Annotated in this window: 96 protein-coding genes, 1 tRNA gene, 10 pseudogenes and 1 riboswitch (1 of these 108 cut by a window edge); of the genes and pseudogenes, 66 read left to right on the plus strand and 41 right to left on the minus strand. The window is 67.2% G+C overall.

The window, feature by feature from the left end; genetic code table 11:
* The coding region (locus CLG85_RS08045; RefSeq protein ID WP_260348687.1) for a hypothetical protein at window positions 1–249 on the minus strand (249 nt) is incomplete at its 3' end.
* A gap of 261 nt (window positions 250–510) precedes the next feature.
* Between CLG85_RS08045 and CLG85_RS08050 the strand changes: the two genes are divergently transcribed.
* Both CLG85_RS08050 and CLG85_RS08055 read left to right on the plus strand, forming a co-directional pair.
* Window positions 511–1,407, plus strand: coding sequence for an SPFH domain-containing protein (locus tag CLG85_RS08050; protein WP_095881199.1), 897 nt, complete (start codon window positions 511–513; stop codon window positions 1,405–1,407).
* On the plus strand, window positions 1,404–1,670 hold the full coding sequence (locus tag CLG85_RS08055; RefSeq protein ID WP_095881200.1) for a hypothetical protein: 267 nt from the start codon (window positions 1,404–1,406) through the stop codon (window positions 1,668–1,670). The genes CLG85_RS08050 and CLG85_RS08055 overlap by 4 nt, the downstream gene beginning before the upstream one ends.
* A 45-nt stretch (window positions 1,671–1,715) precedes the next feature.
* Here the strand turns inward: CLG85_RS08055 and trpS are convergent, their stop codons facing one another.
* The 3 genes from trpS to CLG85_RS08070 form a co-directional block, all read right to left on the minus strand.
* The gene (trpS, locus tag CLG85_RS08060) at window positions 1,716–2,762 is read right to left on the minus strand and encodes a tryptophan--tRNA ligase (protein WP_095881201.1); all 1,047 of its coding nucleotides are present in this window, start codon (window positions 2,760–2,762) and stop codon (window positions 1,716–1,718) included.
* A 198-nt stretch (window positions 2,763–2,960) separates the two neighbouring features.
* The gene (gene pyrF / locus CLG85_RS08065) at window positions 2,961–3,692 is read right to left on the minus strand and encodes an orotidine-5'-phosphate decarboxylase (protein ID WP_224847758.1); all 732 of its coding nucleotides are present in this window, start codon (window positions 3,690–3,692) and stop codon (window positions 2,961–2,963) included.
* A 122-nt stretch (window positions 3,693–3,814) separates the two neighbouring features.
* Complete coding sequence (locus CLG85_RS08070; protein WP_095883339.1) at window positions 3,815–6,037, minus strand: transglycosylase domain-containing protein; 2,223 nt, start codon at window positions 6,035–6,037, stop codon at window positions 3,815–3,817.
* 274 nt (window positions 6,038–6,311) lie between these two features.
* On the opposite strand from CLG85_RS08070, the gene CLG85_RS08075 reads away from it, so the two are divergent.
* Window positions 6,312–6,650: a P-II family nitrogen regulator gene (locus tag CLG85_RS08075; RefSeq protein WP_066103691.1), complete on the plus strand. Its 339-nt coding sequence runs from the start codon at window positions 6,312–6,314 to the stop codon at window positions 6,648–6,650.
* Between the two features lie 34 nt (window positions 6,651–6,684).
* Window positions 6,685–8,007 (plus strand): ammonium transporter AmtB, encoded by a 1,323-nt coding sequence (amtB, locus tag CLG85_RS08080; RefSeq protein ID WP_224847754.1) that lies wholly within the window; start codon window positions 6,685–6,687, stop codon window positions 8,005–8,007.
* Window positions 8,008–8,281: 274 nt separating this feature from the next.
* Here amtB and CLG85_RS08085 read toward each other — a convergent pair whose 3' ends face one another.
* Complete coding sequence (locus CLG85_RS08085) at window positions 8,282–9,682, minus strand: aspartate aminotransferase family protein (RefSeq protein ID WP_095881719.1); 1,401 nt, start codon at window positions 9,680–9,682, stop codon at window positions 8,282–8,284.
* A gap of 105 nt (window positions 9,683–9,787) precedes the next feature.
* The gene (locus CLG85_RS08090) at window positions 9,788–10,423 is read right to left on the minus strand and encodes a GntR family transcriptional regulator (RefSeq protein ID WP_311734969.1); all 636 of its coding nucleotides are present in this window, start codon (window positions 10,421–10,423) and stop codon (window positions 9,788–9,790) included.
* A gap of 172 nt (window positions 10,424–10,595) precedes the next feature.
* On the opposite strand from CLG85_RS08090, the gene CLG85_RS08095 reads away from it, so the two are divergent.
* The 14 genes and pseudogenes from CLG85_RS08095 (at window position 10,596) to cobA (ending at window position 28,719) form a co-directional block, all read left to right on the plus strand.
* Entirely contained in the window at window positions 10,596–11,681 is a 1,086-nt protein-coding gene (locus CLG85_RS08095; RefSeq protein WP_095883846.1) for a polyamine ABC transporter substrate-binding protein, read from the plus strand.
* Window positions 11,682–11,745: 64 nt separating this feature from the next.
* Window positions 11,746–12,867: an ABC transporter ATP-binding protein gene (locus CLG85_RS08100; RefSeq protein ID WP_095883845.1), complete on the plus strand. Its 1,122-nt coding sequence runs from the start codon at window positions 11,746–11,748 to the stop codon at window positions 12,865–12,867.
* A gap of 3 nt (window positions 12,868–12,870) precedes the next feature.
* A complete protein-coding gene (locus CLG85_RS08105; RefSeq protein WP_095883844.1) occupies window positions 12,871–13,761 on the plus strand; it encodes an ABC transporter permease subunit in 891 nt (296 codons plus the stop codon).
* Between the two features lie 70 nt (window positions 13,762–13,831).
* On the plus strand, window positions 13,832–14,650 hold the full coding sequence (locus tag CLG85_RS08110; protein ID WP_095883843.1) for an ABC transporter permease: 819 nt from the start codon (window positions 13,832–13,834) through the stop codon (window positions 14,648–14,650).
* 13 nt (window positions 14,651–14,663) lie between these two features.
* On the plus strand, window positions 14,664–15,986 hold the full coding sequence (locus CLG85_RS08115; RefSeq protein ID WP_260348689.1) for an NAD(P)/FAD-dependent oxidoreductase: 1,323 nt from the start codon (window positions 14,664–14,666) through the stop codon (window positions 15,984–15,986).
* A gap of 193 nt (window positions 15,987–16,179) precedes the next feature.
* Complete coding sequence (locus CLG85_RS08120) at window positions 16,180–16,767, plus strand: ANTAR domain-containing response regulator (protein WP_095883841.1); 588 nt, start codon at window positions 16,180–16,182, stop codon at window positions 16,765–16,767.
* The gene (locus tag CLG85_RS08125) at window positions 16,764–17,939 is read left to right on the plus strand and encodes a CmpA/NrtA family ABC transporter substrate-binding protein (RefSeq protein WP_095883840.1); all 1,176 of its coding nucleotides are present in this window, start codon (window positions 16,764–16,766) and stop codon (window positions 17,937–17,939) included. The genes CLG85_RS08120 and CLG85_RS08125 overlap by 4 nt, the downstream gene beginning before the upstream one ends.
* A gap of 275 nt (window positions 17,940–18,214) precedes the next feature.
* Complete coding sequence (locus CLG85_RS08130; protein WP_095881495.1) at window positions 18,215–19,576, plus strand: CmpA/NrtA family ABC transporter substrate-binding protein; 1,362 nt, start codon at window positions 18,215–18,217, stop codon at window positions 19,574–19,576.
* Window positions 19,577–19,687: 111 nt separating this feature from the next.
* A pseudogene (locus CLG85_RS08135) lies at window positions 19,688–20,769 on the plus strand (ABC transporter permease).
* A 43-nt stretch (window positions 20,770–20,812) separates the two neighbouring features.
* Complete coding sequence (locus CLG85_RS08140) at window positions 20,813–22,495, plus strand: ABC transporter ATP-binding protein (RefSeq protein ID WP_095881497.1); 1,683 nt, start codon at window positions 20,813–20,815, stop codon at window positions 22,493–22,495.
* Between the two features lie 5 nt (window positions 22,496–22,500).
* A pseudogene (gene nirB / locus CLG85_RS08145) lies at window positions 22,501–24,937 on the plus strand (nitrite reductase large subunit NirB).
* Window positions 24,934–25,266: a nitrite reductase small subunit NirD gene (nirD, locus tag CLG85_RS08150; protein WP_095881499.1), complete on the plus strand. Its 333-nt coding sequence runs from the start codon at window positions 24,934–24,936 to the stop codon at window positions 25,264–25,266. The pseudogene nirB and the gene nirD overlap by 4 nt, the downstream one beginning before the upstream one ends.
* Window positions 25,266–27,905, plus strand: coding sequence for a nitrate reductase (locus CLG85_RS08155; protein ID WP_260348710.1), 2,640 nt, complete (start codon window positions 25,266–25,268; stop codon window positions 27,903–27,905). The genes nirD and CLG85_RS08155 overlap by 1 nt, the downstream gene beginning before the upstream one ends.
* Window positions 27,906–27,915: 10 nt before the next feature.
* Complete coding sequence (gene cobA / locus CLG85_RS08160) at window positions 27,916–28,719, plus strand: uroporphyrinogen-III C-methyltransferase (RefSeq protein WP_260348692.1); 804 nt, start codon at window positions 27,916–27,918, stop codon at window positions 28,717–28,719.
* 28 nt (window positions 28,720–28,747) lie between these two features.
* Here cobA and CLG85_RS08165 read toward each other — a convergent pair whose 3' ends face one another.
* The 5 genes from CLG85_RS08165 to CLG85_RS08185 form a co-directional block, all read right to left on the minus strand.
* On the minus strand, window positions 28,748–29,386 hold the full coding sequence (locus tag CLG85_RS08165) for an aspartate/glutamate racemase family protein (protein ID WP_095883769.1): 639 nt from the start codon (window positions 29,384–29,386) through the stop codon (window positions 28,748–28,750).
* Window positions 29,386–30,225, minus strand: a complete 840-nt coding sequence (locus CLG85_RS08170) for an ABC transporter permease (protein ID WP_095883770.1) — start codon at window positions 30,223–30,225, stop codon at window positions 29,386–29,388. Before CLG85_RS08170 ends, CLG85_RS08165 begins: the two co-directional genes overlap by 1 nt.
* Window positions 30,226–30,228: 3 nt before the next feature.
* Window positions 30,229–31,092: an ABC transporter permease gene (locus tag CLG85_RS08175; protein WP_095883771.1), complete on the minus strand. Its 864-nt coding sequence runs from the start codon at window positions 31,090–31,092 to the stop codon at window positions 30,229–30,231.
* A 106-nt stretch (window positions 31,093–31,198) separates the two neighbouring features.
* Window positions 31,199–32,464: an ABC transporter substrate-binding protein gene (locus tag CLG85_RS08180; RefSeq protein ID WP_095883772.1), complete on the minus strand. Its 1,266-nt coding sequence runs from the start codon at window positions 32,462–32,464 to the stop codon at window positions 31,199–31,201.
* Window positions 32,465–32,531: 67 nt separating this feature from the next.
* Window positions 32,532–33,515: an ABC transporter ATP-binding protein gene (locus tag CLG85_RS08185; protein WP_260348693.1), complete on the minus strand. Its 984-nt coding sequence runs from the start codon at window positions 33,513–33,515 to the stop codon at window positions 32,532–32,534.
* A 261-nt stretch (window positions 33,516–33,776) separates the two neighbouring features.
* Here CLG85_RS08185 and CLG85_RS08190 point away from each other — a divergent pair, with 261 nt between their 5' ends.
* Both CLG85_RS08190 and CLG85_RS08195 read left to right on the plus strand, forming a co-directional pair.
* Window positions 33,777–34,490, plus strand: a complete 714-nt coding sequence (locus tag CLG85_RS08190) for a GntR family transcriptional regulator (protein WP_095883563.1) — start codon at window positions 33,777–33,779, stop codon at window positions 34,488–34,490.
* 11 nt (window positions 34,491–34,501) lie between these two features.
* Window positions 34,502–35,314: a GNAT family N-acetyltransferase gene (locus CLG85_RS08195; protein WP_260348694.1), complete on the plus strand. Its 813-nt coding sequence runs from the start codon at window positions 34,502–34,504 to the stop codon at window positions 35,312–35,314.
* Between the two features lie 32 nt (window positions 35,315–35,346).
* Here CLG85_RS08195 and CLG85_RS08200 read toward each other — a convergent pair whose 3' ends face one another.
* Together CLG85_RS08200 and CLG85_RS08205 are read right to left on the minus strand one after the other, a co-directional pair.
* A complete protein-coding gene (locus CLG85_RS08200; RefSeq protein WP_311734970.1) occupies window positions 35,347–35,547 on the minus strand; it encodes an HVA1 family protein in 201 nt (66 codons plus the stop codon).
* A 73-nt stretch (window positions 35,548–35,620) separates the two neighbouring features.
* Window positions 35,621–37,141, minus strand: a complete 1,521-nt coding sequence (locus CLG85_RS08205) for an MORN repeat-containing protein (RefSeq protein WP_095883561.1) — start codon at window positions 37,139–37,141, stop codon at window positions 35,621–35,623.
* Between the two features lie 192 nt (window positions 37,142–37,333).
* On the opposite strand from CLG85_RS08205, the gene CLG85_RS08210 reads away from it, so the two are divergent.
* Together CLG85_RS08210 and CLG85_RS08215 are read left to right on the plus strand one after the other, a co-directional pair.
* Window positions 37,334–38,992: an NAD+ synthase gene (locus CLG85_RS08210; RefSeq protein ID WP_095883560.1), complete on the plus strand. Its 1,659-nt coding sequence runs from the start codon at window positions 37,334–37,336 to the stop codon at window positions 38,990–38,992.
* Between the two features lie 5 nt (window positions 38,993–38,997).
* Entirely contained in the window at window positions 38,998–40,053 is a 1,056-nt protein-coding gene (locus tag CLG85_RS08215) for a glycosyltransferase family 4 protein (protein ID WP_141244652.1), read from the plus strand.
* 6 nt (window positions 40,054–40,059) lie between these two features.
* Here CLG85_RS08215 and CLG85_RS08220 read toward each other — a convergent pair whose 3' ends face one another.
* A complete protein-coding gene (locus tag CLG85_RS08220; RefSeq protein ID WP_095883558.1) occupies window positions 40,060–40,449 on the minus strand; it encodes a metallopeptidase family protein in 390 nt (129 codons plus the stop codon).
* 183 nt (window positions 40,450–40,632) lie between these two features.
* On the opposite strand from CLG85_RS08220, the gene CLG85_RS08225 reads away from it, so the two are divergent.
* The gene (locus CLG85_RS08225; protein WP_095883557.1) at window positions 40,633–41,184 is read left to right on the plus strand and encodes a 2OG-Fe(II) oxygenase; all 552 of its coding nucleotides are present in this window, start codon (window positions 40,633–40,635) and stop codon (window positions 41,182–41,184) included.
* A gap of 44 nt (window positions 41,185–41,228) precedes the next feature.
* Here the strand turns inward: CLG85_RS08225 and CLG85_RS08230 are convergent, their stop codons facing one another.
* The gene (locus CLG85_RS08230) at window positions 41,229–42,158 is read right to left on the minus strand and encodes an MBL fold metallo-hydrolase (RefSeq protein WP_095883556.1); all 930 of its coding nucleotides are present in this window, start codon (window positions 42,156–42,158) and stop codon (window positions 41,229–41,231) included.
* Between the two features lie 473 nt (window positions 42,159–42,631).
* On the opposite strand from CLG85_RS08230, the gene CLG85_RS08235 reads away from it, so the two are divergent.
* Window positions 42,632–43,204 (plus strand): DUF6976 family protein, encoded by a 573-nt coding sequence (locus CLG85_RS08235; RefSeq protein ID WP_235865476.1) that lies wholly within the window; start codon window positions 42,632–42,634, stop codon window positions 43,202–43,204.
* A 95-nt stretch (window positions 43,205–43,299) separates the two neighbouring features.
* On the opposite strand, the gene CLG85_RS08240 is transcribed toward CLG85_RS08235, so the two are convergent.
* A complete protein-coding gene (locus tag CLG85_RS08240) occupies window positions 43,300–44,253 on the minus strand; it encodes a 1-phosphofructokinase family hexose kinase (RefSeq protein WP_260348695.1) in 954 nt (317 codons plus the stop codon).
* A 99-nt stretch (window positions 44,254–44,352) separates the two neighbouring features.
* On the opposite strand from CLG85_RS08240, the gene gltX reads away from it, so the two are divergent.
* Window positions 44,353–45,687 carry a glutamate--tRNA ligase gene (gltX, locus tag CLG85_RS08245; protein ID WP_095884013.1) on the plus strand — a complete coding sequence of 445 codons (1,335 nt, stop codon included), beginning with the start codon at window positions 44,353–44,355 and terminating at the stop codon, window positions 45,685–45,687.
* 70 nt (window positions 45,688–45,757) lie between these two features.
* Here the strand turns inward: gltX and CLG85_RS08250 are convergent, their stop codons facing one another.
* Together CLG85_RS08250 and CLG85_RS08255 are read right to left on the minus strand one after the other, a co-directional pair.
* Complete coding sequence (locus tag CLG85_RS08250; RefSeq protein WP_095884014.1) at window positions 45,758–46,987, minus strand: DUF2254 domain-containing protein; 1,230 nt, start codon at window positions 46,985–46,987, stop codon at window positions 45,758–45,760.
* A complete protein-coding gene (locus CLG85_RS08255; RefSeq protein ID WP_311734971.1) occupies window positions 46,984–47,484 on the minus strand; it encodes a gamma-glutamylcyclotransferase family protein in 501 nt (166 codons plus the stop codon). The genes CLG85_RS08250 and CLG85_RS08255 overlap by 4 nt, the downstream gene beginning before the upstream one ends.
* A 164-nt stretch (window positions 47,485–47,648) precedes the next feature.
* On the opposite strand from CLG85_RS08255, the gene CLG85_RS08260 reads away from it, so the two are divergent.
* From CLG85_RS08260 to gcvP, 4 genes and pseudogenes are all read left to right on the plus strand, one after another.
* Window positions 47,649–48,137, plus strand: coding sequence for an RrF2 family transcriptional regulator (locus CLG85_RS08260; RefSeq protein ID WP_095884016.1), 489 nt, complete (start codon window positions 47,649–47,651; stop codon window positions 48,135–48,137).
* A gap of 10 nt (window positions 48,138–48,147) precedes the next feature.
* Window positions 48,148–48,232: riboswitch (glycine riboswitch) on the plus strand.
* Between the two features lie 153 nt (window positions 48,233–48,385).
* Window positions 48,386–49,513 (plus strand): glycine cleavage system aminomethyltransferase GcvT, encoded by a 1,128-nt coding sequence (gcvT, locus tag CLG85_RS08265; protein ID WP_095884017.1) that lies wholly within the window; start codon window positions 48,386–48,388, stop codon window positions 49,511–49,513.
* Window positions 49,514–49,532: 19 nt separating this feature from the next.
* Complete coding sequence (gene gcvH / locus CLG85_RS08270; protein ID WP_095884018.1) at window positions 49,533–49,892, plus strand: glycine cleavage system protein GcvH; 360 nt, start codon at window positions 49,533–49,535, stop codon at window positions 49,890–49,892.
* Window positions 49,893–50,027: 135 nt separating this feature from the next.
* Window positions 50,028–52,878 (plus strand): annotated as a pseudogene (gene gcvP, locus CLG85_RS08275) (aminomethyl-transferring glycine dehydrogenase).
* Between the two features lie 176 nt (window positions 52,879–53,054).
* On the opposite strand, the gene CLG85_RS08280 reads toward gcvP, so the two are convergent.
* From CLG85_RS08280 to CLG85_RS28075, 4 genes and pseudogenes are all read right to left on the minus strand, one after another.
* A complete protein-coding gene (locus CLG85_RS08280) occupies window positions 53,055–53,936 on the minus strand; it encodes an inositol monophosphatase family protein (RefSeq protein ID WP_095884103.1) in 882 nt (293 codons plus the stop codon).
* 70 nt (window positions 53,937–54,006) lie between these two features.
* Window positions 54,007–56,533: pseudogene (locus tag CLG85_RS08285) on the minus strand (ABC transporter permease).
* A gap of 10 nt (window positions 56,534–56,543) precedes the next feature.
* Window positions 56,544–57,047: an ABC transporter ATP-binding protein gene (locus tag CLG85_RS08290; RefSeq protein ID WP_512699367.1), complete on the minus strand. Its 504-nt coding sequence runs from the start codon at window positions 57,045–57,047 to the stop codon at window positions 56,544–56,546.
* Window positions 56,983–57,123, minus strand: coding sequence for a hypothetical protein (locus CLG85_RS28075; RefSeq protein ID WP_512699366.1), 141 nt, complete (start codon window positions 57,121–57,123; stop codon window positions 56,983–56,985). The genes CLG85_RS08290 and CLG85_RS28075 overlap by 65 nt, the downstream gene beginning before the upstream one ends.
* Window positions 57,124–57,263: 140 nt before the next feature.
* On the opposite strand from CLG85_RS28075, the pseudogene CLG85_RS08295 reads away from it, so the two are divergent.
* Window positions 57,264–57,936, plus strand: a pseudogene (locus tag CLG85_RS08295) (arylesterase).
* 532 nt (window positions 57,937–58,468) lie between these two features.
* On the opposite strand, the gene CLG85_RS08300 reads toward CLG85_RS08295, so the two are convergent.
* On the minus strand, window positions 58,469–59,029 hold the full coding sequence (locus CLG85_RS08300) for a L,D-transpeptidase (RefSeq protein WP_095880784.1): 561 nt from the start codon (window positions 59,027–59,029) through the stop codon (window positions 58,469–58,471).
* Window positions 59,030–59,168: 139 nt separating this feature from the next.
* On the opposite strand from CLG85_RS08300, the gene trxC reads away from it, so the two are divergent.
* Window positions 59,169–59,603 carry a thioredoxin TrxC gene (trxC, locus tag CLG85_RS08305; RefSeq protein ID WP_095880783.1) on the plus strand — a complete coding sequence of 145 codons (435 nt, stop codon included), beginning with the start codon at window positions 59,169–59,171 and terminating at the stop codon, window positions 59,601–59,603.
* A gap of 24 nt (window positions 59,604–59,627) precedes the next feature.
* Here the strand turns inward: trxC and CLG85_RS08310 are convergent, their stop codons facing one another.
* From CLG85_RS08310 to CLG85_RS08320, 3 genes are read right to left on the minus strand one after another with little or no spacing between them, the layout of a single operon-like run.
* A complete protein-coding gene (locus CLG85_RS08310) occupies window positions 59,628–60,239 on the minus strand; it encodes a MotE family protein (RefSeq protein ID WP_095880782.1) in 612 nt (203 codons plus the stop codon).
* A 2-nt stretch (window positions 60,240–60,241) separates the two neighbouring features.
* Window positions 60,242–60,655, minus strand: coding sequence for a hypothetical protein (locus tag CLG85_RS08315; protein WP_095880781.1), 414 nt, complete (start codon window positions 60,653–60,655; stop codon window positions 60,242–60,244).
* Between the two features lie 9 nt (window positions 60,656–60,664).
* Window positions 60,665–61,240: a flagellar basal body-associated FliL family protein gene (locus CLG85_RS08320; RefSeq protein ID WP_095880780.1), complete on the minus strand. Its 576-nt coding sequence runs from the start codon at window positions 61,238–61,240 to the stop codon at window positions 60,665–60,667.
* A gap of 164 nt (window positions 61,241–61,404) precedes the next feature.
* Between CLG85_RS08320 and fliF the strand changes: the two genes are divergently transcribed.
* The 4 genes and pseudogenes from fliF to fliP all read left to right on the plus strand — a co-directional run bounded on the left by fliF (window position 61,405) and on the right by fliP (window position 64,663).
* Window positions 61,405–63,003, plus strand: a complete 1,599-nt coding sequence (fliF, locus tag CLG85_RS08325) for a flagellar basal-body MS-ring/collar protein FliF (RefSeq protein WP_095880779.1) — start codon at window positions 61,405–61,407, stop codon at window positions 63,001–63,003.
* Window positions 63,000–63,605, plus strand: a complete 606-nt coding sequence (locus CLG85_RS08330) for a FliH/SctL family protein (protein ID WP_095880778.1) — start codon at window positions 63,000–63,002, stop codon at window positions 63,603–63,605. Before fliF ends, CLG85_RS08330 begins: the two co-directional genes overlap by 4 nt.
* Window positions 63,598–63,896 (plus strand): annotated as a pseudogene (locus CLG85_RS08335) (FliM/FliN family flagellar motor switch protein). The gene CLG85_RS08330 and the pseudogene CLG85_RS08335 overlap by 8 nt, the downstream one beginning before the upstream one ends.
* Window positions 63,897–63,898: 2 nt before the next feature.
* Window positions 63,899–64,663 carry a flagellar type III secretion system pore protein FliP gene (gene fliP, locus CLG85_RS08340; protein WP_095880787.1) on the plus strand — a complete coding sequence of 255 codons (765 nt, stop codon included), beginning with the start codon at window positions 63,899–63,901 and terminating at the stop codon, window positions 64,661–64,663.
* Between the two features lie 151 nt (window positions 64,664–64,814).
* Here the strand turns inward: fliP and trhO are convergent, their stop codons facing one another.
* Window positions 64,815–65,738: an oxygen-dependent tRNA uridine(34) hydroxylase TrhO gene (gene trhO, locus CLG85_RS08345; protein ID WP_095880776.1), complete on the minus strand. Its 924-nt coding sequence runs from the start codon at window positions 65,736–65,738 to the stop codon at window positions 64,815–64,817.
* 122 nt (window positions 65,739–65,860) lie between these two features.
* On the opposite strand from trhO, the gene pncA reads away from it, so the two are divergent.
* From pncA to CLG85_RS08375, 6 genes are all read left to right on the plus strand, one after another.
* Window positions 65,861–66,463 carry a bifunctional nicotinamidase/pyrazinamidase gene (gene pncA / locus CLG85_RS08350; protein WP_095880775.1) on the plus strand — a complete coding sequence of 201 codons (603 nt, stop codon included), beginning with the start codon at window positions 65,861–65,863 and terminating at the stop codon, window positions 66,461–66,463.
* A gap of 117 nt (window positions 66,464–66,580) precedes the next feature.
* Window positions 66,581–67,870: a nicotinate phosphoribosyltransferase gene (gene pncB / locus CLG85_RS08355; protein ID WP_095880774.1), complete on the plus strand. Its 1,290-nt coding sequence runs from the start codon at window positions 66,581–66,583 to the stop codon at window positions 67,868–67,870.
* 86 nt (window positions 67,871–67,956) lie between these two features.
* Window positions 67,957–69,042, plus strand: coding sequence for a histidinol-phosphate transaminase (hisC, locus tag CLG85_RS08360; RefSeq protein WP_095880773.1), 1,086 nt, complete (start codon window positions 67,957–67,959; stop codon window positions 69,040–69,042).
* Window positions 69,039–69,971, plus strand: coding sequence for a prephenate/arogenate dehydrogenase family protein (locus tag CLG85_RS08365; protein WP_095880772.1), 933 nt, complete (start codon window positions 69,039–69,041; stop codon window positions 69,969–69,971). The genes hisC and CLG85_RS08365 overlap by 4 nt, the downstream gene beginning before the upstream one ends.
* Entirely contained in the window at window positions 69,968–70,885 is a 918-nt protein-coding gene (locus CLG85_RS08370) for an extensin family protein (protein WP_260348697.1), read from the plus strand. Before CLG85_RS08365 ends, CLG85_RS08370 begins: the two co-directional genes overlap by 4 nt.
* A gap of 228 nt (window positions 70,886–71,113) precedes the next feature.
* A complete protein-coding gene (locus tag CLG85_RS08375; RefSeq protein WP_095884329.1) occupies window positions 71,114–71,656 on the plus strand; it encodes a hypothetical protein in 543 nt (180 codons plus the stop codon).
* A 174-nt stretch (window positions 71,657–71,830) separates the two neighbouring features.
* On the opposite strand, the gene CLG85_RS08380 is transcribed toward CLG85_RS08375, so the two are convergent.
* Window positions 71,831–72,394 carry a TlpA disulfide reductase family protein gene (locus CLG85_RS08380; protein WP_095884330.1) on the minus strand — a complete coding sequence of 188 codons (564 nt, stop codon included), beginning with the start codon at window positions 72,392–72,394 and terminating at the stop codon, window positions 71,831–71,833.
* Between the two features lie 22 nt (window positions 72,395–72,416).
* On the opposite strand from CLG85_RS08380, the gene argH reads away from it, so the two are divergent.
* From argH to CLG85_RS08410, 6 genes and pseudogenes are all read left to right on the plus strand, one after another.
* Window positions 72,417–73,808, plus strand: coding sequence for an argininosuccinate lyase (argH, locus tag CLG85_RS08385; protein ID WP_095884331.1), 1,392 nt, complete (start codon window positions 72,417–72,419; stop codon window positions 73,806–73,808).
* Window positions 73,805–73,981, plus strand: a complete 177-nt coding sequence (locus CLG85_RS08390) for a hypothetical protein (protein WP_176476740.1) — start codon at window positions 73,805–73,807, stop codon at window positions 73,979–73,981. The genes argH and CLG85_RS08390 overlap by 4 nt, the downstream gene beginning before the upstream one ends.
* Before the next feature lie 103 nt (window positions 73,982–74,084).
* Window positions 74,085–74,240: an argininosuccinate lyase gene (locus CLG85_RS08395; RefSeq protein WP_095884332.1), complete on the plus strand. Its 156-nt coding sequence runs from the start codon at window positions 74,085–74,087 to the stop codon at window positions 74,238–74,240.
* Window positions 74,237–74,548, plus strand: a complete 312-nt coding sequence (locus CLG85_RS08400; protein WP_095884333.1) for a DUF2834 domain-containing protein — start codon at window positions 74,237–74,239, stop codon at window positions 74,546–74,548. Before CLG85_RS08395 ends, CLG85_RS08400 begins: the two co-directional genes overlap by 4 nt.
* Before the next feature lie 88 nt (window positions 74,549–74,636).
* Window positions 74,637–75,903, plus strand: a pseudogene (gene lysA / locus CLG85_RS08405) (diaminopimelate decarboxylase).
* Window positions 75,904–75,965: 62 nt separating this feature from the next.
* Entirely contained in the window at window positions 75,966–78,563 is a 2,598-nt protein-coding gene (locus CLG85_RS08410; RefSeq protein WP_260348698.1) for a TIGR02302 family protein, read from the plus strand.
* A gap of 31 nt (window positions 78,564–78,594) precedes the next feature.
* On the opposite strand, the gene CLG85_RS08415 is transcribed toward CLG85_RS08410, so the two are convergent.
* Window positions 78,595–79,698 (minus strand): CaiB/BaiF CoA transferase family protein, encoded by a 1,104-nt coding sequence (locus CLG85_RS08415; RefSeq protein WP_260348711.1) that lies wholly within the window; start codon window positions 79,696–79,698, stop codon window positions 78,595–78,597.
* A 17-nt stretch (window positions 79,699–79,715) separates the two neighbouring features.
* Window positions 79,716–80,936, minus strand: coding sequence for an acyl-CoA dehydrogenase (locus CLG85_RS08420; protein WP_260348700.1), 1,221 nt, complete (start codon window positions 80,934–80,936; stop codon window positions 79,716–79,718).
* Window positions 80,937–81,064: 128 nt separating this feature from the next.
* Here CLG85_RS08420 and CLG85_RS08425 point away from each other — a divergent pair, with 128 nt between their 5' ends.
* The 3 genes and pseudogenes from CLG85_RS08425 (at window position 81,065) to CLG85_RS08435 (ending at window position 84,260) form a co-directional block, all read left to right on the plus strand.
* Window positions 81,065–81,955, plus strand: a complete 891-nt coding sequence (locus tag CLG85_RS08425) for a LysR substrate-binding domain-containing protein (protein WP_224847637.1) — start codon at window positions 81,065–81,067, stop codon at window positions 81,953–81,955.
* Between the two features lie 130 nt (window positions 81,956–82,085).
* A complete protein-coding gene (locus tag CLG85_RS08430) occupies window positions 82,086–83,333 on the plus strand; it encodes a diaminopropionate ammonia-lyase (RefSeq protein ID WP_260348701.1) in 1,248 nt (415 codons plus the stop codon).
* A pseudogene (locus CLG85_RS08435) lies at window positions 83,330–84,260 on the plus strand (N-carbamoyl-D-amino-acid hydrolase). The gene CLG85_RS08430 and the pseudogene CLG85_RS08435 overlap by 4 nt, the downstream one beginning before the upstream one ends.
* A gap of 139 nt (window positions 84,261–84,399) precedes the next feature.
* On the opposite strand, the gene CLG85_RS08440 reads toward CLG85_RS08435, so the two are convergent.
* Window positions 84,400–84,693: a YggT family protein gene (locus CLG85_RS08440; RefSeq protein WP_095883109.1), complete on the minus strand. Its 294-nt coding sequence runs from the start codon at window positions 84,691–84,693 to the stop codon at window positions 84,400–84,402.
* A gap of 130 nt (window positions 84,694–84,823) precedes the next feature.
* Here CLG85_RS08440 and CLG85_RS08445 point away from each other — a divergent pair, with 130 nt between their 5' ends.
* The 8 genes and pseudogenes from CLG85_RS08445 (at window position 84,824) to yaaA (ending at window position 93,305) form a co-directional block, all read left to right on the plus strand.
* A complete protein-coding gene (locus tag CLG85_RS08445) occupies window positions 84,824–85,438 on the plus strand; it encodes an acyl-CoA thioesterase (RefSeq protein ID WP_095883110.1) in 615 nt (204 codons plus the stop codon).
* Window positions 85,439–85,524: 86 nt separating this feature from the next.
* Window positions 85,525–86,865, plus strand: a complete 1,341-nt coding sequence (locus tag CLG85_RS08450) for an MFS transporter (protein WP_095883111.1) — start codon at window positions 85,525–85,527, stop codon at window positions 86,863–86,865.
* Window positions 86,862–87,796: pseudogene (gene mepA, locus CLG85_RS08455) on the plus strand (penicillin-insensitive murein endopeptidase). Before CLG85_RS08450 ends, mepA begins: the two are co-directional and overlap by 4 nt.
* Complete coding sequence (locus tag CLG85_RS08460; protein WP_095883113.1) at window positions 87,769–88,719, plus strand: esterase-like activity of phytase family protein; 951 nt, start codon at window positions 87,769–87,771, stop codon at window positions 88,717–88,719. Before mepA ends, CLG85_RS08460 begins: the two are co-directional and overlap by 28 nt.
* 65 nt (window positions 88,720–88,784) lie before the next feature.
* Entirely contained in the window at window positions 88,785–89,426 is a 642-nt protein-coding gene (locus CLG85_RS08465) for a queuosine precursor transporter (RefSeq protein ID WP_095883114.1), read from the plus strand.
* Window positions 89,427–89,783: 357 nt separating this feature from the next.
* Complete coding sequence (gene arfB, locus CLG85_RS08470; RefSeq protein WP_095883115.1) at window positions 89,784–90,203, plus strand: alternative ribosome rescue aminoacyl-tRNA hydrolase ArfB; 420 nt, start codon at window positions 89,784–89,786, stop codon at window positions 90,201–90,203.
* A gap of 228 nt (window positions 90,204–90,431) precedes the next feature.
* On the plus strand, window positions 90,432–92,486 hold the full coding sequence (recQ, locus tag CLG85_RS08475) for a DNA helicase RecQ (RefSeq protein WP_260348702.1): 2,055 nt from the start codon (window positions 90,432–90,434) through the stop codon (window positions 92,484–92,486).
* A 42-nt stretch (window positions 92,487–92,528) separates the two neighbouring features.
* Window positions 92,529–93,305 carry a peroxide stress protein YaaA gene (gene yaaA / locus CLG85_RS08480; RefSeq protein WP_095883117.1) on the plus strand — a complete coding sequence of 259 codons (777 nt, stop codon included), beginning with the start codon at window positions 92,529–92,531 and terminating at the stop codon, window positions 93,303–93,305.
* Here yaaA and CLG85_RS08485 read toward each other — a convergent pair.
* Window positions 93,287–95,461, minus strand: coding sequence for a PAS-domain containing protein (locus tag CLG85_RS08485; RefSeq protein ID WP_095883118.1), 2,175 nt, complete (start codon window positions 95,459–95,461; stop codon window positions 93,287–93,289). The genes yaaA and CLG85_RS08485 overlap by 19 nt on opposite strands.
* Before the next feature lie 224 nt (window positions 95,462–95,685).
* On the opposite strand from CLG85_RS08485, the gene CLG85_RS08490 reads away from it, so the two are divergent.
* The gene (locus CLG85_RS08490) at window positions 95,686–96,240 is read left to right on the plus strand and encodes a putative glycolipid-binding domain-containing protein (RefSeq protein ID WP_224847612.1); all 555 of its coding nucleotides are present in this window, start codon (window positions 95,686–95,688) and stop codon (window positions 96,238–96,240) included.
* 108 nt (window positions 96,241–96,348) lie between these two features.
* On the opposite strand, the gene CLG85_RS08495 is transcribed toward CLG85_RS08490, so the two are convergent.
* Both CLG85_RS08495 and CLG85_RS08500 read right to left on the minus strand, forming a co-directional pair.
* Window positions 96,349–97,539 (minus strand): acetyl-CoA C-acyltransferase family protein, encoded by a 1,191-nt coding sequence (locus tag CLG85_RS08495; RefSeq protein ID WP_260348704.1) that lies wholly within the window; start codon window positions 97,537–97,539, stop codon window positions 96,349–96,351.
* 64 nt (window positions 97,540–97,603) lie between these two features.
* Window positions 97,604–98,986: a mechanosensitive ion channel family protein gene (locus CLG85_RS08500; protein WP_095883893.1), complete on the minus strand. Its 1,383-nt coding sequence runs from the start codon at window positions 98,984–98,986 to the stop codon at window positions 97,604–97,606.
* Window positions 98,987–99,502: 516 nt separating this feature from the next.
* On the opposite strand from CLG85_RS08500, the gene leuC reads away from it, so the two are divergent.
* A complete protein-coding gene (gene leuC, locus CLG85_RS08505) occupies window positions 99,503–100,924 on the plus strand; it encodes a 3-isopropylmalate dehydratase large subunit (protein WP_260348707.1) in 1,422 nt (473 codons plus the stop codon).
* Between the two features lie 137 nt (window positions 100,925–101,061).
* Complete coding sequence (leuD, locus tag CLG85_RS08510) at window positions 101,062–101,667, plus strand: 3-isopropylmalate dehydratase small subunit (RefSeq protein ID WP_095883892.1); 606 nt, start codon at window positions 101,062–101,064, stop codon at window positions 101,665–101,667.
* Between the two features lie 209 nt (window positions 101,668–101,876).
* On the opposite strand, the pseudogene CLG85_RS08515 reads toward leuD, so the two are convergent.
* The 3 genes and pseudogenes from CLG85_RS08515 to CLG85_RS08525 all read right to left on the minus strand — a co-directional run bounded on the left by CLG85_RS08515 (window position 101,877) and on the right by CLG85_RS08525 (window position 103,790).
* Window positions 101,877–102,543, minus strand: a pseudogene (locus CLG85_RS08515) (3-oxoacid CoA-transferase subunit B).
* An 11-nt stretch (window positions 102,544–102,554) separates the two neighbouring features.
* Window positions 102,555–103,208, minus strand: a complete 654-nt coding sequence (locus CLG85_RS08520) for a CoA transferase subunit A (protein WP_095881859.1) — start codon at window positions 103,206–103,208, stop codon at window positions 102,555–102,557.
* Window positions 103,209–103,643: 435 nt separating this feature from the next.
* Window positions 103,644–103,790 carry a hypothetical protein gene (locus CLG85_RS08525; RefSeq protein WP_176476558.1) on the minus strand — a complete coding sequence of 49 codons (147 nt, stop codon included), beginning with the start codon at window positions 103,788–103,790 and terminating at the stop codon, window positions 103,644–103,646.
* A 4-nt stretch (window positions 103,791–103,794) separates the two neighbouring features.
* Here CLG85_RS08525 and CLG85_RS08530 point away from each other — a divergent pair, with 4 nt between their 5' ends.
* From CLG85_RS08530 to CLG85_RS08550, 5 genes are all read left to right on the plus strand, one after another.
* On the plus strand, window positions 103,795–104,568 hold the full coding sequence (locus CLG85_RS08530; RefSeq protein WP_224847602.1) for a hypothetical protein: 774 nt from the start codon (window positions 103,795–103,797) through the stop codon (window positions 104,566–104,568).
* 17 nt (window positions 104,569–104,585) lie between these two features.
* Entirely contained in the window at window positions 104,586–105,554 is a 969-nt protein-coding gene (locus CLG85_RS08535; protein WP_176476557.1) for an endonuclease/exonuclease/phosphatase family protein, read from the plus strand.
* An 82-nt stretch (window positions 105,555–105,636) separates the two neighbouring features.
* Complete coding sequence (gene leuB / locus CLG85_RS08540) at window positions 105,637–106,743, plus strand: 3-isopropylmalate dehydrogenase (protein ID WP_095881858.1); 1,107 nt, start codon at window positions 105,637–105,639, stop codon at window positions 106,741–106,743.
* A gap of 133 nt (window positions 106,744–106,876) precedes the next feature.
* The gene (locus tag CLG85_RS08545; protein WP_095881857.1) at window positions 106,877–107,866 is read left to right on the plus strand and encodes a DMT family transporter; all 990 of its coding nucleotides are present in this window, start codon (window positions 106,877–106,879) and stop codon (window positions 107,864–107,866) included.
* A gap of 20 nt (window positions 107,867–107,886) precedes the next feature.
* A tRNA-Pro gene (locus CLG85_RS08550) sits at window positions 107,887–107,963 on the plus strand.
* Window positions 107,964–108,122: 159 nt separating this feature from the next.
* Here CLG85_RS08550 and CLG85_RS08555 read toward each other — a convergent pair.
* The 4 genes from CLG85_RS08555 to CLG85_RS08570 form a co-directional block, all read right to left on the minus strand.
* Complete coding sequence (locus CLG85_RS08555; RefSeq protein WP_095881856.1) at window positions 108,123–109,928, minus strand: ABC transporter ATP-binding protein; 1,806 nt, start codon at window positions 109,926–109,928, stop codon at window positions 108,123–108,125.
* A gap of 1 nt (window position 109,929) precedes the next feature.
* Window positions 109,930–110,859 carry an ABC transporter permease subunit gene (locus tag CLG85_RS08560; RefSeq protein ID WP_095881855.1) on the minus strand — a complete coding sequence of 310 codons (930 nt, stop codon included), beginning with the start codon at window positions 110,857–110,859 and terminating at the stop codon, window positions 109,930–109,932.
* Window positions 110,860–110,872: 13 nt separating this feature from the next.
* Window positions 110,873–111,796, minus strand: a complete 924-nt coding sequence (locus CLG85_RS08565) for an ABC transporter permease subunit (protein WP_095881854.1) — start codon at window positions 111,794–111,796, stop codon at window positions 110,873–110,875.
* Window positions 111,797–111,863: 67 nt separating this feature from the next.
* Window positions 111,864–113,278: the 3' portion of a peptide ABC transporter substrate-binding protein gene (locus tag CLG85_RS08570; RefSeq protein WP_095881853.1), read on the minus strand. The gene runs 220 nt beyond the window's last position; only the last 1,415 of its 1,635 coding nucleotides appear in the window; its start codon lies beyond the right edge, outside the window — the gene reads right to left on this strand; the stop codon is at window positions 111,864–111,866.

A 113,278-nucleotide genomic window follows, 5' to 3' on the forward strand; every position in this document is an offset into this window, starting at 1 on the left:
GCGGCGCCGAACCCGCTCCGACGGCAGCGGCGGCGTGCGCGCCAGCAGCGCATCCTCGCGCCCGAGCAGCGCCCGGGCGCGCGCGAGCAGCACCTGCTCGGCAACCTCGGGCTGGGTGGTCACCGGCGCCTTGAAGCTGCTGGCGACACGGGTGCGCCCGGCGCTCGAATGAAAGGTCACAAGGGCTTCGAATTGTTCCTCGGCGGCGTTGTAGCGCATCTCGCCGATCTGTGTCCGCATCTCGGTCATGGCGTGTCTCCTGTTGCCCAAGAAACGCGGACATCCGCCCCGCAGTTCCCAACGCGGCCCCGCACGCCCCCGTGCAGGTCCCGTGAACCCTGTCCGCGCACCCCTCCCTAGCCCCTTCCCCAGCGGCAGAGGCCGGGGCATAGTCGGCACGAAGCGCTTTCTTCTAGGCTGAAATATCCCGGGGGTGAGGCGCGCAGCGCCGAGGGGGCAGCGCCCCCTCAAGCAAGCGCCGGGCAGGCAACACGGGCAAGGGGACGCGCGATGGGTTTGGATGAGTTGATACTGGATCTCATAGGCGGCAACCTCGTCGTCCTGCTGCTCGCGGGCTTCGTGATCCTCTGCGTGCTGCTCGGCGTGCGCATCGTGCCACAATCCGAGAAACACGTGGTCGAGCGCTTCGGCCGGCTACGCGCGGTGCTCGGGCCGGGGATCAACTTCATCGTGCCCTTCCTCGACAAGGTGGCCCACAAGGTGTCGATCCTCGAGCGGCAGCTGCCCAACGCGAGCCAGGACGCGATCACCGCCGACAACGTGCTGGTGCAGGTCGAGACCTCGGTCTTCTACCGCATCCTCGAGCCGGAAAAGACCGTATATCGCATCCGCGACGTCGACGCGGCCATCGCCACCACCGTGGCGGGCATCGTCCGCGCCGAGATCGGCAAGATGGAGCTCGACGAGGTGCAGTCGAACCGCGCCGCGCTGATTTCCACCATCAAGGGCAACGTCGAGGACGCGGTGGACAACTGGGGGATCGAGGTGACGCGGGCGGAGATCCTCGACGTGAACCTTGACCAGCAGACCCGCGACGCCATGCTCCAGCAACTCAACGCCGAAAGGGCCCGGCGCGCACAGGTGACCGAGGCCGAGGGGCGCAAGCGCGCCGTGGAGCTGGCCGCCGACGCGGATCTCTATGCCACCGAGCAGGCCGCCAAGGCGCGCCGCATCTCGGCCGAGGCCGAGGCCTATGCGACGCAGGTGGTGGCCGAGGCCATCGCCAAGAACGGGCTCGAGGCGGCGCAGTACCAGGTCGCGCTGAAACAGGTCGAGGCGCTGGTGGCGCTCGGCAAGGGCGAGGGCAAGCAGACCATCGTGCTGCCCTCGAACGCGCTCGACGCCTTCGCCGATGCCTTCACCCTGCTCACGGGACGCAAGCCATGATCCAGCTCTGGTGGGTCTGGATGGCAGGCGCGGTGCTGCTGCTGGTGCTCGAGGTGCTGAGCCCGGCCTATGTCTTCCTCGGCTTCGCTATCGGCGCCGGTGTGGTCGGGGTGCTGCTGCTCCTCGGTCTTTCCACCGGCTGGCCGATGCTGCTGCTCATCTGCGCGGTGGTCGCCGCCCTCGCCTGGGCGCTGCTGCGGCGTTTCATGGGGGTGCGCAAGGGCCAGACGAAGATCTGGACCCGCGACATTAACGAGGACTAGGGAGCCCACAGGCTCCCCCGCCCCGCACTCCCCCTCCCTGCCCGCTCAGAGCCGGAACAGCCCCAGCGCATCCATCACCTCGCGCTTGGTCGCCTCGGTGATCTCGCGCGCCACATGCGTGCCCTCGGCGATGATCCGGTGAACCTGCGCCGGATCAGAGGCTACCTCCGCTCGCCGCGCGCGGATCGGCGCCAAGAGTGCCTGCAGGATATCCTCAAGCCGCCGCTTCAGCACCGCATCGCCGAGCCCGCCGCGGCGGTAGTGGTCCTTCAGGGCTGCCACCTCGTCCTTCGCCGCATCGAAGGCGTCGAGATAGGTGAAGACCACGTTGCCCTCGACCTTACCCGGATCTTCGACCCGCAGGTGGTCAGGATCGGTGAACATCGCGCGCACCGCCTGGCTGATCTCGTCCTCCGAGGCCGAGAGCGTGATCGCATTACCGCCGGACTTGCTCATCTTGGCGCGGCCGTCGATGCCCGGCAGGCGGCCCGCCTCGGGGATCAGTGCCTGCGCCTCGGGCAGCACCTCGCGACCGGCTGTCGCGTTCACCCGCCGGGCGATCTCGTTGCACTGCTCGATGAGCGGCGCCTGGTCCTCGCCCACTGGCACGACGGTGGCCTTGAAGGCAGTGATGTCGGCCGCCTGCGCGGCGGGATAGCAGAGAAAGCCGGCGGGAATGTCGCGGCCGAAACCGCGGGCACGGATCTCGTCCTTGATCGTCGGGTTGCGCTCGAGCCGGGCGACGGTGACGAAGTTGAGATAGAGCATCGACAGCTCGGCCAGCGCCGGCAGATGCGATTGCAGGCAAATGGTTGTCTTGGCGGGGTCGATGCCGACGGCGAGGTAGTCGCAGGCGACCTCGAGCACGTTGCGGCGCACCTTGCCGATGTCATGCGCATTGTCGGTCAGCGCCTGCGTGTCGGCGAGCAGCAGGAACTGCCTGTGGCTGTCCTGCAGCGCCAGCCGGTTTGTCAGCGAACCGGCGTAATGGCCGATGTGCAGCGGGCCGGTGGTGCGGTCGCCGGTGAGGATGACCGGCTTGGCCGTTGTGGTCGTTTCGGCCTCGGGGCGGGGCAGGGTGGTCTGGTCCATCGGGGTCTCCTTGTCTGGACAGGAGGTCACCGCATGGGGAGCTTGATGGAGGTTTCGTACATCAAAAAGGCCGCCCGATGCGGCGGCCTCATTGGAAAACATGATTCGTCTGGCCGCCTATGTCAGGCGGGCCACCAGAGAGTCGCAAGGGGCATCAGACGTGTCATGACGTCTGCCTAGCCCCCCGCGCGCCCCGGATCAAGCCTTGTTCGGGCGCTGCGCCTGCGGCGAGGCGAGCTCGGCGTTGATCGCCAGCGCCGCCGCGCGCGGCGAGGGCGCGCGCCAGACCGGGCGGCCGACGACGATGTGATCGGCGCCCGCGGCGATGGCGCTGGCCGGGGTGGCGATGCGCTTCTGGTCGTCATCGGCGCTGCCCGCGGGGCGGACGCCGGGGGTGACGATGAGCTTTCCCTCGGCCTCGGGCAGGGCGCGGATACGGGCGGCCTCGTTGGGCGAGGCGATGATGCCGTCTGCCCCGGCCTCGAAGGCGCGGGCCGCGCGCTCGACCACAAGATCCTCGATATCGCCCGGCAGGATCAGGCTTGCATCGAGATCGGCGCGGTCGAGCGAGGTGAGGATGGTCACCGCGAGGATTTTCAGGTCCTTGCCCGAAGCGCCCTCCTTGGCGGCGCGCACCACGTGCGGATCGCCGTGCACGGTGAGGAAGTCGAGGTCGAACTGCGCGATGCCGCGCACCGCGTTCTCGACCGTCTGGCCGATGTCGAAGAACTTCATGTCGAGGAAGATGCGCTTGCCGTGCTCCTGCTTGAGCTCGTTGGCCAGCGCCAGCCCGCCGCCCGTGAGCATGCCGAGGCCGATTTTGTAGAAGGAGACAGCATCGCCGATTTCCTCGGCAATTCTCAGCCCCTCGAGGGCATTGGGCACGTCAAGGGCAACGATCAGGCGGTCGTCGGACACGGCTGCGGACATGGGGGCGTCTCCTTTTGCGGGATTTCGCCCCTCATGTCCGCGCCGAGCGCTCAGGTCAAGCCTAGGTCAGAAGCCTTCGAAGCTTTTGCAAGTTCCTTCGAAGGAACTTGCCGCCCATTGCCTCAGCCGCCCCCGAGAAGGTCACGGATGACCTGCTGGATGATGTTGTCGCGGCGCTGCCGTTCCGGCTGCTGGCGCTGCGGTTGCGGCTGGGCCACCTGCCGCGGCGGCTCCGGTGCGATGGCGGGCAGCGGCTTGGCTTCGGTGCCCTCGGTGACGCGCAGCATGGTCTCGCGCCAGATCTCCGCCGGCAGCCCGCCGCCGGTCACCCCGGTGAGCGGCGAGTTGTCATCGTTGCCCATCCAGACCCCGACCACGTAGTCGGCGGTGAACCCGATGAACCAGGCGTCGCGCGCATCGTTCGAGGTGCCGGTCTTGCCCGCGACCTCGCGGTCTGGCAGCTTCGCCCGCCCGCCGGTGCCGCCGTTGACCACATGCTCCATCATCCAGATCAGCTGGCCCGCAGCCTCGGACTGGATCACCCGCTCGCGGATGCCGCCGCCGGTGCCCATGAGCACCTCGTCGTCGCCCTTCAGACGCAGGTCGACAAGGCCGTAGGGTGTCACCGCCGAGCCGCCGTTGAGGATGCCCGCATAGGCGCCGGTCATCTCCAGCAGCGAGGCCTCGGAGGTGCCGAGCGCCATGGACGGAGAGCTGTTCACCTCGGACTTGATGCCGAAGCCCGTGGCCACCTTGGCAACGAGATCGCGTCCGACGGATTCCGAGATCTTCACGGCCGGGATGTTAAGTGAATGCGCCAGGGCGTCGGTCAGCGTGACCTTGCCCTTGTAGTTCCTCGAGTAGTTCTGCGGACACCACTGGCCGGAGCCCGGCACGTTCATGCAGAAGGGTTCGTCGACCACCGTGTCATAGGGCGAATGCCCCAGCTCGAGCGCGGTGGCATAGATGAAGGGCTTGAAGGCCGAGCCGGTCTGGCGCTTGGCCTGGGTCGCGCGGTTGAACACGCCCGACACGCCGGTCTTGCGCCCGCCGACCATGGCCCTCACCGCGCCATCGGCGGACATGACGACGATCGCCGCCTGCGCCTTGGAGCCGTCCTTGACCTTGTTGTCGTAGACCTCGTTCATCGCGTCCTCGGCCGCCTTCTGCAGCTTCGGATCGAGCGTGGTGCGGATCACCACGTCTTCCATTGTGTCGCGGGTGAAATACTCCGGTCCGGTCGACATCACCCAGTCGGCGAAATAGCCGCCGGTCTTGCTCTGCGCCTCTTCCGACAGCGTCGCGGGATGGGCCTGCGCCTGCTGCTCTTCGGCCGCGCTGAGGAAGCCCTGATCGCGCATCAGCCGCAGCACTGTCGCAGCGCGGTTCTGAGAGCGCTCGAGATCGCTGGTCGGTGCGAGCGTCGAAGGCGCGGTCAGCAGCCCGGCCAGCATCGCCGATTCCTGCGCGTTGAGGGTGGCCGAATGCTTGCCGAAATAGCGCTCCGCCGCGGCCTCTGCGCCATAGGCACCGCCGCCCATGTAGGCGCGGTTGAGGTAGATCGAGAGGATCTCGTCCTTGGTGTACTTCAGCTCCATCGCCATGGCGTAGAGCGCTTCCTTGCCCTTGCGCGCCAGCGAGGACTCGCGGCAGTCGGCCACGTAGTCGGCCTCGGACTTCCAGACGTTCGCGTCATATTCGACGCCGATGCAGAGCAGTTTGGCGGTCTGCTGGGTGATCGTCGAGCCGCCATGGCCCGAGAGCGGACCCCGCCCCTCGGCAAGGTTGATCCGCACGGCGCTGGCCACGCCCCGCGGCGAGACACCGAAATGGTGGTAGAAGCGCTTGTCCTCGGTGGCGATCACCGCATTCTTGAGGTGCTTGGACACGCTGGTCGCTGTCACCGCCCCGCCGAACTGGTCGCCGCGCCAGGCAAAGATGGCGCCATTGCGGTCGATCAGCGTGACCGAACCGCGCGCACGCCCGTCGAGCAGTTCGGTGACCGGCGGAAGCTTGGTATAGAAATAGCCCACCCCGAGGGCGAGAAGCAGCGCCACCACGGCGGTGACCCGCCACGTGATGCGCCAGACGAGGCTCAGCACGAAAGACACGATGCCCAACACGAAGGCGACGAGAAAGTTCCGCTTCTTCGCCGGCCTGCGCGCAGGTTTGCGCGGCGCGGCGCGGCGGCGTCCTGGTCCGGTGCCATTCCCAGTGCCGTTTCCTCCGCTGGAAGGGGGTTTGCCCTGGCTCCTGCCTGTCGGTTTCCGGCGGCCCGTCGGGCCACCATTGGGATAGCGGCGATCGGCCACCAGTCGGCCCTTGCCACGCCCTGAATCACTCATTTTGCCCTGCCCGGCCTGTCTACGTTTTGGGGGAGGATAACGGCTTTGCAGCCCGATGTTGACCGAGAAACGGTCACATATTTGTCTTTTTGGACGGCCTATTTTTTAATCAAACTGATATTTTCCGCCTGATTTGTAATCTCCATAGGAGCACATCCGGAGGGGCACAAGGGGCTTTCCCTTCCCATGACCCACCGGCAGCGGCTTTCTGCCCATGCACAAACGAGGAGATGCGGTGCGCAGCTGCGAGCCGCAAGAACCGAAAGGGACCAAGGTGAAACTGATCATTGCAACGATCAAGCCGTTCAAGCTCGAGGAGGTGCGCGAGGCGCTCACCGCAATCGGCGTGCGCGGCATGATGGTCACGGAAATCAAGGGCTTCGGCTCGCAGTCCGGTCACACGGAAATCTATCGCGGCGCCGAATACGCGGTGAACTTCGTTCCGAAGATCAAGCTCGAGATCGTGGTCGCCGGCTCGATGGCCGACCAGGTGGTCGAGACGATTACCAGCACCGCTCAGACCGGCAAGATCGGTGACGGCAAAATTTTCGTGCTCGACGTGCAGCAAGCCGTTCGCGTGCGGACGGGCGAGACCAACGCGGACGCGCTCTGAGAGCTGCGGAACGACAGATAGGGACAAGAAAGACATGAAACTTCTCAAGACGCTGGCTCCGGTCGCTGCGCTGATCGCGCTGCCCAGCCTCGGCCTCGCGCAGGATGCCGATGTCACCCCGCCGGTCGAGGAAATCGGCTACATCTTCACCACGTTCATGTTCCTCGTGACCGGCTTCCTGGTCATGTTCATGGGCTGCGGCTTCGCGATGCTCGAGGCTGGCCTCGTGCGTCAGAAGAACGTGACAATGCAGCTGATGAAGAACGTCGCGCTCTTCGCGATCGCGGCGATCATGTACTACCTCATCGGCTACAACCTGATGTACCCGGGTGACGGCTGGTCGATCGACGGCGTCCTCGGTGCCTTCGCGACGACCGCGCTCGAGCCGGTCGGGCTCGCCGACACACAGACCGACCTCACCTACGCGTCGGTCGGCTCGGACTTCTTCTTCCAGCTGATGTTCTGCGCCACCACCTGCTCGATCGTCTCCGGCACCCTCGCCGAGCGCATCAAGCTGTGGCCCTTCCTGATCTTCTGCATCCTGCTCGCAGGCTTCATCTACCCGATCGAAGCCTCGTGGAAATGGGGCGGCGGCTTCCTCGATGCGGCTGGCTTCCTCGACTTCGCAGGTTCGACCATCGTGCACTCGACCGGTGGCTGGGCTGCTCTGGCCGGCGCCATCGTGCTTGGCCCGCGCCTCGGCAAGTACAAGGACGGTCGCGTGACCCCCTTCCCCGGCTCCAACCTGCCGCTCGCAACCCTCGGCACGTTCATCCTGTGGCTCGGCTGGTTCGGCTTCAACGGCGGCTCGCAGCTCTACATGGACACGGCGGCCAACGTTGCTGACATCTCCCGCATCTTTGCCAACACCAACACGGCTGCTGCCGGCGGTGCGATCGCGGCGATGATCATGACCCAACTGCTCTACAAGAAGGCCGACATCACCATGGTGCTCAACGGCGCCCTGGCCGGCCTCGTGTCGATCACCGCAGAGCCGCTGATGCCGGGCCTCGGCACCGCCACCATCATCGGTGCGATCGGTGGCGTGCTCGTGGTCTTCGCGGTGCCCTTCCTCGACAAGCTGAAGATCGACGACGTTGTCGGCGCCATCCCGGTGCACCTGATCTGCGGCATCTGGGGCACCATCGCGGTGGCCTTCACCAACGGTGACGCCTCCTTCGGCACCCAGATCTACGGCATCGTCGTGGTCGGCATCTTCACCTTCGTGGTGTCGCTGGTCCTGTGGTTCATCCTCAAGATGGTCTTCGGCATCCGCGTCTCGGAAGAGGAAGAAATCAACGGGCTCGACATGGCCGAACTGGGCATGGAGGCATACCCGGAGTTCTCCAAGGGCTGATCTCCTCCTTCCTATCAGCTTTTGACCAACTGGCCCGGGCGCTTGCGCCCGGGTTTTTTTCTTGGCCCGAGGCCGGGCGGCGGCGCCGTGCGCCGGCCGGGCAAGACGGGGGGCGCTGCCCCCGCCCGCGCAGACGCGCGGCCTCCCCCGGGATATTTCCGCCTAGAAGAAACGCGAAAGGCCGGGAGCATGCGCGCGCCCGGCCTTTCTTCTAGGGTCAAATATCCCGGGGGTGAGCCCGGAGGGCGAGGGGGCAGCGCCCCCTTACCCGGGTTCAGCGGGCACCGGCCTTCATCAGCCCCTGCGCCTTGAGCTCGACATGGGCCTCGTCCAGCGCCTTCCAGGCGCGGGAGATCAGCACGTCAATCTCTTCCTTAGTGATCACCAGCGGCGGCGAGATGATCATCCGATCATAGACGTGGCGCATGATCAGGTTGTTGGCAAAGCAGCGCTCGCGGGTGATGTAGCCGGCGGTGCCCGCTTCGGCGGCGAAGGGCGCGCGGGCCGACTTGTCCGGGGTCAGCGCAATCGACCCCATCATGCCGGCGATCTTCGCCTCGCCGACCAGCGGGTGATCGGCCAGGCTCTCGAACTTCGCCTTGAGGTAGGGGCCGGTCTCCTCGCGCACACGCTCGACGATCTTCTCCTCCTCGAGGATGCGCAGGTTCTCCAGCGCCACGGCGCAGGCCACCGGGTGGCCCGAGTAGGTGTAGCCATGGTTGAACTCGGTCTTGGCGATGACGCTCGCCACCTCGTCCGAGAGGATCGAGCCGCCGATCGGCTGGTAGCCGGAGCTGAGGCCCTTGGCGATGGTCATGATGTCGGGCTCGATGCCCATGGTCTGCGAGCCGAACCAGTTGCCGGTGCGCCCGAAGCCGCAGATCACCTCGTCGGCGATCAGCAGGATGCCGTATTTCTTCACGATGCGCTGGATCTCGGGCCAGTAGGTCGCGGGCGGGATGATCACCCCGCCGGCGCCCTGGATCGGCTCGGCGATGAAGGCGCCGACGCGGTGCGGGCCGATCTCCTCGATCGCCGCTTCCAGCTGGCGGGCGCGCTCGAGGCCGAATTCCTCGGGGGACATGTCACCGCCCTCGGCGTACCAATGCGGCTGGTCGATGTGGTGGATGCCGGGGATCGGCAGGCCGCCCTGCGCGTGCATGCCCTTCATCCCGCCGAGCGAGCCCGAGCCCACCGAGGAGCCATGGTAGCCGTTCCAGCGGCCGATGATCACGTCACGCTCGGGCTGGCCCTTCTCGGCCCAGTAGGTGCGTACGAGGCGGATGTTAGTGTCATTCGCCTCGGAGCCCGACGACGCATAGAACACGGTGTTCAGATCGCCCGGCGCCAGCTCGGCGATCTTTGCCGAGAGCTGGATGACCGGCACGTGGGTCGTCATGAAGAACGTGTTGTAATAGGGCAGCTCTTCCATCTGGCGGGCGGCGGCCTGCGCCAGCTCCTTGCGCCCGTAGCCAGCGTTTACGCACCACAGGCCGGCCATGCCGTCGAGGATGCGCTCGCCTTCGCTGTCGGTCAGCCAGCAGCCCTCGGCGCGGGTGATGACCCGGGCGCCGCGGCGCGCCAGATCCGAGCCCGTGGTGAAGGGGTGCATGTGATGCGCCGCGTCCAGAGCCTGCAGCTCGGAGGTCGGCGAGTTCACGGAGATGAGCGTCATGGCGGACACCTTTCGATTGTTCGGGTGGTCTGTTCGGAAAGCTGTCGCCAATAATATGATCAAATTATTCCGCGTCAATTGCAGTCGCGCGATCCGCGCTTCGAATCAGGCCAGCCCCTCGCGGATCTGGGTCATGCCCTGCACGACGTCGCCTTCCATTGCGTCAGCCGCCGCCTCGGCATCGCCTTGTTGCAGAGCCTTAAGGAGGTCCTTGTGACGGTCCGGCAGGTTGCGGGTGCCGAACATGCCGCAAACCACCCGCAGCGAGGGCCCGAAGCGCAGCCAGAGCCCCTCGACCAGCTCGGTGAGGATCGGCGCCTCGGCGATGGCGTTGAGCTCGGCATGGAAGCGGTGATTCTCCTCGAGGTATCCGCGCACGTCGCCGCGGGCGATGGCACGGTCGAGCCGCGCATCGGTGTTGCGCAGCCGCGCGATGTCCTCGGGGGTGCAGCGATCGGCGGCGCGGCGCGCGAGCTGCGGCTCCAGCGCGACGCGGGCCAGCAGGAGCTGCTCGACCGCCTCGGCGTCGAGCACCGGCACCATGATCCGGCGGTTGCCGCGAAAGGCCAGCGCGCCTTCGGAGATCATCCGGCGCAGCGCCTCGCGCACCGGGGTCATCCCCGCGCCGAGCTGTTCGACGAGCCCTTGGATGGTCACCGCCTGCCCCGGTTCCAGCTCGCCGAAGAGCACCATCTCGCGCAGACGCCGGTAAACCTGCTCATGGACGGGGGGGGCCGGCACCTTCTGCCCTCATATTCATCGGTTGCCTTTCATTTGATCACATTCGCCGCCACGTTATCTTGCACGCTGTCGCGCCTCGTGGAAACATCCGAGATGTTGCCAAGAGATGCAACATTTGATCAAATTCGGGGAGCCGGGGCGTGGAAGACCCCGCAACCAACGGGAGCACATGATGAAGACATCTCTTCTCACTTTCACCGCGACGCTCGCGCTCGCAGCCGCCTCGGCCCATGCCGAGGAGGTCCGTGTCTACAATTGGTCCGACTACATCGACGAATCGCTGCTCGAGAAATTCGAGCAGGAGACCGGCATCGATCTGATCTACGACGTCTTCGACAGCAACGAGGTCCTCGAGACCAAGATGCTTGCAGGCGGCTCGGGCTACGACGTGGTCGTCCCCACCGGCACCTTCCTGCAGCGCCAGATCGCCGCGGGCTCGTTCCAGAAGCTCGACAAGTCGAAACTGCCGAACCTCGAGAACATGTGGGACGTGATCTCGGAGCGGACCTCCAAGTACGACCCCGGAAACGACTATGCGATCAACTACATGTGGGGCACCACCGGTCTTGGCGTGAACGTGCCCAAGGTGCAGGAGATCCTCGGCGAGGACGCCCCGATCGACAGCTGGGACCTCGTATTCAAGCCCGAGAACATGGAAAAGCTGGCGGCCTGCGGCGTCTACTTCCTCGACGCGCCCTCCGAGATGATCCCGGCGGCGCTGAAGTACATCGGCGAGGACCCCGACAGCCACGATCCCGACGTGATCGCCAAGGCCGAGCCAGTCTACATGGCGATCCGCCCCTACATCCGCAAGTTCCACTCCTCCGAGTACATCAACGCGCTGGCCAATGGCGAGATCTGCGTGGCCGTGGGCTGGTCGGGCGACATCCTGCAGGCACGCGACCGTGCCGCCGAGGCCGAGAACGGCGTCGAGGTGGCTTACAACGCGCCCAAGGAAGGCGCGCAGATGTGGTTCGACGAGATGGCCATCCCGGTCGATGCCCCGAACCCGGACGCCGCGCATAAGTTCCTGAACTTCATCATGGACCCCGAGAACATGGCGGCGGCGTCGAACTACGTCTACTATGCCAACGGCAACAAGGCCTCGCAGGAGTTCCTGGCCGAGGACGTGATCGGCGATCCGGCGATCTACCCGTCGGAAGAGGCGCTGAACAACCTCTTCACCACGACCCCCTACGAGCCGAAGGTGCAGCGCGTGGTGACCCGCCTCTGGACCAAGATCAAGTCCGGCTCCTGAGCCTGACCCATCGGGCCCGCCTCTCCCCGAGGGGCGGGCCATTTTCATGACAGGATCCCTCCGCATGGCTCAGACCGTCTTTGCCCCCTGGACCGACCCGGCCCAGAAACCGATCATCGAGTTTCGCAATGTCACCAAGACCTTCGGCGACTTCACCGCAATCCATGATCTGTCGCTGAACATCTACGAACGCGAGTTCTTTGCCCTTCTCGGCCCGTCGGGCTGCGGCAAGACCACGATGATGCGGATGCTCGCAGGCTTCGAGACGGCAACCTCCGGAGACATTTTCCTGTCGGGCAAGGACATCGGCCACGTGCCGCCGAACCAGCGCCCGGTGAACATGATGTTCCAGAGCTACGCGCTCTTCCCGCACCTGTCGGTCTGGGACAACATCGCCTTCGGCCTGCGGCGCGAAAGCAAGGACAAGAATTTCATCGGCGACCGCGTCGAGGAGATGCTGCGCCTCACCCGGCTGACCAAGTTCGCCCGGCGCAAGCCGCACCAGATTTCCGGCGGCCAGCGCCAGCGCGTCGCGCTCGCCCGCTCGCTCGCCAAGGCGCCGAAGCTACTGCTGCTCGACGAGCCGCTCGGCGCGCTCGACAGGAAGCTGCGCGAGCAGACCCAGTTCGAGCTGATGGACATCCAGGAAAAGACCGGCACCACCTTCGTCATCGTCACCCACGACCAGGAAGAGGCGATGACCGTCGCCTCGCGCATCGCGGTGATGGACGAGGGCAACCTCGTGCAGGTCGCCACCCCCGCAGAGATCTACGAGGCGCCGAACTCGGTCTACGTCGCCGACTTCATCGGCGACGTGAACATCATCGAGGGGCGCGCCACTCAGCCCGGTACCAAGATCGGCATCGCATGGGCCGAGGGCCAGCCGCCGATCCTCGCCACGCCCGCCAAGAGCGTCGAAGCCGGTCAGAGCCTGCATTTCGCCATCCGCCCCGAGAAGGTGACCATCGACACAGAGCGGCCTGACCGGCCCAACACCTTCCGCGGCAAGGTCATCGACATTGCCTATCTCGGCAATATCTCGACCTATCACGTCGAGCTCGCCGGCGGTCAGATGATCAAGGCGCAGATGGTCAACGCCCGCCGCCTCGCAAATCGTCACATCACCTGGGAAGACGAGGTCTGGGTCGGCTTCACCGACACCGCCGGTGTCGTTCTGGAGGAGTAAGCCATGCGCCGCTTCGTGCTCATCGCGATCCCCTACGTCTGGCTGCTGGCGCTGTTCCTGGTTCCCTTCCTGATCGTCCTGAAGATCTCGCTCTCGGACATCGCGCTGGCCCGCCCGCCCTACACGCCGCAGCTCGATTTCGCCGCCGGCTGGGAGGGTCTGAAGAGCTTCTTCTCCGAGCTGGACTTCGAGAACTTCACCTTCCTGACCACAGACGATCTATACTGGAAGGCCTATCTCAGCTCGCTGAAGATCGCCGCGATCTCGACCTTCCTGACCCTGCTCGTCGGATATCCCGTGGCCTATGCCATGGCCCGCGCCCCCGAGGAATGGCGCCCGACACTGCTGATGCTGGTGATCTTGCCGTTCTGGACCTCCTTCCTGATCCGGGTCTATTCGTGGATGGGGATCCTGTCGAACGAGGGCGTGCTGAACCAGGTGCTGCTCTGGCTCGGCATCATCGACACGCCGCTGCACATCATGAACACCACCACCGCCGTCTACATCGGCGTGGTCTACACCTACCTGCCCTTCATGATCCTGCCGATCTACTCGGCGCTGGAAAAGCTCGACGGCTCGCTGCTCGAGGCGGCCGAGGACCTCGGCTGCTCGCGGCTCGAGGCCTTCTGGCTGGTCACCTGGCCGCTATCGCGCAACGGCATCATCGCCGGCTGCTTCCTCGTCTTCATCCCCACCATCGGCGAGTTCGTCATCCCCTCGCTGCTTGGCGGGTCCGACACGCTGATGATCGGCAAGGTGCTCTGGGAAGAGTTCTTCTCGAACCGCGACTGGCCGGTGGCGAGCGCCGTGGCCGTGGTGCTGCTTCTGATCCTGATCATCCCGATCATCCTCTTCCAGCGCAACGAGCAGAAGCAGCGGGAGGCCGAAGGATGAGCCTCCCCCGCTTCTTCTCTTTCCAAGTACGCATCCGGCTCGCCGCCGGCCAGAAAGCCGGAGTAAGGGCATGAGACGCTTCAGCTGGTTCAACACGGTCTCGCTGACCCTCGGCTTCACCTTCCTCTACCTGCCGATGGTGCTGCTGGTCTTCTACAGCTTCAACGAAAGCCGCCTGGTCACCGTCTGGGCCGGCTTCTCGACCAAGTGGTACGGCGAGCTCCTGCGCGATCAGGCCTTCCTCGACGCCGCCTGGGTGACGGTGAAGGTCGCTGTCTTCTCCTCGACGCTGGCCACCATCCTCGGCACCATGGCCGCCTACGTGCTGGTCCGCGCCGGGCGCTTCCACGGCCGCACGCTGTTTTCGGGGATGATCTACGCACCGCTGGTGATGCCTGAGGTGATCACCGGCCTCGCGCTGCTGCTGCTCTTCATCGGCATCAACCTTGACCGCGGCGTCTTCACCATCGTTCTGGCGCATACCACCTTCGCCATGTGCTACGTCTCGGTGGTGGTCTCTTCGCGGCTGACCACCTTCGACCGTTCGCTGGAAGAGGCGGCGCTGGATCTCGGCTGCTCGCCCTTCGAGGCCTTCCGGCTGGTCACCCTGCCGATCATCGCGCCCGCGGTGATCTCGGGCTGGCTGCTCGCCTTCACCCTCTCGCTCGACGATCTGGTCATCGCCAGCTTCACCACCGGCCCCTCGGCCACCACCCTGCCGATCAAGATCTTCTCGGCGGTGCGCCTCGGCGTCAGCCCGCAGATCAACGCGCTCTCGACGATCATGATTGCCATCGTGACCATCGGGGTGATCACCGCCTCGATCCTGACCAAGCGGGCGGCGGTGGCGCAGAAACGCGACGAACAGGCGGCCATCCGCGCCGAGTAGCCGAAAGACAGCCATGCAACGCATCTATGAATCTGCGGCCTACGGGCCGCAGGGCGCCTGCTTCTGGACGGGCACCGTGCCGCCGATGGACTGGTCCCCGCTGAACGCCCCGCGCCACGTCGAGGTCGCGGTGATCGGCGGCGGCTTCACCGGGCTTTCCGCGGCGCTCCACCTCGCGCAGGACGGCGTCGAGGTGGCTCTGCTCGAGGCCGATCACCCCGGTTACGGAGCCTCAGGGCGCAACGGTGGCTTCTGCTGCCTCGGCGGCGCCAAGGCGCCCCATGCGCTGCTGCGCAAGCGCTTCGGCGAGGAGGGCCTGCGCGCCTGGTGCCGAACCGAACGCGCCGCCATCGACACCGCCGCGGGCCTCATCGCCGATCATGACATCGCGGCCGACACCCATTCCGAGGGCGAGACCTTGCTTGCCCACACGCCCCGCGCGTGGGCGTCGCTTCAGGCGTCCGCCGAGACGATGCCAACGCTCTACGGCGTCACCGCCCGGCTCACCCCGCAGGAGGCACTTGCCGCCGAGGGACTGGCCGGGCCCTTCCACGGCGCGATGACGACGCCGCTCGGCTTCGCGCTCAACCCGCGCAAGTACCATGCCGGTCTTGCCCGCGCCGCCGAGGCCAAGGGCGCCCTGCTGCACGGCCACAGCCCGGTCACCGCGCTGCGCCGAGACGGCGGCAAGTGGCATCTCACCACGCCGCAGGCCACGCTCACTGCGGATCGCGTGATCCTCGCCACCAACGGCTATTCGTCCGAGGACCTGCCGGACTGGCTGCGCGGGCGCTACATGCCGGTGCAGTCGAGCGTCATCGTCACCGAGCCGCTCACCGAGATGCAGCGCGCCGCCGCCGGATGGACCTCGCGCCAGATGTCCTATGACACCCGCCAGCTGCTGCACTACTTCCGCCTGCTGCCCGACAACCGCTTCCTCTTCGGCATGCGCGGCGGGCTCACCGCCACGCCCCGCGCGCAGAAGGCGATCAGCGCCAAGATCCGTCGCGAGTTCCACGCCATGTTCCCCGCCTGGAAGGACGTTTCCATCAGCCACGAATGGGCCGGCCTCGTTTGCCTGATGGCGCGGCTCACCCCCTTCGTCGGCGCGGTCCCCGATCACCCCGGACTTTTCGCCGGCATGGGCTTTCACGGCAACGGCGTCGCCATGGGCAGCCACGCCGGCCTGCTGCTGGCCGACATCGTGCAGGGCAAATCCCCTCGCGCCTCCTACCCCGCCGTGCTGCAGACACCGCCGAGTCGTTTCCCCCTCGGCCGCCTCCGCCGCGCCCTGCTCGCCCCCGCCTATTGGGGCGCCGCTCTCTTCGACCTCTGACCCGAAGCTTCTTCTAGGCGGACATATCCCGGGTGAGTCGCGCCTCGCGCGACGGGGGCAGAGCCCCCTTCTGCCCCCTCCCGGTAGGACCGGAGCCCCTCACCGCCCAATATTTCACCGCCTGCCCGTTTCGTGACCCCTTCCGAGCGGGACCCAGCTTTACAACCCCGCGCCGGCATGGCCGATAGGAGCCATGCCTTCCGCCCAGCTCTCCATCGCCATCGTGGAAACCGACCGGGAACGCGCGCTGCTGATCCAGCAGAGCCTGCGTGAAGCCGGGGAGTTCGACATCCACCTCGTCTCGGAAATCCCCGGCCTCGCCCGGCGCATCCAGCAGCTCAGCCCTGACGTGGTGCTGATCGATCTTGAAAGCCCCTCGCGCGACATGCTCGAGGAGCTGGCGCTGGCCTCCGGCCCGCTCGAGCGCCCGGTGGCCATGTTCGTCGACCGCTCCGGCGACGGGCTGACCGATGCGGCGATCGAGGCGGGGGTCTCGGCCTATGTGGTCGACGGGCTGAAGCCGCAGCGGGTGAAGCCGGTGCTCGACGCCGCCATCGCCCGCTTCCGCATGTTCCAGCGGATGCGCACCGAGCTTGCCGAGACCAAGCGCGCGCTGGAAGAGCGCAAGGTGATTGACCGCGCCAAGGGCATGCTGATGAAGGCCCGCGGCGTCGGCGAAGACGAGGCCTATGCGCTCTTGCGCAAGGCCGCCATGGACCAGGGCAAGCGCGTCGCCGACGTGGCGCAGGCGCTGGTCACAGCGGCGGGGCTGCTGGGATGAAGACCACCACGCTCGCCGTCGGGTTCATCCCACTCACCGATGCCGCGCCGCTGATCATCGCGCAGGAGATGGGCTATGCCGCCGAGGAGGGAATCGCCCTCGACCTCAAGCGCGCCCCATCGTGGTCGAGCCTGCGCGACATGCTCAGCTTCGGGCGGGTGGATGCCGCGCATATGCTCTCGCCCGTGCCGGTGGCCGCAGCGCTCGGGCTTGGCGGGGCGGGCGCGCCGCTCTCGGCGGTCTCCGTGCTCTCGGTCAACGGCAATGTCATCGGGGTCAGCAACGCGCTGGCCGAAAAGCTGCGGGCGCAAGGCCATGACTTCGCCTTCAACGACGCCGGCGCTGCGGGCAGGGCGCTGATCGCCGCCACCGACGAGACCTTGCGCATCGGTGTGCCCTTCCCCTTCTCGATGCATGCCGAGTTGCTCTACTACTGGCTTTCCGCCCTTGGCCTGTCGGTGCCCGAGGCGCTGCAGGTGCGCACGGTGCCGCCGCCGCTCATGGCCGACGCCATGGAGGCGGGCGAGATCGATGCTTTCTGCGTCGGCGAGCCCTGGGGCAGCATCGCGGTGGAGAATGGCGTCGGCGCGCTCCTGCTGCCTGGCACCGCGATCTGGTCCTTCGCACCGGAGAAGGTGCTGGCGGTGCGCAGCGACTGGGCCGAGACCGAACAGTCCCTGCTGGGCCGGCTGATCCGCGCCACCTGGCGGGCCGGGCGCTGGCTGTCCGAGCCCGACTCGCGTTCCCTCGCCTCTGAGATCCTCAGCCGCCCCGACTATCTCGGGGTGCCCGCCGAGGTGCTTGACCGGGCGCTCACCGGGCGCATGGTGATCTCGGCGCAGGGCGAGGAGCGGCAGGTGCCGCGCATGCTCGAATTCCACGACGGCGCCGCCGCCTTCCCCTGGCGCAGCCAGGCCGAATGGATCGGTCGCCAGCTTGCCGCCCGCGCGGGGCTCGATCCCGAGGCCGCGGGCAAGGCCGCCCGCGCCACCTTCCGCTCGGACCTGCACCGCGCCGCGCTGGCCGGAACCAGCGCCGATTTGCCCGGCGCCTCGTCGAAACTCGAGGGCAGCCTGACCACGCGACTCCCCGTCGCCTCGGAATCAGGCCGGCTGTTTCTCGGCCCGGACAGATTCTTCGATGGCCGCATTTTTGAGCCGCGCGAAAGCTGATGCCGCCATTTTGCGCATGCAGCATGACCGCCGCGTAAAATCCCCCGCCTCCAGCGCAGGATTAGGGATTTTCCTTTGATCCGCGCTGCCCGCTGAGGCACACACTTCCTCACGGTCAGGCAATGGCGCCCGACCCGAAGATTTCTCCCAATGCCTGGGATCCATGAGCAAAGCCGCTCGACCTCTGTGACATCCGTCACGGTGCGTCAGCGGCTTTTTTTGTCTTGGTCCGGGCACATCGCACGCCGGACCTTCCAACAAGGGACGGAACGAACATGAAGAAACTTCTCATCGCTCTCGCCACCTCCACCGCGCTGATCTCCCCGGCCATGGCCCAGGAGCTGGAAAAGGACGAGCTGACCTTCGGCTTCATCAAACTGACCGACATGGCGCCGCTCGCGGTCGCCTACGAGCAGGGCTACTTCCTCGACGAGGGGCTCTTCGTCACCCTCGAGGCGCAGGCGAACTGGAAGGTGCTGCTGGACGGCGTGATCGGCGGCACCCTCGACGGCGCGCACATGCTGGCCGGCCAGCCGATTGCCGCGACCATCGGCTACGGCACCAAGGCGCATATCATCACCCCCTTCTCGATGGACCTGAACGGCAACGGCATCACCGTGTCGAACGAGGTCTGGGAGATGATGAAGCCGAATATCGCCGAGACCGACGCCGGTCAGCCGCAGCACCCGATCAGCGCCGAGGCGCTGGTGCCGGTGGTCGAGAAATTCCGTTCCGAGGGCAAGCCCTTCAACATGGGCATGGTCTTCCCGGTCTCGACCCACAACTACGAGCTGCGCTACTGGCTCGCCGCCGGCGGGCTGAACCCGGGCTTCTACTCGCCCGAGAACATCTCGGGTCAGATCGGCGCCGACGTGATGCTCTCGGTCACCCCGCCGCCGCAGATGCCCGCGACCCTCGAGGCCGGCACCATCTCGGGCTACTGCGTCGGTGAGCCGTGGAACCAGCAGGCGGTGTTCAAGGGCATCGGCGTGCCGGTGATCACCGATTACGAGGTCTGGAAGAACAACCCCGAGAAGGTCTTCGGCATCACCTCCGAGTTCGCCGAGGAAAACCCGAACACCACCAAGGCCATCGTCAAGGCGCTGATCCGCGCCGCGATGTGGCTCGACGAGAACGACAACGCCAACCGCATGGAGGCGGTCGAGATGCTGTCGAAGCCGGAATACGTCGGCGCCGATGCCGAGGTGATCGCCAACTCGATGACCGGCACCTTCGAATATGAAAAGGGCGACGTGCGCGAGGTGCCAGACTTCAACGTCTTCTTCCGCCACAACGCCACATACCCCTATTACTCGGACGCCGTCTGGTATCTGACCCAGATGCGCCGCTGGGGCCAGATCGCCGAGGCCAAGCCCGACAGCTGGTACGACGAGGTGGCGAAATCGGTCTACAAGCCGGAAATCTACCTCGAGGCCGCCCGTGCGCTGGTCGACGAGGGTCTCGCCAACGAGGCTGACTTCCCCTGGGACAGCGACGGCTACAAGGCGCCGACCCCCTCCGAGGACATCATCGACGGCATCGCCTACGACGGCAAGGCACCCAACGCCTACCTCGACAGCCTGCCGATCGGCCTCAAGGGCGACCAGAAGGTCATCGGCAACGAAGTCCAGGGCTGACGCAAGCCTGACCATCTCGGGCCGGGCGCCCATCGCCCGGCCACCCCCCTCTTCCTCATCCCGATGCGCGCTGCTCCCCCCCTTGCGCCATCCAGACCTAGGACCGGACCCATGACCACCGTCGACCCCGATTTCGCCCGAGACGCCGAGCGCGAGCTCGCCGGGCGCGTCTCTTCACCCGCATCAACAAGGCGGACGCCTGGTTCAAGGTCCTCGGCCTTGCCTGGATCACCCCGCTGCTCAAGGCCGCCGCCGGAGACAACCCCCGCGCCCAGATGAAGGACGTCTGGCGCCTGCTGGGCGTGCCTCTCGTGGCCATCGCCGCCTTCCTCCTGCTTTGGGGCACGCTCGCGCCGCAGGTGCAGACCTCGCTCGGCGCGGTCCCCGGCCCGGCACAAGTCTGGACCGAGGCAGTGAACCTGCACCACGACGCCGAGGCCAAGGCCGCCAAGCAGGCCAAATTCGAAGCCATGGTCGACAAGCGCAACGAAAAGCTGATCGCCGCGGGCAAGCCCGATCAGGTCAAGGACGTGGCCTATACCGGCGCGCCCAGCTACTACCAGCAGATCTGGACCTCGATCAAAACCGTCTTCTTCGGCTTCCTGATCGCCTCCGCCGTGGCAATTCCGCTCGGCATCTGCGCCGGCCTCTCGCCCACCGCCAACGCCGCGATCAATCCGCTGGTGCAGATCTTCAAGCCGGTCTCGCCGCTGGCATGGCTGCCAATCGTGACCATGGTGGTCTCGGCCGCCTACGCCAGCAACGACGGCCTGTTCTCGAAGTCCTTCCTGATCTCGGCGATCACCGTGACGCTCTGCTCGCTCTGGCCGACGCTGATCAACACCGCGCTCGGCGTCGCCTCGATCGACAAGGACCTGGTGAACGTCTCGAAGGTGCTCAAGATGAACACCTACACCAAGATCACCAAGCTGGTGCTGCCCTCAGCCCTGCCGCTGATCTTCACCGGCCTGCGCCTGTCGCTCGGTGTGGGCTGGATGGTGCTGATCGCCGCCGAGATGCTCGCCCAGAACCCCGGCCTCGGCAAGTTCGTCTGGGACGAGTTCCAGAACGGCTCGTCGTCCTCGCTGGCCAAGATCATGGTCGCGGTCTTCACCATCGGCATCATCGGCTTCCTGCTGGACCGCGTGATGTTCGCCCTGCAGTCCCTCTTCACCTTCTCGAACAACCGCTGAGCGGCGCTCAAGCAAGCGAAGCGATAGCGCGAAAGGAAAAGCAATGAGCATCCTGGAGTTCCAGAACGTCTCGAAAAGCTTCGGCGAGGGCACCCATGCGACCCACGTGCTGAAGGACATCAACCTCAGCGTCGAAGAAGGCGAGTTCCTCGTGATCCTCGGCTTCTCCGGCACCGGCAAGACCACGCTGATCAACCTGATGGCCGGGCTCGAGAAGCCATCGAAAGGCCGGGTCACCTTCAAGGGGTTCGACATCGAGGGCCCCGGCCCCGAGCGCGGCGTGATCTTCCAGAACTACTCGCTGATGCCGTGGCTGACGGTCGAGGGCAACGTGCGCCTCGCGCTCGACGCGGTCTTCCCCGAGATGACCAAGACCGAGAAGGCGAAGAAGACCGCCCATTACATCAAGATGGTCGGCCTGAGCCACGCCACCCACCGCCGCCCCGCCGAGCTCTCCGGCGGCATGCGCCAGCGGGTCAACGTCGCCCGGGCCCTCGCCATGTCGCCGCAGATGCTGCTACTCGACGAGCCGCTCTCGGCGCTCGACGCGCTGACCCGCGCCAACCTCGCCGACGAGATCGAGGCGATCTGGGAGCAGGACAAGAAGACCTGCGTGCTGATCACCAATGACGTCGACGAGGCGATCACCCTCGCCGACCGGATCATCGCACTGAACCCCGATGGCACGCTGGGCGCCGAGTTCCCCGTCAGCATCCCCCGCCCGCGCGAACGCAGCGAGATGAACCTCCACGAGGGCTTCAAGAAACTGCGCGCCGAGGTCACCGGCTACCTCATGGACGTCGGCATCAAGGGCAAGGTCGAAGGCTCGCGCATCCTGCCCAACGTCACCCCGATCCACGCCGTGCCCGCCGCCGTGCAGCAGGCGCAGGAAGGGCTGATCGACGAGCGCTTCCTCGACTTCTCGCAGCTCCACAAGATCTACCCCACGCCGAAGGGGCCGCTCACGGTGGTCGAGGACTTCAACCTCAAGATCAACCGCGGCGAGTTCATCTCGCTGATCGGCCACTCGGGCTGCGGCAAGTCCACGGTGCTGACCATGGCGGCGGGGCTCAACGGCATCTCCAAGGGCGCGATCAAGCTCGATGGCCGTCACGTGGAGGGGGCCGATCCCGAGCGCGCCGTGGTGTTCCAGTCGCCGAACCTCTTCCCCTGGCTCACCGCCCGCGAGAACTGCGCCATCGGCGTCGACAAGGTCTATCCCAAGGCGTCGCAGGCGGAACGTCAGGACGTGGTGGAATATTACCTCGAGCGGGTCGGTCTGGCCGATGCCATGGACCGCGGCGCCGCCGATATGTCCAACGGCATGAAGCAGCGCGTCGGCATCGCCCGCGCCTTCGCCCTCTCGCCCAAGCTGCTGCTGCTCGACGAGCCGTTCGGCATGCTCGACAGCCTGACCCGCTGGGAGCTTCAGGAGGTGCTGATGGAAGTCTGGTCCCGCACCAAGGTCACCGCGATCTGCGTCACCCATGACGTCGACGAGGCGATCCTGCTGGCCGACCGCGTGGTGATGATGACCAACGGCCCGCAGGCCACCATCGGCAAGATCACCGATGTGAACCTGCCCCGCCCGCGCACCCGCAAGGCGCTGCTCGAGCACCCCGACTACTACGCCTACCGCCAGGAGGTGCTCGATTTCCTCGAAGAATATGAGCACGGCGCCAAGCCCAAACCCAAAACCGCCCCCGCGGCGATTGCAGCGGAGTGACCCCAATGGCGAAGAAACTCATCGTGATCGGTGCCGGCATGGCCTCTGGCCGCATGCTGGAACACCTGATCGACGCAAACCCCGATGCCTATGACATCACCCTCTTCAACGCCGAGCCGCGCGGCAACTACAACCGCCTGATGCTCTCGCCGGTGCTGTCGGGCGAGAAGACCTACGAGGACATCGTCACCCATGACGCCGCTTGGTACGAAGAGCGCGGCGTGACCTGCCGCTTTGGCGAGAAGGTCGTGGCGATCGACACCGCGGCGAAGCTGGTCACCGGCGAGAAGGGCACTCTGCCCTACGACAAGCTGGTCATCGCCACCGGGTCTAACCCCTTCATCATCCCGCTTCCGGGACACGATCTGGAGGGCGTCATCCCCTACCGCGATCTCGAGGACACCGAGGCGATGATGGCCCTCGGCGCTGACAAGCGCGCGGTGGTCATCGGCGGCGGCCTGCTGGGGCTCGAAGCCGCCGCCGGCATGGCCGCGCGCGGCACCGAGGTCGACGTGGTGCACATCATGGGACACCTGATGGAGCGCCAGCTCGACGAGGCGGCGGGCTACCTGCTGCGCCGCTCGCTGACCGAAAAGGGCATCCGCGTCCACTGCAAGGCCAACTCCAAGCAGATCCTTTCCGACGGCAACGGCCACGTCCGCGCGCTGCAACTCGACGACGGCACCGAACTGCCCTGCGACCTGCTGGTCATGGCGGTGGGCATCCGCCCGAGCACCGCGCTTGGCAAGGAGGCGGGTCTCGAGGTGAACCGCGGTATCGTCGTCGACGATCACATGGTCACATCGAACCCCGATGTCCTGGCGCTTGGCGAATGCGTCGAGCACGCCGGGGCGATCTTCGGCCTCGTCGCGCCGCTCTACGATCAGGCCAAGGTGCTGGCCAAGACCCTGCTCGGCGAGGAGGCCCGCTTCGTGCAGAAGGAGGTCGCCACCAAGCTCAAGGTCACCGGCTGCGATCTCTTCTCGGCGGGCGACTTCGCCGAGGGCGAGGGCCGCGAGGACATCGTGTTCCGCGACCCGGCGCGCGGCGTCTACAAGCGCCTGATCCTCGAGGGTAATCGCCTGATCGGCGCGGTCATGTATGGCGATACCGCCGACGGCGCGTGGTTCCACGGCCTCATAAAGGATGCCACCGACGTCGAGGAGATGCGCGAGACCCTGATCTTCGGACCGGCCTACCAGGGGGGGGGCCGCTGCGGACCCTATGGCGGCCGTTGCAGCCTTACCGCGTGATGCGGAGATCTGCGGCTGTAACGGCGTCTGCAAGGGACAGATCGAAGACGCAATCAATGCCGGTGCCGGGGACCTCGGCGCCGTGCGGGCGAAGACCAAAGCCAGCGCCTCCTGCGGCACCTGCACCGGGCTGGTCGAGCAGATCCTCGGCGCGACGCTGGGTGACGCTTTCGTGCTGCCAACCGCGCAGCCGGTCTGTGGCTGCACCGACCTCAGCCACGAAGACGTGCGCCGCCTGATCAAGTCGCAGGCGCTGAAATCGCAGGAGGCGGTCTGGCAAGAACTGGGCTGGACCACCCGCAACGGCTGCCACACCTGCCGCCCGGCGGTGAATTTCTACCTGCTCGCCGACTGGCCGCTCGACTATGTCGACGACCCGCAGAGCCGCTTCGTCAACGAGCGCAACCACGCCAACATCCAGAAGGACGGCACCTATTCGGTGATGCCCCGCATGTGGGGCGGCATGACCACGCCGCAGGAACTGATGGCCATCGCCCAGGCGGCCGAGAAATACGGCGCCACGGTCAAGGTCACCGGTGGTCAGCGCATCGACCTGCTGGGCGTGAAGAAGGAAGACCTGCCCGCCATCTGGCACGACCTCAACCAGGCCGGCATGGTCTCGGGCCACGCCTACACCAAGGGTCTGCGCACGGTGAAAACCTGCGTCGGTTCCGAATGGTGCCGCTTCGGCACGCAGGACAGCACCGGGCTCGGCATCGCGCTCGAGCGGCGGCTCTGGGGTTCGTGGACACCGCATAAGGTCAAGCTCGGCGTCTCGGGTTGCCCGCGCAACTGCGCCGAGGCCACCTGCAAGGACGTCGGCATCGTCTGCGTCGACTCCGGCTTCCAGATCGGCGTCGCCGGCGCCGCGGGCATGGACGTGAAGGAGACCGAGCGTCTGGTCGACGTGCGCACCGAGGACGAGGCGATGGAATGGACCGTCGCCTTCGTGCAGCTCTACCGCGAGAACGCCAAGTACCTCGACCGGCCCTACAAATGGGTCGCCAAGGTCGGGCTCGACTGGGTGAAGGAGACCCTCGCCGACGCCGCCGAACGGCAGGCGCTGGTCGAGCGCTTCGATATCTCCCAGTCCGTTTACCAAAAGGACCCTTGGGCCGAGCGGGCCAAGCCGGAGGTGGCACGCCGCTTCCACCCGCTCGCCGATCTTACGCTGGAGGCTGCGGAATGAGCTGGATCGACATCGGACATATCGACGACATCCCCCTGCGCGGGGCGCGGCTGGTGAAAACTCCCGTGGGCTGCGTGGCGATCTTCCGCACCGCCGAGGCCGAGGTCTTCGCCGCCTCCAACGCCTGCCCGCACAAGGCCGGGCCGCTGTCGGAGGGCATCATCCACGGCCAGAAGGTCACCTGCCCGCTGCACAACTGGGTGTTCGATCTGAACACCGGCGAGGCGCAGGGCGCCGACGAGGGCCGCATCGCCACCTACCCGGTACGGCTCGACGGCGAGCGCATCCTGCTCGACGGCCATGCCGTCGGGAAGCGGAGCGCCGCGTGATGGACGGCTCGGGCCTGCCCGAAATCCGCTCGACCTGCGCCTATTGCGGGGTTGGCTGCGGCGTGCTGCTGCGCCCCGACGGGGCGGGCGGGCTCGACGTGCGCGGCGACCCCGCGCATCCGGCCAACAAGGGGCGGCTCTGCTCCAAGGGCTCGCAGCTCGGCGAGACGCTGGGGCTCGAGGGCCGGTTGCTGAAGCCCCGTGTCAACGGGCTCGACAGCGAGTGGGACGCCGCGCTCGACCTCGTCGCCCTGCGCTTCCGCGAGACCATCGCCGAACACGGGCCGGACAGCGTCGCCTTCTACGTCTCGGGCCAGATGCTGACCGAGGATTACTACGTCGCCAACAAGCTGATGAAAGGCTTCATCGGCTCGGCCAATATCGACACCAACTCGCGACTCTGCATGGCCTCGACCGTGGCGGGTCACAAGCGCGCCTTCGGCACCGACACCGTGCCCGGCACCTACGATGACCTCGAAGAAGCCGATCTGGTGGTGCTGGTCGGCAGCAATCTCGCCTGGTGCCACCCGGTGCTCTACCAGCGTGTCGTCGCCGCCAAGAAAGCCCGCCCGCAGATGAAGGTCGTCGTGGTCGACCCGCGCCGCACCGCCACCTGCGACAACGCCGATCTGCACCTGCCGCTGAAGCCGGGCACCGACGTGGCGCTGTTCAACGGGCTGCTTACCGAGATCGCCGCGCAGGGGGCCGTCGACGAGGGCTTCATGGCCCATGTCGAGGGCTTCGTCGCCACGCTGGAGTCGGCCTCCGACGACGATCCCGCCCGCACCGGGCTCGACGCCGCCACGCTGCAGCAGTTCTACGACCTCTTCGTGCGCACCGAGAAGGTGGTCACGGTGTTCTCGCAGGGCGTGAACCAATCCTCCTCTGGCACCGACAAGGTCAATTCGATCCTCAACTGCCACCTTGCCACGGGCCGTATCGGCAAGCCGGGCATGGGGCCGCTGTCGGTCACCGGCCAGCCCAACGCGATGGGCGGGCGCGAGGTCGGCGGGCTTGCCAACATGCTCGCCTGCCATCTCGATATCGAGAATATTTCCCACCGCTCGGCCGTGCGCGAGTTTTGGAGCGCGCCAGTGATCGCCGACAAGCCGGGGCTCAAGGCCGTGGACCTCTTCCAGGCGGTGGGTGAGGCGCGGATCAAGGCGCTCTGGGTGATCCATACCAATCCAGCCGTGACCATGCCCGATGCCGACCGGGTGCGCGACGCGATCAAGGACTGCCCCTTCGTCGTGGTCAGCGACATCACTGCCGCCACCGACACCGCCCGGCTCGCGCATGTTCTGCTGCCCGCCACCTCATGGGGTGAGAAAGAAGGTACCGTCACCAATTCCGACCGTACCATCTCGCGCCAGCGCGGCGCCCTGCCTGCGCCTGGAGAGGCACGGCCCGACTGGGAAATCCTCTCGGAAGTGGGAAAGCGCATGGGTTGGCCCTCGGAATTCGATTATGCCTCCCCCGCCGAGATCTTCCGCGAGCACGCCGCGCTCTCGGGCGTCGCGGGTGGCTTCGGCAAGGATTTCGACATCTCCGGCCACGCGGATCTCACCGATGGCGACTACGCAGCACTAGCGCCCTTCCGCTGGCCCTACGCCGGGACACGCAGGGGCGGGCGCTTCTTCGGCGACGGCGCCTTCTACACCGAGAGCGGCCGCGCCCGCATGGTGCCGGTAAAGTGGAAGGACTTCGCCCAGAAGACCGCGCCGCGCTTCCCCTTCCGCTTCAACACCGGGCGCATCCGCGACCAGTGGCACACGATGACCCGCACGGCGCGCTCACCGCGTCTCTCGGCCCACCTCGCCGAACCCTTCCTCGAGATCCATCCCGAGGACGCCGCAGAGCTGGCCATTTCGCCCGCGAGCCTCGTGCGTGTCACCTCCACTCACGGAACGGCGCTTCTTCGGGCGTTGGTCACCGACAAGGTCCAGAAGGGCGAGGTCTTTGCCCCCATGCACTGGACCGGCGAGACCGCGCCCGCGGCGCGGGTGGATGCCCTCGTACCCCCGGTCACCGACCCGATCTCGGGACAGCCCGAGAGCAAGGGCGCGGTGGTCGCGCTCGCGCCCTTCGCGGCCAGGTGGTACGGCTTTGCCGTCTCCTGCACTGAGATGGCCCCCGAGAGCGACTACTGGGCGGTTGCCCGCGCCGAAAGCGGCTGGCGGCTGGAGATGGCCGGCAGCGAGGCCCCCGCCGACTGGGAGACCGAGGCGCGCCGCCTCTTCCGCCTGCCGCGCGCCGAGGTGCAGGTGGTCAGCGATCCGCGCCGCGGCTCGGTCCGCATCGCCTTTCACGCCGAGGGCCGGCTGCTCGCCGCGCTCTTCGTCTCGCCCGAGCCGGTGGGGGTCATGCGCAGCCATGTCGCCACCCTGCCCGGCGCAGAGGCTCCCCATGTGCTCACCGGCCGCGCCCCAGCCGATCAGCCCGATCCGGGCCCGGTGGTCTGCGCCTGCTTCAACGTCGGGGTGAACACCATCCTGGACGGCATCGAGACGCAAGGCCTCATGAGTGTCGACGCCATCGGTGCCGCGCTGCAGGCGGGCAGCAACTGCGGCTCCTGCCGCCCCGAGCTCGCGGCCCTGCTGGCCCGCGCCAAGACACCGACCCCCGAAGCCGCAGAATGAGGTTTCCAAGATGAGCGTTCTTCCCAGCTTTCCCATCGCAGCCCCCCACCAAATGCCGGCCAAGGGAACGATCGCCCTCGTCGGGGCCGGGCCGGGGGCGGCGGATCTGCTGACCCTGCGCGCGGTCTCGCGGCTGCGGGCGGCCGACGTGATCTTCTACGACCGGCTGGTCGATCCCGAGGTGCTTGCGCTGGCCGGGCCGCGGGCCGAGCTGGTCTTCGTCGGCAAGGAGGTCGGCGCCCACGCCTGGCCGCAGGAGCAGATCAATGCGGTCATCGTCGCTGCCGCGCTGCAGGGGCGCAATGTCGTGCGCCTCAAGTCCGGCGATCCCGGCGTCTTCGGACGCGCCGCCGAGGAACTCGAGGCCGCGCGGATTCATGGCATCAAGACCGAGATCGTCCCCGGGGTGACCGCCGCCATGGCCGCCGCCGCCCGCGCCGGCATCCCGTTGACCACACGCGGCGAAACCGATGCGCTGGTGCTGGCGACCGGCCACGCCCGCGCCGGTGACCCCATGCCCGACTGCGCCCGTCACGCCCGTCCCGGCGTCGCGCTGGCGCTTTACATGGCGGTGAGCCAGTCGGAGCGGATCACCCGCTCGCTGCTGGAGACCGGGATGCCCGAGGATGCGCCGCTGACCATCGCGGTGGAGGTCTCGAAACCCGGCGAGCGGATCATCACCGGGCGCCTTGTCGAGCTGCCGGAGCTGCTGGCGCGGCACGGGGTGACCGGCTGCGCGGCGATCATCGCCAGTTGGCCGAAGATGGCGAGGGCCGGGGTGTCCGAGGTAGCGACAGGCAAGGCGCTTGCCTGAGCCATACACGAGACGATAGCTCGGCGGATTAGAGCACCGAGATCAGCCGCGCCGCGCTTTCCACGCCGTCGATGACCGGTTTCTCGAACCGCGCCCGCAGGTGCGCCGTCAGCTTCGCCATCCCGGCGCAGCCGAGGATCACGCAATCCACCCCGTCTCCGGCCATGGCGCGGGCGGTTTCGGCGGCCACCGCCTCGGTCGCCGCCTCGGGGTCCTCTTCGAGGGCAAGCACGGGCACGTCGGAGGCCCGCACCTTGCCCAGCAGGTGCTCGAAGCCATAGCCGAGGATGTTCTCCTCGAGGATGGGCACCGAGACCGGCAGCGTGGTGACCACCGAGAAGCTCCAGCCGCGCAGCGCAGCGGCGTGATAGGCGGCCTGACCGATGCCGATCACCGGCACCTTCGAGCGGGCCCGTGCCTCCGCCAGCGCGGTGTCGTCGAAACAGGCGATGATGATGCCCTCGAAGCCCTCGACATTCGCCTTGTCGATCAGCCCCAGCAGCGGCGGCGCGGCTTTCAGCCCGTCGGCATGGCCCTGGATCGCGGGCGGACCTCCGGCATTGGTCCAGCCCTCGATCGTCAGCCCCGGCACCGAGGCACGGGCGACCTCCAGCATGGCCTCGGTCATCGCAACGGTGCTGTTTGGGTTGATGATCACATAGGCCATCAGACCATGCCCTTGCCGGCATCCGACCCCTGCTTCGCCCGCCGCTTGTTCATCGACCAGACGGTCAGCAGGAAGACCCCGATGATGACCAGCGAGAAGGCGGTGGTCAGCGTGCCGAGCGCGAAGATCACCGGCGTGGTGACATTGGTGGTCATGCCGTAGATCTCCAGCGGCAGCGTGTTGTAGCTGCCGGCGGTCAGCAGCGTGCGGGCGAACTCGTCATAGCTCAGCGTGAAGCCGAAGAGCGCGACCCCGATCAGCGAGGGCGCGATGATCGGCAGCACCACGTGACGCAACGCCTGCCAGTTGGTCGCGCCCTGGTCGCGGGCGGCCTCCTCGAAGGATTTGTCGAAACGGTTGAACACGGCGAACATGATCAGCAGGCCGAAGGGCAGCGTCCAGGTGAGCTGCGAGCCGAAGCCCGAGCTTGCCCAGTGGATCGGCAGCCCGGCCTGGCTGAAGATCAGCCCGACCCCGAGCGAGACGAGGATCGAGGGGATCACCAGCGCGGTGATCACAAGGTAGAACAGCACCACGTTGCCGGCAAAGCGCTTACGGAACGCCAGACCGCCCATCACCGAGACGACCACCGTGGTGATCATCACCATCAGCCCGAGCGCGAAGCTGCGGCGGAAGCTGCCCCAGATGTCGCCCACCGCCTGCTCTTGGAAGAGGTCGAAGAACCAGTGCAGCGAGACGCCGCGCATCGGGAAGGTGAGGCCCCCCTGCGGGCCCTGGAAGCTGAGGATCGCGATGGTGAAGGTCGGCCCGTAGAGGAACAGCAGGAACAGAACGAAGAAGGCGCCGAGCACGTAGAAGGAGCGGGGGCGGGTTTCCATGGGTCAGAGCTCCTTGCGGATGTCGACGAAGCGCAGCAGGATGCCGATGACCATCAAAACGGTGATCAGCAGCACCACGGCCGTGGCCGAGGCCGAGGGATATTGCAGCAGCGCGATGTCGTTCTGGATGAGGCGGCCGACGTTGGCCGATTGCGAGCCTGACATGAAGCGCACCGTAACGAAGTCGCCCATCACCAATGTGACAACGAAGATCGTGCCGATCATGATGCCCGGCTTGCACAGCGGGATGATGACGTTGGTCAGGGTCTGGAACCCGCTGGCGCCGCCGTCATAGGCCGCCTCGATCAGCGATTTGTCTATGCGCATCATGGTGTTGAAGATCGGCACCACCATGAACAGCGTGTAGAGGTGGACGAAGGCGAGGATCACCGAAAAATCGGAATAGAGCAGCCAGTCCAGCGGCTCGTCGGTGATGCCTGCCGAGATCAGCGCCGAGTTGGCCAGCCCGTTGCGCCCGAGAAAGGGGATCCACGAGATCATCCGGATGATGTTCGAGGTCCAGAACGGAATGGTGCACAGGAGGAACAGCGCGATCTGCCAGGTCTGGGTGCGCACGTGGAAGGCTAGGAAATAGGCCACGGTGAAGCCGATCCCCAGGGTGAAGGCCCAGACGATCAGCGCGTATTTGATGGTGTTGCCGAACACCCGGTAGGTCACCGGCGACCCGAAGAGGAAATCGTAGTTCTCCCAGCTGAAAGCCGGGACGATCGAGAACTCCGTCGCCTGCCAGAAGCTGACGACGACGATCATCACGATGGGCAGCACGAGAAAGAGGATCAGGACGAGCGTCAGGGGCGATGCCAGGAGCCAGCCGGTCAGGTGTCGGTTCGTTTCGCCAGCGCGCATGGGGCCTCCGGGAGATGGTCGTTCGGTGCAGGCGCGGCCTGCAGGAGGGCCGCGCCCCGGGACTCCCCGGAACGCGGCGATCTTGATCAGGCGCGAGCCCTGCGGATCAGGCCGAGATGAACTCGTTCCACTTGCGGACCATGTACTGGTTCTCGTCCATGACGGCGTTCCAGCAGGCGACGGAGCCCATGCGCTCCTCGAAGGAGCCGCCGTCGCGGGTCTCGCCGGCCTTGGCCATGGCGTCGCCGAACGGGTTGGTGATGGTGTCGGTGGCTTCCTTGCCCTCGAACCAGTAGCCCCATTCGTTCTCGGACATGTAGTTCTTCGAGGTTTCCGGGACCGCCGAGTAGTAGCCCTGGCGCATCAGGAAGCCGCCGACCCAGCCGTCGAGGTACCAGTTGATGTATTCGTAGGCCGCATCCAGCTCGAGCCCCGAGAGGTTCTTCGACAGGCCGATGCCACCGCCCCAGGAGCGGTAGCCCTCTTTCAGCGGCTGGTAGACGCAGTCGATGCCGCGCGACTTGACCGCGGTGATGGCGGGCGACCACATGGACTGGATCACCACCTCGCCAGACGCCATCAGGTTGACGCTCTCGTCGAAGGTCTTCCAGAAGGCGCGGAACTGGCCGGCCTTCTTGGCCTCGGTGAAGATCGCCATGGTCTTGTCGATCTCTTCGCGGGTCATGTTGCCCTTGTCGCCATAGGCAATCTCGCCCATCGACTCGCAGACCATGGCGGCGTCCATGATGCCGATCGAGGAGATGTCGAGGATCGAGGCCTTGCCTTTGAACTCGGGGTTCAGAAGCTCGGCCCAGGTCTCGATCGGACGGCCGATGAGGTCGGGGCGGATGCCCAGCGTGTCGGCGTTGTAGATCGTCGGGATGAGGGTCATCCAGTTGGTCTGTTCGGACGCAAAGGTGGTGCCATCGGGACCGTCGGTAAAGCCCACGGTGTGCGGCGCGGTGCCTTGGGCGATGGTCGACTCGGGCGTCAGCTTGCCGTCCTTGAAAATGCCGACGATCTTGTCGTAGTTCTTGATCTTGCTGACATCCATGGCCTGCAGGTTGCCAGTCGGCCAGACCTTCTTGCAGATCCAGTACTCGATGTCGGCGATGTCGAAGCTGCCCGGCTGGGTGGCGGCGCGCTGGGTGACGGCGTCGGAATCGAGCGCGGTCATCTCGAGCGTGAAGCCGAGGTCTTCCTTCACCTTCTGCCCCACCTCGTTGAGGTTCGACACGCCGGTGCCGAACTGGCGCAGGGTGACGTCCTTGATGTTCTGGGCCCAGATCATCGGTGCCGGGAAGGCGCTTGCGGCCCCTGCGGCGGCGGCGCCCTTGAGCAGGCCCCGGCGGCTGAGTTTCTTCGTCGTCATGTCCTAACTCCCTGTGTTGGACTTGTCTTGACCGGACCTTTTCGGCCCTTGACCCTTCCGGCCCGGTTCAGGCCGAAAGCGGATGCAGCGCCTGGTCATCCCAGACCAGGCCGACCCCGTCGCCGGGGGATTTCGGATCGGAGAAGAACTGCTCCTCGGGCACCCAGGCGGTCACGTCCTGATCGCCCGCGGCGAGCACGGTCACGGCCACATGCGTGCCTTGGAACTCCACCGAGGTGACTCGCCCGCCCAGCGCAGCGCCGGCCTCTGGGGCGATGCGCGTCAGATCGTTGCGGATGGCAAAACGGCCCTGCGGCAGCGCCAGCACGTTGTGCCCACCCATGAAGCGGGCGACGAACTCGGTCTTTGGCGCGTTGAACACGTCGCGCGCGCTGCCGGCCTGCTCGATCACCGCGTTGTTCATCACGACGATCTCGTCGGCCAGCGCCAACGCCTCGTCCTGGCCGTGGGTGACGTGCACGAAGGTGATCCCGAGCTCGCGCTGCAGGCGCTTCAGCTCGGCGCGCATGCGGATGCGCAGGAACGGGTCGAGCGCCGAGAGCGGCTCGTCGAGCAGCAGGATCTGCGGCTCGGTGATCAGCGCCCGGGCGAGCGCCACGCGCTGCTGCTGCCCGCCTGAAAGCTGCGACGGCAGGCGCTCGGCGTATCGGGTCATGTCGACGAGCTCGAGCATCTCCATCGCCGAGCTGCGGCGGGTGGCAGCGTCGACGCCCTTCATCTTCAGGGAAAAGGCAACGTTGTCCGCCACCGAAAGGTGCGGGAAAAGTGCGTAGCTCTGGAACATCATCGCGGTGCCGCGCTTGGCGGGCGGCAGGTAGGAGATGTCCGAGCCGCCCAGCACTATGGAGCCCGCGCTCACCGTCTCGTGCCCGGCGATCATCCGCAGCGTCGAGGACTTGCCGCAGCCCGAGGGACCAAGCAGGCAGGCATAGACGCCCGAACCGAAATGGTGGTCGATCGCGTCGACGGCCACCGTGTCGCCGTAACGCTTGGTCAGACCGACGAGTTCGAGATCGAGTCCTTGGCGCATGTGTCCCCCGTTGGTCAGGCCTCAGTTCCGCCGCAGCGGCTGCTTCACGATCCTGTCCCCGGCCCGCGCGAAAAAACGAAGCACGGGCAACGTCGGGGAAGGGCAGATTCTGAAGTCCGCCCAAATTTTCACCAATGTTTATGCTCTCTGTGCGCTTTTTGATTACAGATCGTATACGATCTTCGAAATTATCCCGTGCGATCCTCCGGTCCCTTGTGCGTGCCGAGAGTCTCGGAAACATTGACGCCAAAGGAGACGCGCGTGACCTCAGGAGCGGAAAAATCGGCAAGAGCCCCCGAACGGGCCAAGGGCTCCAAGGCCCGGGCCGTAGCAGATGCGCTGACCTTGGCTGTGCACGAGCACCGGCTGACGCCGGGGCTGAAGCTGAACGAGGACGAAGTCGGCGAGATCTTCGGCGTGGGGCGCACCATCGTGCGCTCGGCTCTGCAGATGCTTGCGCACGAGCAGCTGGTGACCATCGAGCCCAACCGCGGTGCCTTTGTCGCCGAACCCTCGATCCGCGAGGCGCGCGAGGTCTTCGAGGCCCGCGCCCTGCTCGAGCCGCGCACTGCACGCTCGGCCGCGGAGCGGATCACCCCCGAGGGCATCGCCCGGCTGCGCGCCCACAGCGTGGCCGAGCACGAGGCGCTCGACCGCGGCGACTTTGGCACCGCGCTGCGGCTTTCGGGCGCGTTCCACATAGAGATTGCACGGATCGCCGACCAGTCCACCATCGCCGAATTCATCACCCAACTCATCGCAAGATCTTCACTGGTCATCGCTCTTTACTGGCGCAGACCCGAGGCAATGTGCGAAACTCATGCGCATGAGGCGCTGCTGTCCGCCCTTGAACGGGGCGACGGCGCCACGGCGGAGGAGATGATGAAGGGCCACCTGCTCGATCTGCTGTCGTCGCTCGATCTGCGCGAGGCGCCGCCTCCGCCGCAGAGCCTGCGCGACGCCCTGCGGCCATGATGCTGCGAACCATGACCCGGGCCGATCTGGGCCGGGCGCTCGACTGGGCAGCCGAGGAAGGCTGGAACCCGGGACTCGAGGATCTCGAGGTCTTCCACGCCACTGACCCGGGTGGTTTCTTCTGCGCCGAGCTGGGCGGCAAGATGGCGGCAGCGATCTCGGTGGTGAACCATTCGCCCAGCCTCGCTTTCCTCGGTCTCTACCTCTGCGCCCCGGCCTACCGCGGACAGGGCATCGCCCATGCGCTCTGGCTGCACGCGCTGAAACACGCCGGCGATCGGACCGTCGGGCTCGACGGCGTACCGGCGCAGCAGGAGAACTACCGCAAGTCGGGATTCGTGCTGGCCGGGCAGACCAAGCGCTACGCCGGTGCCCTGCGCCCCGGCCATGGTAAGGGGGTTACCTCGGCCTCGGCGGCGGACCACCCGCTTCTGATCGAGATGGAGCGCCGCGCCTGCGGCTATGCCAAACCCACCTTCTGCGCCGCCTGGCTCGAGCCCGCGCAGACCCGCTACACGCTGGTACACCGCAGCAATGGCACACCGGACGGGTTCCTCACCCTGCGGCGCTGCCGCGACGGCTGGAAGATCGGCCCACTCTGCGCACCCGGCATCGAAGTCGCGAAGACCCTGCTCGAGGCGGCGGCGCAGCACAGCGAAGACGATCAGGTGATGATCGACCTGCCGCAAGAATCGGCACCGCTGGCCGCGCATTGTCTAGAGATGGGGCTCGAGCCGATGTTCCACACCGCCCGCATGTACCGCGGCCCCGCGCCGCTGCCCGGCCCGGGTCTGCACGCGGTGGCGACGCTGGAGCTGGGCTGAGGCGGGGCTGGCTGGCTGGCTGGCTGGCTGGCTCAGACCTTGGTCAGCTCGCTTTCAAGCTTCAAGACCCGGCCGCCATCGTCCTGCTCGATCAGGAAGGCAGGCGTATCGGAAGAGCCGTTGCGGGTGATCTCCTGGTCCTTGATCTGACGTGTGACCCGGCGCTCGAAGCGATCTGCGATCTTGCCCCTGGCTTTGCCATCCCCCCCAGTTCCACTGGACAGTCTCTCCAACCTGAAACGTGCTCATCGATTGCCTCCCGAAATTACGTAGGGGAAACACGTTTGAGGCGCAGAGGTTCCGACGCTACTCCGAGGCCGGGCTCTCTTCCGGCGCTTCAGGCTCCGCCGGAAGCGACTCGCCGTCGGTCGGTTCCGCGCCTTCCGCCGGCGTCTCCGCGGGAGTCTCGCTCTCCTGTACCGGGGTGTCGGTCGTCAGAACGCCGTTCACCCAGGTGCCGGTGCTCTGCTCCCCGGTGGCGTAGCGCATCGTGCCCTCGCCCTGGCGCTTGCCGTCCTTGAAGTGCCCCTCGTAGACGTCGCCATTGGCATAGGTCGCCACGCCCTCGCCCTCGATTTCGCCGTTGACCCAGCCGCCGTCGTAGCGGAAGCCGTCGGGCATGGTGATCGCACCCTGCCCGTGGCGCTGGCCGTCGCGGAAGGCGCCGGTGTAGACCGTGCCGTCGGGATAGGTGGCGGTGCCCTCGCCGTGGCGCTGGCCGTCCTTCCAGTCGCCCTCGTAACGGTAGCCGTCGGGGTAGGTCATCACCCCTTGCCCATCGTTGCGGGCGTTCTTGAACGTTCCCTCGTAGACCAGGCCGTTGGCGTAACGGGCCACGCCCCGCCCCTCGATCACCCCGTCGACCCAGGTGCCCTCGTAGGTGGAGCCGTCGGGATAGGTGATCGTGCCGGTGCCATTGGCGAGATCGCCGAGGAAGGCGCCCTCGTAAATCGAGCCGTCAGGATAGGTGACCTTGCCCTGGCCCTCGATCTGGCCCGAGACCCAGTCGCCCTCGTAGCGGTAGCCGTCCTCGCCGATGAAGGCGCCCTTGCCCTGCCGCTGGTCGTTGTCGAAGGCGCCCTCGTAGATGTCGCCATTGGCGTAGGTGACCTTGCCCTGGCCCTCGCGGCGACCGTCGACCAGCTCGCCCTCGTAGACGTCGCCGTTGGGCTGGGTCAGCTTGCCGATGCCGTCGATCTGCCCCTCGCGCCAGGTGCCCTCGTAGACCAGCCCGTCGGGCATGGTGAGCTTGCCTTGTCCGTCGCGCAGCCCGTTGGCGACGCGGCCCTCGAAGACCGAGCCGTCGGGATAGGCGATCTCGGCATTGCCCTGCTTGACGCCGTTCACCCAGTCGCCCTCGTAGCGATAGCCGTTGGGGCCGGTCATAACGCCGCGCCCGTGGTGCAGCGCGTTGCGGAAGGCGCCCTCGTAGCGCATGCCGTTGGCGTATTGCATGATCCCCTTGCCGGTGATCTTGCCGTCGAGCCAGGAGCCCTCGTAGGTGCCGCCGTCGGCAAAGACGATGCGGCCGATGCCCTCGGGCTTGCCCTTGGCGAACTGGCCTTCATAGACCGAGCCATTGGGGAAGCGCGCGACGCCCTCGCCGCGGATCTCGCCCTCGGCCCATTGGCCGGTGTATTCGTAGCCGTTCGGCAGCCGGTAGGTGCCAGTGCCGTGCTGAAGACCGTTCTGGAAGGTGCCCTCGTAGACCCCGCCATCGTCATATTGCTTGGTCTGGACCTCGCCGCCCTCGACCTGCGCGAGTGCCGGATAGGTCAGCGCCGCAATTGCCGCCGCCGTGAGGATGGATCTGCCTGAGAGCTTCATGCGCCTTCCCTGCCGGCCGCTCGCCGGATGCCTGTTGTTTTGCCCCGAAAATCGGCCTGAAAATCGGCCCCTCTGCCGCCGCGAAACTAAACAACACCCCCTTGGCTGACAATCTCTTTTGCCCCCAGCTTCTTCCCCTCCGGCGTGGTTCTGCTATGTGGGCACGCGGATGTGACCAAAAGGACGTGGCTCATGGGTGACCGTTTCCGCCTGACCATCGCGCAGCTCAACCCGACCGTGGGCGATCTTGCCGGCAATGCCGCCAAGGCCAGGGACGCCTGGGAGCAGGGCCGCGCGGCGGGGGCCCAGCTCGTCGCCCTGCCCGAGCTGTTCATCGCAGGCTACAACCCGCAGGACCTGCCGATGAAGCATGCCTTCACGCTGGACTGCATGGACGTCGCGCGAAAGCTGGCCGAGGATTGCGCCGATGGTCCCGCGCTGGCCATCGGCTGCCCCTGGATCGAGGGCACCGAACTCTACAACGCCTATCTGATCTGTCGCGATGGGCGGATCGTCACCCAGGTCTTCAAGCACCACCTGCCGAACTACGGCGTCTTCGACGAGGTCCGGGTCTTTGACAGCGGCGCCATCGGCGGGCCCTACGCGGTGGGCAACGTGCGCATTGGCTCGCCGATCTGCGAGGACGCCTGGTACGAGGACGTGGCCGAGACCCTCGCCGAGACCGGCGCAGAGTTCCTTCTTGTACCCAATGGCTCGCCCTACCGCAGAAACAAGCATGACACCCGGCTCAACAAGATGGTCGCCCGCGTGATCGAGACCGGCCTGCCGCTGATCTACCTCAACATGGTGGGTGGGCAGGACGACCAGATCTTCGACGGCGGTTCCTTCGTGCTGAACCCCGGCGGACAGGCGGCATTGCAACTGCCGGTGTTCGAGGAGGAGATCGCGCAGGTTGACCTCGTCCGAACGTCCGAGGGCTGGCGCGCCGAGGACGGGCGCTTCGTGCAGCATCCGAGCGAGATGGAGCAGGACTACCATGCCATGGTGCTCAGCCTGCGCGACTATTGCCGCAAGACCGGCTTCGGCAAGGTGCTGCTGGGCATGTCGGGCGGCATCGACTCGGCGCTGGTGGCGACCATCGCCACCGACGCGCTCGGGGCCGAGAATGTGCGCTGCGTGATGCTGCCCTCGGAATACACCTCCGAGCATTCGCTCGAGGATGCCAAGGCCTGCGCCAACAACCTCGGCTGCCACTATGATTTCGTGCCCATCGCCGAGGGCCGCGCTGCGATCACCAACACGCTGGCGCCGCTCTTCGAGGGGCGACCCGCCGACCTCACCGAAGAGAACATCCAGTCGCGCCTGCGCGGGCTGCTGCTGATGGCGTTGTCGAACAAGTTCGGCGAGATGCTCCTGACCACCGGCAACAAGTCCGAGGTCGCGGTGGGCTATGCCACGATCTATGGCGACATGGCGGGTGGCTACAATCCGATCAAGGATCTCTACAAGACCCGGGTCTTCGCCATCTGCCGCTGGCGCAACGAGAACCAGCGTCCCTGGATGAAAGGCCCCGAGGGCGAGGTGATCCCCGAGCGGATCATCACCAAGCCCCCTTCGGCCGAGCTGCGCGAGGACCAGAAGGACAGCGACAGCCTGCCCGACTACCCGGTGCTGGACGGCATCCTCGAGATCCTCGTCGACCGCGACGGCTCGATCGCCGATTGCGTTGCGGCGGGCTATGACCGGGCCGACGCCAAGAAGGTCGAGCACCTCCTCTACATCTCCGAGTACAAGCGCTTCCAGTCCGCCCCCGGCGCGCGGCTGTCGCAAAAGGCCTTCTGGCTCGACCGGCGCTATCCCATCGCCAACCGCTGGCGCGACAACGGATGAGCGCGGTGCGGCCCCGGATCCTCTTCGTCGTCGAGCGGTTCCACACGAACCTCTGGGAGGCGACGCGCGCGCTGAACGCGGCGCAGATTGACGTGGCGGTCTGGGGCAGCGGCAGCGGCAAGACCGAGGACCATAGCGTCGTCGCTCCGCGGGTCTTTCCTTATGACGCCGACCCTGCCGCATTCCGCAGTGCTTGGGACGACCTGAAGCCGGATCTGGTGATTTTGCGCAACGTCGCCGCACACCGCCGGGCGGTGGCCCGGCTGGCGCGGGCGAGCGGCACGCCGATGTGGTTCTACGACCTCAACCCCTACCACTGGCGCGAGCCGCTGAAGCGCCGGCTGACCCGCCGGTTCCAGGGCCTGCCGCAGCGCCGGGTGACTCCCGTTCTCGGGCTCGACACCACCATCCGCCCGAGCCGCGACGCCCGCTACATCCCATGGCCAGTGATGGCGGCACCGGAACCTACGCCCGGCGAGGCCGCGCCCCGGAGCGGCCAGGAGGTCACGGTGCTCTGCGTCGCCAAGCTCCACAACCCGCGCAAGAACCACGGCATGGTGATCGACGCGCTGCGGACGCAGGGCCGCGCGGGCAAGGTGCGGCTGCTGCTCGCCGGCACCACCGGCGATCCGGTGCAAAACGCCGCGCAGATCGCCGCGCTCGAAGAGGTGGCCGCCGCCGAGCCCTGGCTCGAGCTGCACGCCAATGTGCCCTTCAAGCAGATGCCCGAGCTCTACCGGCAGGCGGATATCTGCATCCTGCCCTCGGTGCGCGAGCCGCTCGGCTTCGCCCCGGTGGAATCCATGGCCTATGGCTGCGTCCCGGTGATTTCGACCGACGCCGGCTCGGCGGGCTACGTGCGACACGGCGAAAACGGGCTGCGGGTGGACGTCAGCCGTCCCGGCGCGGTGGAAGAGGTGCTTTCCTCGCTCATCGACGACGCCGCGCTCCGGCAGCGCCTCGGGGCCGCCGCGCTGGAAACCGCGCAGGGAGAGCTGGGCGCCGAGCGATTCGTGACCCGGATGCGCGCGCTGCTGCAGGAGAGCGGCGTCAGCGCCTGAGCCGCCTCACTCCCACCAGCGGTCAACGCTGGCAATATCCTCGTCGGACCAGCCGAAGTGATGCGCGAACTCGTGCACAGTGACATGGGTCACCAGGTCCTCGAGCGTCACGTTGCCCCTGTCGCGCCATTCCTGCAGGATCGGCTCGCGGAACAGCCAGACGGTATCGGGATAGGGCGACGGCCAGCTCGAGGCCTTCTCGGTCACCGGGATCCCCTCGTAAAGGCCGGTCAGCTCGAGCGGATCGTCGATTTCCATATCTTCAAGGATCTCGTCGGACGGCCAATCCTCGACGCGCAGCACCACCTCGGCGGCAGCGGCGCGGAAGGGCGCGGGCAGGGTATCGACCGCGGCGCGGGCCATGGTCTCGAAACTGGCGAGATCGGGATCACTCATGCAAGGGATATGGCGTGCCGGACGTCGCTGGAAAAGAGGGAAACCGCGCGGCGCAGTGGCCGGACAAGGCCCTCCCCCGGCAATGACGCCAAGACAGGTCGCTTTCCGCCCTTCCTGTCGCAAACGGCGCAGATTTTCCCCGCCCCCGCCCTTAGCTGCGCGCTCCGCTTCCAGGAGAGTCGCATGATCACCGTCCACAACATCCCCCAGGCCTTTTCCGAGACCGACTGCGCCCGTCTCATCGAGATCGCGCGCAACGCCGAAGCCTCGGACGCGCGGCTGGTGGGACAGCAGCGCGCGCACAACCTGCGCCGCGCCGATCTGGTGTGGCTCGACGACGTCGAGGACACCGGCTGGGTCATGGATCGGATCATCGAGCTGGTGCGCGACGCCAACCGCAGCGCCTATGACTTCGCGCTCGACGCCTTCGACGAGAGCGCGCAGGTCGCGCGCTACGGTGCCGAGCGTGAGGGCCATTTCGACTGGCATTCGGACATCGGCGAGGGCCGCCTCGCCTCGCGCCGCAAGCTGACCATGGTGGTGCAGCTCTCGGACGAGGGCGACTACGAAGGCGGCGCGCTGGAGGTCATGCCCTCGAACCACATCGTCACCGCAAAGAAAGAGCGCGGCACCGCCACGCTCTTTCCGTCCTACATGTTGCACCGGGTGACCCCGGTGACAGATGGTGAGCGCCACTCGCTGACCATTTGGGCACACGGGCCGGCCTTCCGCTGAGATCCGCGCGCCAAGGGCGGGCACGTCAGACCGGGCCCGCCCGCTCAGCTCATCAGCAGCTGGTAGCTGTGCGGCACATAGCGGAAGCCGTCGTCCTCGGCCTCGACGTAGCCAATCGCCGGGAAGGGCATGTGGTAGCCGATGAAGGGAGTCTTCTCCTCGGCCAGCGTGCCGAAGACCTTGCGCCGTGACGAGGCGGCGAGCTGCTTGTCCATGTCGAAGCGCACTTCCCAGTCGGGCTTGCCCACCGACCAGACGTAGTGGTTGGCAAGATCGGCGGTCAGCATCAGCTTCTTGCCGCCGCTTTCGAGCATGAAGCACATGTGGCCCGGCGTGTGCCCCGGCGCCAGGACCGAGGTGATCCCAGGCGCCACCTCGGCGCCGTTGCCGAGGAAGCTAAAGCTTCCCTCCAGCGGGCGTACCTTGTCCTCGAAGGTCTCGTTGCCGGCGGCGGACCAGTGATCCCATTCCTCCTGCCCGGTGAGCAGCGCGGCATTGGCGAAGGTCGGCGTGCCACCGTCCGAAAGCCCGCCGATATGGTCGCCGTGCATGTGGGTGATCACCACGTGGCTCACGTCCTCCGCCGCATAGCCCGCCGCCTCGACCGCGGCGACGATGCCTGCCGGGTCGAGCCCGGTGTCGAAGAGGATCAGCGCGCCACCGGTGTTGACCAGCGTGGGCGTGAAGAAGAACTGTGTCTTGTCGGTCGGGATGTTCGCCGCTTCGGAAACCTCGGCGAATTCCTCGGGGCTGGCGTTCATGCCGAAAGTGCCCTGCGGTTCGGGCACGGTCCGCGTGCCGGCCATCATTGCGGTGACCTCGAAATCCCCCAGCGGCACGCGGTAGGTCCGCGGCACCTGCGGGCCCTGCGCCTCCTGCGCACGGGCGCGGGTCGTACCGCCGAGACCGGCGGCAAGCGGCAGCGCCGCGGCGCAGGTCAGCGCCGTGCGGCGCGTGATCTTGTCCTTGTCCATAGTCGTCTTCCTCTCCTGTTGCCCTGTCGTTGCCCTGTGCTGGGTCGTCCTGTGCCAAAGGATAGTTCCCTTGCGTCATCCGGCCAGAATGCACCAGCTGGCGCATCATCACATCCGTGTATTTGCACGGCATTAATCGGACTCACCGCAGCTCGGTCCGTGCAGTCGTGAACAGAGAGGAGCCGCGGATGATCCCGCACGCTTCCAACCCCTTCTGGCTACCAAGATCCTCGTCACCCGGCTCCGCCGCGAGGTGAAGGCGAGTCCCGCCGAGATGGCCGGCAAGATTGCCGAGCTGCGTGGCTACTTCGAGAAGAACGCCTTCGATCACAAGGACTTCGCCCTCTTCTGACGCGTCCGATCCCCGACAGGTCCGGCCCCTGGACGCCCTGAGCCCCCGAAGCGAAAGCCCATGAAGCACACCCTGATGACCCTGGCGCAGGCGGCAGAGCACGTCACCGCCGGCGCGACCCTTGTCCTCGCCGGCGCCGAGCAGGCGCTGGATCGGCGGCACCTCGGTCTATTTCATGACCGAGGACGGCGGCCAGGTGGACCAAAAAAACCTCTTGGTCACCGAGATCGAGGCCGCGGAGGACGCCCGCCCCGTGCTCTACGAGGGCGAGGAGCTGCCGAGCCTTACAAAGGACCGCTTCGAGCGCGGCCAGTCGGTCATCCTGATCCCCGCCTTCAGCCGCGCCCACGAGACCTATGCCATCGGCGCCGCGGAATTCCCCGGTCTATTCGACCAGCCGTTTATGGGCTGGATCACCGGCGTGGCTCTCGACGACCTCGAGCGGGTCAGGCCCATGGTCTTCGACAGCAGCCGCGGCACGGCCCACGAGGACGGCGCGCTGGTGCTGCACGTGAAGCTCCCTGCCGACCGGACCGCCAACGTCGAGATCCTCAACCTGTTCGAGCAGGACGGGTTCGGTCCCGAGATCAGCTTCACCGGCCCCGTCACCTTCGGCGAGATCGCCTATATCCTGCTGAACCAGACCATGGTGCGGCTGCAGCTGCACGGGCAGGAACAAGCCCCGGTCGCCTGACCATCTCTCTCCGCCCCCGGCCAACTCTCTCTGGTCGTGGGATCGGGGGGATAGGTGCCAGGCAAGCCCGCCCCCCCTGCCCCGCCGCAGCGCCGTCAGGCTCTTATTTCGCTCGCCCCGCATTGCGCCAGCAGCCCCTGCACCATCGCCCGGGTGCAGAGTGTCGTGCCGGGCGTGGTCACCGTCGCGCTGGCCGCCGCCGCGCCGAGCGCCAGCGAGTCCGGCGCGCTCAGGCCCGAGGAAATCCCGAAGGCATAGGCCCCGACGAAGCTGTCTCCCGCCCCCACCGCCGAGAGCACCGAAACCTTGGCCGCGCTCACCTGCCAGAGCCCGTCCGGCCCGGCCATGACCGAGCCGTCCGCCCCACGCGCGAGGATCACCCGTTCGGCCGCGCCCCGCGCCACCAGCTCGGCGGCGAAGCGGGCCGAGTCGGCGCGGCTCATCAACGGCCGGCCCGCGAGGTCCTCGGCCTCGAGGCTGTCCATCCGCAGCACCGCCGGTGCCGGATCAGTGCCTTTGGCCAGAAGCTCGAGCACCGGCCCCGAGGTGTCGACGATCAGGCACGCACCGCGATCCCGCAGCGCCCGGGCAAGCTCGACCGGAAAATCATTCGGCACCCCCGGCGGCTGGCTGCCGCTGAGCACCACGATGCCGCCCTCGTGCACGGTGCTCGCAATCGAGGAGAGCGCGTCGAGCACGTCGCCCTCGCTCCAGACCGGGCCAGGCATGACGAAACGGTACTGCTCGCCGCTGTAGCGGTCGTGCACGGCGAGGCTCTCGCGGGTCTCGCCCGGCGCGCGCATCCGCACCATCGGCAACCCGCGCTCGGCCAGCGCCGCCTCGAGCCGCATCCCCGTCGGACCACCAAGCGCCAGGAAGGCCCGCGCCGGACCGCCAAGCTCGGCGGCTACCCGCGCCACGTTGATGCCGCCGCCGCCGGGATCGGCGCTTGGCGTGTCACAGCGCAGCTTCGGGCCGGCCACCACGCGATCCGTGGTGGTCGACAGATCGAGCGCAGGATTGAGCGTGACCGTCAGAATGTCTCTCATAGGGCGGAGAATACACGGCTTGAGGACTCCGCCAAGGGCCGCGAACTGGACAAACCGCCGCGCTTGTGAAATTGCCACCCGCGTATGCAGGAGGCTAGCATGACCACCACCCGTTTCGCACCGTCGCCCACCGGTCACATCCATGTGGGCAACCTCCGCACCGCGCTGTTCAACTACCTGATCGCGCGCAAGGCCGGCGGCACCTTCATCCTGCGCATCGATGACACCGATGCCGAGCGCAGCAAGGAAGAATACGTCGACGGCATCAAGCGCGACCTTGAATGGCTCGGTCTGCACTGGGACAAGACGGAGCGACAGAGCGCGCGGCTGGACCGCTACCATGCCGCCGCCGACGAGCTGCGCGCCATGGGCCGCTTCTACGAGGCCTTCGAAACGCCGACCGAGCTCGACCTCAAGCGCAAGAAGCTGCTCAACATGGGCAAGCCGCCGGTCTACGACCGCGCCGCGCTGTCCCTCTCGGACGCCGAGAAGGACGCCCTGCGCGCCGAGCGCGGCAACGGGGTGTGGCGGTTCAAGCTGGACCAGCAGCGCATCGACTGGACCGACGGCATCCTCGGGCCGATCTCGATCGACGCCGCCTCGGTCTCTGACCCGGTGCTGATCCGCGGCGACGGGCAGATCCTCTACACGCTGGCCTCGGTGGTCGACGACATGGACATGGGCGTCACCAACATCGTGCGCGGCTCGGACCACGTCACCAACACCGCGACGCAGATCCAGATCATCGAGGCGCTCGGCGGCACCGCCCCCGGCTTCGCGCACCACTCGCTGCTCACCGGCCCACAGGGCGAGTCGCTGTCGAAGCGCCTCGGCGTGCTGTCGATCCGCGACCTGCGCGAAGCGGGCGTCGAGCCCGAGGCGCTGCTGTCGCTGATGGCCCGCCTTGGCTCGAGCCAGCCGGTGGAACTGCGGCTGTCGCTGGAAGAGATCGCCGAGGGCTTCGAGCTGAGCCAGTTCGGTGCGGCTCCGACCAAGTTCGACGAGCAGGATCTCTACCCGCTGACCGCCCGCAAGCTGCACCAGCTGCCGCTGGCCGAGGTGACCGAGGAGCTGACCGCGATCGGCGTGCCCGCCGAAAAGCAGGAAGCCTTCTGGAACGTGGCGCGTGAGAACATCGTGACCCGCAAAGAGATCGCTGGCTGGTGGGAGCTGTTCCGCGACGGCGCCGAGCCGCTGATCGCCGACGAGGACCGCGCGTTCATCGCCGAGGCGATGGCATTGCTGCCCGAGGGCCCCTACACCACCGAGACTTGGGGCGAATGGACCAAGGCGGTGAAGGAGGCCACTGGCCGCAAGGGCAAGGGCCTTTTCATGCCGCTGCGCAAGGCGCTGACCGGGCTCGAGCGCGGGCCCGAGATGTCGGACGTGCTGCCGCTGCTGGAGAAGATCCCGGCAAAGGCGCTGGCGAAGTAAGCGCCGAACCATCGGATTGCAAAGGCGGGCCCCCGGGTCCGCCTTTTTCTTTGACTGCCCGCACCCGGGACTAGGTCTCGTCCCGCTTGGTCTCCAGCCAGCGCCGATCCGCCTCTACCGTCAGCGCCGCCTCGGCATGGGCAAAGGTGTAATCCCGGGTGACCTCCGCCGCCGCGGCCAGCGCGGGCCATTCCGCGCGGCGCAGCACCTTCATGGCCGAAAGCACGCAGGAGATCACCTCGGGCCGCGCCGCGCCGTCTCGGATCAGCGGGTAGAAGCCGTCCTCCAGCAGGTGCTGCGGATCGAGCGGTGCCATCTGCACATGCGGGAAATCGGGCGGCGCCTCCTCGGGGCAGCCCAGTCCCATCAGCATCCGCTCCAGCCGCTGCACCACGTCGATCGCCGTGCCCGGATCGTTGACCGCGGGCGAGAGCGCGCGGATGGCGACCTCGTTCATCACCATGACCCCGTAACGGGCGTCCTGCTCCATGGTGCGCTCGGCGCCGAGGGTGAAGCACTCGGCGATCTCCTCGGGGGAGACATGACCGCCCGCCAATACCCCCAACGGCATTCCCGGCACGAGATGCGCGCCGGGATGGGCGGTGACTCGGAAGACGGCCTCGGAGGCCGCCAGCTTTTCCTCCAACGCCTCGAGGTTGATGTATTGCACGTAGCCGGCCGTCGAGGCCGGAACCTCCCGCGCATCCGAAGGCAACGCGCGATCCGGCAGCGCCGCGCCAAGCGAGGGTTTGGCCATGGCCCGCTCCAGCGGTGGCAGGGCGCTCTCGACGACACGCTCCAGGGTATGATCCATGCTGCCCATGACGCTGAGGTGACCGATCCAGCGCAGCATGGCGCCGATCACCGCGACGATGCTGGCAATGGTCAGGAAGAAGATCACCACGGCGGATTCTTTCGAATAGAGCCCGGCGTTGAACAGGACGAGTGCCGTCAGCGAGAAAAGGAAAGTGCCGGTAAAGGCCGCCAGCGCAGTCTGCGCCGTGCTGTCCTCGAGGTGCAGCCGATAGGCGCGCGGCGTGGCCTGACTGGCGGCGGATTGGAAGGCCTGCACCATGACCGAGAGCGAGAAGGTGGTGACTGTCAGCATGGTGGTGGCGAGGATCGACAGGATCGGCGTCACCGCATCCGCGCCGAAGCGGTCCTTCATCCAGTCCGGGATCAGTGACTGGAACAGCGGCGCAAGGGCCACGGCAAGCAGCGCCAGCAGCGCCCCGAGCAGCACCCGCACCCCGAGCCGCTTCGACAGCCGGTAGAGCAGCAGGAGCCAACGCGGGGTCATCCGGTGAGGACCCGCACGCCCAGCCCCGAGATCGCCGCGTCGACGAACGCGCGCTCGGCGTCGGTCAGGGTCTGCGCTCGGGGGTATTGCGGCGCGGCGCGGTCGTTCAGGACCGGCGCGTCCCAATTGGCGGTGGTGGCGAGGAAACGCTCGGCACCCTGTCGGCCGAACTCGCCGAGGTAGCCCTGCAGCACCACGTCGAGATAGCTCAGCAGCACCGGGTGCTCCACGTCGGGCGGCATGCGGTCCGCCTCGGGCACCACGTAGATTGCCAGCGCCTCGACGGCCTCGGCGGGGTGACGCACGTCGCGCAGTGCATCGGTCCGGTCATAGCACGCCTCGCGCAGGTCGAGCGCCGCCCAGCCATCATCGTCGACGGGGGCGATCAGCCCCTCGATCTCGCAGGAGGGGTCTCGCAGCACCGTCAGCAGCGACACCGGCCGCCCCGGCACCTGCGCCCAGACCCTGCACCAACCCGAGGCTGTGGCCCGGTGCACCGGCGCGAACCCATGCGTGCGGCGATTGACGAGAGACCCATACCCGAAAAAATAAGATGTGCTCATTCCGCGCCATTTCTCTGACCCAATTGATATGTATCAATTCAACCTTTGCCCGAACCCTGTACTTAACCCGCCAATCATTCAAAGCGAGGATATTTCCCGTGCGCGTGACGAAGAGAACGAATATCGCGATCCGTGTCCTGATGCATTGCGCGGCCAACACAGGGCGTCTGGTAACCAAATCCGAGATCGCCAGATGCTGCAATGCCTCTGAAAATCATCTGGCGCAGGTCATCAACCAATTGGCACAACTTGGATTTCTCAGCACACACCGCGGCCGCAATGGCGGCTTGGAACTGGCGCGCCCGGCCAGCCAGATCCAGATCGGCGAGGTCTTCCGGACACTCGAATCCCCGGTGCCGCTGGCCGAGTGCTTTGCCGATGCCGACAACACCTGCCCGCTGACCGAGGCCTGCCGGCTCCGGCTCGCGCTCTCCGAGGCGGCGAATGCCTTCTACACGACGCTCGATCCGATCACACTCGACGCGCTTGTCTGCGACAATGCCCCGCTGATCGACATCCTCGCGCCGGGCAAGGCCTGTTCGATCCCGCGCAGCACGGGCACGCTTGCGGCGGTCGCGCAAGTATAATAGTTTCACCGCCATCGCGATGGGAGAACCGGCTTGCCGGTGCCGAAGGAGCAACCGCCCCGGAAACTCTCAGGCCACAGGACCTTCGCGGCACTTGAAAACTCTGGAGAGAGGCGCGGGAAGCGCCCGCCGAAGGGATAACGATCTCAGGCGAAAGGACAGAGGGGGCATTTCGGGCACGGGCGGGATCCGTGCGGGGAATGTCCGGGGGCTCTGCGCCATTCCGGGCCGAGAGGATCGGGGAGCGCATGGACGAGCTGAAACGCACGCCATTACACGATTTGCACGTCGAGCTGGGTGCCAAGATGGTGCCCTTTGCCGGTTACGAAATGCCGGTGCAGTACAAGCTCGGGGTGCTCAAGGAACATCTGCACACACGCGAGAAGGCCGGGCTGTTCGACGTCAGCCACATGGGGCAGGTCATCCTGTCCGGCGAGAGCGTGGAGCAGATCGCGCAGGCGCTGGAATCGCTGGTGCCGGTGAACATCGCGGGGCTCGCAGAGAACCGCCAGCGCTACGGCTTCTTCACCAATGACGCCGGCGGGATCGAGGACGACCTGATGATCGCCAACCGCGGCGATCACCTCTTCGTCGTGGTCAACGCCGCCTGCAAGACGCAGGACATGGCGCTGATGCGCGCCGGGCTCGAGCCCAAGGGCGTGACGCCCCGGCTGCTCGGCGACCGCGCGCTGCTGGCGCTGCAGGGTCCGGCGGCCGAGGATGCCCTGGCCGCGCTCAACCCCGCGGTACGCGAGATGCGCTTCATGGATGTCGCCACGGTCGAGCTCTGCGGCGCCGAGTGCTGGATTTCGCGCTCGGGCTACACCGGCGAGGACGGCTTCGAGATCTCGGTGCCCGAGGACAAGGCGGTCGAGCTTGCCCGCGTCCTGCTGGCGCAGGAGGCCGTGGAGCCCATCGGCCTCGGTGCACGCGACTCGCTGCGGCTTGAAGCCGGGCTCTGCCTCTACGGCCATGACATCGACGCGACGACCACCCCCGTCGAGGCGGCGCTGACCTGGGCAATCCAGAAGATCCGCCGCACCGGCGGTGCCCGCGAGGGCGGCTTCCCCGGCGCCGCGAAGATCCTCGCCGAGTTCGACACTGGCGCTTCGCGCGCACGCGTCGGCCTGCGCCCCGAGGGCCGTGCCCCGATGCGCGAAGGTGTGGAGATCTTTGCACAAGAAGAGGGCGGCGCGCCGATCGGCCGTGTCACCTCGGGCGGATTCGGGCCGACCACGGGCACCCCGATCGCCATGGGCTACGTCGATATTGACCACGCCGCCCCCGGCACCAAGCTTTTCGGGGAGGTGCGCGGCAAGCGCCTCGCCGTCGAAGTGGCCGAGATGCCCTTCGTCACCCAGACCTACAAACGCTGACACAGACAGGGACAGCACGATGAAATTTACCGAAGAGCACGAATGGCTCCGCGTCGAGGGCGACCTGGTCGTCGTCGGCATCACCACCCACGCCGCCGAGCAGCTCGGCGACGTCGTCTTCGTGGAACTGCCGGAAGAGGGCTCCACGGTCAGCAAGGACGACGAGGTGGTGGTGATCGAGTCGGTCAAGGCCGCTTCCGACATCCTCGCCCCGCTCGACGGCGAGATCGTCGAGGTGAACAGCCCACTCGCCGACGAGCCGTCGAAGGTCAACGACGACCCCGAGGGCGAGGCCTGGTTCTTCAAGATGAAGATCGAAGACCTCTCGGCGCTCGACGACTACATGGACGAAGCCGCCTACAAGAAGTTCATCGGCTGATGTTCCTCCGCCCTGCCCCGCCGCGCCGAGCGGCGGTGCCGCAGGGCCGGCGCGCACTTGAAGAAAGATGAAAGGGGCAGGGCCTTACCTTGCCCCCAGATCCCTGCTGAACCTGCTGTTTCGGGACAGATCCTCATGGCCTTCACGCCCACAGACTACCTGCCGTATGATTTCGCCAACCGCCGTCACATCGGGCCCTCGCCCAAGGAGATGGCGCAGATGTTCGAGGTGCTGGGGGTCAAGGACCTCGACGCGCTGATCAAGCAGACCGTGCCCGCCGGCATCCGCCAGGCCGAGGCGCTGGACCTGGGCAAGCCCATGTCCGAGCGCGAGATGCTTTGGCACATGCGCGAGGTCGCCAAGAAGAACAAGGTTCTCACCTCGCTGATCGGCCAGGGTTACCACGGCACCGTCACCCCGCCAGCGATCCAGCGCAACATCTTCGAGAACCCCGCCTGGTACACCGCCTACACACCCTACCAGCCCGAGATCTCGCAGGGCCGGCTCGAGGCGCTGCTGAACTACCAGACCATGGTGTCGGACCTCACCGGTCTCGAGATCGCCAATGCATCCCTGCTCGACGAGGCCACCGCCTGCGCCGAAGCGATGACTATGGCGCAGCGCGTGGCGAAATCGAAGGCCACGGCCTTTTTTCGTCGACGAGAACTGCCACCCGCAGAACATCGCGGTGATGAAGACCCGCGCCGAGCCCCTTGGCATTGAAATCATCGTCGCCAGACCTGACGCGCTCGAGGCCGACAAGGTCTTTGGCGCGATCTTCCAGTACCCGGGCACGCACGGCCACGTGCGTGACCTCACCCCCGAGATGGAGGCGCTGCACGCCGCCAAGGCGATCGGCATCGTCGCCGCCGACCCGATGGCGCTCTGCCTGCTGAAGGAGCCGGGCGCGATGGGCGCGGATATCGCCGTCGGCTCGACCCAGCGCTTCGGCGTGCCGCTCGGCTACGGCGGCCCGCACGCCGCCTATATGGCGACCCGCGACGCCTATAAGCGCTCCATGCCCGGCCGCATCGTCGGCGTGTCGATCGACAGCCACGGCAACCGCGCCTACCGCCTCGCGCTGCAGACCCGCGAGCAGCACATCCGCCGCGAGAAGGCCACGTCCAACGTCTGCACCGCGCAGGCGCTGCTGGCGGTGATGGCAGGCTTCTACGCCGTGTTCCACGGCCCCGAGGGGCTGAAGGCCATCGCGCAGCGCATCCACCGCAAGACCGAACGGCTGGCGCGCGGTCTGGAAGAGGCCGGCTTCAAGGTCGAGCCAGAGACCTTCTTCGACACGATCACAGTGGATGTCGGCCTGCTGCAGCAGGGCGTGCTGCGCGCCGCTGTCAAGGAAGGCGTCAACCTGCGCAAGGTCGGCGAGACCCGCGTCGGCATCACCCTCGACGAGACCACCCGCCCGGCCACCATCGAGGCGGTCTGGCGCGCCTTCGGCCTGCTGCGCAAGGACGAGGATTTCGCCCCGCGCTACCGCCTGCCGGAAGATGCGCTGCGCACCAGCAGCTATCTCACCCACGAGGTCTTCCACATGAACCGGGCCGAGACCGAGATGATGCGCTACATGCGCCGCCTCGCGGACCGCGACCTGGCGCTCGACCGGGCGATGATCCCGCTTGGCTCCTGCACGATGAAGCTCAACGCCGCCGCCGAGATGATGCCGGTGAGCTGGCCCGAGTTCGCCGGGCTGCACCCCTACGTGCCCGAGGACCAGGCCCTTGGCTACAAGCAGATGATCGACGATCTGTCGGACAAGCTCTGCCAGGTCACCGGCTATGACGCCTTCACCATGCAGCCGAACTCCGGCGCGCAGGGCGAATACGCGGGCCTGCTGACCATCGCCTCGTGGCAGCGCGAACGCGGCGAGGGCCAGCGCAACGTCTGCCTGATCCCGGTCAACGCCCATGGCACCAACCCCGCCTCGGCGCAGATGGTCGGCTGGAAGGTCGTGCCGGTGAAATGCGACGAAAAGGGCTCGATCGACCTCGTGGACTTCCGCGCCAAGGCCGAGCAGTACAGCGAGACGCTGGCGGCCTGCATGATCACCTATCCCTCGACCCACGGCGTCTTCGAGGAGACGGTGCGCGACGTCTGCGCGATCACCCATGAACACGGCGGACAGGTCTATATCGACGGCGCCAACATGAACGCCATGGTGGGCCTCTCGCGCCCCGGCGATCTCGGCGGCGACGTCAGCCACCTCAACCTGCACAAGACTTTCTGCATCCCGCATGGCGGCGGCGGCCCTGGCATGGGTCCGATCGGCGTCAAGGAGCACCTGGTCCCGCACCTGCCCTCGCACCCGCTCGAGGACGGCATCGCCGGACCGGTCTCCGCCGCGCCCTATGGCTCGCCCTCGCTGCTGCCGATCTCCTGGGGCTACATCCAGATGATGGGCGGCGCGGGTCTCACCCAGGCGACGCGGGTGGCGATCCTCAACGCCAATTACATCGCGACCCGGCTCTCGGGCGCCTACGAGGTGCTCTACACCGGCCACGAGGGCCGCGTGGCGCATGAGTGCATCCTCGACGTGCGCCCCTTCGCCGACAGCTGCGGCATCACCGTGGACGATGTCGCCAAGCGCCTCATCGACTGCGGCTTCCACGCGCCGACCATGAGCTTCCCTGTCCCGGGCACGCTGATGATCGAGCCGACGGAGTCGGAGACCAAGGCCGAGCTCGACCGTTTCTGCGACGCCATGCTGGCGATCCGCGAGGAGATCCGCGCGGTGGAAGAGGGCAAGGCCGACCCCGAGAACAACCCGCTTAAACACGCGCCGCACACGATGGAAGACCTCGTGCGCGACTGGGACCGGCCCTACAGCCGCGAACAGGGCTGCTTCCCGCCGGGCGCCTTCCGGGTCGACAAGTACTGGCCGCCGGTCAACCGTGTCGACAACGCCTGGGGTGACCGCAACCTGACCTGCACCTGTCCGCCGATGAGCGACTACGCCGAGGCGGCGGAATAGGAAGCGAGGGGCCAGCCCCTCGCACTCCCCGGGATATTTGACCCTAGAAGAAGCGCCCGCGCTTTCTTCTAGGCAAAAATATCCCCGCCGGAGGCAAGCCGAAGGCTTTCAACGCAAAAGGGCGGGACCAAGGTCCCGCCCTTTTCGTATCTGCCAGTTCGCTTCTGCCAGCCGCCTCAGCCCTTTGCGGGCGCCTCAAGCAGGAAGGCGAAGGCATCGCGGATGCGCTCCCAAGTCTCCTTGTTGGAGGCGCAGAGCAGCACCCCGTCGCGCAGCTTGGCGTTGTATTCGGACCCGTCCAGCATCGCCACGTGGCCGCCGGCGCATCGGGCGATGAGCGCGCCTGCCGCGTGGTCCCAGGGGGTCAGCCGGGCGGAGAAGTGGAAGTCCACCGAGCCCTGCGCGAAGAGCCGGAATTCATGCGCCGAGCAGCGCAGCGTGTGGCTGCGCTCGAAAAGCGGCAGCGCGGCGCCGACCTCGGCGCGCTTCTCCTCGGGCATCAGGTAGAAGGGGATGAACCCCTGCAGCTCCGAGAGCTGCCCGCCCGGCGAGACGCCGAGGCGGCGGGTCAGGCGGCGCTTCGGCAGGAACATCTCGGCGGGGCCGCCGGTCTCGGCCATCACCACGTCGTCCATGATCGGATCGTAGATCATCCCGAAGACCGGCACGCCGAAGCGCGTGGCGGACAGGATGATGCCGAAGGTGGCGAGACCATGCGCGTAGTTCCAAGTCCCGTCTACAGGGTCGATGGTGAAGGCCAGCTCCGCATCGCCGATCCGCTCGCGGATCTCGGGGCGCTCGGCCACGGCCTCCTCGCCGACGATGAGCGCATGCGGGTACATCCGCTGCAGGCCCCGGGCGATCATCGCCTCGGCCCCCTTGTCGGCGGCGGTGACCAAGTCCTGCCGGCCGGTCTTTTCCGAGATCTCCGACGGGTCGAGCGCCCGGAAGCGCGGCAGGATCTCGGCCCGGGCGGCGCGGCGCAGCAGGTTGAGGATGCTGGTCCTTTGCGCCGGGGTGATCGGAGCCGAGATCGGCATCGGCAGGGAATCGGTCATGGGGCAGTCCGTTCGTTTCAGCCAAGGGTCGGCACTGACCTGCCAGCCCCCGCCCCGAGGTTCAAGCCGCTTACTCGCGTGCGCGCAGAACCTGCGCAGGTCTTGCCGACAGGGGCCGCCAGGCGAAGGCGAGACCCGCCAGCAGCGTCGCCACCGCCCCGCCGAGGATGATGCCGAAAGCCGAGCCCCACATCACGCTGAACTCGGTCTCCATGAGGAAATGGCTCACCGCCCAGCCCCCGAGGATACCGGCGATCAGCGCCACTCCGCCCGCCGCCGCGCCAAGCAATGCCGAGCGCAGGGCGAAGCTCTGCAGGATGCGCGCGCGCGACGCACCGAGGGTCTTCAGCACCGCCGCCTCGTAGCTGCGCGCGGCCTCGCCGGCCGAGGCCGCACCGATGAGCACCAGGAAGCCCGTCAGGAGCGTCGCTGCCGCACCCCAGCGGATCGCCCCCGCCACGCCCTCGAGCAGCTCCGAGACGCGGTCGATGGCGTCCCGCACCCGGATCGCGGTGATGTTGGGATAAGCGTCCGCCAGGTCGCGCAGGATCTGCGCCTCGGCCTGCGGCTCGGCGTAGACCGTCGAGATCCAGGTGTGCGGCGCCCCGGCCAGTGCCGAGGGGTTCAGCGACATGACAAAGCCGATCCCGGCGGTCGAGAAATCCACCTCGCGGAAGCTGGTGATCGTGGCGGTGATGTCGCGGCCGAGGATGTTGAGGGTGATCTCGTCGCCGAGCTTGAGACCGATCTCCTCGGCCTCCTCGGCGGCGAAGCTGACCTGCGGCTGGCCGGCGTAATCCTCGGGCCACCATTCGCCGGCGGTGATCGTGGTGCGTTCGTCGGGCTGGGCTGCGTAGGTGAGGCCCCGGTCGCCGCGCACCACCCAGTGGCCACCCGCCACCTCGCGCGCGTCGCGCCCGTTGATCTGGGTGAGGACACCACGCAACATCGGTGCAGTGTCGACACGGCTGACCGCGGGATCGCCCGCCAGCCGCGCCTTGAAGCCCTCGATCTGGTCGGGCTGGATGTCGACGAAGAAGTACGACGGCGCGACCTCGGGCAGGTCGCGCGAGATGGAGGCGCGCAGGTTGCCGTCGATCTGGCCGATCGCGGCCAGCACCGTCAGCCCGAGCCCCAGCGAGAGCACCACCGACGCCGCGGTCTCGCGCGGGCCACCGATGGCCGAGAGCGCCCACCGCAGCGCTGGGTGGCCGCGCGAGAGCGGCGCTGCGCGATGCGCCAGCCAGCGGATCCCGCTGGCGGCGAGCGCGAGGATGGCCAGCGCCGCCATCAACCCGGCCGCTGTCCAAAGCGTGATCTTGCGGTCCCCCGAGAAGAGCGTCGCAGCGCCGACCAGCAGCCCCAGCAACACCAGCGTGGCGATCACGTAGCGTTTTGCCGGCAGACCCCTGGCGCTGTCGAGCGCGTCGCGGAAGAGGGTCGCGGCGCGCACCTCCTCGGTCCGCGCCAGCGGCCAGAGGGTGAAGAGCAACGCAGTCAGCACGCCGTAGAGCGCCGCCTCGACCAGCGGGCCGGGGTAGACGGTGAAGAGCACCGGCACCGGCAGCGCGCTGGCGATGAGCGGTCCGAAAAGCAGCGGGATGCCCGCGCCAAGGATCAACCCCAGTGCGATGCCGACCAGCGACAGCGCGCCGATCTGCAGGAAGTAGGTGAGGAAGATGGTGTTGCGCGAGGCCCCCAGCGTGCGCAGCGTGGCGATTACCGAGGTCTTGCGCGCAAGATAGGCCCGCACCGCCGCCGAGACGCCGATGCCTCCCACCGCCAGCCCCGAGAGCCCGACCAGCACGAGGAAGCGCCCCAGCCGCTCGACGAATCGCGCGATGCCGGGCGCGCCGTTGCGCGAATCGCGCCAGCGGATGCCGCCCTCGCGGTAGCGTTCCGCCGCCTCGGTCTTCAGCGCCTCGAGATCGCTGCCGGGCGGAAGCCGCAGGCGGTATTGGCTTTCATAGAGCGAGCCGGGGGCAAGAAGCCCGCTTCCCTCCAGGTCGGCGGTGCGCACCAGCGTGCGCGGGCCAAGCCCGAAGCCGTCGCCCGCATCATCGGGCTCGCGCAGGATCACCGCCGATAGGGTAAAGGCCTGCGTCCCCAGCTTGAAGCTGTCACCCGGCTCAAGCCCCAGCCGGTCGGCCAGCACCGGCGCCATGACGGCCCCCGGCAGCGCCCCCCCCGTCCAGCGCCTGCGCCAGCGGCATCGGCGGGTCGAGCAGCATCTCTCCCAGCAGCGGATAGGCGTCGTCGACGGATTTCACCTGCGTCAGGCCCCGCTCGGTCTCGCCATCGCGCGTGACCGTGGCCATCGACCGGAAATCGGTGACCGCCGAGATATCGGTCGAGATGCCTTCGAGCCAGGCCAGCTCCTCGTCGCTGGCAAAGCGATAGGTGAACTCGGCCTGCGCGTCGCCGCCGAGCAGCACCGCGCCCTGGTCCGAGAGCCCGGCTTCGATGGCGGTGCGCACCGAACCGACCCCGGCGATGGCGGCGACCCCGAGCGCGAGGCAGGCGATGAAGATGCGGAAGCCGTGCACGCCGCCGCGCAGCTCGCGGCGGGCGAAACGGGCTGCGGTGGCAAGGCTCATCACACCGCCCTCATTCCGCCGCCCTCGCCCGGGCGGAGGCGGGGTCGATCCGCCCGTCGGTGAGCCGCACCACGCGGTCGCAGCGCTCGGCCAGCCGGTTGGAGTGAGTGACAAGCACCAGCGTCGCGCCATGCTCGTCGCGCAGCCCGAAGAGTAGGTCCATGATCGCCTGCCCGGTGCTGCCGTCGAGGTTGCCGGTGGGCTCGTCCGCAAGCAAGATCTTCGGCCGCGGCGCCGAGGCTCGGGCAAGCGCCACGCGCTGCTGCTCGCCGCCCGACATTTGAGAGGGGTAATGCCCGGCGCGATGCCCGAGGTTCACCCGCTCCAGCTCGGCCTCGGCGCGTGCAAAGGCATCCTTGTGCCCGGCCAGCTCGAGCGGGGTCGCGACATTCTCGAGCGCGGTCATCGTCGGGATAAGGTTAAACGACTGGAACACCACGCCCATGTGGTCACGTCGAAAGCGCGCCATGCGATCCTCGTCCATCCCGGTGAACTCCTGCCCCAGTACCGACACGCGGCCTGTCGTGGCGCTTTCCAAGCCCCCCCATGACCATCAGCAGCGAGCTTTTCCCCGAGCCGGATGGCCCGATCAGCCCCAGCGTCTCGCCCCGCGCGACCTCCATCGAGATTCCGTGAAGGATTTCGACCGGACCGGCATTGCCCCTGAGGCTGAGGGTGACATCATGCAGGGCAATCACGGGATCGGGCATCGAAAGGGCCTTTCGGGAAAATGGCACGTTCACTGACATATGGGGGCTTTGCCCCGCTCAGCAAGGCTGCGGCCTGCCTTGCTTTTCTGCTTACCCCCCTGCCCGCCTCGGCGCTGGAGATCCTTGCATTGGGTGACAGCCTGACCCAGGGCTACGGTCTGCCCGCGCCGGACGGGCTGGTGCCGCAACTGCAGGGCTGGCTGCAGGCGCGGGGCCACGAGGTGACGGTGATCAACGGCGGCGTGTCCGGAGACACTACGGCGGGGGGGACTGTCGCGGGTCGCCTGGTCGCTCACCCCCGATATCGACGCGATGATCGTGACGCTGGGCGGCAACGACATGATGCGCGGGATCGATCCGGCCAGCTCGCGCAGCAACCTCGACGGCATCTTGAAGGAGGCACAGGCGCGCGATCTGCCGGTGCTTCTGGTGGGGATGACCGCGCCCGGCAATTTCGGGCCGGAGTACAAGGCGCAATTCGATTCGATTTACCCCGAGCTGGCCGAGACCTACGACACCTTGCTTTTCGCGGATTTCTTTGCCGGGTTGCGGGATGGTGGGATGGCGCCGGCGAACCTTGGCGCGGTGATGCAGCCCGATGGCATCCACCCCAATGCCGAGGGGGTGAAACGGGTCGTTGCGGCGCTTGGCCCGAGCGTCGAGGCGCTCATCGCCGAGGTCGAGGACAACTAGCCCGGCGGCCGAACACCCTCTCTTGCGGCCGCCGCGTGGCGTGCCGCTGCAGGCAATCCGCACGGCCCAGGCACACCCGCGCCACGCGAGCGCCCTGCTTACGACCGGACGACCACCGCCTCGTCGGACCTCGCCGCGCCGCCGCGCAGCGTCGCGCAAACGATCGGAAGCAGCCCCGAAACGAGACTGACAGAGAAGTAGAGACCCAGCGCGTTCAATGCTGAGCTGTCGAGGAACAACCACGAAAAAAAGGCCGCAAAAGGCACCCAGGGTGCTGCCGGCCATAAGAGCCACAATCGCCATAGACTTACCCTTCGAATTCTTTTGTATGTCCAGGTCCCGGACATCCGGGCCCCTGATTATGGCCCGATCCTGATTGCGGATTCGGGCCTGAATATGGCATCCCGCGTGACAAAAGCGGAATTTTTTCGTTCAAATCAATATACTAAAATGCAGATGACTATCCTTTGGATGACGGCCCCTACCGGGGCCGCCGCCGCTTTCGTGCCACGCGGTGTCGCGTGGCGGGCGCTCAGATCACCGTCACCTTCGTGCCCACCGGGACCCTCTGGTAGAGATCGATGACATGCTCGTTGATCATCCGGATACAGCCGTTCGACACCGAGCGGCCAATGGTGCCGGGCTGGGTGGTGCCGTGAATCCGGAAGAAGGTATCACGCCCGTTCTGGAACAGGTAGAGCGCGCGCGCGCCGAGCGGATTGCCGGGTCCACCGGGCTCGACATAATCGTTGTCCTTAAACTTGGCGTAGGTCTGCGGCTCGCGCTCGATCATCTCGTTGGTCGGGCGCCAGGTGGGCCATTCCTTCTTGACCTGGATGACTGCCTCGCCGGTGAACTCCAGCCCGGCTTTGCCGACGCCGACACCGTAGCGCAGCGCCTCGCCGGGGCCGGTGATGAAATACAGAAAATGCGCGCGCGGCATGATGAGAATCTGCCCCGGCTGCATGTCGCTGCGCATGCGCACGGGTTGCGGCGCGAATTTCGGATCGAGCGTATAGGCGGACGCCGGGGCTGCGGCGGCCAGAAGCGCCCCTGCGCTGGCCGTGGCGACGAATTTGCGACGGGTGATCATGGGCACCTCTCCGGTTTGGTCTTAAGGCATAGGGATTCTGTTTCCGCAGCGCATAAAATCAATGGGAAACGGTTAGGGGGATTGTCACAATTGCACGCAGAACACATATCAGTTGAAATGAATGTATGGAGATCAAGAAATGGTCAAGCTTGTCTGCCTTGAGTGTGGCCAGACCAACCGCGTCCCGCAAGACCGACTCGACGCTGGCCCCAAATGCGGCACCTGCGGCGCGGCGCTGATGGACGGCAAGGCGCATGAGATCGACGCCCAGACCCTCGCCAAGATGATCCGCACCGACGAGGCGCCGCTGGTGGTGGATTTCTGGGCCCCTTGGTGCGGCCCCTGCCGGATGATGGCGCCGGAGTATTCCAAGGCGGCCAGCGCGCTCAAGGGCAAGGCCCGGCTGGTCAAGTTGAACACCGAACAGCATCAGCAGGCGGCTGCGCAATTCGGCATTCGCGGCATTCCCACGCTCATCGCCTTTGGCAAGGGGCGCGAGGCCGCGCGGCAGTCCGGCGCCCTGCCCGCCGCGCAGATCGAGGCCTTTGCCCTGCGCTCCCCCGGAGGGCGCTGAGCATCGCCACGCCGCGCGCCGCGGCTAGTTCTTCGGCGCGTTGGCGTTCCGGCCGGCCAGCATGACGCTGATTGTATAGGCGAGCTGGGGGTCCATTCCCGAGAGAATCGCCGCGGCCGCATCCGGGCGCATCCGCCCGAGAAACCCGGCGGCGAAGTCGGGCTCCATCTGCGAAAAGACCGCCGCGGCCTCGCGCGGCTTCATGTTGGCATAGACCTGCGTAAGCTGGGCTACGTCGTCCTCGGCCGCGGTCTCTGCCATGGCGAGCGTGGCGCGCAGGCGCTGCTCGGTCTCCTCCATGGCGGCCAGCTTCTGATCGATCGTGCCTTCGGCCAACTGCAGAGCCTGCTGCCGGCTGCGCAGCTCGGTCTCGCGCTGCGCGACCTCTGCTTCGCGCGCCCGAAGCGCTGCGAGCGCCGGCGCGAGGTCTTCCTCGCCGACGCAGGTTCCGGGAGCGGCGGACCCATCCGCATGCGCTGCCATCTCCGGCTCCCCCGCCGCGTCCTTTGGCAGATTGTCCAGAGCCTGCGCGGCACCGGCACCAAGCCGCACCATGGCCGAGGCGATCATCAAGGCGCTGATGATCGCCAGCACGCCCCGCCCGCGACCGGGAATCGCCCTGCGCCAGGAGGCCATCGTCACGCGGCGCCGCTGCGCGAGTGGCGCAGGAAGACCGGCTCTGCATAACCCGTTTCGGCCTCCGGCTCTGGGAGCTTGGCCTTGGCGGTGGCACTGGTCCCCGCACCCTTGCCGGGATCCCCGGCAACTTCGGGCAGGTCATGCAACGAGGCAATCAACAGCTCCAGACGGTGCGACACCTGCTCGCCCCGTGTGGTCAGATCGCTCAGCGTCTCGCCGGATTTTCCCGCCGCCTGCTGCGCCGCCTCTAGCGTCCGGGTGAGATCATCGACCTGTGCCGAGAGCACCGCCACCGCACCGCCGACCCCCTTTTCGAGGTCGGTGAAACGGGTCAGGCGCCGCGACAGGACAAAACAGTAGAAGCCTGCGCCAAGCGCTCCGGCCGCCAGCAGGATATCGGCAATCATCTCCATAAGGCCCCCTCAGTTCAGGACAAATTCGGTCACCAGCAGATCGCGGACCCTGTCCTCTCCGGCGACCATCTGGATCCGGCGCAGCATCTGCGCGCGCAGCCGGATGAGCGCGCCCTGCGCCTCAACGTCGCCCGGCTCGAGCGCGCGCAGGTAGGTGTTCAGCACGTCGAGGATCCGCGGCATGAGCGCTTCGACCTCGGCGCGCTGGACCGGCGCCACCTCGAGTTGCGCGGTAAAGCGCAGGTGGTGCAAGGCGGTCACCGGTCCGAGCGAGGCAACGAGTTGCGGCAACTCGATGAATTCCGCGGCCCCACCGACCTCGCCATGTCCGCCCCCTTGTCCGTCCACCTGTACGCCGCCATGCGCCTCCGTCGCCCCATGCCCCGCGGCTGTCTCCGCGCCATGCTCCCCGACCCCGCCGCTCGGGGCAGCGCTGCCGAACGGCAGCATCCCCGAGAAGGCCGCGTAAAAGCCGCCACCACCCCCAAGCAGAGCCAGCAGCAGCCCGATCAGAAGCGGGAGTTTCGATCCTTTTTTCGGCGGCGGGTCGTCTTCGCCGGCCGCGTCGGCGGTGGCGTCGGTCATGGGGCACCTCATGTCTGGCACGCTGCTTATAGGCGCAGAGAGGCTAACCGATTATTAAGTCCAATCGGCCAAACATGCTGCCATCTGACATCTCCCGGGGCCGGTCTCCGGAACAGCACGGCCCTCCGACCGCATCCACGGCCGGAGCCGAGACGGAGGCCTATTTGCAGCAGCTCGCGACAGTCTGGAACGCGCTCACCCCACGCCGCCGCGCGGTGGCCCTCGGGGCCACGCTGGCGATGGTCCTGGCGGTTTTCGGCCTTGCCCGCGTGGCGAGTGCGCCGCCCATGTCGCTGCTCTACGCCGGGCTCGAGAACGGTGCCGCGGGCGAGGTGGTCGAGGCGCTCGAGTCGCGCGGCATTCCCTTCGAGGTGCGCGCTGGCGCGATCTTCGTGCCCGACGCGCAACGCGACGCCCTGCGTATGACCCTCGCCAGCGAGGGGCTGCCGGCCAACAGCACCCAGGGATACGAGCTGCTTGATACCCTCTCCGGATTCGGCACCACGTCGCAGATGTTCGACGCAGCCTACTGGCGCGCGAAAGAGGGCGAGCTGGCGCGCACCATCGTTGCCAGCCCGCTCATCGTCTCGGCCCGCGTGCATATCGCGAATTCCAGCGCGAATCCCTTCCAGCGGGACGTCACGCCCTCTGCCTCGATCTCGGTCACCGCGACGGGGGCGGCGATCACCCCGGCCCAGGCGCGCGCGCTGAAATACCTCGTCGCCTCGGCCGTTCCCGGCCTCGTGCCCGAGGAGGTGGCGGTGATCGACAGCGTCGCAGGGCTCATCGGCAGCGAAGACGAGCCCGGCAGCGGCCCCAGCGCCGAGGACCGCGCGCTGGCGCTGCGCGACCGGGTGCAGCGGCTTATGGAGGCCAGGGTCGGCGCCGGAAACGCCGTGGTCGAGGTCAGTGTCGACACGGTGACCGAGAGCGAATCGATCCGCGAGCGACGCTTCGACCCCGAAGGGCGCGTCGCGATCTCGACCGACACCGAGGAGGAGAGCAACAGCGATCAGAACAGTGGCAGCCCGAACGTCACCGTCGCCTCGAACCTGCCGGACGGCCAGGCCGGCGGCAACCAATCCTCCTCGAGCCAGAGCAGCGACACGCGTGAGAGGGTGAACTACGAGGTCTCGGAAACCCTGCGCGAAATCACCCGCGTCCCCGGTGCGGTGCGCCGGCTGACCGTCGCAGTGCTAGTCAATGGCCGGTTCGAGACCGCCGCCGACGGGACGCAGACCTTCGTTCCCCTGCCCGACACGGAGCTCGCGGCGCTGCGCGATCTCGTCGCCTCCGCCGTCGGCTTCGACGAAGCGCGCGGCGACCAGATAACCCTTCGCTCGCTGCCATTCGAGCGGCCCGAGGGCCTGGGGACCGGTCCCATCGAGCCCGGCTGGTTCTCGATGCCGCTCGACCCGATGACGCTGATCCAACTCGGCGTGCTCGCCGGTGTCGCGCTCATTCTGGGGCTCTTCGTCGTGCGTCCGATCCTTGCCGGGAAAGGCACCCCTGCGCCGCTTGCCCTGCCCGGTGCCGAACCGGCGGCCGAAGCGCTGAGCGGCGAAATCGAGGATGACGACGGTTTCGCCCCCCTCCCCTCGCTTGGCAGCGGACCCGATTTCGGCGGGCTCGGCATGGTTGATTTCGACTCCCCGACCGAAGAGGACCCGGTGGACCGGCTGCGCGCTCTCATAGAGGAACGAAAAACCGAAACAGTGGAGATTCTGCGCAGCTGGCTCGATGAAAAGGAAGAGGCGAAGTGAACGATCTGCGGAGCTTCCTCGAGGATTTCTCGCATCAGCACTCCAAGCCCGAGGCTGCCGCTGCCAGTGTCGGCACGGCGGAAATCGAGGCGGCGAAACTTGAGTCCTTCGAGTCTGGTTACCGCGCCGGCTGGGACGATGCCATCAAGGCGCAATCCGAGGAGTCAGGACGCATCGCCAGCGATTTCTCGCAGAGCCTCCAGGATCTTTCCTTCACCTACAACGAGGCGTACCGGCAGATGCTCGACGCGGTGACACCGCTGCTCGAGGACATGCTGCAGGCGCTGCTGCCCCGGCTGCTGCACGAGACGCTCGGGCTGCACCTGCGCGAGCAGCTGGGCGCCATGGCGCAGGAGATCGCGCGGCGCGAGGTGCTGATTGCCGTGGCCCCGGGCACCTCGGAACAGGTCGCGCCCCTGCTGGAACAGGATTTCGGCTTCCCGCTGCGTCTCGAGGAGGATGAAACCCTCGCCGAGGGACAGGCCGACCTGCGCTTCGGCGACACCGAACGACAGATCGACCTGAGCGGTCTCCTCGACGAGGTGACACGCGCGGTCGAGGGCTTCGCGCATGACACCCGGAGGAACGCAGCGCATGGATGAGACTTTGGAAAACGGCGGCCCCATCGAGGGCGGTGTGCGCAGCGCAGCCTTCACCTCGGTGCCGATCGAGATCACCGTTTCCGTCGGCGCGCCCGCCCGCTGGTGCGAGAGCTTCTGAAACTCGGCGAAGGCTCGGTGCTCACCCTTGACCGCCGACTCGAAGACCCCGTCGAGCTCTACGTCGGCGACAAGCTGATCGGCACCGGCGCGCTTGAGGTCACCGGGGAGGGTGAGACCGCGCAGCTGGCGGTGCGGCTGCTCGAGGTTATGGACATCCAGAGCCCGGGTTGATCATGCGCAGCCGCCGCCCCGCGCTCTGGCCTTCTGCGCTCCGCCTTCGGAGAGCGGGCCTCGGCGCCGGTCTTCTGCTCCTGCCCGGCGTCGCCGCGGCGCAGCAGATCTCGGTCGATTTCGGCGAGGGTGGCTCGGTCACCGCGGTCAGCCTGCAACTGATCGCGCTGGTCACGCTGCTCAGCCTCGCGCCCGGCATTGCGGTGATGGTGACCTGCTTTCCCTTCATCGTCACCGTGCTGGCGATCCTGCGGCAGGCGATAGGGCTGCAGCAGTCGCCGCCCAACATGCTGATCGTCAGCCTCGCGCTGTTTCTCACCTTCTTCGTCATGGAGCCCACCTTGACCGCCGCCTGGGAACAGGGAGTCGAACCGCTGCTCGACCAGCGCATCGAGCTGGTCGAGGCGACCGAGCGCACGCTCGTGCCGTTCCGGGGATTCATGGCGGCGCGCTGCGATCCCGCGACCTTCGAGACCATGGCCGAGCTGCGCCCGGAAACCCGGGGCACGACGCTCGCGCCCGAAGCGCCGCTCTCCCTTCTGGTGCCGAGCTTCATGCTGTCGGAGATCGCCCGCGCCTTCCAGGTGGGCTTCCTCGTCTTCCTGCCCTTCCTGATCATCGACCTGGTGGTCGCGGCGGTGCTCATGTCTATGGGCATGATGATGGTGCCCCCGGCAATTGTCTCGCTGCCCTTCAAGCTCGCCTTCTTCGTCATCGCCGACGGCTGGTCGCTGCTCTCGGGCGCATTGGTGCGAAGCTATTTCTGAGGCGCGCCGTCGAGCTCCGCCCGGCGCCGCTCGCCGAGAGGAGGGCTACCGGCCTTCATGCACCCAGGCGGTGAAGGCAGACGCGGCATAAGAAATCCCACGAACAAGAGTCGCGGGATCAATCGGTGAGTCGGAAAGGCGGAGGGGAACCCTAAAGCCCCTCGCCCGGCGTGTCCGCGTGCAGGTGACGCTCGCCGCGGGACTTCGCGAGGGCGATCTGCTTCTGCCGCTCACGGAAGCGCGCCTTGTCCTCGTCCGAGGTTTCGGCGACGCAATGGTGGCACGAGACGCCTTCCTCGTAGTCGGGGCGGGCGCGGTCCTCGGGCAGGATCGGCCGACGGCAGGCATGGCAGAGCTCGTGCGGGCCCTCGCGCAGCCCGTGCTCGACCGAGACGCGGCCGTCGAAGACGAAGCAGCTGCCCTGCCAGCTGCTGTCCTCCTCGGGGACCTCCTCGAGGTATTTCAGGATGCCGCCCTTGAGGTGGTAGACCTCCTCGACGCCCTGGCTCAGCAGGTAGTTCGTCGACTTCTCGCAGCGAATGCCGCCGGTGCAGAACATGGCGATGCGCTTGTTGTGAAACCGCTCCTTGTTCTGCGCCCACCACTCGGGGAACTCGCGGAAAGTGGCGGTCTGTGGATCGACCGCACCCTCGAAGGTGCCGATGGCGATTTCGTAATCATTGCGCGTGTCGATCACCGCCACGTCGGGCGACCGAATAAGATCGTTCCAGTCGGCGGGGGCCACGTAATGGCCGACGCTGGCGCGCGGATCGACGCCGGGCTGTCCCATGGTGACGATCTCCTTCTTCTGCCGCACCTTCATGCGGGCGAAGGGACGCTCGGCGGAGTCGGAGAATTTCCACTCCAGATCGGCGCAGCCGGGCAGCGCCCGGATATGCGCGAGCACCGCGTCGATCCCAGCGCGCGGGCCGGCGACGGTGCCGTTGATCCCCTCCCCGGCCAGCAGCAGCGTGCCGGTGACCGAATTGGCAAGGCACAGGTCCAGAAGCGGACCGCGCAGGGCAGCCGGATCGTCGAAGCGGGTGAAGTGATAGAGGGCGCAGACTGTGAACATGCGGGCGCATTTACGCCCAAGGGTCGAGTCGGGCAAGCGACCGGATTGCCGCAGCATTGACGGGCCCGCGCCGCGGCGCGTAAGCCTCTGGGAAACAGTCGCAGTCGCCCGGAGTTCCGACCATGCACGCGCTCATCGTCATCGACGTCCAGCTAGATTTCTGCCCCGGCGGCGCGCTCGCCGTACCCGGCGGTGACGAGATCGTCGCGCCGATCAACGCGCTGATGGACGCGGTCGACACGGTGGTGCTGACCCAGGACTGGCACCCGGCGGGGCATTCGTCCTTTGCCAGCGCCCATGCCGGCAAGGCGCCCTACGAGCTGACCGAGATGCCCTACGGCCCGCAGGTGCTCTGGCCCGACCATTGCGTGATCGGCAGCGCCGGCGCGGCGTTTCACCCCGCGCTGAACACCGACCGCGCCGACCTCATCCTCCGCAAGGGTTACAACCCGGCGATCGACAGCTACTCGGCCTTCTTCGAGAACGACCGCCGCACACCCACCGGGCTCGAGGGCTACCTGCGGACGCGCGGCATCGAGCGGCTGACCCTCGTCGGCCTCGCAACGGATTTCTGCGTGACCTACTCGGCGCTGGATGCGGCGAAGCTCGACTTCACAGTGACGGTGCGCGAGGATCTGTGCCGCGCCATCGACCTCGACGGCTCGCTTTCGGCCGCCCGCGCGGGCATGCAGGGCGCCGGCGTGAAGCTCGCGCGCGCCGCCTGAGCCCGCAGGCGGGAACAAACGCGCCCGCAAGCCGTTGCCGGAAAGGCAGAAAGCGCTTGGCCCTCCCTGTCACATTCGCGTAACAGGGGCCCCGACTGCCCGTGAGGAGTGCGCGCCGTGGAAATCGCAACCCGAGTCTGGAACCATCGCTGGAAGATCGACCCGATCGTCCGGTCGTTGATCGATACCGATTTCTACAAGCTGCTGATGTGCCAGTCGGTCTATCACAACCGACGCGACACGCAGGTCACCTTCAGCCTGATCAACCGATCCAGCAACGTGCCGCTGGCCAAGCTGATCGACGAGGGCGAGCTGCGTGAACAGCTCGACCACATCCGCTCGCTCAGCCTGACCCGAGGTGAAAGCACCTGGCTGCGCGGCAACACCTTCTACGGCAAGCGCCAGATGTTCCGCCCCGACTTCATGGAGTGGTTCGAGAAGCTGCGCCTGCCGCCCTATTTCCTCGAGCGCGTCGGCGACCAGTACGAGCTGACCTTCGAGGGCAGCTGGCCCGAGGTCATGCTCTGGGAAATCCCGGCGCTCGCCGTGCTGATGGAGTTGCGCGGCCGCGCCGTGCTCAACCACATGGGCAAGTTCGAGCTTCAGGTGCTCTATGCCCGCGCCGCCACCAAGCTCTGGGAGAAGATCGAACGCCTGCGGCAGGAACCGGGCCTCAAGATCGCCGATTTCGGCACCCGCCGCCGCCACAGCTTCCTGTGGCAGGACTGGTGCGTGCAGGCGATGGTCGAAGGGCTCGGCGACGGGTTCACCGGCACCTCGAACTGCCTGATCGCCAAGAACCGAGATCTCGAGGCGATCGGCACTAATGCCCACGAGTTGCCCATGGTCTACGCCGCGCTGGCCGAGGATGATGCGGCGCTCGCCTGTGCGCCCTACGATGTTCTGGCCGACTGGCACCGCGAGCACGAGGGCAACCTGCGGATGATCCTGCCTGACACCTACGGCACCGAAGGCTTCCTCAGGAACGCACCCGACTGGCTGGCGGGCTGGACCGGCATCCGCATCGACAGCGGCGATCCTGAAACCGGTGCCGAGATCGCCATCCGCTGGTGGCAGGAACGCGGCGAGGACCCGCGCGAGAAGCTGGTGATCTTCTCGGACGGGCTCGACGAGGAAAAGATCCTCGAACTTTACCACAAGTTCTCGGGGCGGGTGCGCGTCTCCTTCGGCTGGGGCACGCTTCTGACCAACGATTTCCGCGGTCTCACACCCGATGACCGGCTGGCCCCCTTCAGCCTCGTCTGCAAGGCGATCAGCGCCAACGGGCGTCCCACGGTGAAGCTCTCGGACAACCCCAACAAGGCGATGGGCCCTGCCGATGAGATCGCCCGCTACAAGCGCGTCTTCGAGGTCGGCGAACAGGAGCGCCACGAGGTCGTCGTCTGAGGCCATCCGACCCTTTCCGAGACTGGCATGTGACGCGGCGGCGCGCTATGACGACGCGGCACTCTTAGTCTGAGGAAAGACCGCATATGGCTGGCATCGAACCGCAACCCGGCATCATGGACATCGAGCTCTACGTGGGCGGGGCGTCGCATGTGGCGGGCGTCTCGAACGTCATCAAGCTCAGCTCCAACGAGAACCCCTTCGGCCCCTCTCCGGCGGCGCAGGAGGCGGTGCGGCGCGTGGTGCACGAAATGCATCGCTATCCTTCCTCGGATCACAGCGCCCTGCGCGAGGCCATCGGCGATACCTGGGGCCTCGACCCGAAGCGGATCATCTGCGGCGCTGGCTCTGACGAGATCATCGCCTTCCTCTGCCAGGCCTATGCCGGGCCGGGCACCGAGGTGATCCACACCGAGCACGGCTTCGCCATGCACAAGATCTCGGCCATGGCCGCCGGCGCGACCCCCGTCGAGGTGGCCGAGCAGGACCGCGTGGTCAGCGTCGACAACATCCTCGCCGCCTGCACCGAGCGCACCCGGCTGGTCTTCGTCGCCAACCCCGCCAACCCTACCGGCACGATGATCGGGCTGGCGGAACTGGAGCGGCTGGCGAACGGCATCCCCGAGAGCGCGATCCTGGTGATCGACAGCGCCTATGCGGAGTACGTCGAGGGCTACGACGGCGGCGCCAAGCTCGCCACCGACCGGCCCAACGTCTTCATGACCCGCACCTTTTCGAAGCTCTACGGTCTGGGCGGCATGCGGATCGGCTGGGGCTACGGCCCGCAGGAGATCATCGACGTGCTCAACCGCATCCGCGGCCCGTTCAACGTCGCCGCGCTGACGCTGGCCGCCGCCGAGGCCTCGATCCGCGACACCGCCTATGTCGAGAAGTGCCGCACCGAGAACGCCCGGATGCGGGCCTGGCTGGGCGAGGCGCTGGCCGAGCACGGTGTGTCCTCGGATGCCTCGACCGCGAACTTCATCCTCGCCCGCTTCGGCTCGCAGGCCGAGGCCGAGGCCTGCGACACCTACCTGCAATCGCAGGGCGTGCTGGTCCGCCGCACCACCGGCTACGGCCTGCCGCACGCGCTGCGCATCACCGTGGGGGACGAGGCGTCGTGCCGCCGCGTGGCGCATCTGGTGGGCCAGTTCAAGGCCGGCGCGCGATGAGCGAGACGCAGGGCCCCGAAAACTACGGCAAGGTCGCGCTGATCGGCCTCGGCCTCATTGCCTCGTCGATCTTCTGGGCGATGAAGCGGGCGGGCATGGACAGCCATGTCACCGGCTACGCGCGCTCGGCGGAGACGCGCGAGACGGCCAAGCGCCTCGGCCTCTGCCACGAGATCGTGGACAGCGCCGAAGAGGCGGTGAAGGACGCCGATCTGGTGATCCTCGCCGTGCCGGTTGGTGCCATGGGGCCGATCGCCGAGGCCATCGCGCCGCATCTCAAGCCCGGCTGCACCGTCAGCGACGTGGGCTCGGTGAAGAAGGAGGTCATCGAGGCAGTGCGCCCGCACCTGCCCGAGGGCGTGAACTTCGTGCCGACCCACCCGATGGCGGGCACCGAGCATTCCGGCCCGGGCGCGGGCTTTGCCTCGCTCTACGACAACCGCTGGTGCTTGATCGTGCCGGATGGTGCCTCCGAAGAGGCCACGGCGAGGGTCGAGGCCTTCTGGCAGGCGCTCGGAGCCAAAACCGAGCAGATGGAGGTCGAGCACCACGACCTCGTCTGCGCGGTGGTGAGCCACGTGCCGCACCTCATCGCCTATACGATGGTGGGGGTCGCCGACGACCTGCGCCGGGTCTCGGACCAGGAGGTCATCAAGTTCTCCGCCGCCGGTTTCCGCGATTTCACCCGCATCGCGGCCTCGGACCCGACCATGTGGCGCGACGTCTTCATGACCAACAAGCAGGCCACGCTGGAGATCCTCGGGCGTTTCACCGAAGAGCTCTTTGCGCTGCAGCGCGCCATCCGCACGGGCGACGGGCAATTGCTCTTTGACTACTTCACCCGAACGCGGGAAATTCGCCGTGGCATCCTCCAGGCCGGTCAGGACACGGATGCACCGGATTTCGGACGGGTGAAGGTGGAAAAATGAAACCTCGGGCGATGGCACTGGCGGCACTGATGCTCTTCGCGTCGCCCCTGGTTGCCGCGCTCGACACCGCTCCCGATGCCTCGCTGCGCCCCGTCGCGCGCGCCCTCGTCGAGGCACCGGTGCCTGCCCCCGTCACTGCCACCGCGACCGGCGCGCTCGAGCGCCCGAAAGCCCGGCCCGAGGCGCTCGACGCCGCGCTCACCGATCCCGGGACCGGCGATCCCTCCGAGGACGGGCCAGCTTCGGTTTCCGATCCTGCCACCCGTGACGTCGCCCTGCGCATGGCCTTTGCCGCGCGCTCGCCCCAGGCCATCCCCAGATCGCTCCGACCCAGCCCACGCAGCCCGGCCGTGGTCGAACAGGCGCTGGCGGTCCGCCGAGAGCGCGTCCGCGGCGCCGTCTGCGGCGATCCTGACCTGCAGGGCAGCGTCATCGGTGCCGTGCCCGGGCGCATCAAGGGCTGCGGCATCGAGGAGGCGATCAAGCTGCGCTCGGTCTCGGGCCTCGCGCTCAGCACCCGCGCCACCATCGACTGCCCCACCGCCCGCGCCCTGAAGACCTGGGTCGAGCGCGCGGTGAAACCCGCAGTCGGCTCGACCGGCGGCGGCGTTGCCGGGCTGCGCGTCGCCGGCAGCTACGCCTGCCGCTCGCGCAACAACCAGCCTGGAGCCAAGATCAGCGAGCACGCCCGGGGCCATGCCATCGACATCGCTGCGATCCGGCTGAAGGATGGCAGCGAAATCTCGGTGCTGAACGATTGGGGCCGCGGCGCCGAGGGGCGCATCCTTCGCAAGTTGCACAGCGGCGCCTGTGGACCCTTCGGCACGGTCCTCGGCCCCGAGTCCGATCCTTTCCACAAGGACCACCTTCATTTCGACACTGCCCGCTACCGATCGGGCAGCTACTGCCGCTGAACGGGAAATCCGGCAAGATCAGGGCAGCCGCCCCGGCTCCGGCGGGAGCGATTCGGGATGAATCACTTAGGACTGGAAACAGTTCCAGAGACACGGTTCGCACTGTCACCGAATCCCCCTTAAATAAGGGCCTGTTTGCGGCAAGAATTTGATTCATCGCCGCATCCTCCGCACCCTTGAGGGGTGTCCTCTGCTGCTCGGGGGACCGCCTAGGAGGAGCGCACTGCCATGCGTCTGTTTTTCCCTGCCCTTCTGGCGGCGCTAAGCGCCGCGCCGCTACATGCCGATATCGCGATGGAGACCGCGCGCCTTGCGCCGGGCACGCTGCTGGTGATGCAGGACGAGCAAGGCCATGTGGTCAGCCATCTCGCCCGGGGTGAGGTCGAGGGGCTCTACCGCTTCGATCTCTACGACGGGGCGACGGGCGATGCGCCCTACGCAGGGCGATATTACACCGATGCCCGCGGAGAGGTGCTGCTCAGCGTCACCGCGCAGGGAAATGTGACGCGCTTTGAGCCCTATAGCTGCGCCCGGACCCTTGGCGAATGCGCATACGACATTATCCACGCGGACGGGATGCGCGAAACCCGCCTGCGCGAAACCCGCGAGACCGACGGCGGGCTGACATGGACGGAATGGGGCCACGAGGGGCCGGTCGCCACCGGCGGCACCACGCTCGACGACATCGGCGCACCGCGCGAAAGCTGGCGCCGCGACCTGCGCAGCGGCGACCGCTCGCGGGTCCTCAGAATATCGTTGGCATTGAAATAGAAACTTAACGAATTTTCGAGAGTTTTGCAGGGCTCGCGGAGTTCAAGGCCAGAGGCGGCTTCGATGTATCGTGTTTCGCGCGAGATCGGTCTGACAGCGCGCACCTGCTGTCAGCCTAGAGCATGTGTAACCAGTGACGCAGGGCGGGGGAGACCCCGCCCTGTTTTTTCAGGCTCAGCCTTCCTTACCGCCAATCGCCGCGGCCAGCACGGCCCGCGCATTCTCGGACGACCAGTCGACGTCGCCGGTGATGCGCGCCACCTCCTGCCCCTCGGGGTTGATCAGCACCGTGACCGGCAGGCCCAGCACCGCCATCTGGCGCGCCAGTTCCGATTTCGGGTCGCGGTGGAGCGGCAGGTTGTCGACGCCGATCTCCTCGAAGAAGGTCTGCATCGCCGGCGGCGGGTTGCGGCCCGTGGCAATGGTCACCACCTCGAAGTCATCTCCGCCCATGTCGGCCTGCAGCGCCGAGAGCGCCGGCATCTCCTCACGGCAGGGCGCGCACCATGTGGCCCAGAAGTTCACCAGCGCCCATTTGCCCTGCAGGTCCGACAGCGCCAGCGGCGCCCCCTCGAAGTCGATGAAGCCCGCGCTGCCCACCGGCTTCGGCGCCGCGTGGAAGACCAGCTTCTTCATTTCGCCTTCCCTGAGGGCGCTCGCGGCCTCCAAATCGGCCAGCGCCGGATTTGCAAGCGCAACACCGGCGGTATAGAGGATCGCCAAGGCCAGTTTTTTCATCTTCCCTCCGGAAAGGCAGCACATGTCCGACAAGACCTCGAACCAGATGTGGGGCGGCCGTTTCGCCGCTGGACCCGATGCCATCATGGAGGCGATCAACGCCTCGATCGGCTTCGACAAGCGGTTGGCGGCGCAGGATATTGCCGGCTCGAGGGCCCATGCGGCCATGCTCGCCGCCACAGGCATCGTCGACACTAGCGACGCCGAGGCGATCCGGGAAGGTCTGCTCACGGTCTTGTCAGAGATCAAGGCCGGTGACTTCGAGTTCTCCACCGCGCTCGAAGACATCCACATGAACGTCGAGGCACGCCTCAAGGAAATCATCGGAGAGCCCGCGGGCCGCCTGCACACCGCGCGCTCGCGCAACGACCAGGTGGCGACCGACTTCCGTCTCTGGGTGCGTGACCAATGCGACGCCGCCGAGGGCGGGATCCTCGCGCTGATGAAGGCGCTGCTGGGCCAGGCCGAGGCCGGCGCCGACTGGGTGATGCCGGGCTTCACCCACCTGCAGACCGCGCAGCCGGTGACCTGGGGCCACCATATGATGGCCTATGTCGAGATGTTCTCGCGCGATCTGTCGCGGATGCGCGACGCCCGCAAGCGGATGAACGAATCGCCGCTCGGCGCCGCCGCGCTGGCCGGCACCGGCTTCCCGATCGACCGCCAGATGACCGCCGAGGCGCTCGGCTTCGACCGGCCGATGGCCAACTCGCTCGATGCCGTCTCGGACCGCGACTTCGCGCTGGAGTTCCTGAGCGTGGCCTCGATCTGCGCCATGCACCTGTCGCGCTTCGCCGAAGAGCTGGTGATCTGGTCCTCGGCGCAGTTCCGCTTCGTGACCCTGTCGGACCGCTTCTCCACCGGCTCGTCGATTATGCCGCAGAAGAAGAACCCCGACGCCGCCGAGCTAATCCGCGCCAAGATCGGCCGCATCTTCGGCGCCAATGTCGCGCTGCTCATGGTGATGAAGGGTCTGCCGCTGGCCTATTCCAAGGACATGCAGGAAGACAAGGAACAGGTCTTCGACGCCGCCGACAACCTGATGCTGGCGCTGGCCGCGATGGAAGGCATGGTCAAGGACATGACCGCCAACGTCGCCAACCTCGAGACCGCCGCCGCCTCGGGCTTCTCCACCGCCACCGACCTCGCCGACTGGCTGGTGCGCGAGACCGGCCTGCCGTTCCGCGATGCCCACCATGTCACCGGCGCGCTTGTCGCCATGGCCGAGAAGAAGGGCTGCGATCTGAGCGATCTTTCGCTCGAAGAGATGAAATCGGTCAACGGGACCATCACCGAGGGTATCTTCGACGTCCTCGGCGTGCATAATTCGGTGGCAAGCCGAATGAGCTATGGTGGAACCGCCCCGGCCCGCGTGCGCGAGCAGGTGGCCCGATGGAAGGAAATCCTCGGATGAAACGACTCGCCGGACTGACCCTGATCGCCGTGACCATGCTTCTCGCTGCCTGCGAAGGGCCGAACCGCGGGCCAAGGGTTCATACCGGCGTTTCGGTCGGCCCCGGCGGCGTCCACCCCTCGGTGGGCGTCTCGGCAGGGCGCGGCCCGGTCCGCGTCGGCGTCGGCACCTGAGGGATCACACCTTCCTCAGCGCCGCCGACTTGCCGCGCCCGGCGTCCTGGGCGATGGTGCTCGCGCCCGGTGCCCCCGGGCGCGCAATGACTTGAGGACGACCATGATCACCCGCAGCGCATTGGCCCTCGGCCTCGTCGCAATGCTCGCCGCCTGTGGCGCCGACGGCCCGCCGACCCGGCCCGAGCCGAAGGAAACCGCCCCGACATCGGGCGTCAGCGTCCATGGCACATTGAAGATGGGCGTCGCCTATCCATGAGGCTGCGCCACCTCTGGCTTGTCCTCGCGCTCTGGGGCGCGGTGCATCCCATGGTCTACCTGCTTGGCTGGCTCACGCAAAACGGCTGGTCTCTGACCGGCCTCTTTGCCACCTGGCAGGCCAATGCCGCGGTGAGCGGGCTGAGCTGGGACCTGGTGATCGCCGCGGTCACGCTCACCCTGTGGATCCTCGCCGAGGTCGCCGTGCGCCGTAACTGGTCCGCGCTGCTGGCAATTCCCGCCACCTTCCTCATCGGGGTGAGCTGCGGGCTGCCACTCTACCTGTGGTTCCGCTCTCGGCCTGTCTGAGCCCCGACGGCCCCTGTTCCCTTCCCACGGGTTATCCTTTATCCCGGCGCTGAAGCCCTAGAGCGGCAGCAGTTACCCGGGGACCGACATGGACCATTTCCTCTATCGCAACGGCATTCTCCACGCCGAGGACGTGCCCGTCCCCGAGATCGTCTCGCAGGTGGGCAGCCCGGTCTATGTCTATTCCACCGCCACCCTGCTGCGGCACTTCCTGCTCTTCGACGAAGCGCTGAGCTGGGGCCCGCACCTCGTGTGCTATGCGATGAAGGCCGCTTCCAACCAGGCGATCCTCAAGACGCTGGCCAAGGCCGGGGCGGGCATGGACGTGGTCTCGGGCGGCGAATACGCCCGCGCCAAGGCCGCCGGCGTGCCCGGCGACCGCATCGTCTTCTCCGGCGTCGGCAAGACCCGCACCGAGATCCGCACCGCGCTCGAGGGTGGCATCCGCCAGTTCAACATCGAGAGCGAGCCCGAGATGGAGGTGATCTCGGAGGTCGCCGTCACCCTCGGCGTCACTGCCCCGGTGACCATCCGCGTGAACCCCGACGTGGACGCCAAGACCCACGCCAAGATCGCCACCGGCAAGTCCGAAAACAAGTTCGGCATCCCGATCGCCCGCGCCCGCGAGGTCTATGCCCGCGCCGCCGCCCTGCCCGGGCTCAAGGTGGTCGGCATCGACGTGCACATCGGCTCGCAGCTGACCGACCTCGAACCCTTCCGCCTGGCCTATCGCAAGGTCGCCGAGCTGACACACGCACTGCGCGTCGACGGCCACACGATCGAGCGTCTCGACCTCGGCGGCGGACTGGGCATCCCCTACACCCGCAGCAACGAGGCCCCACCGCTGCCCACCGACTACGGCCAGATGATCCGCGAGGAGCTCGGCGATCTGGGCTGCGAGATCGAGATCGAGCCAGGCCGGCTGATCGCCGGCAACGCCGGCATCCTTTTGTCGCAGGTGATCTACCTCAAGCACGGCGAAGGGCGCGACTTCCTCATCCTCGACGCGGCAATGAATGACCTGATCCGCCCGGCCATGTACGACGCGCATCACGACATCATCCCGGTGATCGAGCCCGCGCCCGCCACCGAGCAGCGCACCTACGACATCGTCGGCCCGGTCTGCGAAAGCGGCGACACCTTTGCCAAGGGCCGCACCATGCCCCCCCGTCGCCCCCGGCGAGCTCGTGGCCTTCCGCTCGGCCGGCGCTTACGGCGCGGTCATGTCCTCGGAGTACAATACGCGGGCACTGGTCCCCGAAGTTCTGGTGCATGGCGATCAATTCGCTGTCATTCGGCGGAGACCGAGCTTTGAGGAAATCATAAACCGCGATACGCTCCCCGAGTGGCTGTAAGACTCCGTCCCTGAGAGTCCCCTGCGGCCGCCGGACCGCAGGAGAGACCTCAGGAGACACCGATGGCCTCAAGGGACCGCGCGCCCGCCGAAATCCTGAAGCCGGTAAGATGGCAGCTCCGCCTGACCCATTGGGGCATGGCTGTGGAGCGCCTCGTGCGCGCTTTCTGGCCCCTGTGGTCGGTGATCTTCGTGGTGCTTGCCGCGCTGATGCTCGGCCTGCAGGATCTGGTGGACGTGGAATGGGTCTGGGCCGCCGGTGTGCTTGCGCTCGGAGGCACCGGCTGGGCGCTCTGGCGCGGCATTCGGCGCATGCGCTGGCCGCACCGCGAGGAAGCAATGCTGCGCCTCGATTCCACCCTGCGCGGCAGCCCGATCCTCGCCGCCCTCGACACCCCCGCCATCGGCGCCACGGACCCCGGCTCGCAGGCCCTCTGGAAGGCCCACCAGGCGCGCATGCGCACGCGGATGCTCGAGGCGCGCGCGGTGCAGCCCGACCTGCGCGTCGCCCGCGCCGACCCCTTCGCCCTGCGCTACGTGGCGCTTCTGGCGCTCTTCGTCGCGCTGATCTTCGGCTCGGTGCTGCAGATGCGCTCGGTCACCGCCATGGGCCCCACGGGCGACAGCCTCGCCTCCGGCCCCACCTGGGAAGGCTGGATGGAGCCGCCTGCCTATACCCGACTGCCGTCGGTCTACCTCAACGACATCACCGCCGCCTCGCTCGACGTTCCCGTGGGCGCGCGCATCACCCTGCGGCTCTACGGCGAAGTCGGCGCGCTCGACGTCACCGAGACCGTCTCGGGCCGTACCCCCGATCCGGCGGCGGATCCCGAGGCGCCCGCCGAAACCGCGCAGGACTTCGAGGTCACCCAATCCGGCACTCTGGCCATCGACGGCCCCGGCGGCCGTTCGTGGGAGCTTGCGGTGATCCCCGACCGCCGCCCCACCGTCGCCCAGCAGGGCGAGATCGAAGCGAGCTATGAGGGCGACGCGCAGATCCCCTTCGCCGCCACCGATGATTACGGCGTGATCTCCGGCACCGCCCGCATCGAGCTGGCGCTGGACGAGGTCGACCGCCGCTACGGGCTCGCGATCGAGCCCGAGCAGCGCGCGCAGATCGAGCTGCCCCTGCCGATGCCCATCGCCGGCAGCCGCACCGAGTTCACCGAGACGCTGATCGAGAATTTCTCGACCCATCCTTGGGCCAACCTGCCGGTGCGCATCTCCTTCGAGGTGGCCGACGAGGCGGGGCAGACCGGCGCCGCCGCGCCGCAGGTCATCACCCTGCCGGGCCGCCGCTTCTTCGACCCGCTCGCCGCCGCGCTCATCGAGCAGCGCCGCGCGCTGCTGTGGTCGCGCGACAATGTCCGCGACGTGGGACAGATCCTCCGCGCCGTCAGCTACCGACCCGACGACATTTTCCGCTCGGCAGTGCCCTACCTGCGGCTGCGCACCATCCAGCGCCGGCTCGATGCCTTCGCCACCGACGGTATGAGCCCCGAGCAGCAGGACGAGATCGCCGCCGCGCTCTGGGATCTGGCGCTGCTGCTGGAAGAGGGCGATCTTTCGAGCGCACTGGAACGGCTGCAGCGCGCGCAGGACCGGCTGAACGAGGCAATGAAGAACGGCGCCTCGGATCAGGAGATCGCCGAGCTTATGCAGGAGCTGCGCGAGGCGACCGACGACTACCTGCGCCAGCTCTCGCGGCAGGCGCAACAGAACCCGGACCAGAACCAGCAGCAGATGGCGCAGGATCAGAACACGATCGAGATGAGCCAGAACGACCTGCAGCGGATGATGGACCGCATCCAGGAGTTGATGGAGCAGGGCCGCATGGCCGAGGCGCAGGAAGCCCTGCGCCAGCTGCAGCAGATGATGGAGAACATGCAGGTCGCCCAGGGCCAGCCCGGCCAGGGACAGACTCCGGGCGAGCAGGCGATGGAGGGGCTGGGCGAGACGCTGCGCAACCAGCAGGGGCTCTCGGACGAGGCCTTCCGCCAGCTGCAGGACCAGTTCAACCCCGGCCAGCAAGGGCAACAGGGGCAGCAAGGTCAGCAGCAGGGCCAGTCCGGCGAAGGTCGGCCCGGCGACCAGCCCGGACAGGGCCAGGGTCAGTCGCAGGGCCAGGCTCAGGGCGGCGGACAGCAGGGCAATGGCGGCACGCTCGAGGAAAACCTCGCCGACCGCCAGCAGGCGCTGCGCGACGAGCTGAACCGGCAGCGCCAGAACCTGCCCGGCGCGGGAACCGAGGCCGGAGAGGCCGCGCGCGATGCGCTGCGCCGTGCCGACGACGCCATGGACGGCGCCGAAGAGGCGCTGCGTCAGGATGATTTCGCAGAGGCGCTCGACCAGCAGTCGCAGGCCATGGAAGCGCTGCGCGAGGGCATGCGCAACCTCGGCGAGGCGCTGGCGCAACAGCAGCAGCAGAGTCAGGGCCAGCAGGGCATGGCGCAGGGCGGCGATCCCGGCCAGCAGCGCGACCCGCTTGGCCGCAACGCCGGCAGCAACGGCCAGCTCGGCACCGACGAGACCATGCTGCAGGGCGAGGACGTCTACCGCCGCGCCCGCGAGCTGCTCGACGAGATCCGCCGCCGCACCGGCGAGGGCGAACGTCCGCAGGAAGAACTCGACTACTTGGAAAGGCTGCTGGAGCGGTTCTGACCCGCTCCAGCCGCAGTGGTTCTCTAAGGTCTCAGCCCCGCCCCAGCTTCGGCGCGGACCGCGCCGAGACCAGTGGCGTCTCGGACAGGCGGATGGGCGTACGGATGCCCGGCACGCCGTCCGCTTCGACCTGCATTCCCCGCGCGATCACCTGAGGGTTCTCGAACACCTGATCGACCGAGTTGATCGGCCCGGCGGGCACCGTGGCCCTCTCAAGTGCCGCCAGCAGCTCCGCCCTGTCCCACTGTGCCAGTGCCGCGACCAGCGCCGGGCGCAGCAGCTCGCGATGCGCCACCCGCGCCTCGTTGGTGGCAAAGCGCGCATCCTCGGCCAGCGCCAGCCCCAGCACGTCGCAAAGCCGGGCGAACTGCCCGTCATTGCCCACGGCGAGAATCAGGTCGCCCGACCCGGTCGGCAGCACCTCGTAGGGCGCGATATTGGGATGCGCATTGCCCAGCCGGCGCGGCGCTTTGCCGGTGGCAAGGTAGTTCATCCCCTGGTTCGCCAGCACCCCCACGGCGCAGTCGAGCAGCGCCATGTCGACAAGCTGCCCCTGCCCTGTCCGTTCGCGCGCCGCCAGCGCCGCCTGGATGCCGATCACCGAGTAGAGCCCGGTGAAGATATCGGCAAAGGCCACGCCGACCTTCTGCGGCTCGCCCTCGGGGCTGCCGGTCAGGTCCATCCAGCCCGCCATGCCCTGGATCAGGAAGTCATACCCCGCCCGCTCGGCGTAGGGCCCGTCCTGACCGAAGCCGGTGATCGAGCAATAGACCAGCCGGGGATTGACCTCGCGCAGCCTCTCGTAGTCGAGGCCATACTTCTTCAGCCCGCCGAGCTTGAAGTTCTCGATGACCACATCGGCATCCGCCACCAGCTCGCGCACCAGCGCCTGCCCCTCGGCGGTGCGGAAGTCCGCGACCACCGAGCGCTTGCCGCGGTTCGTGGCGTGGAAATAGGCGGCCGAGCGGTCGCCTTCCCGCTCGATGAACGGTGGACCCCAGCGCCGGGTGTCGTCGCCCTCGGGGGCCTCGACCTTGATCACCTCGGCCCCGAGGTCGGCCAGCACCTGCCCGGCCCAGGGCCCGGCCAGGATGCGCGCAAGCTCGATCACGCGCACCCCGTGCATCGGGGGCAACTGGGGAGGCAATTGCATCAGAAGAACGCCTGAATGCCGGTCTGTGCCCGCCCGAGGATCAGCGCGTGCACGTCGTGGGTGCCCTCGTAGGTGTTCACCGTCTCGAGGTTGGCCGCATGGCGCATCACGCCGTATTCGATCTGGATGCCGTTGCCGCCGTGCATGTCGCGAGCCATGCGCGCGATATCCAGCGCCTTGCCGCAGTTGTTGCGCTTGATCAGCGAGACCATCTCGGGCGCGGCGCGGCCCTCGTCCATCAGCCGCCCGGTGCGCAGGCAGACCTGCAGGCCAAGCGCGATCTCGGTCTGCATGTCGGCGAGCTTCTTCTGGAAGAGCTGCGTGCCGGCCAGCGGCTTGCCGAACTGCTTGCGATCAAGGCCATAGCTGCGCGCCTGGTGCCAGCAGAACTCGGCGGCGCCCATGACGCCCCAGGCGATGCCGTAGCGCGCGCGGTTGAGACAGCCGAACGGCCCCTTCAGCCCCTCGACATTGGGCAGCAGCGCATCCTCGCCAACCTCGACGTCATCCATGACGATCTCGCCGGTGATGGACGCGCGCAGCGACAGCTTGCCGCCGATCTTCGGCGCGCTCAGCCCCTTCATGCCCTTCTCCAGCACGAAGCCGCGGATCTTGCCGCCATGCGCCTCGGACTTGGCCCAGACCACGAAGACATCGGCGATCGGCGCGTTCGAGATCCACATCTTGGACCCCTTCAGAACGTAGCCGCCCTCGGTCTTCACCGCGCGGGTCTTCATGCCCGCAGGATCCGAGCCGGCGTCGGGTTCGGTCAGGCCGAAGCAACCGATCCACTCGCCGCTGGCGAGCTTCGGCAGGTACTTCATGCGCTGCTCTTCCGAGCCGTAGGCGTAAATCGGATACATCACGAGCGAGGATTGCACCGACATCATCGACCGGTAGCCGCTGTCCACCCGCTCCACCTCGCGCGCGACGAGGCCATAGGCCACATAGCCCGCGCCGATGCCGCCGTAGGCCTCGGGAATGGTCGAGCCGAGCAGGCCGAGCGCGCCCATCTCGCGGAAGATCTCGGGGTCGGTCTGTTCCTCGAGGTAGGCATGCTCGACCCGCGGCAGCAGCTGGTCCTGCGCGAAGGCATTGGCGGTGTCGCTGATCATCCGCTCTTCCTCGGTCAGCTGCTCGCTGAACAGGAACGGGTCCTCCCAGTTGAACGAGGCGAGGGCGGGCTGTTCCTTGGGCTTGAGGTGGGACAGGTCGGTCATGGGGAGGCTCCTCCGGAAGGATCATGCGTTTGGCGCGCAGACTAGCGCCGCCGCGGGGCGCTGGAAAACGATTTGATTTGCTCAAGTCATGACGAAAACTCATAATCTACGCATCCAAGGAGACCCTGATGCGCAAACCCTACATGCCCAGCGTCGGCGAGCTCGAAGCCTTCGTCGCCTGTGCCCGGCGCGGCACGACGACCATGGCCGCCGAGAGCCTGAACCTGACGCAAAGCGCCATCTCGCGGTCCCTCGCCGCTCTGGAGGACCGGCTCGGCGTCGCCCTTTTCCTGCGGGTACGGCAGCGGCTTGTGCTGTCCCCGGCAGGGCAGGCCTTTCTGCTGCAGGCCGAGAAGGTGCTCGACGAGCTGAACGGCGCCGCCATGGGCGTCATGGCCTTCGGCGGTCAATCCACCGTGCTGCGCCTCGCGGTGCTGCCGAGCTTTGCCCGCACCTGGCTGATCCCGCGTCTGCCGAGCTTTGCCAAGGTCGCCCCCGGCATCACCCTCGATCTCACTGCCCGGCTGCAGCCGGTGGAGTTCGCCCGCGACCCTTTCGACCTCGCGCTTATGCGCAGCCAGCATGAAACCCCCGGCACTAGCGCCGAGACCGTCGCCCGCGAAGAGATGGTCGTGGTCGCCGCCCCCGCCCTGCTCGCCGGCCGCGCCGAACTCACCGACGCCCAGCTGCTCGAGCTGCCGCTCTTGCAGCAATCCACCCGGCCGACGCTCTGGCTCGACTGGTTCCGCGGCAGCGACACCGACGCCCGCCGCATCCTGCGCGGCGCGCGCTTCGACCATTTCGACATGATCCTCGATGCCGCCATGGCCGGGCTCGGCATCGGCATCGTGCCCGAGATCATCGCCCGCCCGGCGCTTTCCAGCGGGCATCTGACCCTTGCCGCCCCGCGCCGCTTCGACACCGGCGAGAGCTACGCGCTGATCCTGCCCGAACGCAGCGCCGGCAGCCCCGAGGTCGGCGCCTTCCGCGATTGGCTGCTGCGCGAAATCTCGGCGTGAGTCGCCGCGAGGGGCGGCAAAGGGCAACGCCCGCTTGAGCTGCGTCGCTATTCGGCACAGGCTCGCCGCAATTGCCCGGGAATTGCCGCGGGCTTTCCCCTTCTTCAGGACTGCACACCGGAAAGACAGCATGGCCAAGGATCTCACCCGCAACGCAGGCACCGACGAGGCCTTCACGCTTGTCCTCAACGCGCAGGCCGTGCCCGGCTCGCAATGGACCGAGGCCCAGAACGCCATCCTCAGCGACGCCGGCCTCGCCCGCGCCGCGGACACCATCCGGGCCTGGCCGCGCCATGCCGAGACGCCGCTCATCGCTCTGCCTGCGCTGGCAGCGGAGATCGGCGTCGCCGCGCTGCACTACAAGGACGAGAGTTGCCGCTTCGGCCTCGGCAGCTTCAAGGCGCTCGGCGGGGCCTACGCCGTGGCGCGGCTGCTGCAAAAGGAACTCTCGGCGCGGCTGGGGCGCGCGGTGGGCATGGAGGAGATCACCTCGCGCGCCCTGCCCGAAGCGGCGCAGATCACCGTCTGCTGCGCCACCGACGGCAACCACGGCCGCTCGGTCGCCTGGGGCGCGCAGAGCTTCGGCTGCGCCTGCGTGATCTTCATCCATTCCACCGTTTCCGAGGGACGCAAGGCCGCCATCGCGGCTTTCGGCGCCGAGGTCCGCCGCACCCCCGGCAACTACGACGCGTCAGTGCGTGCCGCGCAGGAGGTCGCCAGCGAGAACGGCTGGTTCGTGGTCTCCGACACCTCCTATCCGGGCTACATGGAGGTGCCGCGCGACGTGATGCAGGGCTATGAGCTTATGGCCGCTGAGGCGATGGACGCGTTGCCCGAGCCGCCCACCCACATCTTCCTGCAGACCGGCGTCGGCGGCATGGCCGCGGCGGTCACCGCCCAGGCCGTGCGCCGCTACGGCGCGGACCGGCCGAAGATCGTGCTTTGCGATCCCGACCAGGCCGCCTGCTTCCTCGCCTCCTACCGAAGCGGTGCCCGCACCGCGGTACACGGCGATCTCGGCACGCTGATGGCCGGGCTTGCCTGCGGCGAGGTCTCGGCCCTCGCCTGGGAAATCCTGCAGGACCACGGCGACGCGGCGATCGCGATGACCGACGCCGCCGCCATCGCCGCCATGCGCCGCCTCGCCTGCCCCGAGGGCGACGACACCGCGCTGGTCGCAGGCGAATCCGCGGTCGCCGGCGTCGCCGGGCTGCGCCTCGCGATGTCCGACCCCGAGGCCCGCGCCCTGCTAGGCCTGCACGAAACCTCCCGCATTCTCACCTTCGGCACCGAGGGCGACACCGACCCCGCGCTCTTCGCAGAGCTCGTCGGCGCCCCGGCCGCACGCATCCGCGCCCAGCAGAGGACAACGCCATGAGCCGCAAGTTCACCGTCGCCGCCGCCCAGCTCGGCCCCATCGCCAAGGACGAGCCGCGCAGCTCGGCCGTCTCCCGGCTCTGCGCGATGATGCGGCGGGCCAAGGCGCGCGGCGCCTCCCTCGTGGTCTTCCCCGAGCTCGCGCTCACCACCTTCTTCCCGCGCTGGTTCATCGAGGCCGGTCCCGAGCTAGACCGGTGGTTCGAGACCGAGATGCCGAACGCCGCCACCGCGCCGCTCTTCGCGCTAAGCCGCGAGCTGCAGATCGGCTTCCACCTCGGCTACGCCGAGCTCACCCCCGACGGGCACCGCTACAACACCGCCATCCTCGTGTCCCCCGAAGGAGAGATCGTGGGCAAGTACCGCAAGATCCACCTCCCCGGGCACCGGGAGAACGAGGAGTGGCGCCCCTTCCAGCACCTCGAGAAACGCTACTTCGAGAAAGGCGACCTCGGCTGGCCCACCTTCGACATGCTGGGCGGCAAGCTTGGCATGTGCATCTGCAACGACCGCCGCTGGCCCGAGACCTGGCGGGTGCTTGGCCTTGGCGGCGCCGAGCTGGTCTGCCTTGGCTACAACACCCCGATCCATTTCGCCCCCGCCCCCGAGCATGACCACCTGCAGTATTTCCACAACGAGCTGTCGGTCCAGGCCGGCTGCTATCAGAACGGCACCTGGGGGGGTGGCGGTCGCCAAGGCGGGGCTCGAGGAGGGCTCGGTGCTGATCGGCGGCAGCCTCATCGTCGCCCCCACCGGCGAGATCGTCGCCAGGGCCACGACATCGGGCGACGAGGTGATCACGGCGGAGGTCGATCTCGACCGTTGCGCCGAGATCCGCGCCAATGTGTTCAATTTCGAAGAGCACCGCCAGCCGCAGGACTACCTGCCGATCACCGCGCCCAGGACCGGCCGCCGCGCGGCGGAATAGCGCGGCTCCAAAAGGGCGTATTTGAAAAGAGAAGAAGCGGAAGGCACGCGCCGCCCCCGCTTCTTCTAGGTCGAAATATCCCGGGGTAGAGGCGCCCGGCGCCTCGGGGGCGGAGCCCCCTCTTTCTTCTGCGGCTAGCTCAGTACCCGTAGAAGAACCCGGCGTTGTTCGCGAGGATGATGCGGATCGCGTAGATCCCGATCAGCGTCACCAACGGCGCGAGATCGAGCCCGCCCATCGGCGGCAGCACCCGGCGGATGGTGGAATAGATCGGCTCGAGCAGCCGGTTCAGCCCGTCCCAGATCTGCGCGACCAGCGGCTGGCGCAGGTTCAGCACCTGGAAATTGATGAGCCAGCTCATGATGACGTGCGCGATGATGATGAACCAGATCACGTCGAGGATCAGCATCAGGATCTGGAACAGCGATTGCATGCGGGTGCGCCCTTTGTGAATAAAACCGTCCCAAGACCTAGGCAGCCTTGGGGCAAAGCTCAAGAGTGCCGCGAGGTCGTGGTTGACGCAGGCGTCACCCTGCGACCCCTTTGCCCCGAAAGGAGCCCCCATGTACCCGTTTCTGCGCCTCGCCAAGGAACTCTTCCTCGTCCGCAACGCCGCACCGCTCGCCAACGGCGAGGTCAGCGTCACCCGCCACATCTGCTGGCCCTGGGATCTCGACATGTTCGCCGAGCTCAACAACGGCCGGGTGCTAACGCTCTATGACCTCGGGCGCATGCCGCTGGCCAAACGCAGCGGGCTGCTGGCAATGCTGAAGCGCGAGCGCTGGGGCTTTGCCGTGGCCGGGGCCATGGTGCGCTACCGCAAGCGGATCAAGCTCTTCGACCGGATCGAAATGCGCAGCCGGGTGATCGGCTGGGATCTGCGCTTCATCTACATCGAGCAGAGCATGTGGAAATCGGACGGCGACTGCGCCAGCCACGCGGTCTACCGCGTCGCGGTCACCTCGCGCGCCGGGATGATCGCGCCCGAGCGGGTGATGGAGCTGCTCGGTGCCGACCCCTTCTCGCCGGTGTTGCCCGGCTGGGTGACGCACTGGATCGAGACCGAGGCCGAGCGCCCCTGGCCGCCGATGCAGGAGCCGGTGCCCGCTCCGCTGCATCCTGCCGCCGCGGACGACGCCGAGATCGCCCCGGATCTCACCGAGGAAAGCGCCGCCTAAACTGCCGCGCGGCTCAGCCTCGGCCTTGCCTTGGCCACGGTGCCCCTGTTCTATCGCCCCAAAGGCAACCTCGGGGTGAGACGGGTATGACAACGGGCAAGACGGCGCTGCGCAAGCGCATCTGGGGTTGGTTCTTCTTCGACTGGGCCAGCCAGCCCTACAACACGCTGCTGATCACCTTCATCTTCGCGCCCTACGTGAAGGAGCTGATCGGCGACGGCAGCGCGGCGCAGGCAGCCTGGGGCTTCGGCATCGGCGCGGCCGGGCTGGTCATTGCGCTGCTCGCGCCGGTGCTCGGCGCGCTGGCCGATAGCGGCGGCCACCGGCTGCGCTGGATTTGGCTGTTCTCGGCGCTCTACGTGATCGGCTCGGCAATGCTCTGGTTCGCCGCCCCGGGGAATTTCAACCTCACCGCCACGCTGGTCTTCTTCGCGCTGGGGCTGGTGGGCATGGAATTCGCCACGATCTTCACCAACGCCATGCTGCCCGACCTCGGCCCGCGCGACGAGATCGGCCGGATCTCGGGCAACGGCTGGGCCTTCGGCTACGTCGGCGGGCTGATCTCCCTGGCGCTGATGCTGGCGCTCTTCGCCGAGAGCGTCACGACCGGCAAGACCCTGCTCGGCCTCGACCCGTTGTTCGGCCTCGACCCCGCCCAGCGCGAGGGCACCCGCGCCGTCGGCCCGCTCACCGCGCTCTGGTACGCGGTCTTCATGATTCCCTTCTTCCTCTGGGTGAAAGAGCCGAAAGTCGCCACCCCGAAAGGCGCCGTCCGCCGCGGCCTGGCGCAGCTCAAGGACACGCTGGTGCGGCTGCCGCGCCGCCCGTCGCTGTTTTCCTATCTCGCCGCGTCGATGATCTACCGCGATGCGCTGAACGGCATGTACGCCTTTGGCGGCATCTATGCCGCCGGGGTGCTGGGCTGGTCGGTGGTCGACACCGGGGTCTTCGGCATCCTCGCGATCATCTCGGGCGCACTCTTCACCTGGCTCGGCGGCAAGGCCGACACCAGACTGGGGCCGAAGCCGGTGATCACCGCGATGATCCTCCTGCTGGCGCTGATGTCTCTCGCCATCGTGCTGGTCGACCGCTCTAGCGTCTTCGGCCTGCCCGTCGCCGAGGGCTCGAAACTGCCCGACATCACCTTCTACCTGTTCGGCGTGGTGATCGGCGCCTGCGGCGGGGTGCTGCAGTCGGCCTCGCGCAGCATGATGGTGCGGCAGGCGGACCCGGCGCGCATGACCGAGGCCTTCGGGCTCTATGCGCTCTCGGGCAAGGCGACCTCTTTCCTCGCGCCGCTGCTCATCGGAACGGTCACCGCACTGAGCGGATCGCAGAGGATCGGCGTCACGCCGCTCATCGTGCTTTTCGTCGTGGGCCTTGGTCTGTTACGCTGGGTGAAACCAGACGGAGATCGAGCAGAATGATCCGCACCCTGACCCGCCTCACCCTGGCCTCCGCGCTTGCCTTGGCCCTGGCCTCCTGCAGCGACGACCGGCCCGCCCCCCCGTGCAACCAGCACCGACCAGTTGCCCAAGGTCACCGGCGTGATCTCTTCGAAGAGCGCCAAGCAGCTCTTCGGCGCGCAGAGCGTCTCGGCGCAGCTCACCCCCGCCGCCTTCGGTTCCTACGCCAAGGGCTGCGTCGCCGGCGCCCAGCAACTGCCGGAGACCGGACCGACGTGGCAGGCCATGCGCCTGTCGCGCAACCGCAACTGGGGCCACCCCGAGTTGGTCGGCTTCCTCGAGGACCTGTCGCGCAAGGCCGCGCAGCTCCCGGGATGGAACGGCATCTACGTCGGCGACATGAGCCAGCCGCGCGGCGGGCCGATGACCTCGGGCCACGCCAGCCACCAGATGGGCCTCGACGCCGACATCTGGATGCGCCCCACCGACAGCCTGCACCTCACACGCCAGCAGCGCGAGGACCTTTCGTCGATCTCCATGCAGCGCGCCTCGGGCGCCTATGTGAACGACAAGTGGACGCCGCAGCACCACGCGCTGCTCAAGGCCGCGGCGCAGGACCCGCGGGTGGCGCGGATCTTCGTCTTCCCCGGCGCCAAGGTGCAGATGTGCAAGGACGAGACGGGAGACCGCGCCTGGCTGCGCAAGATCCGCCCCTGGTACGGCCATCACTACCACTTCCACGTGCGCCTGAACTGCCCGCGCGGTGATGCGAGCTGCGTCAACCAGGACCCGCCCCCCCCCGGGCGACGGCTGCGCCGATGCCCAGTCCTGGGTGAACAACATCCTCAACCCTCCGAAACCCGATCCCAATGCGCCGGCGCCCAAGCCCAAGCGTGAGCTGGTGATGGGAGACCTGCCAGCCCAATGCGCCTCCGTACTCGCCGCGCGCTGAACGCCGCCCGCATCGCAGCTCTCGCAAGCCTTCTGGCGGTCTCGGCCTGCGCCGAGACGCCGGAGGGTGTACCCGGCGCGCGCTATGTCGGCGCCTACACCTGGCGCAACTCGCATGACCGCTTCGGCGGCTTCTCCGGTCTCGAGGTCAGCGACAACGGCCGGCAGTTCACCGCGATCAGCGACCGGGGCAGCATCGTCATGGGCAGCTTCGAGCGCGCCGAGGACCTCGGAAACGGCGCGATCACCGGGCTCTCGTCAGGGCCGGTGGAAAAGCTGCTCGACGAGACCGGCCGGCGCATGCACCCCGACATCGACGATGCCGAGGGGCTGGCCATCGGGCCGGACGGGCGACTCTATGTCTCCTTCGAAGGCCCGCCGCGGGTTCACGCCTCCCAGCGCTACGACCTTCCCGCGACCGTGCTGCCGGAGGGGCCGTTCTACCCGCATCTGCAGATGAACTCTGGCATGGAGGCGCTGGCCATCGACGCTCAGGGCCGGCTGCTGACACTCGCCGAGCGCTCGGGTCAACTCACCCGCCCCTTCCCGGTCTGGCGGCTGGAGGATGGCGCCTGGACCCATGTCTTCGACCTGCCGCGCCGCGGCGGCTTTCTTGCCGTGGGGGCCGACATCGGGCCGGACGGGCGCTTCTACCTGCTCGAGCGCGAGTTCACCGGCTACGCCTTCCGCAGCCGGGTGCGCCGCTTCGACATCGCGGGCGACAAGGTCAGCCACGAGCAGCTGCTCTTCGAGAGCGCCCCGCTGCAGTTCGACAACCTCGAGGGGATCGCGGTTTGGCGCCCCGAGCCGGGACGGATCCGGCTGACGATGATCTCGGACGACAACTTCAAGTTCTTCCAGAGGACCCAGTTCGTCGAATACGACATGCCGGAATCGCTTGATCCAGCGGACTTGAGCCAGTAAAGACCCGTCCGTCCGCCCGGCTGGCGGGCCGAGTTCCCCGCCACCTTGTAAAACGGGTCACCCTCATGACACGCTCCTATCTTCCCGGCATTCTTGCCATGGCCGCCACCGTGCTGGCCTCGAACATCCTCGTGCAGATCCTCTTCGGCCAATGGCTGACCTGGGGCGCCTTCACCTATCCCGTCGCCTTTCTGGTCACCGACCTGATGAACCGCCTCTACGGCGTAAGGGCCGCACGCAAGGTGGTGCTCGCCGGCTTCGTCACCGGGGTGATCTGCTCGCTGATCGGCACCCAGGTGATGCTGCAGGGCGATGGCTACAGCTACCCCGCCGTGACGCTGCGCGTCGCCATCGGCTCGGGCGCCGCCTTCCTCGCGGCGCAGCTGATGGATGTGAGCATCTTCGACAAGCTGCGGGACGGTGCCTGGTGGCGCGCGCCCCTGGCGTCCACACTGGTCGGCAGCTCGCTCGACACTGCGATCTTCTTCTCGGTGGCCTTCGCCGGTTCGCTGAGCTTCCTCGAGCCGGGCAACGACGTGTCCTGGGCCAACGAGATGCTGCCGCTGCTCGGCGCTGGCCCGATCGTGCCGCTCTGGGTCTCGCTGGGGCTCGCCGACTGGATGGTGAAGCTGTCGCTGGCGATCCTTGCTCTCGTGCCCTTCCGAATGATCGTTTCGAAGGCACTTTCCTCTAGGGCAATTGCCTGAGGCTGCAAAAACGCTTTGCGGATGTGCTTTTCCATGGCACCCTGAAATTGCGTTTTCAAAACAGCTGAAAGGAGGTGATCCAGTGTCTAGAGAAGCATTGGAGAAGGGTGTTGGGACAGTTCGGAGGGCAGTACGCTAGGGCAGCCCCTGGCGTGAAGGAACCCGAATTGGCGCTGCCCTAACCGGCCCCGCCTCCTTGACGTCTCGAATGGGTCACGCGACAGGCCGCGTGGCCCATTTCCAATTCGACAGCGACGTTCAGAAACGGCCCGCACCCTCACCGGCGCGGGCCGTTTGTGCCTCCGGCGACAGCGCAACCGGCTTGCGCCGCCCCGGCGCCGCGCTAATGTCCGCCCCATGCTGCGCATCACCGACACCATAAACATCGAGGACTGGGAGCTCACCGAGCAGTTCATCCGCGCCTCCGGCCCCGGCGGGCAGAACGTCAACAAGGTTTCCACCGCCGTCGAGCTGCGTTTCGAGGCCGAGCGCTCGCCGAACCTGCCCGGCCCGGTGAAGGCACGGCTCAAGCGCCTCGCCGGGCGCCGCTGGAGCAAGGACGGCGCATTGATCCTGCAGGTCGAGGACACCCGCAGCCAGGCCCGAAACCGCGAGATCGCCCGCGAGCGCCTCGCCGAACTGATCCGCAAGGCGCTGGAAAAGCCGCGCCGCCGCATCGCCACCAAGCCGACGCTCGGCTCGAAGAACCGTCGGATTAAGGCCAAGAAGGAACGCGGCGAGGTCAAGGCCATGCGCGGCAAGGTCGACCCGGATTGAAACCCCGCAAGATGGGGCGCTGCCCCCTCTTCGCTGCGCGAATTCACCCCCGGGATATTTTTGCCTAGAAGAAGACCCCGCCGCGCGGCTTTCTTCTCTTTCAAAATACGCAAACCCGCTGCCCGCCGCAGGGAACACCGCGTCGGATAGGGCGCGGGGCCTTGTTCACCGAATCTTAGTGTGAGAGTCTGCGTTGTAGAGCAGTCACACATAATCAGGCCCCAGCCCATGCCACGCGACACCGCGCCCGCCGAGGCGCTGCTGAAGGATATTTTCGGCTATGACGCCTTCCGTCCCGGTCAGGGCGAGATCGTCGAGGCCGTGGCGGCGGGGCACAACGTTCTGGCCATCATGCCGACTGGGGGCGGCAAGTCGCTCTGCTACCAGCTTCCGGCGCTGCTGCGCGGCGGGTTGACCGTGGTGATCTCGCCGCTGATCGCGCTGATGCGCGACCAGGTGCGCGGCCTGCGCGAGGCCGGAGTGGCGGCGGGCGCGCTGACCTCGGGCAACACCCAGGAAGAGACCGACGCAGTCTGGCAGGCGCTCGAGGACGGCTCGCTGCGGCTCTTGTACCTCGCACCGGAACGGCTCGCCTCGACCGGCACGCAGCGGATGCTGGCGCAGGCAGGCGTCGGGCTCATCGCCGTGGACGAGGCGCATTGCGTCAGCCAGTGGGGGCATGATTTCCGCCCCGATTACCTGCGCATCGGCGAGCTGCGCCGCGCGCTCGGCGTGCCGATCGCCGCCTTCACCGCCACCGCAGACCAGGAAACCCAGGCCGAGATCGTCACTAGGCTCTTCGACGGCCAGCAGCCCGAAACCTTCCTGCGCGGCTTCGACCGGCCCAACATCCACCTCGCCTTTGCGCCCAAGGACAGCCCGCGCGCGCAAATCCTGCGCTTTGCCGCCGCCCGCCGCGGCCGCTCGGGGATCGTCTACTGCGGCACCCGCGCCAAGACCGAAGCGCTGTCGAAGGCGCTCGGAGACGAGGGCCACCCGACCTGCTTCTACCATGGCGGCATGGAGGCCGAGGCCCGCCGCGCCGTCGAGGAACGCTTTGCCACCGAAGACGGTCTCATCGTCTGCGCCACGGTCGCCTTCGGCATGGGGGTCGACAAGCCCGACATCCGCTGGGTCGCCCATGCCGACCTGCCGAAAAGCATCGAGGCCTATTACCAGGAGATCGGTCGCGCCGGGCGCGACGGGGCGCCTGCGGAAACGCTCACGCTCTACGGCGCCGACGACATCCGCCTGCGCCGCGCCCAGATCGACGAGGGCATGGCGCCGCCCGAGCGCCGGGTTGCCGACCATGGAAGGCTCAACGCGCTCCTCGGGCTGGCCGAGGCGCTGGGATGCCGCCGCCAGACCCTGCTGCGCTACTTCGGCGAAGCGGCCGAGCCCTGCGGCAACTGCGATCTCTGCGACAGCCCGCCCGAGGTATTCGACGGCACAGAGGCCGTGCGCAAGGCGCTCTCGGCCGCGCTGCGCACCGGCGAGAATTTCGGCGCCGGGCACCTGATCGACATCCTTCTGGGCAATGAGACCGACAAGGTGCGCCAGCGCGGCCACGATGGGCTGCCGACCTTCGGCGTCGGCAAAGACCTGAAGAAGGGCCAATGGCAGGCCGTTTTCCGGCAGATGATGGGGCGTGACCTTGTCCGCCCCGACCCCGAGCGCCACGGCGCGCTGGTGATGACCGAAGCGGCGCGGCCGATCCTGCGCGGCGAGGAAAGCATCGCGCTGCGCGACGTGATCGACAAGGCCGCCGAGCGCCGCCCGCAGGTCAAGACGCTGGTCCGCGAAGAGGACGCGCCGCTGATGTCGGCGCTCAAGGCCAAGCGCCGCGCGCTGGCCGAGGCGGCCTCGCTGCCCGCCTACATGATCTTCCCCGACCGCACGCTGATCGAGATGGCCGAGCGCCGCCCCGAGACCCTGGACCAGATGGGCGCGATCTCGGGCGTCGGCGCCAAGAAGCTGGAACGCTACGGCGCCGAGTTCCTCTCGGTGATCACCGGCGGGGCCCCGGAAGAGACGCATCCGCTGCGCATGCGCGCCGCGGCGCGCGGCACCGGCGATCTCTACGACCGGCTGATGAGCGCCCAGGCCGAGCTGATCCGCGGCGAGGATGGCACCGAGAAGCCGCTCTCCTGCTCGGCTTCGCTGCTCGCCAAGATCGCCGGTCTGCGCGATCCGGCACCCGAGGATCTGGAGCGGATTCTCGGGGAGCGACGTTTTGTCCGCTTCGGTCCGGCCTTTATGGACCTCCTCGTCGAAGCTGGTTAGAACCGTTCCAAGTTCTGGATCTGTTCAAGGAGTGACCGCGCAATGCTCGTGGTGATTTCGCCCGCAAAGAAGCTGGATTGGGCCCCCCGTGAGACTGAGATGACAACGCCGGATTTCGGCGAGGATGCGCTGGCGCTGGTGAAGACCGCGCGCGATCTCACGCCCGGTGACCTGAAGAAGCTCATGCACCTGTCGGACAGTCTCGCAAATCTCAACCACGAGCGCTTCCGCGACTACGCCGCAGAGCCCGAGATCGAGGCGCTGCGCCCCGCCGCGCTGGCCTTTGCCGGGGATACCTACCAGGGGCTCGACGCCAGCTCGCTCGATCCAGAGGAGATGGACTACGCGCAGGATCACCTGCGCATCCTTTCGGGCCTCTACGGCGTGCTGCGTCCGCGCGACGCGATCCAGCCGTACCGGCTGGAGATGGGCTCGCGCCTGAAGACCAGCCGCGGAAAGTCGCTCTACGATTACTGGGGCGATCAGCTCTCGCAGGCGCTGAACGCCCAGGGCGAGACCACCGGTGCCGAGGTTCTGGTGAACTGCGCCAGCCAGGAGTACTTCGGCGCGGTCGACCCCAAGGCGCTGAAGCTGCGGGTGATCACCCCGCAGTTCCTCGAGGACAAGGACGGCGCGCCCAAGGTGGTCAGCTTCTACGCCAAGCGCGCCCGCGGCGCGATGGCGCGCTTCATCGTCACCCGCCGCATCACCGACCCCGAGGGGCTGCGCGACTTCGACCTCGGCGGCTATGCCTATGACGAGCACCGCTCGACACCGGATCAGCCGGTCTTCATCCGCCCCTATTCCAACGCCGCCTGATCCGCCGGCAGCTCTGACTCCGAGTGCTGCGCGGCCCCCGAGGCCGCGCCCTCCCCACCCCAGCGTTCGATCAGCCGGGCCAGCTCGGCCTTGCGCAAAGGCTTGGTGAGGTAATCGTCGAGCCCCGCCGCGAGCAGCGCCTCGCGATCGCCGCTCATGGCATGGGCGGTGACCGCGATGATCGGCACCCGCGGCCCCTCTCCTTCCAGCGCGCGGATCCGCTGCGTCGCCTCCTTGCCATCCATCCCCGGCATCGAGATGTCCATGAATACAAGGTCTGGCCGCCGCGCCGCGAATGCCCCCACCGCCTCGGCGCCGTCGCAGGCGAAGCGCAGAGCGAGATCGCGCCCCAGCGCCTCGGCCATCTTGCGAAAGACAAGCTGGTTGGTGCGGTTGTCCTCGGCCAAGAGCACGTCGAGACCCGGCAGGGCCGGCGCCTCCTTGGCCTCGGGCACGTCGGGCTCCGCCGCGCCCTCCGCCAGCGGCAGCGGCAGATGAAGCCCGAAGACCGCCCCCTTGCCGAGCTCCGAGGAGACCCGCAGCGCGCCGCCCATCATGTCCACCAACCGCCGGGTGATGGCGAGCCCGAGCCCGGTGCCCTCGAAGCTGCGGTTGCGCGCGTCCTCCACCTGGTTGAACTCACCGAAGATGTGTTCGAGCTTGTCCGGAGAGATGCCGATGCCGGTGTCCTCGACCCGGATCTCGAGCTGCGCGATGACACCCTCGATCCGCCCCGAGACCGAAATCGCCACATGCCCCTCGGCGGTGAACTTCACCGCGTTCCCGGCGAGATTGGTGAGAATCTGCCGGATCCGCCCGGCATCTCCGATGAAGCACCGCGGCAGCTCCGACGGATAGACCACCCGCAGCGCCACGCCCTTCTCCTGCGCCGCAGGCATCAGCAGCCGCGCGACCTCGTCGATGGCGCGGCCGAGATCGAAGGGCTCGGCGGCGATCACCATCCGCTCCGCCTCGATCTTGGAATAGTCGAGAATGTCGTTGATGATCAGCAAGAGAGCCTCGCCCGAACTGCGGATGGTCTCGGCATAGAGCCGCTGCTCGGCACCAAGCGGCCCCTCCATCAAGAGCTCGGCCATGCCCACGACACCGTTCATCGGCGTGCGGATCTCGTGGCTCATGTTGGCGAGGAAGGTGGATTTCGCGTGGCTGGCGATCTCGGCCCGGCGCCGCGCCTCCTCGAGCTCCTGCTGGATGCGCTTGGCCTCGGTGATGTCGATGCGCAGGCCAACCCGCCCGCCGTCCGACACCGGGCGCTCGTAGACCCTCAGCCAGCGCCCGTCGCCGAGCTGCTGCTCGAGCGCGCGTTCGGCGCCGCGATGCGCCGCCAGCCGCTCTTCGAGCCAGGCCTCCTCGCGGCCTTCCGCCTCGAGGTACTGGCCGTGGTCGAGCCCGTACCGCAGGATGTCCTCGAAGACCGCACCGGGAAAGATCGCCGGGGCGCTCGCGGCGTAGATCTCGCGGTATGTGCCGTTGCACATCAACAGCCGGTCCTCGGCATCGTAGAGCACGAAGCCGTCCGGCAGCTCCTCCAGGGCAGACCACATCCGCATCAGGTCGGTGATGTCGAAGCTCAGCGTCACCACCCCGCCGTCGGGAAGGTGCCGGTCCTGCAGCTGCAGGAACTGTCCGGTGTAGATGCGGATGGTTTCGGTGGGGATGGGGTCGGCCTGCCAGCGGGCGGCCATGCGGGCGCGCCAGTCGTCGCCATGCTCGCCCTGCAGGTCGACGATCCCCTCCTCGACCATCATGTCGAGCACATGCGCATAGCCCGCGCCGGGACGGATCGTGTCGAGCCCGTCGAAAAGCGCCAGCCAGGCGGGATTGGCCATCTCCATCCGCCGCTCGGCGTTGAAGCTCGCCAGCCCGTCGCGCATGCAGGCCAGCGCGGTCCAGAGTTGCCCCTCGACCAGCTCGATCTTCTGGTGCGCGGCGCCGAGCTGGGTCTTCACCCGCAGGTTCTCGTCGCGCACGGTGGCAACCTCGGCCCGGGTCTCGGTGATCTCGTGACTGAGCTGGCGCGCGTGGGAATTCAGCTTGCGATTGGCGGCAAAAAGCTCCGCCTGCTTCAACTCCAGCAGGCGCTCCGCCGCGAGGCGCGCGCGCCGTTCCTCGGCCAGCCGTGCCGCGACATCCATGCTACAGGCCCCATGCTCCAAGCCCTCTGCGCCCCCGCCAGAATGGGCGCAGCAAGGTGAAGATCGTCTTAAGAAAACCGATGCAAAACGCCCGCTTGCCTTTACCTATGGGCAGGGGCACCATGGTAAAGCCGACTTTGAGAGGAGTTGGACATGCCCCATTTCATCCCCGGTGCCCCCGGTCGCCCCAACACCGGCCTCGCCACCAGCCCCGGCGCGACCGCATGAGCGAGACGCTGGCCACCATCCGCTGGCGCGCCCTCGACCGCGACGGAGAGGACAAGTGCCGCCTCGCCCGGCACGAAGATGGCTACATGCTGGTCGGCCACGCGCGCTTCCGCGATGGCACCGGCTGGGCGGCGCTCGACTACGTGGTGCGCTGCGGGCCGGACTGGCTGACGCGCAGCGCCGATGTCACCGGCACCGCCGGCGGCGAGGAAGTGCGCACGCGGCTCACCCGGCAGAACGGCGCCTGGCTGCTGAACGGCGAAGAGCAGCCGGGGCTCTCCGACTGCACCGACGTGGATTTTGCCTTCACCCCGGCCACCAACCTGATGCCGCTGCGCCGCCTGCCCGAGGTCGGGCGGCTGAGCGTCTGCGCCGCGTGGCTGCGCCTGCCCGGCCCGCGGCTCGACCCGCTCGACCAGAGCTACACCCGCGAGCGTGGCGGGCTGGTCGGGTACGAATCGGCGCAGACAGGCCATATCGCCCAGATCACCGTCGATCCCCAGGGCTTTCCGACACTCTACCCCGGCCTGTGGAAACGCGTCGAGCTCTGAGCGCCGCGGGACCCTGCCCGCGAAACGCCCCGCTTTCTTCTAGGTGCAAATATCCCGGGGGGTCCGCGCAGCGGACGGGGGCAGAGCCCCCTTTGCACCCCCAGCCCCTCAGACCCGCTCGATGGCCAGCGCGATGCCCTGCCCGCCACCGATGCACATGGTGATCAGCGCCTTGCGCCCGCCGGTACGCTCAAGCTCGTAGAGCGCCTTGACCGCGAGGATCGCGCCGGTGGCGCCGATCGGGTGGCCAAGCGCGATGGCCCCGCCGTTGGGGTTGACCTTCGCCGGGTCGAGCCCCAACCCCTTGTTCACCGCCAGCGCCTGCGCGGCAAAGGCCTCGTTGCTCTCGATCACGTCGAAGTCCGAGAGCGAAAGACCGGTGCGCGCCAACAGGTTTTCCACCGCCGGCACCGGGCCGATGCCCATGACCTCGGGGCGGACCCCGGCGTGGGCATAGCCCAGCACACGCGCCTTCGGCGTCAGCCCCGCTGCCGCAGCGGCCCCGCCGCGCGCCAGCACCAGCGCCGCTGCACCGTCGTTGAGCCCCGAAGCGTTGCCCGCCGTCACCGAGCCTTCACGGTCGAAGGCCGGGCGCAGCCCGGCCAGCTTCTCCAGCGAGGTCGCCTTGGGGTGCTCGTCGGTGTCGAAGGCCACGGTCTCGCGGCGCGAGGCGATCTCCACCGGCACGATCTGCTCCTTGAAGAACCCGGCCTCGATGGCTTTGGCCGCGCGTTGCTGGCTCTCCAGCGCGAAGGCGTCCTGCGCCTCGCGCGAGATGTCGTTCTCCTTGGCCACGTTCTCGGCGGTGATGCCCATGTGGCCGGTCCCGAAGGGGCAGTTCAGCGCGCCGAGCATCATGTCGACGGTGCGGATGTCGCCCATCTTCTGGCCCCAGCGCTGATCCGGGATGATGTAGGGCGCCCGGCTCATGCTTTCGGCACCGCCGACAAGCGCGAAGTCGGCATCGCCCAGCATCAGCGCCTGCACGCCCGAGACGATCGCCTGCGCGCCCGAACCGCAGAGCCGGTTGACGTTCATCGCCGGGGTGGTGTCGGGAATGCCCGCCTGAATCGCGGCGACCCGCGACAGGTACATGTCGCGCGGCTCGGTGTTGAGCACGTGGCCGAAGACGACATGGCCGATCTGGCCGCCCTCGACGCCAGCCCGCTCCAGCGCCGCCTTGGCCGCCGTCGTGCCGAGCTCGATCGGTGGCACGGATTTCAGTGCACCACCGAAGGTGCCGATGGCGGTGCGCGCCCCGCCGAGGATGACGATGTCGTCAGAAAATTCGAAAGACATGACGGCTCTCCCTTTCCGCTGCGTCTGCAAGTCGCGCGGACCATGCCGCAGCGCGGCACGGCTGTCAGCCGGGACGTTCCGTCACCTCGCCTTCGGCCGCCTCCACGCGGGGGGCCGCGGCGCCCTCGCCCAGCACCCGCACCTCGCGCTGCGGGAAGGGGATCGAAATGCCGTTTTCCTTGAATGCGTCCCAGAGCGCGAGGAACACATTGCCCCGGATGTTGGTCAGCCCCTGCGAGGGATCGATGATCCAGAACCGCAGGATGTAGTCGACCGAACTGTCGCCGAAGCCGGTGATGTGGCAGACCGGCGGACGGCTGCTCAGCACGCGGCCGACGCTTTGCGCGGCCTCGATGGCCACCTTGCGCACAAGGTGCGGATCGTCGCCGTAGGAGGTGCCAAAGAGGATATCGACCCGCACCAACTCGTTCGAATGCGACCAGTTGACCACCTGCCCGGTGATCATGTCCTCGTTCGGGATGAGGTATTCCTTGCCGTCGCGGGTGGTGATCGACACGTAGCGCGCGCCGAGCGCGTTGATCCAGCCGAAGGTCTCGCCGATCGAGATCACGTCTCCCGGCTTGATCGACTTGTCGAGCAGGATGATGATCCCCGACACGAGGTTCGACACCACCTTCTGCAAGCCGAAGCCGAGGCCGACGCCGATGGCACCCGAGAGCACCGCGAGTCCCGTCAGGTCGACCCCCGCCAGCTTCAGTGCCAGGAAGAAGGCCGCACCGTAGAGCGCCACCTGCAGGAACTTGACCGCGAGCACCTGCATCGAGGGGCTGATGCCCTCGTTGCGGCGAATGCTCGCCGCGCCGGCGGTGGCCAGGAACCGCGCCAGCGCCACCAGCGCCACCAGGATCACCACCGCCTGCAGGATCAGCCATAGCGAGAGATTGGAGTTGCCGAAGCTGACCGCCGCGCTCTCCAGCAGCGCCTGCGCCTCGTCGGTCAGCCCGAGGATCCAGATGGTCACGTAGCCCCAGGCGCCGTAGCGCACCAGCGAGCGCAGCGCCGGGTTGCCGATCAGCCGGGTAACCAGCGCGATCACCAACCAGGCGCTCGACAGCTGCGCGATGATTTCCAGAAGATAGGTGCGCGACGGCCAGGTGATCTGCTGCATCACGCTGATCACCAGCCAGAGGAGCGCCACGAAGATGATCATCCGCAGCCGCCGGTGCAGCACGACCAGCAGCCTGATGCGCCATTTCGGCCAACCCTCGCGGGCCCGCATCCACTCGTAGATCCATGGCCCGATCAGCGCCCGCAGCAGATGCGCCAGCAGGAAAAGGACCAACGCGATCCCGACCTGGTAGAACATCCAGGGACGCAGCACGATGGCGAGGAAGGTGTCGATCTGCCCCAGCAGGGTCAGCCCGGTCTGCTGCAGCGCCTCGAAGGGCGTCAGGTCGGTCGGCGGCAGATCGGTTTCCGGGTTCATGCGCTCGCGGGTCTCCTCACCCGGGCAGGGTGGCACCACGATCGTTTCGGCTCAAGGGCCTGACGGCCCCTGGCCAAGAGCACCTGCGCTGCACCGGGTGCTCGTCTCAGCGCTTCGGCAGATGCAGGGTGATCTCCTGCGCCTCTGCCTGCGGCAGGCTCCACAAGAGCCCCCAGAGCAGCGTGGCGATCAGGATCAGATGCATGGCATTCATCAAGGACATCGTCTCTCCTCCAATGCGGTAACAAAACTACGCGCCGCCTCCGCGAAAGTTCCAATCGTTGCAGCCGCGCGCGCGACGGGTTGATCGGCGCGCGGCAAAGGAGTATCCCCGCGGCATGACTCGGCTTCTTGACCTCGGCGACCGCGTGCGTCTGCGCGAACGGTTCCACGGCGCGAACTTCACGGTTCTGGCGCGCCTATAAGGCTGTCTTGCAGCCCGCCCCGGCGCGGGGGCTTTCGACCTGCGCCAAGCCCAGCCAAATTCCAAGACATCTACACCCCGAGAGGACCCCCATGTCCGGCAAGACGCTCTACGACAAGATCTGGGATGCCCACGTCGTCCAGCAGGACGCAGATGGCACCTGCCTGCTCTACATCGACCGCCACCTCGTGCACGAGGTCACCTCGCCCCAGGCCTTCGAGGGCCTGCGCATGTCCGGCCGCAAGGTCCGCGCGCCCGAGCGCACCATCGCCGTGCCCGACCACAACGTGCCGACGACGCTCGACCGGGAAAGCGGCATCGAGAACGAGGAGAGCCGCATCCAGGTCGAGGCGCTCGACAAGAACGCCCGTGACTTCGGCGTGAACTACTACCCGGTGAGCGACGTCCGCCAGGGCATCGTGCACATCGTCGGCCCCGAGCAGGGCTGGACGCTTCCCGGCATGACCGTGGTCTGCGGCGATTCGCACACCGCCACCCACGGCGCCTTCGGCGCGCTGGCGCATGGCATCGGCACCTCCGAGGTCGAGCACGTGCTCGCCACCCAGACGCTGATCCAGTCCAAGTCCAAGAACATGAAGGTCGAGATCACCGGCCAGCTGCGCCCGGGCGTCACCGCCAAGGACATCACGCTCTCGGTCATCGGTCACACCGGCACCGGTGGCGGCACCGGCTACGTCATCGAGTATTGCGGCGAGGCGATCCGCTCGCTGTCGATGGAAGGCCGGATGACCGTCTGCAACATGGCCATCGAGGGCGGCGCCCGCGCCGGCCTTATCGCGCCGGACGAGACCACCTTCGAATATGTCAAAGGCCGCCCGCACGCACCGAAGGGCGCGCAGTTCGAGGCCGCGCACTCCTGGTGGAAGACGCTCTTCTCCGATGACGACGCGCATTGGGACAAGGTCGTGACGATCAAGGGCGAGGACATCGCTCCCGTCGTGACCTGGGGCACCTCGCCCGAGGACGTGCTGGCGATCACCGACGTGGTGCCCGCGCCCGAGAGCTTCAGCGGCGGCAAGGTCGAGGCGGCCAAGCGCGCGCTGTCGTACATGGGCCTCGAGGCCGGCCAGAAGCTGACCGACATCAAGATCGACACGGTGTTCATCGGCTCCTGCACCAACGGCCGGATCGAGGACCTGCGCGCCGCGGCCGAGATCCTCAAGGGCAAGAAGGTCAAGGACGGCATGCGCGCCATGGTTGTGCCGGGCTCCGGCCTCGTCCGCGCCCAGGCCGAGGAAGAGGGCCTTGCGCAGATCTTCATCGACGCGGGCTTCGAGTGGCGGCTTGCCGGCTGCTCCATGTGCCTGGCGATGAACCCCGACCAGCTCGCCCCCGGCGAGCGCTGCGCGGCCACCTCGAACCGCAACTTCGAGGGCCGTCAGGGCAAGGGCGGGCGCACCCACCTCATGTCCCCGGCCATGGCGGCGGCGGCGGCGGTCACCGGCCACCTCACCGACGTGCGCGACCTGATGGCCGCGCCGGCCGAGGCGTAAGCGATCCCGGGGTCCCCACGGGGACCCCTTCCCCAAGTCCGGCGGATCCGGCCGGGCACCCGCGCAGCCACATGCCCCGTGCATGAGTTGTGCATCAGATGTGCCCCCGGACCCGCCCCATCCCCAAGGAGGGACAGATGGAAAAATTCGAGAAGCTGACCGGGATCGCGGCGCCCATGCCGCTGGTGAACATCGACACCGACATGATCATCCCCAAGCAGTTCCTGAAGACGATCAAGCGCTCCGGCCTCGGCGTGCATGCCTTCGACGAGATGCGCTACCTCGACGACGGCTCGGAAAACCCCGAGTTCGTGCTGAACCAGCCCGCCTACCGCGAGGCCTCGGTGATCGTCGCCGGCGACAACTTCGGCTGCGGCTCGTCGCGCGAACACGCCCCTTGGGCGCTGGCCGACTTCGGCATCAAGGTGGTGATCTCCACCTCCTTCGCCGACATCTTCTACAACAACTGCTTCAAGAACGGCATGCTGCCCATCGTCATGCCGCAGGACGTCGTGGACGTGCTGATGAAGGATGCCGAGAAGGGCGCCAACGCCCGCATGACCGTGGATCTGGAGAACCAGGTGGTCACCACCTCGGACGGCGAGGAATTCGCCTTTGAAGTCGACCCCTTCCGCAAGCACTGCCTGGTCGAGGGGCTCGACGACATCGGCCTGACCATGGAAAAGGCCGGAGCCATCGACAGCTTCGAGGCACAGGCCGCGCAGTCCCGCCCCTGGGTCTGAGCCTCCGGCACGCGCCGCGAACACGAAGGGCTGTCCCCGCGGGGACAGCCCTTTTCCATTCTCCCCCAACACTTCGCGGGCCCCGCCCTTGGGCTGCCTCCGGCGGGGATATTTGACCCTAGAAGAAGCCGCGGCCCGTATTTCTTCTAGGCTCAAGTATCCCGGGGGAGTCGCGCGCAGCGCGGCGGGGGCAGAGCCCCCTTCCTGCCTCAACAGCTGCGCGTCAGGTCCATCGCCGGGACATCCCCCGTCACGATCAGCGCCGCGCCGGTCGCCGCGCGCACCTCGCCCACTGTGACGCCCGGGGCGGTCTCGATCAGGTGCAGCCCGTCCTCCTCGGGGCGGATCACCGCCATTTCGGTGACAATGAGATCGACCCGCCGCTTGGCGGTCAACGGCAGGGTGCATTCCGGCACGATCTTCGGTGTGCCGTCCTTGGCCGCATGGATCATCGCCACGATCACCCGCTTCGCCCCGGTTACCAGATCCATCGCCCCCCCCCATGCCGGGTACGTAGACCCCGGGAATCATCCAGTTTGCGAGATAGCCGCGCTCATCGACCTGCAGCCCGCCCAGCACCGTCAGGTCGAGATGCCCGCCGCGGATCAGACCGAAGGAAAAGGCGCTGTCGATGGTCGAGGCCCCCGGCACCGCCGAAACGAAGCTGCCGCCCGCGTCGGTGAGATGGCGGTCCGACATGCCCTCGGGCGGGCGCCGCCCCATGCCCACCACGCCGTTCTCGGCCTGGAAGAAGACGCCCATGCCCTCGTCGAGGTGGTCCGACACCAGCGTCGGGATGCCGATGCCGAGGTTGACCAGCGTGTGCGGCTTCACCTCGGCAGCGCAGCGACGGGCGATGAGCTCCTTGGGACCCATAACTGCCTCGGTCATGCCACCCTCCGGATCACGTGATCGACCAATGCGCCGGGGGTCTTCACCGCGTCGGGCGGGATCATCCCCACCGGCACGATCTCCTCGGGCTCGGCGATGACGGTCTTCGCCGCCAGCGCCATGATCGGATTGAAATTTGTCGCGGTGAGCATGTAGGTCAGGTTGCCCACGTAATCGCAGCTGCGCGCAGCGATCAGCGCGAAATCGGCCCTGAGCGGCGGCTCGAGCAGGTAGGGCTTGCCCTCGACCTCGATCACCCGCTTGCCCTCGGCCACCCTGGTGCCCAACCCGGTCGGCGTCAGCACCCCGCCGAGACCCACGCCCGCCGCGCGGATGCGCTCCACCAGCGTTCCCTGCGGCACCAGCTCGACCTCGAGGGTGCCCGCGGCCATCTGCTCCTGCACATCGGGATTGAGGCCGATGTGGCTGCCGATGAACTTGCGCAGGCAGCGTGCCTTGACCAGCGGGCCGACGCCGCAGTCGGGACGCGCCGCGTCGTTGACGATGACGGTAAGATCGCGGCGTCCCGAGGCCGCCAGCGCCGCCACCACCCGGTCCGGCGTGCCTACTCCCATGAAGCCCGAGAGCATCACGCTCGCCCCATCCGGGATCAGCGCCACCGCTTCCTCCACTGTCAGTGCCTGGTACATTGCCGCTCCCTCCGGGTGTCGCTCTGGCATCGGTCAGACCATGGAAACTCTGCGGTCGGCCTTGCGACAGGTCAAACATCTTGGAATTCACCCTGAAGGTGACTATGACGCAGCGCAGCTCGCGCGTGCCGCGCGAGACCCGGCCCAGCCTTCTTCAGGCACACCCGGTTCGGGTCGGTTTCCGTAGTGATTTCCATTGTAAAACAACAGGAAAGAGACAGGAAACCATCCCGGGCGCCGCCGTGCCCCGCGCCTCGGACGACGCGCGCTCGCGCGACACTCTCCCGGCATCGGCATTAGGGGTTGATGCAATTTCGCACCTTTTCGACCATGAAACCGCCAGATTTCGCGCGTCCCTTTCGGGCACACTTGCCGCGCGCTCGGAAAGAAGGCAGAAATTGGGCAATAATGAGGCAATCCGCCAGCGCGGCGGGGTCAGTGAACAACAAGGGTGCAGATCAGCACCCGAAGGGCGACAGGGATGCGGGACAGCATCCGGTCCGGCACGACCGAAAGGGCAGAGATGGTGATCACGCGCTTTGTCAAAGCGGCTGTACGCGCCATTGCAGTGGCCTTGGTCATTGCGATGCCCGCGGTCATGCTGCCCGGCGGCGCGGACATGGCGCAGATCACGGCACTGCTCGCGCTGGTCGCGGCGCTGCTGACCTTTGTCGAATACGTCGGCGACTACCCCTCGATCATCGAGTTCCGCGACGCCCCTCCGTTCAACCGGCTGCGCTTTCTCGCGCTGCTCACCACGGTGCTCGTGCTCACCCTGATCAGCCGGGGCGAGATCGTTCCGTCGCCACTGACGAACGCGCTCGACCGCGTTGCGACCGCGGCGGGCCACTGGCTCGATTTCCCCTTCTCCCCGGTGCGGCTGATGGTGCTGCTGGCCACCAACGAGATGGGCCCCAAGGACGTCGACCGCATCCGCAGCTACGCCGGGCTGGCCTATGCGCTCTCGCTTGTCAGCGTGATCGGCTTCGTGCTGGTGGTACGGCTGCTGAACTGGCCGATCCGCCATGGCGCTTTCAACTTCTGGGTGAACCTGCCGCTCTTCGATCCAACCGTCGGCAAGGATGTGCTCTACCGGCTCAACCGCGACGGCAATGTTAACGTGGCCTTAGGGGTTCTTCTGCCATTCCTGATCCCGGCGGTGATGAAGCTGGCTTCGCAGACGATCAACCTGCTGTCGCTGACCGAGCCGCAGACCCTGATCTGGACGATAAGCGCATGGGCCTTCCTTCCGGCAAGCCTGATCATGCGCGGTGTGGCGCTGGCGCGCATCGCCGCCCTGATCGAGGAAAAGCGCCGCCGCGCCTACGCGCAGGCGGAGGCCGAGGTGCAGACCGTCTGAGCCGGCTGCGGGCGCTTGTGTGCGCCATCCCTCTGACCACCTGCCTGCTGCTTGCCGCCGCGCTGCCGGTAAGGGCCGAAGAGGTCACCCTCGCCACCTGGCACGCCGATCTCAGCCGCAAGGGCCCCGGCCTGCTGCTCCGCGACCTTGCCGAGATGCGCCCGCCCCTGCCCTCTGTGCTGGACGAGATCGCCGCGGCAGAGGCCGATCTCTTGCTGCTGACCGACATGGATTTCGACCTCGGCCTTTCGGCGCTGACCGAACTGCAGGCCCGGCTGAAGGAGCGCGACGCCTCCTATCCCCATGTCTTCGCCCTCAGGCCGAATTCCGGCATGGCAAGTGGCGCCGATCTCGACGGCGACGGCCGGCTTGGCGGGCCGCGCGATGCGCAGGGCTACGGCGAGTTCACCGGCCAGCACGGCATGGCGCTGCTGTCGCGGTGGCCGGTCACACTGGTCGAGGATTTCTCGGCACTGCTCTGGCGCGACCTGCCCGGCAGCCGGATGTTGGCCACGGACCCTGCGGCGCATGTGCAACGGTTGTCCTCGACCGGCCACTGGGTGCTTCGGCTGGAGACCGGCTCCGGCCCGCTGTTGCTCTTCTGCTTTGCCGCCACGCCACCGGTCTTCGACGGGCCGGAGGATCGCAATGGCCGACGCAACGCGGATGAGATCGCGCTCTGGTCGCGCTACATGGATGGCGCGCTCGGCCCTCCGCCTGCCGCGCCTTACCTCTTGATCGGAAACGGCAATCTTGATCCGCAGCAGGGCGATGGCCTGCATGGGGAGATGCAGGAGCGGCTTGCGGATCCGCGTCTTCAGGACCCGCTGCCGGGACTGCCCACCGCCCTTTGGCCCAGCACTGGACCGCTGCGGGTCAGCTACATCCTGCCCTCGGCCGACGTGAAGGTGAGCCATTCGCAGGTCAGGGAGCCGCTGCCGGACCAGGCGCACCGGCTGGTGAGGGTCACGCTTTCGTTTCCCTGAAATTGCGAAACGCCCCTGATTTCTTGACCATTCCGCCCCTCTCCGCTAGGCGATTGCGCAACATTCCGAGGAGAGACTTTCCATGAGCAACCCTTCGCTTCTCATCCTGCCCGGCGACGGCATCGGCCCCGAGGTGATGGCAGAGGTCCGCCGTGTCATCGACTGGTTCGGCGACAAGCGCGGCCTGAAATTCGATGTCAGCGAAGACCTCGTGGGCGGCTGCGCCTATGACGCGCATGGCACGCCGCTGACCGACGAGACCATGGCCAAGGCGCAGGAAGTGGACGCCGTTCTGCTCGGCGCCGTGGGCGGCCCGAAATACGACAAGCTCGACTTCTCGGTGAAGCCCGAGCGCGGCCTGCTGCGCCTGCGCAAGGAAATGGACCTTTACGCCAACCTGCGCCCCGCCCAGTGCTTCGACGCGCTGGCCGACTTCTCGTCGCTGAAAAAGGACGTGGTGGCGGGTCTCGACATCATGATCATCCGCGAGTTGACCTCGGGTGTCTACTTCGGTGAGCCCCGCGGCATCATCAAGGAAGGCAACGAGCGCGTCGGCATCAACACCCAGCGCTACACCGAGAGCGAGATCGCCCGAGTGGCCCGCTCCGCCTTCGAGATGGCGCGCAAGCGGAACAACAAGGTCTGCTCCATGGAGAAGGCCAACGTGATGGAATCGGGCATCCTGTGGCGCGACGTCGTGCAGGAAATCCACGACGCCGAGTATCCCGACGTGGAACTGAGCCACATGTACGCCGACGCCGGCGCCATGCAGCTCACCCGCTGGCCCAAGCAGTTCGACGTGATCGTCACCGACAACCTCTTCGGCGACCTGCTGTCCGACCTCGCGGCGATGCTGACCGGCTCGCTCGGCATGCTGCCCTCGGCCTCGCTGGGTGCGCCGATGGCCAACGGCCGTCCCAAGGCGCTCTACGAGCCGGTGCACGGCTCGGCCCCCGACATCGCCGGCCAGGGCAAGGCGAACCCTATCGCCTGCATCCTCAGCTTCGCTATGGCGCTGCGCTACAGCTTCGACAAGGGCGACGAGGCGACCCGCCTCGAGCAGGCGATCGAAGCCGTTCTCGCCAAGGGCTACCGCACCGCGGACCTGCTCGGCGAGGAAGGCAAGCAGCCGGTCTCGACCTCGGAAATGGGCACCGCGATCCTCGAGGCGCTCGACGAGAGCCTCTGAGCCGCACCTGCGGTGAACGATTGAGCGGGGCGGCCAAGGGCCGCCCCGTTTTCATGTTCCGCACGGTCCTTCGTTGAATTCCCACCATTTGGCGCTAACCCTTGGCTCCAAGTCGGAACGAATGGACCAGCACATGGGATCTAACGCAAAAGGCGCGCTCATCGCGCTGATTACCTTTGGCATTTACTCGACTCACGACGTCATCGTGAAATTCCTCGGCGCCGACTACAGCCCAGTGCAGATCGTCTTCTTCTCGGTGTTGCTGAGCTTCCCGCTGGTCAGCCTCATGCTGATCCGCGACACGACCGCCGGCAACCTGCGCCCGATCCATCCGTGGTGGACCGCCCTGCGCACCGTCTCGGCGGTGATCACCGGGCTCTGCGCCTTCTACGCCTTCTCGGTGCTGCCGCTGGCGCAGACCTATGCGATCATCTTCGCGCAGCCGCTGCTGATCACCGTGCTGGCGATCCCCATCCTTGGCGAGCAGGTGCGCCTTCGCCGCTGGATGGCGGTTCTGGTGGGTCTGGCGGGGGTCATCGTGGTGCTGCGCCCCGGCGCCACCGAGCTGACGCTGGGCCATGCCGCCGCGCTGGTGGCAGCGGTCTTCGGCAGCCTTTCGTCGATCATCGTGCGCAAAATCGGCCAGGAGGAGCGCTCGGTTGTGCTGCTGCTATACCCGATGATGGCGAACTTCATCATCATGGGCTGCGCCCTGCCGTTCGTCTATCACCCGATGCCGATCGAGCATCTTGGCGGCGTCGCGCTGATGGCGCTTCTGGCGTTGGCCGGTGGTGCGCTGCTGATCACCGCCTACCGCTCGGGCGAGGCGGTGATCGTCGCCCCGATGCAATACTCGCAACTCCTCTGGGCCACGCTTTATGGCGCGCTCTTCTTCAACGAATATCCCGATTCCATCACCCTTCTCGGGGCGGTGCTGATCATCGGCAGCGGCGTCTATATCGTGCTGCGCGAGGGCCGTGCGAAGTCCTCCGAGAACACCCCGGTGCTGCGCACGCGCACCCGGATCGAGTTTGGAACCACGCTGCGGGTCGGCCCTCTGCTGCGCATGATGAAAAGGCGTGAAAAAGGGGCGAATAGGCCCTTGCCAAAGACCGGAGCCTAGGGTACTCCGCGCGGCACGGTCGGAGTGTAGCTCAGCCTGGTAGAGCACTGTCTTCGGGAGGCAGGGGCCGGAGGTTCGAATCCTCTCACTCCGACCATTTACACAAAGGCGCCCTTCGGGGCGCCTTTTGTGTTTTCGGTGCCAAGATCGGCGACCTGCGCGAGCCGGTTTTGCGGCCTTCTGCCCTCACTCAGGGGCCGGCAGAAAAAAAAGGCGGGCCCAAAGGCCCGCCCCTGTCTTTGGCTCTGCGCCCCCTTCAGGCCGCGTCGGACTTCATGATCCGTTCGAGGTCGTCATGCTCGGCCACGTAATGGCCCGGCGCGATCTGGTCGAGCTGCGGCACGTAGTCCACGTCACCCGCCGCCAACCGCGAGGGCAGGAAGCGCAGTGCCGCCTTGGCATCGAGCGGCGAAGGCAGCTCGCCGGGCAGGCGGATGCGGGTGCGCGCACGCTCCGCCACCGGGTCGGGGATCGGCACGGCCGAAATCAGCGACTGGGTGTAGGGATGCGCGGGCTGCGCGCAGATCGTCTCGGCGTCGCCCATCTCGACCACGCGGCCGAGGTAGAGCACCATGATGCGGTTCGAGATCTCGCGCACCACCGACAGGTCGTGCGAGATGAACAGCATCGACATGCCGAACTCGGCCTGAAGCTCCTTCAGCAGCTTCACGATTTGCGCCTGGATCGACACGTCGAGCGCCGAGACCGCCTCGTCGCAGATGATCAGCTTGGGCCGGTTGATCATCGCCCGGGCGATACCCACGCGCTGGTTCTGGCCGCCCGAGAGCTCGTGCGGGTAGCGGTTGTACTTCTCCGGCTCCAGACCCACGCGGGTCATCATCTTGAGCACTTCCTCGCGCCGCTCGCTCTTGGTCAGCTCGGGGCGGTAGGTCTTCAGCGGCTCGGCGATGGAATCGGCGATGGTCATCCGCGGATCGAGGCTGGCCAGCGGGTCCTGGAAGACGATCTGAAGGTCCTTGCGTTCCTTCTTGAGCGCCTGCTTGTCCATCGCGTGCAGCGGCTTGCCAAGCCAGCTGACGTTGCCGCCGGTGGGATCGACCAGCCGCAGCACGGCGCGGGCGAGCGTGGACTTGCCGCAGCCGGACTCGCCAACGATGCCCAGCGTCTCACCGGCGCGCAGGCCGAAGCTGACGCCGTTGACCGCTTTCAGCGGCACGGTCTTGCCGAAGAGCCCGCCCTCGATCTTGATCGGGAAGTGCACCTTCATGTCGTCGACGCGGAGGATTTCCTTGCCCTCGACCTTGCCGCCGGCCTCCCCCTTGTCGATGCGCGGCATCGAGTCGAGCAGGCGGCGGGTGTAGTCGTGGCGCGGCTGCGAGAAGATCTCGGTGACCTCGCCTTCCTCGACGAACTCGCCAAGGCGCATGACCTTGATGCGGTCGCACATGCGCGCCACCACGCCCATGTCATGGGTGATGAGGGCAATGGCGGTGCCGAGCTCGCGCTTGAGCTGGTCCATGAGGTCGAGCACCTCGGCCTGCACGGTCACGTCAAGCGCGGTGGTCGGCTCGTCGGCGATCAGCAGCTTGGGCTCGCAGAGCATCGCCTGGGCGATCATCACGCGCTGGCGCATCCCGCCAGAAAGCTCGTGCGGATACTGCTTGAGACGACGCTTGGCTTCGGGGATCCGCACGCGCTCGAGCCAGTCGAGGCAGTGCTTCTCGGCGTCGCGGCCCGACAGGCCCCGGTGCACCTTCAGCACCTCGGCCATCTGCTCGCCCACCTTGAGGTGCGGCGTCAGCGCGGTCAGCGGGTCCTGGAAGATCATCCCGACCTTGTCGCCGCGCACCTTGTTGAGCTGCGAGACCGGCAGGTTGAGGATTTCCGAGCCCTGCAGCGTCACCGAGCCGGTGGCCCGACCGTTCTTCGGCAGCAGGCCCATGGCCGCCATGAAGCTCTGCGACTTGCCCGAGCCCGACTCGCCGACGATGCCGAGGCATTCGCCCTCGCGGATGTCGAAGGACACGCCCTTGACCGCCTGAACACGGCCGTCCTGGGTTTCGAAACCGACCTTGAGGTCTTTCACGGAAAGAATGGTCATGTCAGCGATCCTTCGGGTCGAGGGCGTCACGCAGGCCATCACCGATGAAGAACATCGTGATGATGATGGTGACGTAGAAGAACAGCGGGAAGAGAAGCTGCCAGAGCGTGCCGTAGCCCATGGTGCCCGCGCCTTCGGCGATCAGCCGGCCGAGCGAGGTCATGGGTTCCGAGATGCCGAGGCCCAGGAACGAGATGAAGCTTTCGGCAAGGATCATCTCGGGCACCAGCAGCGAGGCGTAGACGATGACCACGCCGATGAGGTTGGGCAGGATGTGGCGGAAGATGATCGCACTTTCGCTCACACCGCCGGCGCGGGCCGCCTCGATGAACTCGCGGGTCTTCAGGGTCAGGGTCTGGCCGCGCACGATACGCGCCATGGTGAGCCAGGAGACCGCGCCGAGCGCGATGAACAGGGTGACGAAGTTGCGCCCTGCCACCACGAGGATGAGGATCAGGATCAGCGTCAGCGGGATCGCCAGAAGGATGTCAACGATGCGCATCATGATGCTGTCGAGCCGGCCGCCGTAGAAGCCCGCGATCACGCCCCAGGCGGTGCCAACGAGCAGCGCCATGGCGGCACCGATGAGGCCCACCAGCAGCGAGGTCTGGGTTGCCTGGATGGTGCGCGCGTAGAGGTCACGGCCCAGTTCGTCGAGGCCGAAGAAGTGGCCGGTCTCGATCGAGGGCGCGCCCTGCGCGAGGATGTCGCCCATGCGGGCCCAGTCGATCTCCTCGTTGTCCCAGACCGCGAAATGCGGCCCGATGATCACGAAGGCCACGATCAACGCCAGAACGACGACGCTGGCCATGGCGGCCTTGTTGCGCACGAAGCGCGCCATGGCGTCGCGCAGGAGCGAGCGGCCGCGGACGGCCTTGAAGTCGGTGATGTCGGCGGCCAGTTCCGCCGCCTTTTCGGATTTTCCGAACACGGGGTCAGCCTCCTCAGTAACGGATTTTCGGATCGAACCAGGCGTAGGCCAGGTCGGTCAGCAGGTTCACGATGACGGTGAGCGCGCCGTAGAGGATGGTCACCCCCAAGAGCACCGCGTAGTCGCGGGTCAGCGCCGAGCTCACATAGGACTGACCGAGCCCGCCCGTCGAGAAATAGAGGTCGACGAAGACCGAGCCGGTGAGCACGTAGACGAAGACCGGGCCGAGGTAGGAGATCACCGGCAGCAGCGTCGGCTTCATCGCGTGGCGCCAGACGATGGCGCTGTTGCTCAGGCCCTTGGCCCGGGCGGTGCGGATGAAGTTCGAGTTCAGCACTTCCAGCATGGACGAGCGCGTGATCCGCGCGATCGAGCCCATGTAGGAGGTGGAGAGCGCGATCACCGGCATGATCAGATACTGCCACTGGCCACCGTTCCAGCCGCCACCCGGCAGCAGGCCGAGCCAGAGCGTGAAGGTCAGGATCAGGATTGGGCCCATGATGAAGTTCGGCAGCGCCTGCGCGGCAATGCCCAGCGACACCGCGAGGTAGTCGACCCAGCTGTTGTGGCGGATGGCGGCGGCGATACCAAGGCCCACACCGACGGCGGTGGCGGCCAGGAAAGACAGCGCGCCATAGGTCAGCGAGATCGGGAAGCCCTGCGCGATGATATCGTTCACGCTGCGGTCCTTCTGTACGAAGGACGGGCCGAAATCGAAATGCACGACGATGTTGTAGAAATAGTCCCAGAGCTGTTTCCACAGCGGCTGGTCGAGACCGTATTGCGCGTTGATGTTGGCCAGCACTTCGGGCGGCAGCGGCCGCTCCGAGGTGAAAGGCCCGCCCGGTGCAACATGCATCATCAGGAAGGACGCGACGACCAGCAAACAGATCGTCGGGATCGCGACCAGCAGGCGGCGAATGACATAGGTCAGCATTCTGGAGGATCCGGAAAAGGGCGCCGCCCCCGCAGCACGGAGCGCAGGGGCGGCGGGTTAGAGGTGGTTATTCGGCGATCTTGTAGAGATTGCGCGAATACCAGTTCTGCTCGACGTTCTCGGTCGGCCAGTTCCCTACGTCGCTGTCCATCATGTAGACGCCCGCGTAGTGGTAGATCGGGATCACCGGCGTGTCGGTTGCGATGATCTCTTCTGCCGCGGTGTAGAGCGGCGTGGTGTCCCCGGCCGTCTTCGCCTCTGCGAGCAGCTTGTCGTACTCGGGGTTGGCGTACTTGCCGTCGTTGTAGCCCGATTCGCTCTGAATCAGGTCGAGGAAGGTCGAGGCCTCGTTGTAGTCACCACACCATGCGCCGCGCGCCATGTCGAAGGCCTGGCGACCACGGGTGTCGAGGAAGACCTTCCACTCCATGTTTGCCAGCTTGGCCTGCACGCCGAGCTTCTGTTTCCACATCTGGGTCATCACCACGGCGATCTTCTCGTGCGCCTCCGAGGTGTTGTACATGACTTCGAAGCTGAGCGGGTTCTCGGGGCCGTAGCCGGCCTCTGCCAGGAGCTCCTTGGCCTTGGCGTCGCGCTCGGCCTGGGTCATCGAAGCCATCTCGCTCTGCGGCGGGGTGAAGCCGGCAACCGCCTCGGGGGTGAAGCTGTAGGCCGGCGGCTCGCCGCCCGCTTTCACGTTGTTGGCGATGATGTCACGGTCCACGGCCAGCGACAGCGCCTGGCGGACCTTCGGGTCCTTGAACGCCTCGGGGCCGGAGTCGCTGAGGTTGAACGTGTAGTAGTAGTTGCACAGGCGCGGGAAGCTGATCGCCTCTTCCGGGTGCTCCTTCTTCAGGCGCGGGAACTGGCCTGCGGGCACGTCGGTGCGGTCGAGCTCGCCGGCGAGGTAGCGTGTCAGCGCCACGTTCTCATCGGTGATCACCAGCGCGACGGTCTTGTCGAGGATGGTGTGCTCGTTGTCCCAGTACTTGGCATTGCGCTCGCGCACGATACGCTCGCCCGGGCGGTACTCGGTCAGCACGTAGGCGCCGTTGGAAACGATGTTCGCGGGCTTGGTCCACTCGGCACCAAACTCCTCGATCACCTTCTGCGGCGCCGGGAAGGTCGTCGAATGGGTGGTCATCTGCGGGAAATAGGGGACCGGGGTGCTGAGGGTGACCTCGAAGGTATGTGCATCCAGCGCCTTCACGCCCAGTTCCTCGGGGGCCATCTCGCCGGCAACGATCGCCTTGGCATTGGCGACCGACATCAGTTCCATGAACCACTGGTAGGGAGAGGCGGTCGCCGGGTCGACGGCGCGGCGCCAGCCATAGACGAAATCCTCGGCGGTGACCGGATCGCCGTTCGACCAGACCGCGGTGTCGCGCAGGTGGAACGTGTAGGTCAACTTGTCGTCGCTGATGTCGAAGCCGGTTGCGACACCGGGCTCGAGGTTGCCCTCCTCGTCCTGGTTCATCAGGC

The sequence above is a fragment of the Alloyangia mangrovi genome (assembly GCF_002300555.2).
Classification (GTDB): domain Bacteria; phylum Pseudomonadota; class Alphaproteobacteria; order Rhodobacterales; family Rhodobacteraceae; genus Salipiger; species Salipiger mangrovi.

Excerpts from the sequence above, each read along its gene's own strand:
- CLG85_RS08485 (WP_095883118.1), bottom strand. The coding sequence starts at position 95,461 with ATGGATGTCGCGGCACGGCTGGCCGAGGAACGGCGCGCGCGCCTCGCG.
- CLG85_RS08125 (WP_095883840.1), top strand. The coding sequence starts at position 16,764 with ATGAAGACCACCACGCTCGCCGTCGGGTTCATCCCACTCACCGATGCC.
- gcvH (WP_095884018.1), top strand. The coding sequence starts at position 49,533 with ATGAAATTTACCGAAGAGCACGAATGGCTCCGCGTCGAGGGCGACCTG.
- CLG85_RS08425 (WP_224847637.1), top strand. The coding sequence starts at position 81,065 with ATGCGCAAACCCTACATGCCCAGCGTCGGCGAGCTCGAAGCCTTCGTC.
- CLG85_RS08055 (WP_095881200.1), top strand. The coding sequence starts at position 1,404 with ATGATCCAGCTCTGGTGGGTCTGGATGGCAGGCGCGGTGCTGCTGCTG.
- CLG85_RS08460 (WP_095883113.1), top strand. The coding sequence starts at position 87,769 with ATGCGCCTCCGTACTCGCCGCGCGCTGAACGCCGCCCGCATCGCAGCT.
- leuC (WP_260348707.1), top strand. The coding sequence starts at position 99,503 with ATGTCCGGCAAGACGCTCTACGACAAGATCTGGGATGCCCACGTCGTC.
- CLG85_RS08525 (WP_176476558.1), bottom strand. The coding sequence starts at position 103,790 with ATGACCAAGGCCACTGCAATGGCGCGTACAGCCGCTTTGACAAAGCGC.
- CLG85_RS08315 (WP_095880781.1), bottom strand. The coding sequence starts at position 60,655 with ATGGAGATGATTGCCGATATCCTGCTGGCGGCCGGAGCGCTTGGCGCA.
- CLG85_RS08085 (WP_095881719.1), bottom strand. The coding sequence starts at position 9,682 with ATGACGCTCATCTCCGTGAACTCGCCGACCTCCGAGCTGCAGGCTCTG.
- CLG85_RS08140 (WP_095881497.1), top strand. The coding sequence starts at position 20,813 with ATGAGCATCCTGGAGTTCCAGAACGTCTCGAAAAGCTTCGGCGAGGGC.
- CLG85_RS08445 (WP_095883110.1), top strand. The coding sequence starts at position 84,824 with ATGTACCCGTTTCTGCGCCTCGCCAAGGAACTCTTCCTCGTCCGCAAC.
- nirD (WP_095881499.1), top strand. The coding sequence starts at position 24,934 with ATGAGCTGGATCGACATCGGACATATCGACGACATCCCCCTGCGCGGG.
- CLG85_RS08375 (WP_095884329.1), top strand. The coding sequence starts at position 71,114 with ATGCGTCTGTTTTTCCCTGCCCTTCTGGCGGCGCTAAGCGCCGCGCCG.
- leuD (WP_095883892.1), top strand. The coding sequence starts at position 101,062 with ATGGAAAAATTCGAGAAGCTGACCGGGATCGCGGCGCCCATGCCGCTG.
- CLG85_RS08420 (WP_260348700.1), bottom strand. The coding sequence starts at position 80,936 with ATGACCGACCTGTCCCACCTCAAGCCCAAGGAACAGCCCGCCCTCGCC.
- argH (WP_095884331.1), top strand. The coding sequence starts at position 72,417 with ATGTCCGACAAGACCTCGAACCAGATGTGGGGCGGCCGTTTCGCCGCT.
- CLG85_RS08120 (WP_095883841.1), top strand. The coding sequence starts at position 16,180 with ATGCCTTCCGCCCAGCTCTCCATCGCCATCGTGGAAACCGACCGGGAA.
- CLG85_RS08390 (WP_176476740.1), top strand. The coding sequence starts at position 73,805 with ATGAAACGACTCGCCGGACTGACCCTGATCGCCGTGACCATGCTTCTC.
- CLG85_RS08545 (WP_095881857.1), top strand. The coding sequence starts at position 106,877 with ATGGGATCTAACGCAAAAGGCGCGCTCATCGCGCTGATTACCTTTGGC.
- CLG85_RS08320 (WP_095880780.1), bottom strand. The coding sequence starts at position 61,240 with ATGACCGACGCCACCGCCGACGCGGCCGGCGAAGACGACCCGCCGCCG.
- CLG85_RS08440 (WP_095883109.1), bottom strand. The coding sequence starts at position 84,693 with ATGCAATCGCTGTTCCAGATCCTGATGCTGATCCTCGACGTGATCTGG.
- CLG85_RS08380 (WP_095884330.1), bottom strand. The coding sequence starts at position 72,394 with ATGAAAAAACTGGCCTTGGCGATCCTCTATACCGCCGGTGTTGCGCTT.
- CLG85_RS08300 (WP_095880784.1), bottom strand. The coding sequence starts at position 59,029 with ATGATCACCCGTCGCAAATTCGTCGCCACGGCCAGCGCAGGGGCGCTT.
- CLG85_RS08370 (WP_260348697.1), top strand. The coding sequence starts at position 69,968 with ATGAAACCTCGGGCGATGGCACTGGCGGCACTGATGCTCTTCGCGTCG.
- CLG85_RS08105 (WP_095883844.1), top strand. The coding sequence starts at position 12,871 with ATGCGCCGCTTCGTGCTCATCGCGATCCCCTACGTCTGGCTGCTGGCG.
- CLG85_RS08220 (WP_095883558.1), bottom strand. The coding sequence starts at position 40,449 with ATGAGTGATCCCGATCTCGCCAGTTTCGAGACCATGGCCCGCGCCGCG.
- CLG85_RS08450 (WP_095883111.1), top strand. The coding sequence starts at position 85,525 with ATGACAACGGGCAAGACGGCGCTGCGCAAGCGCATCTGGGGTTGGTTC.
- recQ (WP_260348702.1), top strand. The coding sequence starts at position 90,432 with ATGCCACGCGACACCGCGCCCGCCGAGGCGCTGCTGAAGGATATTTTC.
- hisC (WP_095880773.1), top strand. The coding sequence starts at position 67,957 with ATGGCTGGCATCGAACCGCAACCCGGCATCATGGACATCGAGCTCTAC.
- CLG85_RS08280 (WP_095884103.1), bottom strand. The coding sequence starts at position 53,936 with ATGACCGATTCCCTGCCGATGCCGATCTCGGCTCCGATCACCCCGGCG.
- CLG85_RS08070 (WP_095883339.1), bottom strand. The coding sequence starts at position 6,037 with ATGAGTGATTCAGGGCGTGGCAAGGGCCGACTGGTGGCCGATCGCCGC.
- CLG85_RS08155 (WP_260348710.1), top strand. The coding sequence starts at position 25,266 with ATGGACGGCTCGGGCCTGCCCGAAATCCGCTCGACCTGCGCCTATTGC.
- CLG85_RS08250 (WP_095884014.1), bottom strand. The coding sequence starts at position 46,987 with ATGACCCCGCGTTGGCTCCTGCTGCTCTACCGGCTGTCGAAGCGGCTC.
- CLG85_RS08310 (WP_095880782.1), bottom strand. The coding sequence starts at position 60,239 with ATGGCCTCCTGGCGCAGGGCGATTCCCGGTCGCGGGCGGGGCGTGCTG.
- CLG85_RS08185 (WP_260348693.1), bottom strand. The coding sequence starts at position 33,515 with ATGCGCCAAGGACTCGATCTCGAACTCGTCGGTCTGACCAAGCGTTAC.
- pyrF (WP_224847758.1), bottom strand. The coding sequence starts at position 3,692 with ATGTCCGCAGCCGTGTCCGACGACCGCCTGATCGTTGCCCTTGACGTG.
- yaaA (WP_095883117.1), top strand. The coding sequence starts at position 92,529 with ATGCTCGTGGTGATTTCGCCCGCAAAGAAGCTGGATTGGGCCCCCCGT.
- CLG85_RS08165 (WP_095883769.1), bottom strand. The coding sequence starts at position 29,386 with ATGGCCTATGTGATCATCAACCCAAACAGCACCGTTGCGATGACCGAG.
- CLG85_RS08430 (WP_260348701.1), top strand. The coding sequence starts at position 82,086 with ATGGCCAAGGATCTCACCCGCAACGCAGGCACCGACGAGGCCTTCACG.
- CLG85_RS08225 (WP_095883557.1), top strand. The coding sequence starts at position 40,633 with ATGATCACCGTCCACAACATCCCCCAGGCCTTTTCCGAGACCGACTGC.
- CLG85_RS08180 (WP_095883772.1), bottom strand. The coding sequence starts at position 32,464 with ATGACGACGAAGAAACTCAGCCGCCGGGGCCTGCTCAAGGGCGCCGCC.
- trhO (WP_095880776.1), bottom strand. The coding sequence starts at position 65,738 with ATGTTCACAGTCTGCGCCCTCTATCACTTCACCCGCTTCGACGATCCG.
- CLG85_RS08365 (WP_095880772.1), top strand. The coding sequence starts at position 69,039 with ATGAGCGAGACGCAGGGCCCCGAAAACTACGGCAAGGTCGCGCTGATC.
- CLG85_RS08210 (WP_095883560.1), top strand. The coding sequence starts at position 37,334 with ATGGGTGACCGTTTCCGCCTGACCATCGCGCAGCTCAACCCGACCGTG.
- CLG85_RS08175 (WP_095883771.1), bottom strand. The coding sequence starts at position 31,092 with ATGCGCGCTGGCGAAACGAACCGACACCTGACCGGCTGGCTCCTGGCA.
- CLG85_RS08465 (WP_095883114.1), top strand. The coding sequence starts at position 88,785 with ATGACACGCTCCTATCTTCCCGGCATTCTTGCCATGGCCGCCACCGTG.
- CLG85_RS08530 (WP_224847602.1), top strand. The coding sequence starts at position 103,795 with ATGCCCGCGGTCATGCTGCCCGGCGGCGCGGACATGGCGCAGATCACG.
- gcvT (WP_095884017.1), top strand. The coding sequence starts at position 48,386 with ATGGACGAGCTGAAACGCACGCCATTACACGATTTGCACGTCGAGCTG.
- CLG85_RS08110 (WP_095883843.1), top strand. The coding sequence starts at position 13,832 with ATGAGACGCTTCAGCTGGTTCAACACGGTCTCGCTGACCCTCGGCTTC.
- CLG85_RS08410 (WP_260348698.1), top strand. The coding sequence starts at position 75,966 with ATGGCCTCAAGGGACCGCGCGCCCGCCGAAATCCTGAAGCCGGTAAGA.
- CLG85_RS08195 (WP_260348694.1), top strand. The coding sequence starts at position 34,502 with ATGACCCGGGCCGATCTGGGCCGGGCGCTCGACTGGGCAGCCGAGGAA.
- CLG85_RS08100 (WP_095883845.1), top strand. The coding sequence starts at position 11,746 with ATGGCTCAGACCGTCTTTGCCCCCTGGACCGACCCGGCCCAGAAACCG.
- CLG85_RS08130 (WP_095881495.1), top strand. The coding sequence starts at position 18,215 with ATGAAGAAACTTCTCATCGCTCTCGCCACCTCCACCGCGCTGATCTCC.
- gltX (WP_095884013.1), top strand. The coding sequence starts at position 44,353 with ATGACCACCACCCGTTTCGCACCGTCGCCCACCGGTCACATCCATGTG.
- trxC (WP_095880783.1), top strand. The coding sequence starts at position 59,169 with ATGGTCAAGCTTGTCTGCCTTGAGTGTGGCCAGACCAACCGCGTCCCG.
- trpS (WP_095881201.1), bottom strand. The coding sequence starts at position 2,762 with ATGGACCAGACCACCCTGCCCCGCCCCGAGGCCGAAACGACCACAACG.
- CLG85_RS08500 (WP_095883893.1), bottom strand. The coding sequence starts at position 98,986 with ATGAACCCGGAAACCGATCTGCCGCCGACCGACCTGACGCCCTTCGAG.
- leuB (WP_095881858.1), top strand. The coding sequence starts at position 105,637 with ATGAGCAACCCTTCGCTTCTCATCCTGCCCGGCGACGGCATCGGCCCC.
- pncA (WP_095880775.1), top strand. The coding sequence starts at position 65,861 with ATGCACGCGCTCATCGTCATCGACGTCCAGCTAGATTTCTGCCCCGGC.
- CLG85_RS08395 (WP_095884332.1), top strand. The coding sequence starts at position 74,085 with ATGATCACCCGCAGCGCATTGGCCCTCGGCCTCGTCGCAATGCTCGCC.
- CLG85_RS08400 (WP_095884333.1), top strand. The coding sequence starts at position 74,237 with ATGAGGCTGCGCCACCTCTGGCTTGTCCTCGCGCTCTGGGGCGCGGTG.
- CLG85_RS08565 (WP_095881854.1), bottom strand. The coding sequence starts at position 111,796 with ATGCTGACCTATGTCATTCGCCGCCTGCTGGTCGCGATCCCGACGATC.
- CLG85_RS08050 (WP_095881199.1), top strand. The coding sequence starts at position 511 with ATGGGTTTGGATGAGTTGATACTGGATCTCATAGGCGGCAACCTCGTC.
- CLG85_RS08520 (WP_095881859.1), bottom strand. The coding sequence starts at position 103,208 with ATGTACCAGGCACTGACAGTGGAGGAAGCGGTGGCGCTGATCCCGGAT.
- CLG85_RS08095 (WP_095883846.1), top strand. The coding sequence starts at position 10,596 with ATGAAGACATCTCTTCTCACTTTCACCGCGACGCTCGCGCTCGCAGCC.
- CLG85_RS08555 (WP_095881856.1), bottom strand. The coding sequence starts at position 109,928 with ATGACCATTCTTTCCGTGAAAGACCTCAAGGTCGGTTTCGAAACCCAG.
- CLG85_RS08490 (WP_224847612.1), top strand. The coding sequence starts at position 95,686 with ATGAGCGAGACGCTGGCCACCATCCGCTGGCGCGCCCTCGACCGCGAC.
- fliP (WP_095880787.1), top strand. The coding sequence starts at position 63,899 with ATGCGCAGCCGCCGCCCCGCGCTCTGGCCTTCTGCGCTCCGCCTTCGG.
- CLG85_RS08230 (WP_095883556.1), bottom strand. The coding sequence starts at position 42,158 with ATGGACAAGGACAAGATCACGCGCCGCACGGCGCTGACCTGCGCCGCG.
- CLG85_RS08205 (WP_095883561.1), bottom strand. The coding sequence starts at position 37,141 with ATGAAGCTCTCAGGCAGATCCATCCTCACGGCGGCGGCAATTGCGGCG.
- CLG85_RS08115 (WP_260348689.1), top strand. The coding sequence starts at position 14,664 with ATGCAACGCATCTATGAATCTGCGGCCTACGGGCCGCAGGGCGCCTGC.
- arfB (WP_095883115.1), top strand. The coding sequence starts at position 89,784 with ATGCTGCGCATCACCGACACCATAAACATCGAGGACTGGGAGCTCACC.
- amtB (WP_224847754.1), top strand. The coding sequence starts at position 6,685 with ATGAAACTTCTCAAGACGCTGGCTCCGGTCGCTGCGCTGATCGCGCTG.
- CLG85_RS08495 (WP_260348704.1), bottom strand. The coding sequence starts at position 97,539 with ATGTCTTTCGAATTTTCTGACGACATCGTCATCCTCGGCGGGGCGCGC.
- cobA (WP_260348692.1), top strand. The coding sequence starts at position 27,916 with ATGAGCGTTCTTCCCAGCTTTCCCATCGCAGCCCCCCACCAAATGCCG.
- CLG85_RS08170 (WP_095883770.1), bottom strand. The coding sequence starts at position 30,225 with ATGGAAACCCGCCCCCGCTCCTTCTACGTGCTCGGCGCCTTCTTCGTT.
- CLG85_RS08240 (WP_260348695.1), bottom strand. The coding sequence starts at position 44,253 with ATGAGAGACATTCTGACGGTCACGCTCAATCCTGCGCTCGATCTGTCG.